At 73.9% G+C, this 92,534-nt stretch carries 82 protein-coding genes and 1 riboswitch; of the genes, 40 read left to right on the forward strand and 42 right to left on the reverse strand.

What is annotated here, in order from left to right; all coding sequences use genetic code 11:
• Window positions 1-124: 124 nt before the first annotated feature.
• Window positions 125-667: a carboxymuconolactone decarboxylase family protein gene (locus ACFV8H_RS09015; RefSeq protein WP_380397754.1), complete on the reverse strand. Its 543-nt coding sequence runs from the start codon at window positions 665-667 to the stop codon at window positions 125-127.
• Between the two features lie 171 nt (window positions 668-838).
• On the opposite strand from ACFV8H_RS09015, the gene ACFV8H_RS09020 reads away from it, so the two are divergent.
• Complete coding sequence (locus tag ACFV8H_RS09020; RefSeq protein WP_380397756.1) at window positions 839-1,486, forward strand: MarR family winged helix-turn-helix transcriptional regulator; 648 nt, start codon at window positions 839-841, stop codon at window positions 1,484-1,486.
• Here ACFV8H_RS09020 and ACFV8H_RS09025 read toward each other — a convergent pair.
• Window positions 1,459-1,617, reverse strand: coding sequence for a hypothetical protein (locus ACFV8H_RS09025; RefSeq protein WP_380397758.1), 159 nt, complete (start codon window positions 1,615-1,617; stop codon window positions 1,459-1,461). The two genes, ACFV8H_RS09020 and ACFV8H_RS09025, sit on opposite strands and share 28 nt — an antisense overlap.
• Window positions 1,618-1,821: 204 nt before the next feature.
• Here ACFV8H_RS09025 and ACFV8H_RS09030 point away from each other — a divergent pair, with 204 nt between their 5' ends.
• Entirely contained in the window at window positions 1,822-3,165 is a 1,344-nt protein-coding gene (locus tag ACFV8H_RS09030) for a Tim44-like domain-containing protein (RefSeq protein ID WP_380397760.1), read from the forward strand.
• A 98-nt stretch (window positions 3,166-3,263) separates the two neighbouring features.
• Here the strand turns inward: ACFV8H_RS09030 and ACFV8H_RS09035 are convergent, their stop codons facing one another.
• Window positions 3,264-3,911 carry a LysE family translocator gene (locus ACFV8H_RS09035; protein WP_380397762.1) on the reverse strand — a complete coding sequence of 216 codons (648 nt, stop codon included), beginning with the start codon at window positions 3,909-3,911 and terminating at the stop codon, window positions 3,264-3,266.
• 209 nt (window positions 3,912-4,120) lie between these two features.
• On the opposite strand from ACFV8H_RS09035, the gene ACFV8H_RS09040 reads away from it, so the two are divergent.
• Together ACFV8H_RS09040 and ACFV8H_RS09045 are read left to right on the forward strand one after the other, a co-directional pair.
• The gene (locus ACFV8H_RS09040) at window positions 4,121-4,744 is read left to right on the forward strand and encodes a hypothetical protein (RefSeq protein WP_380397764.1); all 624 of its coding nucleotides are present in this window, start codon (window positions 4,121-4,123) and stop codon (window positions 4,742-4,744) included.
• A gap of 73 nt (window positions 4,745-4,817) precedes the next feature.
• On the forward strand, window positions 4,818-5,735 hold the full coding sequence (locus ACFV8H_RS09045) for an alpha/beta fold hydrolase (protein WP_380397765.1): 918 nt from the start codon (window positions 4,818-4,820) through the stop codon (window positions 5,733-5,735).
• Between the two features lie 15 nt (window positions 5,736-5,750).
• Here the strand turns inward: ACFV8H_RS09045 and ACFV8H_RS09050 are convergent, their stop codons facing one another.
• From ACFV8H_RS09050 to ACFV8H_RS09075, 6 genes are all read right to left on the reverse strand, one after another.
• Window positions 5,751-6,524, reverse strand: coding sequence for a ferredoxin (locus ACFV8H_RS09050; RefSeq protein WP_380397767.1), 774 nt, complete (start codon window positions 6,522-6,524; stop codon window positions 5,751-5,753).
• A complete protein-coding gene (locus ACFV8H_RS09055; RefSeq protein ID WP_380397769.1) occupies window positions 6,521-7,339 on the reverse strand; it encodes an ABC transporter ATP-binding protein in 819 nt (272 codons plus the stop codon). The genes ACFV8H_RS09050 and ACFV8H_RS09055 overlap by 4 nt, the downstream gene beginning before the upstream one ends.
• Window positions 7,336-8,415, reverse strand: coding sequence for a FecCD family ABC transporter permease (locus ACFV8H_RS09060; protein ID WP_380397771.1), 1,080 nt, complete (start codon window positions 8,413-8,415; stop codon window positions 7,336-7,338). The genes ACFV8H_RS09055 and ACFV8H_RS09060 overlap by 4 nt, the downstream gene beginning before the upstream one ends.
• Entirely contained in the window at window positions 8,412-9,281 is an 870-nt protein-coding gene (locus tag ACFV8H_RS09065) for an ABC transporter substrate-binding protein (RefSeq protein WP_380397773.1), read from the reverse strand. The genes ACFV8H_RS09060 and ACFV8H_RS09065 overlap by 4 nt, the downstream gene beginning before the upstream one ends.
• A gap of 223 nt (window positions 9,282-9,504) precedes the next feature.
• Window positions 9,505-9,711: riboswitch (cobalamin riboswitch) on the reverse strand.
• Between the two features lie 105 nt (window positions 9,712-9,816).
• Entirely contained in the window at window positions 9,817-10,758 is a 942-nt protein-coding gene (locus ACFV8H_RS09070) for a hypothetical protein (RefSeq protein WP_380397775.1), read from the reverse strand.
• Between the two features lie 463 nt (window positions 10,759-11,221).
• Window positions 11,222-11,359, reverse strand: coding sequence for a hypothetical protein (locus ACFV8H_RS09075; RefSeq protein ID WP_380397777.1), 138 nt, complete (start codon window positions 11,357-11,359; stop codon window positions 11,222-11,224).
• A 400-nt stretch (window positions 11,360-11,759) separates the two neighbouring features.
• Here ACFV8H_RS09075 and ACFV8H_RS09080 point away from each other — a divergent pair, with 400 nt between their 5' ends.
• The 5 genes from ACFV8H_RS09080 (at window position 11,760) to ACFV8H_RS09100 (ending at window position 17,103) form a co-directional block, all read left to right on the forward strand.
• A complete protein-coding gene (locus ACFV8H_RS09080) occupies window positions 11,760-13,685 on the forward strand; it encodes an asparagine synthase-related protein (protein ID WP_380397779.1) in 1,926 nt (641 codons plus the stop codon).
• Window positions 13,682-14,116: a lasso peptide biosynthesis B2 protein gene (locus ACFV8H_RS09085; protein ID WP_380397781.1), complete on the forward strand. Its 435-nt coding sequence runs from the start codon at window positions 13,682-13,684 to the stop codon at window positions 14,114-14,116. The genes ACFV8H_RS09080 and ACFV8H_RS09085 overlap by 4 nt, the downstream gene beginning before the upstream one ends.
• Before the next feature lie 81 nt (window positions 14,117-14,197).
• Entirely contained in the window at window positions 14,198-14,458 is a 261-nt protein-coding gene (locus ACFV8H_RS09090) for a lasso peptide biosynthesis PqqD family chaperone (RefSeq protein WP_380397783.1), read from the forward strand.
• Window positions 14,459-14,497: 39 nt separating this feature from the next.
• Window positions 14,498-16,225 (forward strand): ABC transporter ATP-binding protein, encoded by a 1,728-nt coding sequence (locus ACFV8H_RS09095; RefSeq protein WP_380397917.1) that lies wholly within the window; start codon window positions 14,498-14,500, stop codon window positions 16,223-16,225.
• Window positions 16,226-16,398: 173 nt separating this feature from the next.
• Window positions 16,399-17,103 (forward strand): DUF4232 domain-containing protein, encoded by a 705-nt coding sequence (locus ACFV8H_RS09100; protein WP_380397785.1) that lies wholly within the window; start codon window positions 16,399-16,401, stop codon window positions 17,101-17,103.
• Between the two features lie 76 nt (window positions 17,104-17,179).
• Here ACFV8H_RS09100 and ACFV8H_RS09105 read toward each other — a convergent pair whose 3' ends face one another.
• Window positions 17,180-17,518, reverse strand: a complete 339-nt coding sequence (locus ACFV8H_RS09105) for a hypothetical protein (protein ID WP_380397787.1) — start codon at window positions 17,516-17,518, stop codon at window positions 17,180-17,182.
• A gap of 278 nt (window positions 17,519-17,796) precedes the next feature.
• Between ACFV8H_RS09105 and ACFV8H_RS09110 the strand changes: the two genes are divergently transcribed.
• The gene (locus ACFV8H_RS09110) at window positions 17,797-18,699 is read left to right on the forward strand and encodes a hypothetical protein (RefSeq protein WP_380397789.1); all 903 of its coding nucleotides are present in this window, start codon (window positions 17,797-17,799) and stop codon (window positions 18,697-18,699) included.
• 43 nt (window positions 18,700-18,742) lie between these two features.
• On the opposite strand, the gene lanL is transcribed toward ACFV8H_RS09110, so the two are convergent.
• The 3 genes from lanL to ACFV8H_RS09125 form a co-directional block, all read right to left on the reverse strand.
• On the reverse strand, window positions 18,743-21,298 hold the full coding sequence (gene lanL, locus ACFV8H_RS09115) for a class IV lanthionine synthetase LanL (protein ID WP_380397791.1): 2,556 nt from the start codon (window positions 21,296-21,298) through the stop codon (window positions 18,743-18,745).
• A 2-nt stretch (window positions 21,299-21,300) separates the two neighbouring features.
• Entirely contained in the window at window positions 21,301-21,468 is a 168-nt protein-coding gene (locus ACFV8H_RS09120; RefSeq protein ID WP_380397793.1) for an SflA family class IV lanthipeptide, read from the reverse strand.
• A gap of 188 nt (window positions 21,469-21,656) precedes the next feature.
• Window positions 21,657-22,292, reverse strand: a complete 636-nt coding sequence (locus ACFV8H_RS09125) for an NAD(P)-dependent oxidoreductase (RefSeq protein WP_380397795.1) — start codon at window positions 22,290-22,292, stop codon at window positions 21,657-21,659.
• 92 nt (window positions 22,293-22,384) lie between these two features.
• Between ACFV8H_RS09125 and ACFV8H_RS09130 the strand changes: the two genes are divergently transcribed.
• Both ACFV8H_RS09130 and ACFV8H_RS09135 read left to right on the forward strand, forming a co-directional pair.
• Complete coding sequence (locus tag ACFV8H_RS09130) at window positions 22,385-23,041, forward strand: TetR/AcrR family transcriptional regulator (RefSeq protein WP_380397797.1); 657 nt, start codon at window positions 22,385-22,387, stop codon at window positions 23,039-23,041.
• A 112-nt stretch (window positions 23,042-23,153) separates the two neighbouring features.
• Complete coding sequence (locus tag ACFV8H_RS09135) at window positions 23,154-24,290, forward strand: hypothetical protein (protein WP_380397799.1); 1,137 nt, start codon at window positions 23,154-23,156, stop codon at window positions 24,288-24,290.
• A gap of 64 nt (window positions 24,291-24,354) precedes the next feature.
• Here ACFV8H_RS09135 and ACFV8H_RS09140 read toward each other — a convergent pair whose 3' ends face one another.
• Entirely contained in the window at window positions 24,355-25,479 is a 1,125-nt protein-coding gene (locus ACFV8H_RS09140) for an FAD-dependent oxidoreductase (RefSeq protein WP_380397801.1), read from the reverse strand.
• 95 nt (window positions 25,480-25,574) lie between these two features.
• Here ACFV8H_RS09140 and ACFV8H_RS09145 point away from each other — a divergent pair, with 95 nt between their 5' ends.
• Both ACFV8H_RS09145 and ACFV8H_RS09150 read left to right on the forward strand, forming a co-directional pair.
• Window positions 25,575-26,300, forward strand: a complete 726-nt coding sequence (locus ACFV8H_RS09145) for a TetR/AcrR family transcriptional regulator (protein WP_380397803.1) — start codon at window positions 25,575-25,577, stop codon at window positions 26,298-26,300.
• A gap of 84 nt (window positions 26,301-26,384) precedes the next feature.
• A complete protein-coding gene (locus ACFV8H_RS09150) occupies window positions 26,385-27,671 on the forward strand; it encodes an MFS transporter (RefSeq protein WP_380397805.1) in 1,287 nt (428 codons plus the stop codon).
• 59 nt (window positions 27,672-27,730) lie between these two features.
• Here the strand turns inward: ACFV8H_RS09150 and ACFV8H_RS09155 are convergent, their stop codons facing one another.
• The gene (locus ACFV8H_RS09155; RefSeq protein ID WP_380397807.1) at window positions 27,731-28,222 is read right to left on the reverse strand and encodes an Lrp/AsnC family transcriptional regulator; all 492 of its coding nucleotides are present in this window, start codon (window positions 28,220-28,222) and stop codon (window positions 27,731-27,733) included.
• 184 nt (window positions 28,223-28,406) lie between these two features.
• Between ACFV8H_RS09155 and ACFV8H_RS09160 the strand changes: the two genes are divergently transcribed.
• Window positions 28,407-30,062, forward strand: a complete 1,656-nt coding sequence (locus ACFV8H_RS09160) for a histidine decarboxylase (RefSeq protein ID WP_380397809.1) — start codon at window positions 28,407-28,409, stop codon at window positions 30,060-30,062.
• Between the two features lie 27 nt (window positions 30,063-30,089).
• Here the strand turns inward: ACFV8H_RS09160 and ACFV8H_RS09165 are convergent, their stop codons facing one another.
• From ACFV8H_RS09165 to ACFV8H_RS09175, 3 genes are all read right to left on the reverse strand, one after another.
• Window positions 30,090-30,593 (reverse strand): LURP-one-related/scramblase family protein, encoded by a 504-nt coding sequence (locus tag ACFV8H_RS09165; RefSeq protein ID WP_380397811.1) that lies wholly within the window; start codon window positions 30,591-30,593, stop codon window positions 30,090-30,092.
• Window positions 30,594-30,831: 238 nt separating this feature from the next.
• Complete coding sequence (locus ACFV8H_RS09170) at window positions 30,832-31,065, reverse strand: hypothetical protein (protein ID WP_380397813.1); 234 nt, start codon at window positions 31,063-31,065, stop codon at window positions 30,832-30,834.
• A gap of 69 nt (window positions 31,066-31,134) precedes the next feature.
• Complete coding sequence (locus ACFV8H_RS09175) at window positions 31,135-31,818, reverse strand: LuxR C-terminal-related transcriptional regulator (protein WP_380397815.1); 684 nt, start codon at window positions 31,816-31,818, stop codon at window positions 31,135-31,137.
• 168 nt (window positions 31,819-31,986) lie between these two features.
• Here ACFV8H_RS09175 and ACFV8H_RS09180 point away from each other — a divergent pair, with 168 nt between their 5' ends.
• Window positions 31,987-35,247, forward strand: coding sequence for a bifunctional cytochrome P450/NADPH--P450 reductase (locus tag ACFV8H_RS09180; RefSeq protein ID WP_380397817.1), 3,261 nt, complete (start codon window positions 31,987-31,989; stop codon window positions 35,245-35,247).
• Window positions 35,248-35,356: 109 nt separating this feature from the next.
• Here the strand turns inward: ACFV8H_RS09180 and ACFV8H_RS09185 are convergent, their stop codons facing one another.
• From ACFV8H_RS09185 to ACFV8H_RS09205, 5 genes are all read right to left on the reverse strand, one after another.
• The gene (locus ACFV8H_RS09185) at window positions 35,357-36,256 is read right to left on the reverse strand and encodes a S1 family peptidase (protein WP_380397819.1); all 900 of its coding nucleotides are present in this window, start codon (window positions 36,254-36,256) and stop codon (window positions 35,357-35,359) included.
• A 194-nt stretch (window positions 36,257-36,450) separates the two neighbouring features.
• Window positions 36,451-37,833: an amidase family protein gene (locus ACFV8H_RS09190; RefSeq protein WP_380397821.1), complete on the reverse strand. Its 1,383-nt coding sequence runs from the start codon at window positions 37,831-37,833 to the stop codon at window positions 36,451-36,453.
• Window positions 37,834-38,005: 172 nt separating this feature from the next.
• Window positions 38,006-39,175, reverse strand: a complete 1,170-nt coding sequence (locus ACFV8H_RS09195; protein ID WP_380397823.1) for a damage-control phosphatase ARMT1 family protein — start codon at window positions 39,173-39,175, stop codon at window positions 38,006-38,008.
• Window positions 39,176-39,556: 381 nt separating this feature from the next.
• On the reverse strand, window positions 39,557-40,144 hold the full coding sequence (locus tag ACFV8H_RS09200; RefSeq protein WP_380397825.1) for a GNAT family N-acetyltransferase: 588 nt from the start codon (window positions 40,142-40,144) through the stop codon (window positions 39,557-39,559).
• Window positions 40,145-40,160: 16 nt separating this feature from the next.
• Window positions 40,161-40,877, reverse strand: a complete 717-nt coding sequence (locus ACFV8H_RS09205) for a hypothetical protein (RefSeq protein ID WP_380397827.1) — start codon at window positions 40,875-40,877, stop codon at window positions 40,161-40,163.
• A 186-nt stretch (window positions 40,878-41,063) separates the two neighbouring features.
• Here ACFV8H_RS09205 and ACFV8H_RS09210 point away from each other — a divergent pair, with 186 nt between their 5' ends.
• From ACFV8H_RS09210 to ACFV8H_RS09220, 3 genes are all read left to right on the forward strand, one after another.
• Window positions 41,064-42,086, forward strand: coding sequence for a 2-hydroxyacid dehydrogenase (locus ACFV8H_RS09210; protein ID WP_380397829.1), 1,023 nt, complete (start codon window positions 41,064-41,066; stop codon window positions 42,084-42,086).
• Window positions 42,087-42,217: 131 nt separating this feature from the next.
• A complete protein-coding gene (locus ACFV8H_RS09215; RefSeq protein ID WP_380397831.1) occupies window positions 42,218-43,432 on the forward strand; it encodes a hypothetical protein in 1,215 nt (404 codons plus the stop codon).
• Window positions 43,433-43,539: 107 nt separating this feature from the next.
• Window positions 43,540-44,733, forward strand: coding sequence for a barstar family protein (locus ACFV8H_RS09220; RefSeq protein WP_380397833.1), 1,194 nt, complete (start codon window positions 43,540-43,542; stop codon window positions 44,731-44,733).
• 22 nt (window positions 44,734-44,755) lie between these two features.
• Here the strand turns inward: ACFV8H_RS09220 and ACFV8H_RS09225 are convergent, their stop codons facing one another.
• The 6 genes from ACFV8H_RS09225 to gcvPA form a co-directional block, all read right to left on the reverse strand.
• Window positions 44,756-45,394 (reverse strand): DUF4937 domain-containing protein, encoded by a 639-nt coding sequence (locus ACFV8H_RS09225; RefSeq protein WP_380397835.1) that lies wholly within the window; start codon window positions 45,392-45,394, stop codon window positions 44,756-44,758.
• Between the two features lie 121 nt (window positions 45,395-45,515).
• Window positions 45,516-46,169 carry a GntR family transcriptional regulator gene (locus ACFV8H_RS09230; protein ID WP_380397837.1) on the reverse strand — a complete coding sequence of 218 codons (654 nt, stop codon included), beginning with the start codon at window positions 46,167-46,169 and terminating at the stop codon, window positions 45,516-45,518.
• 76 nt (window positions 46,170-46,245) lie between these two features.
• Window positions 46,246-46,992, reverse strand: a complete 747-nt coding sequence (locus ACFV8H_RS09235) for an SDR family NAD(P)-dependent oxidoreductase (protein WP_380397838.1) — start codon at window positions 46,990-46,992, stop codon at window positions 46,246-46,248.
• A 63-nt stretch (window positions 46,993-47,055) separates the two neighbouring features.
• Window positions 47,056-48,177: an ATP-NAD kinase family protein gene (locus ACFV8H_RS09240; RefSeq protein WP_380397840.1), complete on the reverse strand. Its 1,122-nt coding sequence runs from the start codon at window positions 48,175-48,177 to the stop codon at window positions 47,056-47,058.
• A complete protein-coding gene (gene gcvPB, locus ACFV8H_RS09245) occupies window positions 48,174-49,877 on the reverse strand; it encodes an aminomethyl-transferring glycine dehydrogenase subunit GcvPB (protein ID WP_380397842.1) in 1,704 nt (567 codons plus the stop codon). Before gcvPB ends, ACFV8H_RS09240 begins: the two co-directional genes overlap by 4 nt.
• Window positions 49,878-49,891: 14 nt before the next feature.
• Window positions 49,892-51,250: an aminomethyl-transferring glycine dehydrogenase subunit GcvPA gene (gene gcvPA / locus ACFV8H_RS09250; RefSeq protein WP_380397844.1), complete on the reverse strand. Its 1,359-nt coding sequence runs from the start codon at window positions 51,248-51,250 to the stop codon at window positions 49,892-49,894.
• 96 nt (window positions 51,251-51,346) lie between these two features.
• Between gcvPA and ACFV8H_RS09255 the strand changes: the two genes are divergently transcribed.
• From ACFV8H_RS09255 to ACFV8H_RS09295, 9 genes are all read left to right on the forward strand, one after another.
• The gene (locus ACFV8H_RS09255; protein WP_380397846.1) at window positions 51,347-52,741 is read left to right on the forward strand and encodes an ABC transporter substrate-binding protein; all 1,395 of its coding nucleotides are present in this window, start codon (window positions 51,347-51,349) and stop codon (window positions 52,739-52,741) included.
• A 9-nt stretch (window positions 52,742-52,750) separates the two neighbouring features.
• Entirely contained in the window at window positions 52,751-53,677 is a 927-nt protein-coding gene (locus tag ACFV8H_RS09260; RefSeq protein ID WP_380397848.1) for a carbohydrate ABC transporter permease, read from the forward strand.
• Window positions 53,674-54,573 (forward strand): carbohydrate ABC transporter permease, encoded by a 900-nt coding sequence (locus ACFV8H_RS09265; RefSeq protein ID WP_380397850.1) that lies wholly within the window; start codon window positions 53,674-53,676, stop codon window positions 54,571-54,573. The genes ACFV8H_RS09260 and ACFV8H_RS09265 overlap by 4 nt, the downstream gene beginning before the upstream one ends.
• A 7-nt stretch (window positions 54,574-54,580) precedes the next feature.
• Window positions 54,581-56,662 (forward strand): beta-galactosidase, encoded by a 2,082-nt coding sequence (locus ACFV8H_RS09270; RefSeq protein WP_380397852.1) that lies wholly within the window; start codon window positions 54,581-54,583, stop codon window positions 56,660-56,662.
• On the forward strand, window positions 56,659-58,803 hold the full coding sequence (locus ACFV8H_RS09275; RefSeq protein WP_380397854.1) for a trehalase family glycosidase: 2,145 nt from the start codon (window positions 56,659-56,661) through the stop codon (window positions 58,801-58,803). Before ACFV8H_RS09270 ends, ACFV8H_RS09275 begins: the two co-directional genes overlap by 4 nt.
• A gap of 42 nt (window positions 58,804-58,845) precedes the next feature.
• A complete protein-coding gene (locus tag ACFV8H_RS09280; RefSeq protein WP_380397856.1) occupies window positions 58,846-59,574 on the forward strand; it encodes a ribonuclease H in 729 nt (242 codons plus the stop codon).
• Window positions 59,575-59,644: 70 nt separating this feature from the next.
• Entirely contained in the window at window positions 59,645-60,358 is a 714-nt protein-coding gene (locus tag ACFV8H_RS09285; RefSeq protein WP_380397858.1) for a hypothetical protein, read from the forward strand.
• Window positions 60,359-60,426: 68 nt separating this feature from the next.
• Entirely contained in the window at window positions 60,427-60,726 is a 300-nt protein-coding gene (locus tag ACFV8H_RS09290; protein WP_380397859.1) for a hypothetical protein, read from the forward strand.
• 9 nt (window positions 60,727-60,735) lie between these two features.
• Window positions 60,736-62,559 carry a DUF1003 domain-containing protein gene (locus tag ACFV8H_RS09295; RefSeq protein ID WP_380397861.1) on the forward strand — a complete coding sequence of 608 codons (1,824 nt, stop codon included), beginning with the start codon at window positions 60,736-60,738 and terminating at the stop codon, window positions 62,557-62,559.
• 121 nt (window positions 62,560-62,680) lie between these two features.
• On the opposite strand, the gene ACFV8H_RS09300 is transcribed toward ACFV8H_RS09295, so the two are convergent.
• Entirely contained in the window at window positions 62,681-63,853 is a 1,173-nt protein-coding gene (locus tag ACFV8H_RS09300; RefSeq protein ID WP_380397862.1) for a hypothetical protein, read from the reverse strand.
• Here ACFV8H_RS09300 and ACFV8H_RS09305 point away from each other — a divergent pair.
• The gene (locus tag ACFV8H_RS09305; RefSeq protein WP_380397864.1) at window positions 63,834-63,992 is read left to right on the forward strand and encodes a hypothetical protein; all 159 of its coding nucleotides are present in this window, start codon (window positions 63,834-63,836) and stop codon (window positions 63,990-63,992) included. The genes ACFV8H_RS09300 and ACFV8H_RS09305 overlap by 20 nt on opposite strands.
• 156 nt (window positions 63,993-64,148) lie before the next feature.
• On the opposite strand, the gene ACFV8H_RS09310 is transcribed toward ACFV8H_RS09305, so the two are convergent.
• The 4 genes from ACFV8H_RS09310 to ACFV8H_RS09325 all read right to left on the reverse strand — a co-directional run bounded on the left by ACFV8H_RS09310 (window position 64,149) and on the right by ACFV8H_RS09325 (window position 68,536).
• On the reverse strand, window positions 64,149-65,045 hold the full coding sequence (locus ACFV8H_RS09310) for a carbohydrate ABC transporter permease (protein ID WP_380397866.1): 897 nt from the start codon (window positions 65,043-65,045) through the stop codon (window positions 64,149-64,151).
• On the reverse strand, window positions 65,032-66,129 hold the full coding sequence (locus ACFV8H_RS09315) for a carbohydrate ABC transporter permease (protein ID WP_380397868.1): 1,098 nt from the start codon (window positions 66,127-66,129) through the stop codon (window positions 65,032-65,034). Before ACFV8H_RS09315 ends, ACFV8H_RS09310 begins: the two co-directional genes overlap by 14 nt.
• Window positions 66,119-67,372, reverse strand: a complete 1,254-nt coding sequence (locus tag ACFV8H_RS09320) for an extracellular solute-binding protein (RefSeq protein WP_380397870.1) — start codon at window positions 67,370-67,372, stop codon at window positions 66,119-66,121. The genes ACFV8H_RS09315 and ACFV8H_RS09320 overlap by 11 nt, the downstream gene beginning before the upstream one ends.
• 129 nt (window positions 67,373-67,501) lie before the next feature.
• Window positions 67,502-68,536 (reverse strand): LacI family DNA-binding transcriptional regulator, encoded by a 1,035-nt coding sequence (locus ACFV8H_RS09325; protein ID WP_380397872.1) that lies wholly within the window; start codon window positions 68,534-68,536, stop codon window positions 67,502-67,504.
• 124 nt (window positions 68,537-68,660) lie between these two features.
• Between ACFV8H_RS09325 and ACFV8H_RS09330 the strand changes: the two genes are divergently transcribed.
• The 3 genes from ACFV8H_RS09330 (at window position 68,661) to ACFV8H_RS09340 (ending at window position 72,698) form a co-directional block, all read left to right on the forward strand.
• The gene (locus ACFV8H_RS09330) at window positions 68,661-70,754 is read left to right on the forward strand and encodes a glycogen debranching N-terminal domain-containing protein (protein WP_380397874.1); all 2,094 of its coding nucleotides are present in this window, start codon (window positions 68,661-68,663) and stop codon (window positions 70,752-70,754) included.
• 270 nt (window positions 70,755-71,024) lie between these two features.
• Complete coding sequence (locus ACFV8H_RS09335) at window positions 71,025-71,813, forward strand: hypothetical protein (RefSeq protein WP_380397876.1); 789 nt, start codon at window positions 71,025-71,027, stop codon at window positions 71,811-71,813.
• Window positions 71,814-71,987: 174 nt separating this feature from the next.
• Window positions 71,988-72,698: a hypothetical protein gene (locus ACFV8H_RS09340; RefSeq protein ID WP_380397877.1), complete on the forward strand. Its 711-nt coding sequence runs from the start codon at window positions 71,988-71,990 to the stop codon at window positions 72,696-72,698.
• On the opposite strand, the gene ACFV8H_RS09345 is transcribed toward ACFV8H_RS09340, so the two are convergent.
• Complete coding sequence (locus ACFV8H_RS09345) at window positions 72,674-73,132, reverse strand: winged helix-turn-helix transcriptional regulator (protein WP_380397879.1); 459 nt, start codon at window positions 73,130-73,132, stop codon at window positions 72,674-72,676. The genes ACFV8H_RS09340 and ACFV8H_RS09345 overlap by 25 nt on opposite strands.
• Before the next feature lie 113 nt (window positions 73,133-73,245).
• Between ACFV8H_RS09345 and ACFV8H_RS09350 the strand changes: the two genes are divergently transcribed.
• Window positions 73,246-74,085 carry an SDR family oxidoreductase gene (locus ACFV8H_RS09350; protein ID WP_380397880.1) on the forward strand — a complete coding sequence of 280 codons (840 nt, stop codon included), beginning with the start codon at window positions 73,246-73,248 and terminating at the stop codon, window positions 74,083-74,085.
• Between the two features lie 57 nt (window positions 74,086-74,142).
• Here ACFV8H_RS09350 and ACFV8H_RS09355 read toward each other — a convergent pair whose 3' ends face one another.
• Window positions 74,143-74,925 carry a GntR family transcriptional regulator gene (locus ACFV8H_RS09355; RefSeq protein WP_380397882.1) on the reverse strand — a complete coding sequence of 261 codons (783 nt, stop codon included), beginning with the start codon at window positions 74,923-74,925 and terminating at the stop codon, window positions 74,143-74,145.
• Window positions 74,926-75,121: 196 nt separating this feature from the next.
• Here ACFV8H_RS09355 and ACFV8H_RS09360 point away from each other — a divergent pair, with 196 nt between their 5' ends.
• The gene (locus ACFV8H_RS09360; RefSeq protein WP_380397884.1) at window positions 75,122-76,693 is read left to right on the forward strand and encodes an alkaline phosphatase family protein; all 1,572 of its coding nucleotides are present in this window, start codon (window positions 75,122-75,124) and stop codon (window positions 76,691-76,693) included.
• Window positions 76,694-76,750: 57 nt separating this feature from the next.
• Here the strand turns inward: ACFV8H_RS09360 and ACFV8H_RS09365 are convergent, their stop codons facing one another.
• Window positions 76,751-78,037: an MFS transporter gene (locus ACFV8H_RS09365; protein WP_380397886.1), complete on the reverse strand. Its 1,287-nt coding sequence runs from the start codon at window positions 78,035-78,037 to the stop codon at window positions 76,751-76,753.
• A 78-nt stretch (window positions 78,038-78,115) separates the two neighbouring features.
• On the opposite strand from ACFV8H_RS09365, the gene ACFV8H_RS09370 reads away from it, so the two are divergent.
• A complete protein-coding gene (locus tag ACFV8H_RS09370; protein WP_380397888.1) occupies window positions 78,116-78,997 on the forward strand; it encodes a winged helix-turn-helix transcriptional regulator in 882 nt (293 codons plus the stop codon).
• Window positions 78,998-79,076: 79 nt separating this feature from the next.
• On the opposite strand, the gene ACFV8H_RS09375 is transcribed toward ACFV8H_RS09370, so the two are convergent.
• The 3 genes from ACFV8H_RS09375 to ACFV8H_RS09385 form a co-directional block, all read right to left on the reverse strand.
• The gene (locus ACFV8H_RS09375) at window positions 79,077-79,661 is read right to left on the reverse strand and encodes a hypothetical protein (RefSeq protein ID WP_380397890.1); all 585 of its coding nucleotides are present in this window, start codon (window positions 79,659-79,661) and stop codon (window positions 79,077-79,079) included.
• Between the two features lie 111 nt (window positions 79,662-79,772).
• A complete protein-coding gene (locus ACFV8H_RS09380) occupies window positions 79,773-82,613 on the reverse strand; it encodes a hypothetical protein (protein ID WP_380397892.1) in 2,841 nt (946 codons plus the stop codon).
• Between the two features lie 272 nt (window positions 82,614-82,885).
• A complete protein-coding gene (locus ACFV8H_RS09385; protein ID WP_380397894.1) occupies window positions 82,886-83,587 on the reverse strand; it encodes a hypothetical protein in 702 nt (233 codons plus the stop codon).
• A gap of 144 nt (window positions 83,588-83,731) precedes the next feature.
• On the opposite strand from ACFV8H_RS09385, the gene ACFV8H_RS09390 reads away from it, so the two are divergent.
• The gene (locus tag ACFV8H_RS09390; protein ID WP_380397896.1) at window positions 83,732-84,160 is read left to right on the forward strand and encodes a DUF3592 domain-containing protein; all 429 of its coding nucleotides are present in this window, start codon (window positions 83,732-83,734) and stop codon (window positions 84,158-84,160) included.
• A 22-nt stretch (window positions 84,161-84,182) separates the two neighbouring features.
• Here ACFV8H_RS09390 and ACFV8H_RS09395 read toward each other — a convergent pair whose 3' ends face one another.
• On the reverse strand, window positions 84,183-85,730 hold the full coding sequence (locus ACFV8H_RS09395; protein WP_380397898.1) for a Na+/H+ antiporter: 1,548 nt from the start codon (window positions 85,728-85,730) through the stop codon (window positions 84,183-84,185).
• Between the two features lie 286 nt (window positions 85,731-86,016).
• Between ACFV8H_RS09395 and sph the strand changes: the two genes are divergently transcribed.
• Together sph and ACFV8H_RS09405 are read left to right on the forward strand one after the other, a co-directional pair.
• Window positions 86,017-86,994, forward strand: a complete 978-nt coding sequence (gene sph / locus ACFV8H_RS09400) for a sphingomyelin phosphodiesterase (protein ID WP_380397900.1) — start codon at window positions 86,017-86,019, stop codon at window positions 86,992-86,994.
• Window positions 86,995-87,265: 271 nt separating this feature from the next.
• Window positions 87,266-88,069 (forward strand): thioesterase family protein, encoded by an 804-nt coding sequence (locus tag ACFV8H_RS09405; protein WP_380397902.1) that lies wholly within the window; start codon window positions 87,266-87,268, stop codon window positions 88,067-88,069.
• Window positions 88,070-88,118: 49 nt separating this feature from the next.
• Here the strand turns inward: ACFV8H_RS09405 and ACFV8H_RS09410 are convergent, their stop codons facing one another.
• A complete protein-coding gene (locus tag ACFV8H_RS09410; protein WP_380397904.1) occupies window positions 88,119-89,444 on the reverse strand; it encodes a radical SAM protein in 1,326 nt (441 codons plus the stop codon).
• 593 nt (window positions 89,445-90,037) lie between these two features.
• On the opposite strand from ACFV8H_RS09410, the gene ACFV8H_RS09415 reads away from it, so the two are divergent.
• Together ACFV8H_RS09415 and ACFV8H_RS09420 are read left to right on the forward strand one after the other, a co-directional pair.
• Entirely contained in the window at window positions 90,038-91,456 is a 1,419-nt protein-coding gene (locus ACFV8H_RS09415) for a family 2 encapsulin nanocompartment cargo protein terpene cyclase (protein ID WP_380397906.1), read from the forward strand.
• 62 nt (window positions 91,457-91,518) lie between these two features.
• Entirely contained in the window at window positions 91,519-92,397 is an 879-nt protein-coding gene (locus ACFV8H_RS09420) for a geranyl diphosphate 2-C-methyltransferase (RefSeq protein ID WP_380397908.1), read from the forward strand.
• Window positions 92,398-92,534 lie beyond the last annotated feature (137 nt).

Consider the following 92,534-nt stretch of genomic DNA (forward strand, 5'->3'; position numbering starts at 1 on the left):
ACTTCGGGGGGGGGCGTGCTCGGCCTGCCCCCCCATCTTGGGGTGGCCCGGTTGGGGGGGGGGGGTGGTGGGGCGGCGGGGGCCCCCCCTCTGGGTCGGCCCCCCGGCAGGAGGGAGGGGCGGGTCAGACGGTCGGCAGGGTCTTCGCCGGGAAGTCGACCTCGGTGTGGCCGACCGAATTGAAGTAGTTGGTGAAGACGTTCAGCGCCACCGCGCCGATGATCTCGCCGACCTCACCGTCCGAGTAGCCGGCCTCGCGTACCTCGGCCAGCTCGGCGTCGGAGACGAAGCCCTTGGTGCGGATCACCGAGCGGGCGAAGCGCAGGGCGGCAGCGGTCTTCGGGTCGGCGGCCTCGGCGCGTCCGCCGGCGGCCAGGTCGGCCTCGCTGACGCCGGCCCGGGCGCCGAGCACGTGGTGGGCGGCGTAGCAGTACTCGCAGGAGTTCTCGGCGGCGGAGACCAGGGCGATCTGCTCGCGCAGGGCGCCGGTCAGGCCGCCCTTGGCGAGGGCGCCGCTGAACGAGAGGTAGGCGTCCAGCACGGCGGGCGAACTGGCCATCGCCCGCATCATGTTGGGCGTCACGCCGAGGGCGCGGTCGACCTTGTCGAGCAGCGCCTTGGCGGCGGGGGTGGCGGTGTCGGGGTTGACGACGGCGAGACGAGGCATGGCGAAGACTCCCGATACGGGTTGTTGTTGGTGTTGGCACTGCCAACTGATGTTGGCAGTGCCAAATATAGTTGGCGCTGCCTACAATGCAAGAGGCAAGGCCAACAAGGCCGAAGCGGGCGACCGGGCTGACCGGAGCGTGGAGGGAGAAGGGTGGAGGAGGTGGAGAGCGTGGCCGGACTCCCGGGACTGTCGCCGAGCGAACAGTTGCTGACCGGGCTCACCAGGCTGGGCCAGGCGCTGCGACTGAGCAGCTGGCACAACGCCGGGCCCGCGAAGCTGACACCGCTTCAGGCCGACATCCTGGTCTTCCTCGCGGGGGACCGCCGCCCGCGCCGCCAGGGCGAGATCGTCACCGCGCTCGCCTCCACCGCGCCCACCGTCAGCGACGCCGTCCGGGCCCTGGTCGCGAAGGAACTGGTCGAACGTCGCCGCGACCCGGCCGACTCCCGCGCGGCATCCCTCCTGCTCACCGAGGCCGGCGAGGCCGAGGCCGCCCGGCTCGCGGTCGTCCCCGAACCCCTCGCGCTCGCCCTGGCCGCCCTGGACGACGACGATGTCGCCGCCATGCTGCGCGGCACCACCGCGATGATCCGGGTCCTCCAGGAACAGCGTGCGATCCCGGTCTCCCGCACCTGTGTCACCTGCCGCTTCTACCGCCCACTCGCCCACCCCGAGACCCCCGAACACCCCCACCACTGCGCCTTCGTGGACGCGGCCTTCGGCGACGGTGAACTGCGCGTGGAGTGCCCGGACCACGAGCCGGCGGTGACTCCCGATCCATCGGCCGGTCAGCAGCACCGGCCGGGGCTGCCGTAGCGTCCTGCCCGGAGGCCGACGGCTCCGGCCACGATGTCGTGGAACGGGAGGAGCTCCGGGTAGATCGCGGCGGCCGCCTCGTGGTCGTGCAGCGCGACCGCGGCCATCGGAGCCGTAGCTGAACTGGCCACGTCCCGTGACGGTCGGGAGTCCGAGCCGTGGTCCGTCCACCCGGTCGCCGGAGGGGTGTGGTGGCCGGGGTCGGCAGACCCCCCTCGTCGCGTTGTGTGATCAGTCGGGGGCAGTGTGCGAAAGTGCCCGACCGGGCCGAATGTGCGGGCGATCCGGCTTGTAGGCTCGTAAGGAACAGCTCGGATTCTTGAAGGGGGAGCCCGGTGCGCGCCCGTCGCTGGACAACTGTGGTCGCTGGAGTCGTCACGCTGAGCAGCCCGGCGGTGGCGTACGCCCGCGGTGGGGGCGGTAGCCACGGGTTCGGCGGCGGTGGGGGAGGCGGTGGCAGTCACGGTGGGGGCGGTGGCAGCCACGGCAGCGGCTTCCACGGGTTCGGCGGCGGTTTCGGCTTCGGGTTCGGGGCCGGCAGCGGTGGGTTCGTCTCCCTCCTGGTGATCGTGGCCGTCCTCCTCCTGATCATGTGGGTCGTGTACCGGCGCCGGAAGGCGGCGCAGGCGGTCGGCCTGAACACGGTGTCGGACCGTACCGCGCACCGCGCGGACGAGCAGGCGCGTGAGCGCGCCGCCCGGGTCGCGGCCCGGGTCGACGCCATCGCCGACACGGACGCGAGCTTCGACCGCGCCGCGCTGGAGCGCCGGGCCGTCGAGCTGTACGTGACCGCCCAGAACGCCTGGACCCGGCACGACCACGCCACCCTGCGGCAGGTCCTGTCCCCGGTGCTCTACGGCAAGTGGGCCGAGCAGCTGCGCGACTACGCGTCACGCGGCGAGGTCAACGTCGTGGAGATCGTCTCCGGCCCGGTGGTCGAGCTGGTCGACGTCGCCAACCGCGCGGGCGAGGAGAACGACACCGTCACCTTCCGGGTCACCGCGACGCTCAGGGACTACGTGCGCCGCGGCGACGGCGCGGACGCCGTGCGCAAGGACGACTCGACGCGCCCGGTCGAGTACTGGACGCTGCGCAAGAGCCCGGCCGGCGAGTGGATCGTGTCCTCGGTGGAGCAGGCGGCCGAGGGCGCGCACCACCTGACCAACGTCATCGAGACGGACGGGTGGGACCAGAAGGAGGTCGCCCGCGAGGCGGTCCTCGAGGTGGCCGGGAAGACCGCGGTCAGGGGCGCGGGCGACATCCTGTCGCTGACCAACATCTCGTGGAGCACGGACGCCGACACCGCCGTCGGCGATCTGAGCGTGCTCGACGGCCGGTTCGACAAGGCGGTTCTCGAGGTGGCCGTCGAGCGGTTCCTCGAGGAGTGGGTCATGAACGACGGCAGCCTGGACTTCACGTCCGTCCGCACCGCCGATCGGACCGTCATGCGGGACGCCGTCGTCAGGTCGGTCACGGTCCGCTCGCTGGTCTCCCGCGACCCGATCGTCTTCCGCGTCGCGGTCGACGCGGAGGGCGTCTACTACGAGGTCGACCGCCGCACCGAGCAGGTGCTGCGCGGCGACGCGCGCCGACGCCGCCCGATCACCCTCGCGTTCGACCTCCGGCTGGACGACACGTCGACCAAGGCGTGGACCGTGGTCGCCGCCGACGTGCAGTAGACGGAGCCATGGACGCGCACGACCGCTGACGGGACGGACTCCTGTGTGCGAAATGAACACCGGCTGACCGTCGGCATGCTGTGGTTCGTACGGCTCTCTCAGGGCGTGGCGGCCACGGCCGAGCGGTCGGCGGCGATCCGTACCGCGAAGCCGGCCAGGGCGGTGCCCATCACGTAGCGCTGGATCCGGGTCCAGAGCGGGCGGCCGGAGAAGAACGTCGAGACCGATCCGGCGGTCAGCACGAAGATCCCGTTCACGAGCAGTCCGACGACGATCTGGGTCAGTCCCAGCAGCAAGCTCTGCGCCGCGATGTGACCCCGGCTCGGGTCCACGAACTGGGGCAGCAGCGACATGTAGAGGATCGCGATCTTCGGGTTGAGCAGGCAGGTCAGCAGGCCGATCGTGAAGAGCTTGCGCGGCGGATCCGGCACGAGCTCGCGCTGCTCGAAGACCGAGGAGCCGCCGGGGCGCACGGCCTTCCAGGCCAGCCAGAGCAGGTAGCCGGCGCCGGCGAGCTTGACCGCCAGGTAGATCTCCGGGACCAGCGAGAAGACCGCCGAGATGCCCGCGGTCGCCGCCAGCAGGTAGGCGAAGAAGCCGGTGCCGACGCCGGCCAGGGAGATCAGTCCGGCGCGGCGCCCCTGTGCCACCGAGCGGGAGACGAGGTAGATCATGTTCGGTCCGGGCGTGAGCACCATCCCGAACTCCACCGCCGCAATGCCTGCTATCGCGCTGATACCGACCATGTCGCCCCCGCCGTCAACCGTCCTGTTGTGCGGGCGAAACCTAACACGCGACGCTCATTCGGATCATGTCTCGGTCGTCCACCGAGGACTCCGGCGGGTCACCACCCGTTCACAGCAGACCTGATAGCGGGGCGCGGCACGGGAGGCGACGCTTGTGGGACGCGGGACCGGGCCTAGGGTGGCCCGGCCGGGACGAAGGCGGAAGATCCATGTCGCGTTTCCTCGATGGCCGGCCGCGGGCGGCCGAGCGGCTGAGCCGGAGCGCCGGCGTGGTCGGCGCCGCACTCGGCTGCACGATGCTCGTCGTCGCGGGCTGCAGTTCGTCGTCGACGTCGCCGTCCACCGCGTCGTCCCGCCCGTTCTCGCCGGACGTGAGCTCGTTCTCCGGGGTGCTGCCGTCCGCGGTGGCCTCGGCGAAGGCATCCGTCCTGGAATCGGTCTCGGCTGCCGCGGCCTCCCAGTCGGCGGCGGCCGCCTCGTTCGAAGCCTCCGTGTCGGCACAGGTGTCGGCGGGCCGCGCGGAGGCACAGGCGGTCCTGTCGAAGACGGAGGGCTCCGGCAACGCCCTGTCGGACGTCACGCTCACCGGGCTGCCCAAGGCCCAGGCGGCCGGCTTCAACGCCGCGCTGGTCACGGTGGTGAACAGCACCCGGGCGACGGCGTCGTACGCGGTCAAGGTCGAATTCCTCGACGAGAACGGCAAGGTGGTGGACACCAGCTTCCTGGGAGTCAAGGACCTGGCCCCGGGCGCGAAGGCCCAGCCCACCGCGTTCAGTCCGATCGACCGGGACAAGGCACTGCTCTCCAAGGTCACCCAGGCCCAGCGGTACTGAGAACGACGCACGGGCGGATGCCCGGGGGCCCCTGGGGTAGTCGTGTCCGGGTCAGGCGTGTGAGCATGATCGGATGACTGCGAGGACCGAAGAGGCATACGCGCTCCACCGGGTGACGACTCCGGTGCTGGAGATCGCCTACCACCGGACCGGCGCGCGCCGCCGTCCGTCCGATGCCCCGGTGATCCTCCTACACGGTTTCCCCTACGACGTGCGGGCCTACGACGAGGTCGCGCGGCTGCTCGCCGAGGCGGGCCGGGAGGTGCTGACGCCGTACCTTCGCGGTTACGGGCCGACCAGGTTCCTGGACGCGGGGACGATGCGCAGTGGCCAACAGGCCGCGCTGGCGCGGGACCTGGTGGAGTTCATGGACGCGCTGGGGATCGAGCGGGCGGTCGTCGCCGGTTACGACTGGGGCGGGCGGGCGGCCTGCGCGGCGGCGGCGCTGTGGCCGGAGCGGGTCCACGGCCTGGTCGCCGCGGGCGGCTACACCGTCCAGGACATCGCCCGGGCGATGGAGCCCGCCGCACCGGAGGCGGAGCGCAGCCTCTGGTACCAGTACTACTTCCATTCCGAGCGAGGCCGCCAGGGGCTGGAGCAGAACCGGGAGGAGTTGTGCGGGCTGCTCTGGCGGCTCTGGTCGCCGACCTGGGCGGGGGCGGCGGAGGCGTTCGCGGCGTCGGCGGCGAGTCTGCACAACCCGGACTTCGTGGACGTCGCGATCCACTCCTACCGCCACCGTTTCGGTCTGGTCGAAGGCGATCCGCGCTACCGGGAGGCGGAGGACGCGCTGGCCGGTCGGCCGACCGTCGTGGCCCCGACGGTGGTGCTGGTCGGCGAGGAGAACGGCGTGATCCCCGCCGCGGATCAGACCGGCACCGAGCGGTTCACCGGGCCGTGCGAGGTGCGGACCCTGCCCGGGGTGGGGCACAACGTGCCGCAGGAGGCCCCCGGAGCGTTCGCCGCGGCGATTCTGGGCCTGCCCGGGTAGCCGCGGCGGCTGCGGTCAGCTGTCGGGTCGGCCGGCCTGTGCACTCCGGTGGCGGGGGAGCCGGTGGGACTCGACCGGGCGTCCGCCGGCCAGGTGCTCGGTGACGATGCGGCCGGCGGCCGTCGGGTCGATCCCCCCGTACCAGACGTCGTCCGGCTGCACGCTGGCGACCGGGGCCTGGTTGCAGGGGAACTGGCACCCGGTCTGGGTGACGAGCACGTCGTCGTCGCCGAGGCCGTGCTCGGCCAACTGCCGTACCAGGGCGCGCAGTGCCTCCTCCGCCCCCAGGGCCGTGCACCGCGGGCCGCGGCACACCAGCACCTGGTGCCGGTGGCCGGTGACGTCCTCCCAGGCCGCAGAGGTGAGGCCGGGCTCGCCGCCGGTGACGGGCCTCGTCGCCGCGGCGACCGCGGCGACCGCGTCCGGTGAGTCGGCGAGGCGGGTCGCCACGAGGATCTCCGGCCGGTGGCCCGTGCGCTCGCGCCACCAGTGCGCCGCGATCCGCCGCAGCCAGGACTGCGCCGGGCCGGTGGCCGCGAGGCGGACGCCGATCAGGACCACCGTCCCGGCGCCGGCGTCGGCCAGCCTGGTCAGCTCGGCCGACAGGGAGGGGTCCGCCTGCTGCAGGAACGCGATCGAGGCCCGCTGCGCCGCCGCCGTCCGGAGCAGTTCGTCGCGACGGACGGCCTCCCCGATCGACATGCCGACCAGGACCGTGGCGGTGCAACGGGCGGGGGCGTCCGTGGCGGGGGCGTCCGTGGCGGGGGCATCCGGGGTGGGGGAGGTCATGGCGAAGTCCTTTCGTGGAGCAGTCCGTTCCACCGGATGTGCGGCCGGTCGTGCCGGGGGTGGCGTTCGACGGTGACGTCGACGCCGTAGACGTGCCCGATCGTGGCCGAGGTGAGCACCTCGGCGCCGGGCCCGTGGGCGACCAGCCGCCCGTCGAGCAGGACGGCGACCTCGTCGCAGTAGGCGGCGGCGAGTTCGAGGTCGTGCAGTGCGGCCACCGTGGTGATGCCCAGTCCGCGTACGGCGCCGAGGAAGCCGAGTTGGTGGCGCAGGTCGAGGTGGTTGGTGGGCTCGTCGAGCAGGAGCACACCGGGTTCCTGCGCCAGGGCCCGCGCGAGCTGGACCCGTTGCCGTTCGCCGCCCGACAGCGTCGGCCAGGCCCGGTCGAGCAGGTGGCCGACGTCGGCCGCGGCGACGGCCTCGGCGACCACGGACCGCTCGTGGGCGTCGGCGGCGGAGTTCCCCGGCACGGGCCAGCGGCCCCGGTACGGCGTGCGCCCGAGCTCGATGACTTGACGGACCGGCAGCGCCAGCCGGGTGTCCGCCTGCTGTTCCATGAAGGCCACCCGCTGGGCCCGGCGCCGGGCCGTGAGCGTGTGGAGATCCGCCCCGTCCAGGAGGACGCGCCCCGCGGACGGCCGGGTGAGTCCGGCGACCGCGCGCAGCAGGGTGGTCTTCCCGGCGCCGTTGGGTCCGAGCAGGCCGGTGACCCGGCCGGGGGCGAACGCGAGCGAGACCGCGTCGAGCAGGGTCGCGCCGCCGACCCGCACGCCGAGTCCCTCCGCGCGCAGCTCGGCGGCGGGTGGCGCGGTCACAGCGTGCCCCCGTCGGCCCGCCCCTGGCGCCACAGCAGCCAGGCGAAGAAGGGCGCTCCGAGCCCGGCCGTGACGACGCCGACCGGGATCTCCCGGTCGGGGAGGACCGAGCGGGCCAGGACGTCGCTGCCCACCAGGAGGGACGCGCCCACCAGTGCCGATACGGGCAGCAGGAGGGCGTGGCGCGGGCCGCAGGCGAGGCGGACCACGTGCGGGACGACCAGGCCGAGGAACCCGATGACCCCGGTGTTGGCGACCAGGCACGCCGTCACCAGCGCGGCGGTGGCGATGAGGACCCACCGGGTGCGTTCGACGTGGACGCCGAGGGAGCGGGCGGCGGTCTCGCCGAAGGCGAAGGCGTCCAGGTCGCGGGCCGAGGAGGCCAGCACCGTGACGCCGATCAGGGCGACCGCGGTCAGGAAGACGGCGGTGGGCCACCGCACGCCGGCGACCGAGCCCAGCGTCCACTCCATGACACCGCGCGCCGCGTCGCGGTCCCCGAGGACCAGCACGACGAACGAGGTGTACGCCCCGCACAGTTGGCCCACCGCGATGCCGGCGAGCACCGTCCGGGCGGTCGGCAGCGACCGGGTGCGCGCGCCGGCCAGCACCAGGACGACGACGGCGGCGAGCAGGGCGCCGGCGAAGGCCGCCGTCGCCACCGCGCCGGTGCCCACGGCGCCGGTCACGCCGACGCCGAGGACGATCACGGTCACCGCGCCGGCGGCGGCTCCGTCCGAGATCCCGAGCAGGAAGGGATCGGCCAGGTCGTTGCCGGTCAGGGTCTGCAACACCGCGCCGCAGACCGCGAGTCCGGCGCCGGTGGCGGCCGCTCCCAGGACCCGGGGCAGCCGCAGCTGCCAGACGATCCGGTCGTCCAGCAGGGTGACCTGCGGGTCGGCGAGTCCGAGCCGGCGCGTCACGACCTCGACCACCGTCCGGACCGGCTCGTGGTGCGAGCCGACGGCCAGGCCGAGGAGCACGGTGGTCAGCAGCAGGGCCGCACCGACGGCCAGGGCCGCCGTCGCGCGGCCCGGGCCGGCGGGCCGCGCGACGGGGTGGGGTGCCGCGGTCATGAAGCCGGGCGCAGCCCGCTCAGCCTCGCGGAGACCCGGGCGGCGCCGTCGGCGAGCCGCACGCCGGGAGTCGACTCCGAGAACGGCACCACCACGAAGGCCTTGCGCCGCACGGCGCCGAGCTTGCTCAGCACCGGGTCGTGCTCCAGGTAGTCGATCTTGGACTGGGCGGTGTCCCAGCCGGCGTCCGCGAGCACGATCGCGTCCGGGTCGGCCGCGACGACCTTCTCCCAGCTCACGTTCTGCCAGCCGCCGGGAAGGTCCGCGAAGACGTTGCGGGCGCCCACGGCGTCGAGCACCAGCTGGGGGCCGCCGTGGCCGGCGCCGACGGACGGCGACTTGGTGTCCGAGTCGTACCACAGGACCTTCAGGTCCTTGCCCGCGGCCGTCGCCGTGAACCCGGCGAGCTGCTGCTCCTGCTGGCGCTGGATCGCGGTGGCCCGCTCCGGTACACCGAAGACCTTCGCGACGTCGTTCACTTCGCCCCACGCGGCCTGCCACGTCGTCGGCGGCACCTGGTTCTTGTCCGAGCAGCCGAACGGGGACAGGTACGACGCTACGCCCTGGCCGCGCAGTTCCTCCCGGGTGCCCGCGACCTTGTCGGTGAACGCGCTGGCGTAGGAGGCGTACAGGAAGTCGGGGCGGGCGGTGAGGAGCTTCTCCTTCGTCGGGTACTTCGCGGAGAGCACCGGGACGGAGTCGTAGGCCGTCTTCCACTTCTCCGGGACGGTGTCGTCGAGGTAGGCGGTACCGGCCATGCGGGACTGCAGGCCGAGGGCCAGAGCCACCTCGGTGGCCCCCTCGTTGAGCGTCACCAGCCGCTCGGGCGGCGTGCCGACCGTCACGGTGGCCCCGCAGTTGTCCACGCTGACCGGCGCGGCACCTGCGGACGTCCCGCCGGACGGGGCGGGCGCGGGGGCGCCCGTGCAGGCGCCGAGCGTGCCGAGGAACAGGACGGCGGCGACCGCCCGGCCGACACGTATCGGACCTGTGGGACGTACGGGATGTACGGGATGTACGGGATGTGCGGAACAAATGGATCGGAACGGACGCGGCTGACCGCTGGGCACGTGTTCTCCAAAACCCTCGTGGAACATGTCGTGCCGTGGCCGGTCTCCTGGCTTCCGCATCGACGTGCCGCGGCCGACCTTCCCGGACGGCTCCTTCGAGCCCGCCCAGTGGCCCTGACCGCTGGGCGAGCCGGTCAGCGAGGGCCGCGGAACTCCGCGGCAACAGTGGCGAGGGCCGCACCGGACTCAGACCGGTTTCCCGAACACCACGGCGATCGCACGGTATCAGGCGTGGTCAGGGCGGCGGAGTCCGGCTCAGGGTGACGGCCCGACAGCGACGGCCCGCCGCGCGGGGGGCGCGGCGGGCCGGGTTCCTCGGAGCGGGCGGTCGTCAGCCGTGCGTCACGCACTTGTTGGCGCTGTTGGACCACAGGCCCTGGAGGTCGAAGGTGCCGGTGCTCAGGGTGACGTAGGCGTCGAGGTTCTCGCACTCGTCGCCGATCTCACCGCCGCCGCCGTTCCAGCCGATGCTGGGCCAGAAGTCGGTGACCGTCTCCGCGTACTCGTGGGTCTCGGTGGACTCGATGCCGGAGAGCAGCCGGCCGTCGGTGAAGGTGGTGCAGGCGCCCGCCCCGTTGTCCGGGATGTACGGCAGGTTGGTGTACGCCAGGGTGCCGTAGGAGCTGCTGGTCTTGTCGTGCCAGGCGCAGAAGCCGGAGTTGGGGAAGCCGTCCGGGTGGGCGCCGGTGGGGGAGACCACCACGTACTGGGCGTTGAGGTTGGGCGCCTGGGTGGTGTTGCCGAAGTGGGCGGCGGCCTTGCCCGCCTCGGCGGCGATCTGGGCGGCGGTGGCGTTGGCCGGGGTGGCGGCGGCGTTGTCGAACCAGACGCCGGCCAGCGGGGAGGACGCCGGGTGCTGGACATGGGTGCCCTTGGTGCCGCAGGTGGTGGTGCCCCTGGCGACGCCCTCGCAGTACTGGCTGAGGATGGTGCCCCAGGTGTCCTGGCTGCCGTAGAGGCCCTTGAACATGTTCTGCATGTCGGGGGCGACCCCGGCCGGGTCGGAGGACCACTGCGAGCCCCAGAACACCAGGTACACCTTGGGGGTGGGGGAGACCACGCCCTGGGTCGCGGCGGAGCGGACCGACAGGGTGTTGCCGGAGGTCGCGGTCGGGCTCTTGGCGGTGGTGCCGGGGTGGAGCGGCTTGGCCCCGAAGTGGGCGGCGGCCGGGGCGGGTTGGGCCTCGGCGCCGGCGGCCAGGGCGGTGGTGCCGAAGGCGGCCAGGGCCAGCGCCGTGAGGGTGTGGGCGGCGGCCTTGAGGGGGGTGCGCATGCGTCTGCTCCCGGGTGTGAGGGTGTGGGAGGTTCGTCCGTACGGGTCTGCGGGCCGGCCGGCCCGCGGGTCGAGCCCGGACACCACATCAACTCGGCCGTCGGTCCGTCCAGATGGTGGACGCGGGGCGGGGAACCCTTTGCCGTGCTCATACCAAGGCCTTGTCGCGGCAGTGGCGGCAGGGGCGGGGCGGGAGTGGGGCCGGCGGCGGAGGCGGGGGCGGTGCGACCGTAGGTCGGTACACGTCGAAGTTCCCGGACCGGATTACGGTCGGGAACTTCGGCCATTCCCCCGGGATTCACCGGGAGTTCCGCTATTCCAACGTACCGACGGCCTTCGGTGGTTCAATTCCCGGTGCGTTGGGATGCGAACGCCCGTGGACGCTGACGCCCGTGGACGCGGAACAGCCCGCCGGCGGGGCCGGCGGGCTGTGGCGATCGAGTCCGGGTCAGCTAGGCCGAGGTCAGCGCGGCTTCTTGAAACCCAGGGTCGTGGCGTCCTTCTTGGTGTAGATGGTGCCGTCCGTGTCCTTGCTGAAGTCGCCGACCTTGGCGGCCGTGGGCGGGGTGTAGCGCTTGGGCAGCTGGATGTTCTTGGCCATGGTTCTCTCCTCTGCATCGAGGCCGAAGCCTGTGGATGGCGTGACTCCATTGGGACCGGTGGCCGCCGGGAGTGTCCAGTCGCATCATCAGATCCGGCCATTGACGGGGAGATTCACGTTTCCGCAGGTGGATCGCGGACGGAACGTCTTTCGGCCGGATCGGCCGGAAGGGTAGTTGGGACACAGAAGTGAACTGTGGCAACAGGAGTGTCCATGTCAAGCGCTTTCTTGACGACATTCGAATGTGATGGAACGACAATCATCCTGCTTCTTTCGGTGCGTGAATGGCGTGATCCATGGGGGAAGTGGACCTTGCCCGGTTGTGTCGCCTTCCCCCGGTGGTGCACGGTTCCGGAGAACCGGCGGCACCCACGCCGCCGTGACACCTGGGGGTGGGCACGTGCAGTCGCTCAACGACCACCTGGTGGTCCTTCCGGACTCCCCGGACGGCGCCCGGGTTCATCGCCGACTCGGCGACACGGCACCACGGTCCGTCGCCCACGCGTCCGGACGGCCCTGGCTGGCCGGGTCGTGGTCGCCGGAGGACCTGGTGGTGTCCGAGGCCGGCCCCGTCCGGGTCGCGGTCCACGGGCTGAGCCCGGTCGGGCAGGACCGCCTCGACGCCCTCACCCGCACGGTGCGCGAACTGTCCGACCTGGACGCGCTCGCCCGCAGCCTCCCCGGCAACACCCATGTGATCGCCTCGGCCCACGGCTGGGTGCGCTTCCAGGGCACCGTGACCGGCACCAGGGCGGTGTACACCGCCCTCGTGGACGGCGTGCCGATCGCCGCGGACCGGGCCGACGTGCTGGCCGGGCTCACCGGCGCCGAACCGGACGAGGACCTGATCGCCGCGAGCGTGACGTACGGCATGCTCTTCGCCCCGCTGGGCGAACGCAGTTGGTGGCGCGGCGTCCGGCAGGTCGCCCCCGACTCCTGCCTGCTGCTGCCCACCGCCGGCCCCGCCCGGGACGTCCGCTGGTGGCAGCCCCCGGAGCCCGACCTCCCGCTGGACCCCGGGGCCGCCGGGGTGCGCGAGCGGCTGCGCGAGGCGGTCGCCCTGCGCCGGCCCGACGGGCGGCTGTCGGCCGACCTCTCCGGCGGCATGGACTCCACCTCGCTGTGCTTCCTCGCCGCCGAACACCACCCCGACCTGCTGACCTTCTGCTGGACCGGCGGCAGCGCCATCAACGACGACCCGGTGTACGCCGCCCACGCCGCCCGCCTGCTGCCGGGCGCCCAGCACCTGAGCGTGCCGGACACCGACGCCCCGCCGGTGTTCTCCCCGCCGTACTGGGCGGTCGACACCGAGGCCCCGCGCGCCGCGACCCGCGGCATGAACGCCATCCGGTACGGGATCCGCCACCTCGTCGACCACGGCGCCACCCGGCACCTGGCCGGCCACGGAGCCGACGAACTGTTCACCGGCGGGGCCGCCTACCTGCGCACGCTCTTCCGCCACCGGCCGGTGACCGCCTGGCGCCAGCTCAGCGCCCACCGCGCCCTGAACAGCTGGCCGTTGCTGCCCAGCCTCGCCGGACTGCTGCGCGGCGGAGACCTCGACACCTGGTGGCGGCAGTGCGCCGACGACCTGGCCCGTACCGCCCCGCCGTCCCGGGGGCCCGCCCTCGGCTGGGGGGAGCGGCTCCCGGCCACGCCCTGGGCCACCGGCGACGCGGTGCGCACCACCCAACGGGTCTTCCACGAGGTCGCCGACCGGATCGTCCCGCTGGCCCGGGACCGGGGACAGCACGAGGCCCTCACCGCCCTGCGCAGCGCCGGCCCGGTGCTGCGCCTGGTCTGCCGCGAGTACACCGCCTCCGGGCTCCCGCTGGAACTCCCGTACCTGGACGACCGGGTGGTCGAGGCCGTGCTGGCCGTCCGGCCCCACGAGCGGTACAGCCCCTGGCAGTTCAAGCCCGTGCTGGCGACCGCGATGCGCGGGCTGGTGCCCGGGACGATCCTCGACCGGACCACCAAGGGCGACTGCGAGGAGCCCGTCGACCGCGCCCTCCAGGAACACGTCCCCGACCTGCTGGACCTGTTCGAGGACTCCCGGCTGGCGCACCTGGGCCTGATCGACCCGGACCGGCTCCGGACCACCCTGATCACGCCCCCGCGCACCGAGGATGTCTGGTCCGCCCAACTGGAGGCCACCATCGGCGCCGAGCTGTGGCTGCGGGAGATCGCCGCCCGGCCCGGCGCGTTCGCTTCCCGGCCCGGCGCGTTCGCTACCCGCCCCGGCGCGCCCGCCGCCTCGACCGAGCGGACCCTCAGCGGCACCGGCCGCCCCGGCCGCGCACCCCACCCCGAGGAGAATCCGTGACCAGCCCGCCCTACGCCCTCCGGGCCCGCACCCGGCTGCCCCTGCACCGGCGCCTGCTGCCGCTGGCCGCCGTGGCCGTCGCCCGGCCGCTGTCCACGCTGCGGCCCGACCGCCTCCAGGCCGTCCTCGGCGTGCTCAGCACCGGCGCCCGCCCGGGCACGGCCGCCCAGGCCTCCGAGGCCCGGGCCGCCGTCGTCGCCGTCAGTCTGCGCTGCGCGGTGCACAACTGCCTCCAACGGTCGATCGCCACCGCCCTGCTCTGCCGGTTCAGGGGCGCCTGGCCCACCTGGCAGGCCGGCGTGCGCACCACGCCCTTCGCCGCCCACGCCTGGGTCGAGGCGGAGGGCCGGGTCATCGACGAGCCCTACCCCGACGGCTACTTCCGGCCGCTGGTCACCGTCGCCCCCAAGCAGCCGGCGCGCACGGCCTGACGGCCCGACCCGCCCGCCGCCCCGGCCCGCACCGGCCCCGACCCGCCCGCCACCCCGACGCATCCGGAGAAGGCCCCGACCATGACGCTCCGCCTGACCGACCACACCGTGTCCACCGACACCGACGACGGCGCCGTGCTGCTCAGCCGGCGCACCGGGCACTACTGGCAGCTCAACCAGACCGGCGCCTACGCGCTCCATCGGCTGCTGGACGGCAGCACCCTGGACCAGGTCGCCGAGGAGTTCGCCGACCACTTCGACATCGCGCCGACCCAGGCGCGCCAGGACCTGACCGCCATGACCGAACGGCTGCGCACCTCCGGCCTCGTCGAGACCGGCTGACCGAGGGCCCGAGGCCCCAGGAAGGGAGACGTGCGTACGATGCTCCGCCAGCTGTGGACCCTCACCAGGGGCCGGCGGCGCGCCCTGGGCGCCGCCCTGCTGCTCACCCTGACCGCCGCCGGCGTCGGCGTCGCGCAGCCGCTGGCCGCCAAGGGCGTGGTCGACGCCGTCACCTCGCACCGACCGCTGCTGCTCCCGTCCGCCGTCCTCGTCCTGCTGCTGCTCACCCAGGCACTGATCGGGGCCTGCGCCACCTTCCTGCTGGAACGCACCGGCGAGCGCTTCGTGCTGGGCCTGCGCACCGGTCTGACCGCGCACCTGCTGCGGGTCCGGATGGACGCCTTCGACCGGCAGCGGGTCGGCGACCTGATGGCGCGCGCCTCGACGGACGTGGTCGTGCTGCGCGAGGCGCTGACCCACGTCTCGGTCCAGATCGCCACCAACCTGTGCGTCGCGCTGGGCAGCGTCGTCGCCATGTTCGTGCTGGACCCGCTGCTGATGCTGCTCATCCTGGGGGTGCTGCTCGGCTGCGGCCTGGTGATCAACCGGCTGTCGGCCGAGATCGGCCGCACCTCCACGGCGCTGCAGACCGCGGTGGGCGCGATCTCCGCCGGACTGGAGCGCGCCCTGTCCGCGCTGCGCACCGTCCGGGCCAACCGCGCCGAGCAACGGGAGATCGACCACCTCGACGCTCTGGCGCACCGCGCCTACGACGCCGCGGTGCGCAGCGCCCGGCTCACCGCCGTGGTCGCCCCCACCGCCCAACTCGCCATCAACGCCGCCTTCATCCTGGTGCTGCTGTTCGGCACGGCCCGGGTCGACCAGGGCGCCCTGTCGCTCGGCGCCCTGGTGGCGATGCTGCTCTACGCCTCCCAACTCACCGGCCCCGTCACCGAACTGATGGAGGGCATCGCCTCGGTGAACCGTGCCAAGGGGTCCGTGGAACGCGTCCAGGAGGTGTACGCGCTCCCCGTCGAGGAGGACACCCCGGCCCTGCCCGGCCGTGCCGCCCCGCCGCGCCCCGCCGGCCGGGGACCGGCGCCCGCGCTGGAACTGCGCGACCTGCGGTTCGGCTACAGCCCGGACGCCCCCGTCCTCCAAGGGCTCTCCCTCACCGTGCCGCAGCACGCGCTGGTCGCCCTGGTGGGACCGTCGGGGGCCGGAAAGTCGACCACCTTCGCCCTGATCAACCGCTTCTACGAACCCTGGAGCGGCAGCCTGCGGATCGACGGGCAGCCCGCCGCCGACCTCGGCCTCGCCCAGTGGCGCTCCCACCTCGGCTGGGTCGAACAGGACTGCCCGATCCTGCACGGAACCCTGCGCGACAACCTCCGCTACGCCGCGCCGGACGCCACCGACGAGCGGCTCCGGCAGGTCCTCGACCTGGTCAATCTCACCGGGAAGGTGAACCGCCTGCCGGACGGGCTCGACAGCGAGGTCGGCGAACGCGGCGTACGCCTCTCCAGCGGCGAACGGCAACGCGTCGCCATCGCCCGCGCCCTCCTCGCCCGCCCCCGGCTGCTGCTGATGGACGAACCCACCGCGCACCTCGACCCGGCCAACGAGGCCGCCCTGACGCTCAACCTGCACGCCCTCCGGGAGGAGTGCGCCATCCTCGTCATCGCCCACCGGATGTCCACCATCGAGGCGGCCGACACCGTCGTCATGCTCTCCGACGGCACCGCCACCGCCACCGGCACCTACCCCGAACTCTTCCACGGCCACCCGGACTTCCGGCAGCTCGCGGGCCACCACCGGGCGGGCTGACCGATCATCACCGGGTGGGGGGTTGTCAACCGGCCCGCCCCCGAACGCGTGTCACAGTCCCGTCCCTGTCATGTCCTGGTGATTGTGACGCCGGAGGTGCCACCGAATCCGGTGGGCCGACGTCTTGTGGAGTGTTCCAAGCAGTCAGCACACACCGTCATCGGGGAGCCACCATGTCCGTCCGCCACCGTCGTCCGCTGCTCGTCGCCACCGTTCTCGCCGGCGCGGGGCTGGCGCTGACCGCCTGCGGGCCCGACAACACCGACACGGCCACCGGGCCGGCGCCCGCCGCGAGCAACACGGTGGCCGCGAAGCCGACGGCGGGCGGTCCGGGCACGGCGGGCGCGCCCACCACGGGCACGGGTGCGCGGCCCACCACGCACGCGCCGTCCGGCGGCAGCACCAAGTCCGGCTCCGGGGGCGCGGCCGGTGGCCCGTGCGACGTCCAGAACCTCTCGATCCACCTGTCGGCCCGCTCCGGCGCGCCCAGCCAGCGGGTGATCGAGGTGCAGAACAAGGGCGGCAACGCGTGCACCCTGAGCGCCACGCCGGGTGTGGACCTGGGCAACTCCGCGACGCGCGACCAGAGCAAGAACCTCAAGCCGATCCTCGCCGCCGGGACCATGCGGTACACCGTCGCGGCGGGCAAGACCGCCTACGTGGTGCTCGACCTCGACCCGAGCGGTGCCACCGCCGGGACCACTCCCGGCATCAACGAGGTCAACGTGCTGGCCGACGACGAGGACGGCAACATGCCGCTGGCGAGCATCCAGAACTTCCCGCTCGGGGCCGACGCCAAGGTCCTGAACCCCTCGATGGGCATGTACCGGGCCACCCTGGCCGAGGCCGTCGCCTCCGTGGCCTCCGCTCCCAACTAAGCCTTCCCCGTGGGTTCGTGGGCGAGTGCGGCCCGGCGGCAGCTGCCGCCGGGCCGCACGGCCGTCCGGTTCGCGCTCAGCGGGCGAGCAGCTCCAACGCACGGTGGGCCACCGTGCGCTCAGCCTCGCGCCGGCCGCGCGGGCTCAGCCGGGCGAGCAGGTCGTGGTCGACGGCGCCACGGTGGATCCAGATCCCGGCGAGCGACTCGGCGCACAGGTCCACCAGGGTCTCGTCCGGCTGGGCCGGATCAGCGGCGATCCCGGCCAGCGCCGCGACCACCGGGTCGGATGGGAAGTCCTCCAACTGCGAGGCCGCGTCGTACCGTTCGTTCGTCCTGACACCGGCGGCCGTGCCGAGCAGGATGCCGATGAGCAGGGCCTCCTGCTCGCCGGGCAGGTAGTCGCGCCGGGCCACCGGTCGCTCCGCGGGCTCTTGGCGGGGTTTCCGCCGGCCCGACGAAAAGGTCTTCAACGGATTTCTCCCCCGGTGCGTCTCGCCGCGCTTCTCGGCACCGACCCTACCGCCGTCAAGATCACCGGCGAGCTCACCCCCCGGCGCGCGCTGCCGTCCCGGGCGCGGCGCTCAGCCGCGGCCGGGCTCTGACCGCCGGGCCGGTGGCCGTCCGGCCCGGCGAACCGCTCGGATCACCGGGCCTGGGCGTGTCGGGTGGGCGGACGGGGTACCGGAAGTGCATGGCAGTCTTCCGAAAGCCGGGGCGCTTCAAGCGGCCGGACCGTTCCGGTCCGGTGCGTCCCGAGCCCGTTCCCCGGGGGGAATCCGGTCCGGAGGGGGGTCTGGCCGAGGGCCTCGCCGAGCTGGTGGAGGGGGCCGAGCAGCCCACCGGGGCCTGGCAGGTCGCCGAGTACCACGCGGAGCGCGGGCGCGGGCGGGCGCTGGTGGCGGGCGTGGCGGGGCGGCTGGGCAGCGGGGGGCGGGCGGCGGCCCGGGGCGCGGCGCTCGGCGGCAAGGCGCTGACCGAGCAGCTGGTGCGTACGGCGCCGCGGATCCCGGTCCGCGACCTCGCGACCCTGCGCTCCCAGCACCCGGACGCGGCCGACCCCGAGCGGCTGGCCGACCTGCTGGTGGCCGGTGCCACCCGGGCCTCCGCCGCCCTCGGCGCGGGCGTCGGGGCGGCGGCCATGCTGCCGGTGCCGCCCGCGATGCCGCTGGAGATCGCGGCCGAGACGCTGGCGGTGGCGGCCGTGGAGGTGAAGCTGATCGCCGAGCTGCACGAGGTCTACGGCGTCCCGGCGCAGGGCAGTGCCACCCAGCGGGCCGGGGCCTACCTGGGGGCCTGGGCGAACCGCCGGGGGATCGACGCGATGCTGCTGACCCGCCCGGCGGGCTTCGCGGCGCTGGCCCTGGGCGCGGAGGTGCGTCAGCAGGTGCGGCGCCGGCTCACCCGGAGCTGGATGCGACGGTTGCCGTCCGTGACCCCGCTGCTGCTCGGCGCGGGCATCGGCGCGACGGTGAACCGGCGGGACACCCGGCGGCTGGCCGGGCAGGTCCGTGACGACCTGCGGTCGCGTCCGCCGACGGACCGCGGGTACTGGGCGGCGGCCGGGCCGACGGTCGAGGGCGAGGTCGTGCCCTGACCCCCTGGGCCCTGACCGTCGTTCCGTAAGCCCCTGGACCCAGTCAGTCGAGGAGGCCGAGTCGCGGTCCGCCGCGCTCGTGCAGCCGGCGGAGGAAGCCGAGCACCCCGGCGGAGCCGCCGGCCCAGGTGGCGCTCGGCCGGGCGAGGCCGGTGTCCGGGAACACCGGACGGGACGGCGGGCCGCCGCTGCGGCTCAGGACGATCGCCGCGACGGTGTCGGCGGCATCCCAGAACTCCTCGGCTCCGGTACCGCCACCCGGGCCGGGGCCTGGGCCGGTGCCTGTGCCGGACGCGACGGCGACGTCCACCAGCAGCTCGCCGACCCCGGCCAGCCCGCAGCACTGGGTGACCAGCGGCATCCGGGGCGCGAGCGCGGCGCAGGTGCGGGCGGTCTGCCGGGCGAGGTCCAGGTACCCGGGCTCGGCCAGCCGGTCGGCGGCCCGGACCAGCACCGATCCGACCCCGGCCAGGCCGCGGCACCAGGAGCCGTAGCGGCGGGTCGCCCCCGGCGCGGTGGCCCTGGCGATCAGCGCCGGGATGTCGGCGGCGAGTCGGGCGCAGGCCTGCTCGGCCCGCTGCCGGTCGGCCGGATCGCCGCCGGTGCTCCCGTACTCCAGCAGGAAGTAGGCGACGCCCGCCGTGCCGTGCGCCAGGCCCTCGCGCAGTGCGGCACTGCCCGGGGTGTCCGCCCCGGCGGGTGAGAGGCGGGCCCGGCCGGTGGCCAGCAGCCGGGCGCACTCGGCGGCGACGGCGAGGTGCCGGTCCCGCCCGGCGGGGTGGCACCGGGCGAGCAGCAGCCGGCCGACGCCGATCCCGGCGACGCCCTCGATCAGGTCGGCCTCGGGCGGTCCGCCGTCCGGACCGCGGGTGGGCAGGTCCCCGTCTCCGTACGTGGGCGGGTCCTCGCCTCCGTCGGCGGGCAACCCGGCGCGGGTGAGGAACAGCTCGACCCCGGTGCGGCCCGAGTAGAACCCCGGGGACAGCCGCCGGGACTGCCCCGCCGTCCACTCGGCCAGCGCCGCCACGGCCTCCGGCACCCCGGGCCGGTGGAGGTGGTGGAGGAGCTCCAGGCCGAGTCCCGCGCTGCCGCCGTAGACGTCGATCGGCGTCGGGACGGCGGCCCGGGCGGCGAGTACCGGGTCGGCGATCCGGTGCGCCTCGGCGACGCAGTACGCGGTGGTGTGCTCGACGACCTCGTGGAGCCGGTCGGCGTCGAGCCGGTCCCGGCGCGGTCCTGGTGGGGGTGGTGTCCGGACGGCCTTGCCACCGCGGAGCCGGTCCGCGCCGGCGGTGCGGACGGCCGGGTCGGGGCTGGTCAACTCGGCGATCAGGGAGCGGAGTTGACGGTGCTGCCGGTCGGGAAGTGCCCAGGCCAGCCCGGCCAGGGTGCGCTCCCGGTTGACGGCGGCGTCGCCGTCGACGATCACCGGGTCCAGCCCGGTGGCGGCGAAGCCGAGGGTCGCGCCCAGGGCGTGGAAGTCGTCGGCGGGCCGCGCGGGTCGTCCGGACGGGCGCCGCACGGGCTCGCTGTAGCCGGGCGTCGAGCCGTCCGGGCCGGTGCCGTTCAGCGCGCTGATCCCGAAGTCGACCAGGTGGCAGCGGCCTTCGGCGTCCAGTGCGACGTTGTCGGGCTTGAGGTCGCGGACGACCACGCCCCGGCGGTGGATGCCGTCCAGCAGGTGCAGCAGTCGGCGGGCGAGTTCGGCGAGCCGGGCGGCCTCGTACGGGCCGTGCTCCTGGACGTCCCGGCGCAGGTCCCGGTCGCCGCAGCTGGTCATCACCAGGTACGCGTCCGAGCGGTGCCGGAAGGTGTCGAGGGCCCGGGGTACGCCGGGGAGGCCGTCGAGGGCGGTGAGTACGGCGTGCTCGTTGCGCAGCCGGTCGCGGGCGTCGGCGCCGGACTCGTCCTCGGCGACGAAGGCCCTGGCCTGCTTGACGACCACGGGCCGCCCGGTGGTCAGGTCCACCGCCCGGTAGACGTTGCCCTGGGGTTTGCGGGCGATGCCGCCGGTGATCCGGTAGCGGTCGCCGCCGAGTGCGGGGGAGTCCCGGGGCGGCACCGCCTCGTGCGGGAACGGGTCCTCGGCCCAGGGCGGGCACCGGTAGGAGCCGGCCGCGAGCCCGTCGAAGGCCCGGCCGTCGGGGCCGACCATGACGGACTCCAGGCGGCCGCCGCGCCCGGTGCGGTAGTCGCCGGTGAAGGGCCCGTACCGGTAGTAGACGGGTGCGTCGGGGTCGACCCGCCGGTCGCTCACGACCTGCGGCCCCTCCTGGCCGCGCAGCGCCGCGACCAGTTCCCCGGCCAGTGCGACGGCGGTGCCCGGCGCCGGGTAGACGGTGAGCGCCTTGCCGACCGAAGCGGCGCTCCGCGCACCGGAGTTGAGCTCCCGCAGCACCTCGGGGTCGCGCGCCCACTTGGCGTGGCAGACGTGCCGGGCCAGCACCGGCAGGGCGAGGGCGAGGACGGTGTCGAGCCCGCCGGGGCGGGCCGAGACGTGCAGCTTCCAACCGTGTTCCACCGCCGGCATCCGCGGGTCGTTCCGGTACGACCAGGTCTCGTCGGACCGGTCGCCGCGTCCGGCGGTGGAACCGGTCACCGTCAGGAGTTGAAGTCGCAGGCGAAGCGGGTGGTGGCGGTCACCCACGGGTCGGCGAGACACGCCGTGGCCTCGCGGTCGCCGCGGTCGTCGTCCTCGAACGCGATGGTCTCGTCATCGACCAGCAGCGGGCCCGCGTCGCGGATTTCCTCGATCATGGTTCCGGGCATGGGAAACCTCCAGATCTTGTCGTGCCTCCGGTGATGGTGCGGGCCGCGGCCCCTGCGGCTGACCGAGCGGGCCGGGATCCCGAAGCACGAAGGTAGGGAGGAACGTTCCGCCTGACAAGGGGTCAGGACTCATCAACTCCACTTCCCGGACACATTCGTGGAGGAACCGTAAACACCGCCCTCAGGGCTCAGGAGCTGACGCCGACCGCGTGCCGGAAGCTCGTCGGGTCGGTGACCAGGTCCAGCATGGCCCGGGCGACGTCGGCGCGCGGCACGGTGGCGCCGGCGGGTCCGGACTCGACGGCGTGCCGGTAGCGGCCCCGGCCCGGGCGGTCGGTCAGTCGCGGCGGCCGGACGGCGGTCCAGTCCAGGTCGCTCGCGCGCAGCACGCCTTCCATCGCCTCCAGGTCGGTGTACACGTCCCGGAGCACCGCCCAGAGCAGCGGGCCGAAGGCCTTCGCGGCGAGGAGCGGCTGCCCGGCCCCGGAGCGGTTGAGCGGGGCGGCGCTGACCACCAGGAGGCGGCGCACCCCGGTGGCCGCCATGGCGGCGGCGGCCGCGCGGGCGGAGGTCGAGGCGGGTTTGAGCGGATCGCGCCGGCCGGCCTGGCCGATGCCGGAGAGGACGGCGTCGGCGCCCGCGACCACCGGCTCCAGCGAGGCGGCGTCGAGGGCGTCGGCCTTGACCACGGTCAGCCGGTCGTGCCGGAGGGGAAGTCGGGCCGGGTCGCGGACGGCGGCCGTGACCAGGTGTCCGTCGGCGAGGGCGAGGGTGACCAGCTGGCGGCCGATGCCGCCGGTGGCGCCCAGGACGGTGAGTTTCATGGCCCCTCCCGTGGGGTGGGTGAGTGCTCACTTCTGCTGTCCTCTTCATGGTGGGTGAGTGCTCACCCACCTGTCAAGGTAGGCTGGCGCCCATGACGAACGAGGGGAACCGCGAGGACGACCGGCCGCTCACCGGCGGGGCGCTGACCAGGGCCCGGGTGCTGGACGCCGCCGCCCGGCTTATCGGCACGGTCGGACTGGTCCGCGCCACCACGAAGCAGATCGCGCGGGAGGCCGGCTGCTCGGAGGCGGCGCTGTACAAGCACTTCCGGGACAAGGAGGACATCTTCGTCCGCGTCCTGCGCGAACGCGCCCCGCGCCTGGCCGCCGCCGTCGCCGAACTCCCCGACCGGGCCGGTCAGGGCTCGGTGTGCGAGCACCTGGAGGCGGTCGTGCTGATCGCCGTGCCGTTCTACCGGCAGTCCTTCCCGATGGCCGGCGGCCTGCTCGCCAGCCCCGAGCTGCTCGCCGCCCACCGCCGCAAGCTCGACGACGCCGGCCCGCACCACGTCAGCTCCCACCTGGCCGAGTACCTGCGCGCCGAACAGCGGCTCGGCCGGATCGCCGCCGACGTCGACCCGCACGCCGCCGCGATGCTGCTGATCGGCGCCTGCTTCCACCGGGCCTTCCTGGAGGTCTTCTACGCCGGGGAGGCACCGGCCGAGGCGCTGGTGCCCGCGGATCCGGAGGAGTTCGCGACGGCGACGGTCCGGGCCCTGGTCGGCGGTATCGGGGCCCCGGAGGCCTGAGGCATTCAGCCGAGGCCGTCGCGCGGGGTAACCGTTGCGATGCCTAGCGTGACCTTCTGGGGGGATCCGAGACTTCCGCGGGCCCGGCCCGCGCCCCCAGGAGGCAGTACCCATGAGAGTTCGTTCGAGCGCGCTGCTGAGCACCGCCGTGAGCGTCGTCCTGACCGTCGGCCTGACCGCTGCCGCGGCGACCCCGGCCGGGGCCGCCGAGCCGGGGCCGTTCCTCGACCGGCTGAACACCGTGTCCCTCGTCGCGTCCACCGTCCCGGAAAACGGGGACGTGAACCCGTACGGCACGTTCGCGATCCGGGAGAGCGTCGGCGACCTGCACCGGGGCAACGTCCTGGTCAGCAACTTCAACAACTCGGCGAACCCGCCGGCCGGCTTGCAGGGCACCGGCACCACGCTGGTCCAGGTCGCGCCGGACGGCACCCTGAGCACCTTCGCCACGATCGACCCGAACAACCTGCCGGGCCCGTGCCCCGGCGGGGTCGGCCTCACCACGGCGCTGACCGTGCTGCCCGGCGGCTGGGTGGTGGTCGGCAGCCTCCCCACCACGGACGGCACGTCCGCCACCGCCCAGGCCGGCTGCCTGCTGGTGCTCGACAAGCACGGGACGGTCCGGGAGACCATCGCCGGGGACGGCATCAACGGCCCGTGGGACATGACCGCCGTCAGCACCGGCGGGCGGAGCGAGCTGTTCGTCACCAACGTGCTCAACGGGACGGTCGCCGGCGGCGGCGCGGAGGTCGACCAGGGCACCGTCCTGCGGATCACCCTGTGCGCCGAGGGCGACCGGCCGCCGGTGCGCACGGCCACCACGGTGGTCGGCTCCGGGTTCCCGGAGCGGACGGACCCGGCGGCCCTGGTGGTCGGCCCGACCGGGGTCGGCCTCCACGACGGCACGCTCTACGTCGCCGACACGGTGCTCAGCCGGATCACCGCCATCCCGAACGCGCTCACCCGCAAGGACAGCGCCGGCATCGGTCGGGTCCTCACCTCGGGCGGCAACCTCAACGCCCCGCTGGGAATGGCGATCACGCCGCGGGGTGACATCCTCACCGTCAACGGCGGGGACGGCAACATCGTCGAGACCGACCGGGCCGGGCGCCAGGTGGCAACCAAGCAGATCAACAACGAGGGCACCCCGCCCGGCGCGGGCGCGCTCTTCGGCCTGGCGCTGGACCTCGACCGCGACGCGGTCTACTTCGTCAACGACGCGGACAACGTCCTCGACGTCCTGCACTGACGGCGGGCGCCCTCGGGTCGGAGCCCGTCCGGCCCGAGGCGGAGCGGTCCGGTGGACGTCGGCCTCAGGAGAGCTTCGCTCCGGGGGCGAAGGCGGGCAGCTTCTCGAGACTGCTGCGCACGGCCTCGGCGCCGTACGCGAACATCTGCCGCTCGTAGTCGTCGACCGCGCCGAGCAGGTCGCGGCGGCCCTCGTCGGCCTCGACCAGGCAGCGGCGCAGCAGGTCGGCATCGCGCAGCGCGGTGTTCGCGCCGTTGCCGCCGGTCGGGGAGGTGGCGTGGATCGCGTCGCCGAGCAGCGTGACCGGGCCGCAGGCCCAGCGCTCACCGGGCTTGACGACCCGGATGGACAGCAGCGTGCTGTTGTCCGGGTCGGCCTGCTCGATCAGCGCGCGCAGCTGAGGGTGCCAGCCTTCCATCCTGGACAGCACGGCGTCCTGTGCGGTCAGGTCCTCCAGCGACCCGTTCGGCGGCAGGATCATGGCCCAGCGCACGTAGTCGCCGATGTCGGGCAGCGTGACCTCGGGGGCCAGGCGCTCGGCGGCCTGCTTCGGCGGGGTGCGAAAGCGCATCGCGCCGAGCAGCAGGCTGACGCCGTCGCCCGTGATCTTCGAGCCGTAGGCCTTGGACAGGTCGGCGAACTCGTCGGTCAGCGGGGTGCGGCCGATGACGAACCGGACGCCGGTGTCGGTCGGGGTGGTCTGCGGCGAGAGCACCCCGCGGACCGCGGAGGTGACGCCGTCCGCGCCGACGAGCAGGTCGGCGGTGGCCGGGTCGCGGCGGGCGAACCGGGCTCGGGCCTGGCCGTCGGCCAGCACCTCGTAGCCGGTCAGCGCGGCATCGGTGTGCACGGTGAGGCCGGTCAGCAACAGCTGTCGCAGCACCTGCCGGTCGACCACGATGCCGGTCCGGCCCGCGCCGAGCCTGCCGATCTCGTTCAACTGCTGGTCCAGGATCAGCTGTTCGGCGGAGGCGTCCATGACGATCTCGTCCAGCAGCGGGTGCCAGCGCGTCGGCAGGCAGTCGCGCACCGCCTGGAATCCGACCGGGGTGAGCACGAGCCGGTAGCCCTGGAACCGTGCGGCGATCCCCGGGTCGCGCTCGAACACCTCGGCCTCGATTCCGGCACCGCGCAGACCCTGCGCGAGGGCCAGACCTCCGAGGCCGGCTCCGATGACGGAAACGCGCATCACACACCTCCAGGAGAGTGGGACGAACTTTGTTCGTCCTGACGATCTAAGTTCTACGCAACGAACATTGATCGTGTCAAGGTACAGTGGCCGACATGCCCGCCGATCCCCGCCAGCGCCGCGCAGCCCGCCACGCCCAACCCGCGACGGAGGCCGCCGCGCCGGCGCCACGCAAGAAGCCGATCACCGTCGAACGGATCACCGACGCCGCCCTGGAGGTCGTCGCCGCCGAGGGGTACGAAGCGCTGACCATCCGCCGGGTCGCCGCCGTGCTCGGCACCGGTCCGTCGTCGCTGTACGCGCACATCGTCAACAAGGACGACATCGACGATCTGCTGATCGGCCGGCTCTACGCCGAAGTCGTGCTCCCGGAACCGGACCCGGCCGCCTGGCGCGATCAACTGCTCGGGGTGTACACGCAGATCCGCGACCTGTACCTGGAGTACCCCGGAGTCTCGCGCGCCGCGCTGGCCACGGTGTCCACCAACCTGGAGACGCTGCGGGTCGGTGAAGGAATCCTGGCGATCCTGCTCGCCGGCGGCATCGAGCCGAGGGCGGCCGGATGGGCCCGTGACGCGATGTCCCTCTACGTCAGCGCCTACGCGCTGGAGCAGTCGCTGGTCCGGCGCCGGCGCGGGCACCCGGATCAGGAATGGGTGCTCAGCCAGGAGGAGTTGTTGGACCGCTTCACCGCACTGCCCGCCGAGCGGTTCCCGCAGACCCGACGCCACGCCGCGGAACTGATCTCCGGCACCGGATCCGACCGCTTCGAGTTCGCCCTCGGCCAGCTCATGAACAACCTGCGGCCCGCGACCGGTTGACCTGCGGCGTGGGGTGGGCACGCCGCCTTCACCCGCACACCCGTGATCCCGGCGCGACACGATCGACAGACAACGGAGTACCGGGTGAGTCAAGCCACCACCACGTCAACCGACAGCGCTCCCGGGCGAGTCGGCGACGTACGCCCGTCCTGGCCGGTACGGCGCGGGCTGCTGCCGGAGTCCGGTCCCCGGCGGAAGCTGGCCCTGGCCGGCTTCGTCAACCAGCTCGGCACCGCGGCCTTCCTGGCGACCGTGCCGCTGTACGCCCATCAGGTGATCCAGCTGTCCGTCGGCCAGGTCGGACTCGCTCTCGGTCTCGCGGGGGTGGTCGGTCTGGTCGCCGGGATCCCGGTGGGGCATCTGGCCGACCGCCGCGGCCCGCGGGGCATCTTCGTGGTCACTCTGCTGATCCAGGCGCTGTCCATGCTGTCGCTGCTGTTCGCCCACTCGTTCCTGGCGTTCACGCTGGCCGTGGCCGTGACGGACCTCGCCGGTGCGTCCGGTGGTGCGGCCCGTGGCCCGTTGATCCGCCGCTTCGGCGGTGACGAGGTGCCGAGGTTCCGCTCCTACCTGCGATCGGTGGCCATGCTCGCCGGCACCTTCGGCGCGATGGCGGCCGGTGCGGTGGTGCAGATCGACAGCGACCTCGCCTACCGCGTCCTCATCCTCGGCAACGCGCTGACGTTCATCGGCAGTGCCGCCGTCCTGGTCGGGCTGCCCGAGCTCGACCCCCTGGCGTCCCCGCGCGAGGAAGGCCGGTGGATCGCGCTCAAGGACAAGCCGTACCTGGCGTTCGTCGTGCTCGACGGCATCCTGTGGATCCAGAGCGAGGTGCTGTCGTTCGCGCTGCCGCTGTGGGTGGTCCTGCACACGGATGCACCGCGGTGGTTCGTCGGTCCGGCGATCGGCGTCAACACCGTGATGGTGGTGTTGCTGCAGATCCGGACCGGTCGCGGGGTCAGGGGCGGCACGGTCGCCGGCCGGGCCGTCCGCCGCGCCGGGCTGGCGTTCATGGTCGGCATGGCGGTCATCGCAACGGCCTCCGGAGTACCCGGCTGGGCCGCCGTGGCCGTGATGACGGTGGGCGTCGCCGTTCACACGGTGGGCTCGCTCTGGCATGCGGCCGGGTCGCTGGAACTGCGGTTCCGGCTGGCTCCCGCACACGCCCAGGGCCAGTACTCCGGAGTGTTCGGCATGGGCATGGGCCTGTGCTACACCGTCGCACCGAGCCTGCTGGGCCTGCTCTGCGTGACCTGGGGGGCGCCCGGCTGGCTCGTGATGGGCGGCGTGTTCGTCGCGGCCGGCCTCGCCATGCCCCAGGTGGTCCGGTGGGCGGGCCGCAGCCGGGAGTTGGCGGACACCGCCGCCTGAGCCGCCCCCGGGGGCTGGGTCACCCTGACGGTTCGTCGGAGTGGCGGGCGGGCGGGCCGTCAGGGGCCGGGGGCGAGGTAGCGGCGGCCCGGTATCTGTTCGAAGATCAGGTTGGTGCGGGTCTGGGCCACCGCGGGGTGGGTGGTGAGGTGGTCGACGACGAAGTCGCGCAGCGACTCGGGGCCCGCGACGCCGACGTGCAGCAGGTAGTCGTCCGAGCCGGCCATGTGGAAGACGGCGAGGACGCCGGGCAGGTCGGGGGCGGTGCTGCGGAAGCTCTCGTTCTGCTCCCGGGTGTGGGCGCGCAGCCGCACCGAGATCATCGCCTGGAGCGGCAGGCCGATCGCGGCCGGGTCGAGTTCGGCGCGGAAGCCGCGGATGATGCCGCGCTCCTGGAGGGCGCGGACCCGGGCCAGGCAGGTGGAGGGGGCGATGCCGACGGCGGCCGCGAGGGCGTTGTTCGGGAGGCGGGCGTTGTCGGCCAGGGCGCGGACGATCGCCCGGTCGACGTCGTCGAGGGGTGACCGCCTGACCTGCGGATTGTTCGGCATGCCTGCCAGGATCCCAGCCCGTTCCGCAGATTCGCAAACCTGATCGACCCGGAACCGAATGTTCTTCGGAAGGGCTTCCCCTGGGCGCCCGAAAGTTCCATCCTTACCGACGGTCCTCCCCGGCACCCAGGGTGACGGTGGCGACCTCCCGCCGTCGTCCCCGCACCTCCGGAGCGCCCCGCCCATGAGCCCGACCGCCTTCCCCTCCGCCGCGACCGCCGTCGACCCCGGTCCGGAGCTGGACGGCGGCGACTTCGCCCTCCCCGAGGGCGGCCTGGACGAGGCCGGGCGGCTGCGCGCGCTCGACGCCGTGGACGAGTACCTGACCCGCAAGCGCAAGCACCTGGTCGGCTACCAGGCCACCCAGGACATGCAGGGCACCGCGCTGGACCTCGCCCGGTTCCTGCCGAACAACATCAACAACCTCGGGGACCCGTTCCAGAGCGGCGGCTACAAGCCCAACACCAAGGTCGTCGAGCGGGCCGTGCTCGACTACTACGCCAAGCTCTGGCACGCCGAGCGCCCGCACGACCCGGCCGACCCGGAGTCCTACTGGGGCTACATGCTGTCCATGGGCTCCACCGAGGGCAACATGTACGCCCTGTGGAACGCCCGGGACTACCTGAGCGGCAAGGCGCTGATCCAGCCGCCGACCGAGCCCCTGGACGCCGTGCGCTACGTCAAGGCCGACCCCGACCGGCGGAACCCGAACGCCCACCACCCGGTGGCGTTCTACTCCGAGGACACCCACTACTCCTTCGCCAAGGCCGTCGCCGTGCTGGGGGTGGAGACCTTCCACGCCGTCGGCCTGGAGAAGTACCCGGACGAGTGCCCGCTGGTCGACCCGGTGACCGGCCGCCGCGACTGGCCCACCGAGGTGCCGTCCCGCCCGGGCCCGTCCGGCCTGTCCTGGGACGGCACCGGGGAGATAGACGTCGACGCCCTCGCCGTCCTGGTCGAGTTCTTCGCCGCCAAGGGCCACCCGGTCTTCGTCAACCTCAACCTCGGCAGCACCTTCAAGGGCGCCCACGACGACGTCCGCGCGGTCTGCGAGCGCCTGCTGCCGATCTTCGAGCGGTACGGGCTGGTCCGCCGCGAGGTCGTCTACGGCAGCTGCGCGCAGACCGGCCGCCCGCTGGTCGACGTGCGCCGCGGCTTCTGGATCCACGTGGACGGCGCACTCGGCGCCGGCTACGCGCCGTTCCTGCGGCTGGCCGCCCAGGACCCGGAGGCGTACGGCTGGACGCCCGAGGCGGAGTTGCCCGAGTTCGACTTCGGGCTGCGGCTGCCCACCGCCGGGCACGGCGAGGTCGACATGGTGTCCTCGATCGCGATGAGCGGCCACAAGTGGGCCGGCGCGCCCTGGCCGTGCGGCATCTACATGACCAAGGTGAAGTACCAGATCTCGCCGCCGTCCCAGCCCGACTACATCGGCGCGCCGGACACCACCTTCGCCGGCTCCCGCAACGGGTTCTCCCCGCTGATCCTCTGGGACCACCTGTCCCGGTACTCCTACCGCGACCAGGTCGGCCGGATCCGCGAGGCCCAGGAGCTCGCCGCCTACCTGGAGCGGCGCCTGACCGCGATGGAGCGGGAGCTCGGCGTCGAGCTCTGGCCGGCCCGCACCCCGGGCGCGGTCACCGTGCGGTTCCGCAAGCCGAGTCCGGAGCTGGTGGCCAAGTGGTCGCTGTCCTCCCAGGACGTGGTGATGGTCCCGGGCGACGAGACCACCCGGCGCAGCTACGTGCACGTCTTCGTGATGCCCTCGGTGGACCGGGCCAAGCTGGACGCCCTGCTCGCCGAGCTCGCCGAGGACCCGGTGGTCCTGGGCGCCTCCTGACGGCGGGTGGTCGCTGAGGGCCCGTCGTCAGAGGTTGGTCAGCCGGTCGCCCTTGGCGTCCTGGAGCACGTGGTCGACGCAGACCGCGAGGACGACCAGCAGCAGGGCGTCCTGCTGCTCCAGGACGTCGACGGCGTAGGCGTCGCGGATGGTGAACCAGCGCCGGGAGACGTGCGCCAGGGTGGTCCCCTCGTGCTGGATGTCGAACTCGCGGTCCCACAGGTTGCCGTTGATCCGCAGCCGGCGGCCGTCGCCGAGGCGGACCTTGAAGCGGTCGCCGAAGAGCGTGAACATCTTCTTGCTGATCTTGGCGGTCAGCTCGCCGTTCTGCTTGATCAGCAGGGTGTGGTGGATGGTGAAGGCCTTGCGGACGATGCTCGCGACGTGCTCGCCGCGGGTGTCCTCCAGGGCGAAGGTGCGGCGCAGCCGGAAGAACTTCCGGTTCACCCGGTAGAGCTTCTCCCGGTGCTCGGTCTCTATCCAGGCCTCTTCGTGGAAGGCGAACATGCGGTCGCGGACCAGGTAGCGCACTGTGGGTCCCCCCGTGGTGGTGCCGCCGGCCCCCGTGGCGCGGCGCGGCCCAGAGCGTAGCGCCTGGTCAGCGCGGGGGAGGGGCGGGGGGTGGAGGCTTTACCGGTCCGCTACCGGGCTGCGACGATCCGCCGACACCGCGGTGACCCGGCGGTGACACCGGGCCGTGCGCCGGGCGGTGGCGGATGGGTGCGGCGGGCGTGTGGCGGGCATCGTGCGCCGGGCGGTGGCGACGGGGTCAGGCGATGCCCTGCCCGTCGATGTCCGCCCCCCACTGGTCCTCGCCGACGGCGCCCACGCAGTAGCCCCCGCCCTGTACGGTGCCGCCGGCGTCCTGGCACTGCTCGGCGGTGACGTCGGCGGGGAGCACGGCGGCGGTGGCGGGCGCCGCGCCCGCGAGGGCGAGCGCGGCGGCGAGGAGCGGGACGGCGACGAGCGGGGCGGCCAGGCGGGCCGGGGATGAAGTGAACATGTGCCTCACGAGAGCACGTGCCGGGGGTGACGGCCAGTCAGGTGCGCCCGTTCGCGGGCCCCGGCCCCGTCAGTGCGGCTGCGCCGGCTCCGGGGGCCAGCAGTCCGGGTTGAGGACGCCGAGGCCGTAGGCGCGGGCGACCAGGGCCGTGCGGTTGGGGAGCTGCCAGCGGCGGGCGAGGCGGGTGAGGTGGTAGTTGACGCCGTCCGCGGTGAGGCCGATCTCCTTGGCGATCCGGGCGGTGGTGGCGCCCCGGGCGGCGGCGGCCAGGATGCGGGCCTCGATCGGGCTGGCCTCCGGGTGCGGGGGCGGCGCCGGGAGCGCCGGGCGGGCGGCCGGTTCGGTCAGGGCGCGGAGCGAGAGCAGCATGTTCGGGGTCTGCTCCGGGGTGTCGCTGACCAGGTCGACCGTCATCTCGCCCTGCCGCTCGGTGCCGCCGGCGGGCGTCCAGGACACCCCGACGGAGTACTGCGAGCGGCGGTGCAGCCGGATCGCCTCGGCGAGGGTCTGCAGCGAGGTGTCGTCCCGCAGGGTGAAGTACTCCAGGATCCGGCGGTTGCGCAACTGCCCGGGCAGCCCGCCGAACTCGGCGGCCATCGCGCGGTTGACGATCATGATCCGGCCGCCCCACTCGCAGACCGCGATGGGCACCGGGTTGTGGTCCAGCAGGCGCAGCGCCCGGTTGCGCCAGACCACCGCGGCGTCCAGGCGGGTGCCCGGCGCGGGACCGCACCCGTCGGTCGGTCGGATCATCGTTTCTCCTCCCCGCGGCCGCCGCCCACGCCAGATCTGACAGGCCGTGGGCAAGTCTCGTGCAGCCGTCGGCACTACACAATCATGTAGTGATCGCGGTCCGGGGCTCCTGACGAGGGCGGAGAGTGGAGATACCGAGAACTTTCCTGCCGTGGGAGGGACCTACCGATGACCGACACCACGACCGAGGCCGTGCCGGCGACACCGACAGCCGAGGCCATGCCCGCCTTCCGGGCCGACGCCTACGCCCACACCGACGCCAACGCCGGTGCTGATGACGGTGCTGACGCCGGCGCCCCGGGCGTCCCGTTGGTGGACATCTCCGACCTGCCGCCGGTCAGCGTCCCCGTGCTGCGCACCATGGAACTCGCCAGAACCCACGGTTCCGCGTTCCTCCAGCGCCTGCACGGCCGGGAGATCCTGGTCGTCAGCAGCCTGGAGCTGGTGGAGGAACTGGCCGACGAGGAGCGCTTCACCAAGGCCGTCGGCCCGGCGCTGGAGAACGTCCGGGAGTTCACCGGGGACGGCCTGTTCACCGCCTACAACGACGAGCCGAACTGGGCCAGGGCGCACGACATCCTGATGCCCGCCTTCGCCCTGGGCTCGATGCGCACCTACCACCCGGTGATGCTGGAGGTGGCCCGCCGGGTGATCGGGGCCTGGGACCGCCGCGCGGCCGCCGGGCTGACCGTGGACGTGCCCGGCGACATGACCCGGATGACCCTGGACACCATCGGACTGGCCGGGTTCGGCTTCGACTTCGGCTCCTTCGAGCGGGACGAGCCCCACCCGTTCGTGGAGGCGATGGTGCGCTGCCTGGAGTGGGCGATGACCAAGCTCACCCGGGACCCGGATCTCGACCACCGCGAGCGCGACGCCGCGTTCCGGCGGGACGCCGACTACCTGGCCGGCGTGGTGGACGAGGTGATCGCCGCCCGGGCCGGGAGCGGCGTCGAGGCCGGTCCGGCGCAGGACCTGCTCGGTCTGATGCTCGGGGCCGTCCACCCCGCCGACGGCACCAAGCTGGACATGGAGAACATCCGCAACCAGGTGATCACCTTCCTGATCGCCGGGCACGAGACCACCTCGGGCGCGCTCTCCTTCGCGCTGCACTACCTGGCCAAGCACCCGTCCGAACTCCGGCTGGTCCAGGAGGAGGTGGACGCGCTCTGGGGCGACCTGGCCGACCCGGAGCCCTCGTACGAGGACGTCGGCCGACTGCGGTACACCCGGCAGGTGCTCAACGAGGCGCTCCGACTGTGGCCCACGGCACCCCAGTTCAGCCGGGAGGCGCGCGCGGAGACCCTGCTCGGCGGGCGGATCCCGGTCCGCCCGGGGACGCCGATCTTCGTGCTGACCCCGATGCTGCACCGCGACCCGGCCTGGGGCGACAACCCGGAGCTGTTCGACCCCTCCCGCTTCGACCCGGAGCACGAGGCGGCCCGCTCGCCGCACGCCTTCAAGCCCTTCGGTACCGGCGAACGCGCCTGCATCGGGCGGCAGTTCGCGCTGCACGAGGCGACCATGCTGTTGGGTATGCTGGTCCACCGCTACCGGCTGATCGACCACGCCGACTACCGGCTGACCCTCAAGCAGACGCTCACCATCAAGCCCGACGGCTTCACCCTCGCCCTCGCCCCGCGCACCCCCGTGCCGCTCGTCGGTGCCGCCGCTACTGCGCAGGCAGCCAGGCCGGTCGGCTCCGCGCCCACGGCGGAACGCGCCGCGCGGGTCCGCCAGGGCACCGGCCTGCTGTTCCTGCACGGCTCCAACTACGGTGCCAGTCGCGAGTTCAGCCGCCAACTCGCCGACACGGCGGCCGAACTCGGCTGCGACACCGCGGTCGCGCCGCTCGACGCCTACGCCGACGGGCTGCCCACCGACCGGCCGGTGGTGATCACCGCCGCCTCCTACAACGGCCAACCCACTGACGACGCCGCCGAGTTCGTCCGTCGACTGGGCGAGGCCCCGGACGGCGCGGCCGAGGGCGTCGAGTACGCGGTGCTCGGCATCGGCGACCGGACCTACGCCGCCACCTACCAGCGCGTCCCCACCCTGATCGACGAGCGCCTCGGTGCCCTCGGCGGCACCCGGCTGCTCACCCGCGCCGAGGCCGACGCCTCCGGTGACCTGGCCGGGACGGTGGGGGAGTTCACCGAGGCACTCGTCGAGCTGCTGCTGGCCCGCCACGGCGACGCCGGGGCGGTGGCCCCGCCCCGGGAGGAGGCCGGGTTCACCGTGACCGAGCTGGTCGGCGGCCCGCTGCACGCGCTCGCCACCCGGCACGGCATGAGCGAGCTGACCGTCACAGCCGTCGACAGCCTGACCGACCCCGGCTACCACCGGGTCAAGCGCCTGGTCCGGCTCGCCCTGCCGGACGGCACCGACTACCGGACCGCCGACCACCTGACCGTGCTCCCGGCCAACGACCCCGCCCTGGTCGAACGTGCTGCCGCGCTGTTCGGCGCCGAGCTCGACACCGTGCTCGGGATCGTCGCCCACCGGCGCACCGGCCCCGCCGTCGACCGCCCGCTGACCGTCCGGGAGCTGCTTACCCACCACGTCGAGCTCCAGGACCGCCCCACCGCCGAACAGCGCGCGGTGCTGGCCGGGCTCAACCCCTGCCCGCCCGAGCAGGCCGCGCTGCGGGCGCTGCCCGCGGACGACCCGCGCACGCTGCTCGACCTGGTCGAGGACCACCCGGCCCTGCGGGAGGCGCTGAGCTGGCCGGTGCTGCTGGACCTGCTGCCGCCGATCCGGCCGCGGCACTACTCGATCTCCTCCTCGCCGTCGCTCGACGGGGACGAGGTCGACCTGATGGTCTCGGTGCTCGACGCGCCCGCCCGCTCGGGCCGGGGCACCTTCCGGGGCACCGGATCCGGCCACCTCGCCCGGCTGGCCGTCGGCGACACCGTGCTGGCCCGGGTCCGGCCCTGCCGGGAGGCGTTCCGGATCGGCCACCGCACCCCCGTGGTCATGATCGCGGCCGGCACCGGCCTGGCGCCCTTCCGCGGCGCCGTCGCCGACCGTCGCGCGCTGCTCGGGACGGGGGCCGAACTGGCCCCGGCGCTGCTGTACTTCGGCTGCGACGCCCCGGACGCCGACTACCTGCACCGGGCCGAGCTGGAGGAGGCCGAGCGGGCCGGCGCCGTCTCGATGCGGCCCGCGTTCAGCGAGCGGCCGCAGGACGGGCGGCGCTTCGTCCAGGACCGCGTCGCGGCCGAGGCGTCGGAGGTCTGGGAGCTGCTCGCCGCCGGGGCCGAGGTGTACGTGTGCGGCGACGGCGCGCGGATGGCGCCCGGCGTGCGGGAGGCCTTCCGGGCGCTCTACCGGGAGCGCACGCCGGGGGCGGACGAGCGGCAGGCGCAGGACTGGCTGCAGGGCCTGGTCGAGGCGGGCCGCTACGTCGAGGACGTGTACGCGGGCTGAGGGCCCGTTCGGCGCGGGACGGCCGTCCGGCCGCTGCTCGGAACCGAGCGGCGGCCGGGCGGCCGGTGCGTCGGTGGAACGCGTCAGTGGGAGGTTCAGTGCACCGGCGTCAGTAGACGCTGACGTCGTACGCGGCGAGGGCCGCGTTCACCGGCTGGAAGAAGGTCGTCCCGCCGGTGGTGCAGTCCCCGCTGCCGCCGGAGGTCAGACCGAGCGCCTTGTCGCCCTCGTACAGCGGGCCGCCGGAGTCACCCGGCTCGGCGCAGACGTCGGTCTGGATCAGGCCGCGGACCGTCCCGCCGCCGGTGTAGCGGACGGTGGCGTCGAGCCCGGTGACCGTGCCGGTGTGGGTGCCGGAGGTCGACCCGGTGCGGGTGACCGCCTCGCCCACGTACGCGTCGGGGGCGGAGGTGAACACGCCGGGGTGTTCGAGTGCTTCGTTGTCGTAGCGGACCAGCGCGTAGTCGTGGCCGGGGAAGGTGGAGGCGACGGTCGGGCCGATCGCGGTGCGGTGGGCGCCGTCCGCGTACCAGGTGGCGGCGACGTTCCCGCAGTGCCCGGCGGTGAGGAAGTAGTGGGCGCCGCCGTCGGCCACGTTGGAACCGAGCGAGCAGCGGTAGCGGCCGCCGTAGACGGCGTCGCCGGCGGCCAGCAGCGGGGTGAACCGTCCGGGGACGCGCTGGACGGTCAGGGCGGGCGCGTCGGGGCCGACGGCGTGTACGAGCTCGGCGAGCGCGGCCGGGGAGACCGTGCTGTCGGCGGTCACCACGACCCGGCCGCCGGCCCGGTCGACGTACCAGGCCGTCCCGTCCACCTCGGCGTTCAGGACGGCGTCGCTGACCGTGGCGAGCCGCTCGGCCCCGGCGGCGGTGCGGGTGGGCGCTGTGGTGCGGGTGGTAGTGGCAGCGGTCGCGGCGGCGGCGCCGGGGGAGGGCGCGGTGAGGGCGGTGGCGGTCAGCAGGGCGAGCAGTGCGGTGGTCCCGGGGATGCGGGCGGCGGTCCTGCGCATGGTCTTCCTCCTGGGGGCGGGCCCTGGGGGTGGCGCCTTTGGGAGCAGCACGGGCGAGCTGCTCCTGACGGGCGCTGACCGGAAGTATGCGGAGAGCGGACGGTTCCGGTACAGCCTTTCCCGGACGGCGTCGGATGCACGGTCCGGGCGTGCGGAGTTGTGCGTGCGACGCGGTTCGGCTCAGCGCGCCGTGCTCACCGGCACCGGAGGACGGCGTCGACCCGGGCGGCCGTGGCGAGCAGTTCACGGTCGGCCAGCCGGGGCCCGATGAGCTGGACGCCGACCGGGGCGGAGCCGGTGACCGGGAGTGGGATGGTCACCGAGGGCAGGCCCGCGGTGGCCGCCGGGGAGGTGTTGCGGATCAGGGTGTGGAAGGTGGGCGCGTCCCGGCCGTTGAGCGGGAGGCTGTCCTCGTACCGGCGTAGCGGCCGGGCGCACACCGGGACGGTCGGGCTCAGCAGCGCGTCCAGGCCGTGCGCGGTGAACAGCTCGGTGTAGGCCTCCTGGAGGGTGCGGCGGGTGGCGAGCGCACCGCGCAGGCCGGCCTCTCCCGGGTACCCGGGAGAGGCGGGCAGGGCGGCGGCCCCGAGCAGCGCCGCCATGTCCGGGTCGCCGACCGCGGCGATCAGTTCGGCCGGGCCGAGCCCCGCGCCGTGCTCCGCCAGGTAGCGGCCCAGGGCGGTGGCGAACTCGCCGAAGACCAGCGGGAATCCGATCCGGTCGTCGTACTCGACCAGGTGCGCCGTGTCCACCGGCACCCACTCGGTCCGCGCGGCGGTGAGGCGGTCGACGGCCTGCTCCCACGCCGTACGGACCGAGTCCTCCAGGTCCTCGGCGAACACCTGCCTCGGCAGGCCGAGCCGCAGCGGGCGCACCGGGTCGGCGGGGGCGGGGGTGGCGGGGGGACTTGCGGGGGCTCCGGTGACCAGGGCGTCCAGCGTGGTGAGGCGCTCCAGCGTGCGGGCCATCAGGCCGGGGGTGTCCCGGGTGGTGGACAGCGGGGTGACCCCCGCCGAGGAGTAGCGCCCGGCGCTGGGCCGCAGGCCGTAGACGCCGTTGAGCGCGGCCGGGATGGTGACTGACCCGCCGGTGTCGGTGCCGAGCCCGGCCTCCGCCACGCCCGCCGCCACCGCGACGGCCGTACCGCCGCTGCTGCCGCCCGCGAACAGGGCCGGGTCGGTGGCGTTGCCGACCGCGCCGAAGGTGTGGTTGCACGAGGTGGCGCCCAGGGAGAGCTCGTGCATGTTCGTCTTGCCCAGCACGATCGCCCCGGCCGACCGCAGCGCCGCCACCACGGGCGCGTCGGCGGCGGGCACGAAGCCGGCGAGCGCCGGGGTGCCCGCGGTGTTGGGCAGGCCGGCGACGTGGGTGTTGTCCTTGACGACCAGGGACCACGGAGCCGGGCCGCCGGCCCGGGCGGCACGGCGTTCGTCGCTGCGGGCGGCCTGCGCGAGCGCCCCCTCGGCGTCGAGCGTGATGAAGGCGTTGAGGTGCCAGACGGCGGCGGCGCGCTCCAGCGCGGCCGACACCAGGTCGTGGGCGCGGCCCCGGCCGGAGGTGGTGTGGTGCTCGGCCATGGGGGGTCGGCTCCTTCGGTGCTGAGGTACTGGCGTACTGACGTACTGACGTACTGGCGTACTCATGTGCTGACGTACGGGCGTGCTGACGGGCTCGGGTGACGGTCGGTCACACCGTACCGGGGCGGGATCCGGGCCCGGAACCGGTGCCGCGGCGGCGCGGGAGCCCCTGCTACCGGTGCGTGCGGACCTGGATGACGGCGTGGCGGCCGGTGGTGCGCCACGGGGCGCCGGTGGCGTCGAGCTGGGCGACGGTGGTGGGGGCGAGGCCGACGACCACGTCCGACTTCAAGGTGCGCAGGGCGGCGACGGGCGAGGGGAAGTACTCGGCCGCCGTGCGGAACGGGGTGGTCGGCGGCCAGTCGCGGTCGCCCACCAGGCGGCGGTAGTTGAGGTCGCCCTTGAGGATCGTCAGCGCGGCGCCCGCGAGTTCGGACCGCAGGTCGTCCGGCAGGTCGTGGTACGGGAGCGGGGCGCAGAAGAACGGGTGGGTGCGGATCGTGAGCGCGCCGCTCTCCAACGCCCGCCACAGGCGGCGGCCGACGGCCCCGGCCGCCGGTGACGGCGCGGTGCGCAGGCGCTCGACCGCGGCGAGGGCGTCGGCCGTGGTCGCGTCCGACACGAAGTACGGCTGCGGCTTCACGTGGAGGACGACCTCGGCGACCGGGCCGGTGCTCAGCAGGTGGTCGATCAGGACGAGGTCCGGCAGCAGTTCCCGGCCCGCGTTGTCCGCGATGACGCAGACCCGCCCGCCGCCGGCTCGCTGCAACTCGGCCCGCAGCAGCGCGCTGTCGTCGGCGAGCAGGTCGGCGTCGGCCGGGCCGCTGCCCGGCTCGGCGGTGAGCTGAAAACTCAGGTCGGCGCGGTTGCCCCACAGCGCGGACCGCAGCAGCGCGTCCGTCCGGCGCGGCTCCGGCAGGGCGTCGAGCCCGTCGAGCGCGGCCAGTTCCTCGTCGACGGCCGGTCCGGCCAGTTCGGCGTCCTTGAACGGGGCGAACGGGTCGACGCCCTGCCAGGCGCCGGGCCCGAAGTACCCGGTGGCGTCGAGCAGCCGGTGGTAGAACCAGCTCTCCGCCCACAGGAACGGCGCCTCGCCCCACGGCCTGCCCCACAGTCCCTCGCCCCACGCCAGCCAGCGGGCGGCGTCCGGGCCGTCCGCGGCCGGCGGCTCCAGGACGCCGCTGGTGCTCTCGGTGAGCAGCCGCTCCACGGCCGCCCGCTGGTCCGGGCCGTACGGCAGGGCGCCGAGGACCCGGCGGACCAGCTCGGGGTGGCGCTCGTGGAAGACGCCCCAGGCGAAGGAGCCGGGGGCGTCGCTGCGGATCACGGGGGCGTTCGGCACGGTGGGGCTCGGCTTTCTCGTCGTCGCCGCCGAGGGGCGGGGGTACGGGTGCGGGGGGTGCGGGGTCCGGCGGTCGGCGGTCCGAGCCGAGGGTAGACGATCAAGGGCGCCGGAAGGGCCGGGGAGAAAAGTGTTATCCGTCGCGCCGACGCCGGCTCTCCTGGGCGTGGGAACGAACGCGCAAGGTCGCAGCAGAGGGTATGCGGCCGGTCTGCGGGGTTCGAAATGGGGCGCTCCGCACGGAGGCGTGAGTCTCCGGTCGCGTTCGTTCCCACGGCGCCCGGCCGGATCGTCCCGTCCGACCGGCGCCGCCCGGCGGTCCGCACGCAATCCCCCACGGCTGCGGGCCGCCGGGCCCTCGCCGGCCGCAGGGCCGGTCGGTCAGCTGCGGTGGAGCCGCCAGATCTGCTCCTCGCCGGTCTCGGCCGGGGCGATCGCCTTCGCCGGGCGGCGGGCGTGCTCGGTGAAGCCGAGGCGGGCCGGGACGGCGCCGCTGGCGAGGTTGGCCGGGTCGTGCACGATCTCGACGAAGTCCACGCCGGGGAGCCGGAAGGCCTGGTCGACCAGCGCCCGGGCGGTACGGGTGGCGATGCCGCGGCCGGTGGCGGCCGGGTGCAGCCAGTAGCCGATCTCCCGGCCGTTGTCGGCGGTGTCCGCGCGCCGGAAGAGCCCGCAGGCGCCGACGATCGCGCCGTCCAGCAGGATCGCGTAGGTGAAGTCCTGGCCGCTCTCCCACTTCCCCGGCCGCTCGGCCAGGAACTCGGTGGTCTTGGCCTCGCTGTGCTCCGCGACCCACGGCATCCAGGGCCGCAGGTGCTCCAGCGATTCCTCGATGACCCGGAAGAGCTCGGGGAAGTCCGCCTCGCCGCGGAAACGGCGCAGCAGCACCTCGCCCAGGTCGATCTCCGGCTCGGCCGTCTCCGTCAGCTCCGTCTGCTCCGTCTGCTCCGTCTGCTCCGTCAGCTCCATTCACGGATCATGGTCGTCACCCCGCCGCCGGCGCAACGGGATTTCGGCGCCCCCGCAGCAGGTGGACCAGCGCACCCACGCCGGCCGCGACACCGGCGATGAGCAGCAGGGACAGGTCGGCGACGCCCACCATGGCGAAGTCGAACCGGGGGTTCTCGGCGGCCGCGGTGAACTCCGGGTCCACCAGGCCGTCCGGATCCTCGGTGACGCTCACCCGCTCGCCCGCCGCGTCGAAGGACCCGCAGGACACGGACCGGCTGCGCGCCGGGGTGTCGTCGTAGCGCACGGTGCAGGAGTAGCTGGTGCCCTTGCCGTGGTGCACCGTGACGCCCGTGACGGTGCCCGGGTGCACGGTGCCCCGCAGGGAGAGCACGGCGGCCTGAGTGGTGTTCAGGCTCATCAGCGGGACGGCGATCAGCGGGGCGAGCAGCAGCGCCAGCGCCAGGCCCCGCACCACCGCGGACTGCCCCAGGGACAGCACCGCGTAGATCAGGCCCGCCCCACCGGTCAGGGCCAGGGCCAGCGAGGGCAGGATGAACCACGGCCCGAACGCGCCGAGCGCCCCGCCGACGGGGAGCAGCACGGCGGCGGCCGGGATCCACAGCGCCGTCAGCACCGGCCGCCGGGGCCACGGCACGTCGTTCTTCCCGCGCGGAGTCCGGCGACCGCCGGCCCGGCCACCCCGCCGGTGCGGGTGGCCGGCGGCCGGCGCGGGCGTCTCGTGGTGCGTCATGGCGGCAGATCCTGCCAGGTCGGACTGTGGACGGGCGGTGCCGGGGGAGAGCCCTTTACCGGGGCGGGCCGCTTGTGGAGGTCGGTGGTGGGGGAGCTGTGGAACTCGGGGAGGTGCGGGGGTGTCAGTGGCACCGGGCACGATCGGGGGCGGCCGCACACTGCTGGCAGACATGAGCGTGAGGGGGTGGTGGCCGTGGGGCCGAAGCGGATGCTGGTGCTGGACGCGGCGCCGGGGGAGTTGCTCGACCGGGAGCTGGAGCGCCTGGTCGGGCACGGTCTGGCCGTCACGTTGAACCTGCGGCGGGTGGCGGATCCTGCGGGGGTGACGGCCCGGTGGGCGGGGCAGGTGGAGTTCACCGACGTCGACCTGTTCGACGAGGCGGCGCTGCTCGCCGAGCTGACGCGCGGTGGGCTGGGCTTCCACGCGCTCAAGTCCCGGGCCGGTGTGCCGCTGGGCTCCGCGCTCCTCGCGGCGGTGACGCAGACCGGGTTGGCGCACCGGCTGCGGGTGATCGGGCGGGCGGGGGCGGGCACGGACCACGTCGACCTGGCCGCCGCCGCCCGGTTCGGGGTCACGGTCACCCATACGCCCGGCTCGAACGCGAACGCCGTCGCCGAGTTCGCGCTGGCCCAGCTGCTCGCCTTGACCAGGAATCTGGTGCCGTACAACGAGGCCGCGCAGCAAGGCCGTTGGAGCTCGCCCGGCGCGCCCGCGGTCGGACTGTCGGAGCTGACCCTGGGCATCGTCGGGCTGGGCCGGATCGGACGGGCCCTCACCCGGCACCCGGCCCCTGCCACCGTACGGTCGGTCGTGGGCCTGGAGGCCCTGCTCGCCACCAGCGACGTGGTCTCCCTGCACGTGCCGCTCACCCCGGACACCCGGGGGCTGATCGGCCGCGCCGAACTGGCCCGCATGCGGCCCGGTTCGATCCTGCTGAACACCGCCCGCGGCGGCATCGTCGACGAGCAGGCCCTCGCCGACGCCCTCCGCGACCCGGCCCACCCACTGGCGGCGGCCGCCGTGGACACCTTCGCCCACGAGCACGCCGCCTTCGCCTCGCCGCTCTCCGGGCTGCCCAACGCCCTGCTCACCCCGCACGTCGCCGGGATGACCAGGAGCGCCATGGCGGAGGCGGCACTGCGCTGCGCCGACCACGTCGCCGCGCTGCTCGCGGGCCGGCCGGAGGGTGTGCCGGTGGTGAGCTGAGCCATGGGGTCGGCGGGCCGGTTACGGCAGGACCGGTGGGGAGGGTTGTTCCGGGTGCGCGATATTCGGAGGCCTGTGGCGGCGGTGACTCGTATCGTGTGCGAGCGAATGCGAGTGAAGATCGTCGGCTGATGGGGAGTGGTGTGCGGTCCGAGGAGCACGTGGGGTGGGGGCGGGACTTCCCGGTCCGGTACTTGCTGGTGCGGGAGTACTACGACGACGATGACGAGGAGGCGGAGGAGCTCTGGGGGCGCTGCGCGGAGGTCGAGGGGCTGTTCATGGACCCGCCGCCGCTGCCGCGTGAGGTCCTGACGCTGCGGGGGTGCCCGCGGGGGAGCGCGCTGGCCCGGGCGGTCCTGCGGTCGACCGATCCGGTGCGGCTGCTGGGCGACATGGGCCTCGGCATCCACCCCGAGGATCCCGCGGCGGGCGGCTCCCGGTTCTGGGGCCTGGAGAACGTAGCCGTCCTGGCCCACCGTCCCACGCCCGGTGATCCCGATCGTGTGGACATCACCGTCGGTGCCGGGGTCGAGGACGACTGGGGCCCGCAGCTCGAAGCCGCCCCGCGGTTCGAGCTGTCGGCCACCGGCCTGGAGGGCAGCTGCCTGTCGATCGACGGCCTGTCCGGTCCGCGTCCCCGGTGGCAGGTCCAGCCACTGCACCTGATCGGGTGTGAACCCGCCGAACCCCTGCTCGCCGAGCTCCGCTCGCCACGGCAGGAGGACGGCCAGGTCCTCGCGTTGTGGGCGCTGGACCGCAACGGCCGCCGCATGATCCGGTACGGCCTCCACTTCCGCCCCGGCGACGCCCGCCCGTCCGTCCTCGGCGGGGCCCTGATCGACATCACCGTCCCCGACCCCAGCGGCGGCGGCCGGCACGAACCCGGGCTGGCCGAGCGCCCCACCCTGGCGGCCCGCCAGGTCTGGGACGTCTGGTACGCCGGGGTTCCCACTCAGCCCAACCAGTGGGCCCGGTTCGACGCCCGGGGCAGGTCCGCGTGGCTCGACCTCACCAGCGTCGGCCCGTACGGGGTGGGTATCGGTCGCTCGGGCGGGACTTACCACCTCGACGGGCGGCACGTCACAGACCAACACGGGCTGCTCCTGGCACTCGGCGAAGCCCTCCTCGGCCCCGGTGCCAACTACGGAGGGGGCCTTGAATCCGTGAAGGACTACCTGTTCGGCGGACCTTCCGTCGTCCCCCCGTTCACCCTCGTCTGGCACCAGGCCGAGGTCGCCCGCACCGCTCTTGCCGAGCACATCCTCGACCCTCGCGGCGACCGGTCGTACTTCGACGAGACCGTGAGCCTCCTGAGGGCGTACGGCGTCACCGTCGAACTCCGATGACGTCGGCCTCCCGGTCCGCCCGGCCCTCCCCGCGATATTCGGCGGGCGTCGGGGCGGGCGAGCCGTAGGGTTGGCGCGCCGAGACGGCCTGGTAGCGGGGGAGAAGCGTGCGGTCCGAGGAACACGCGGGGTGGGAGCGGGACTTCCCGGTCCGCTACCTCCTGGTGCGGGAGGACATCGACGGTGAGGAGGCGGGCGTGCTGTGGGGGCGCTGCGCGGAGGTCGAGGGCCTGTTCATGGACCCGCCGCCGTTGCCGCGTGAGGTCCTGACGCTGCGCGGCTGCCCGCGCGAGAGCCTGCTGGTCCAGGCCGTGGCGGCCGGCGCCGAACCGGTGCGGCTGTTGGGGGACGGGATGCTCTCGATCGAGCCTGAGGACCCCTCGAACGACGGGCCGGCCCGCTTCTGGGACCTGGAGGACACGGCCGTCCTGGCCCAGTGGCCCACGCCGGGCGATCCCGGGCGCGTGGACATCCTCGTGGGCACCGGCGTCAGGGAGGACGACTTCTGGGGCGGCAGGCGGCTGCCTTCGAGTCCGCGGTTCGACCTGTGGTTCCCCTCGATCCGGGGGGACAGCCCGTCGGGCGGTTGCCGTTCCATCGACGGCCTGCTCACCCCGCGCCCGCGGCGACCCACCCGGCCCGTGCACCTGATCGGCTGCGAACCCGCCGCACCGCTCCTGGCCCTGCTGCGCCGTCCCCTTCCGCAGCAGGGCGACCCGATCACGCTCCGGTGCCTCGACCGCCACGGCCGGACGATGACCAGGCACCGCCTCGACCTGGACACCGTCGAGGCACGCCCGTCCGTCCTCGGCGGAGCCCTGATCGATGTCACCGTCATCGACCCCGGCGACGACCGCCCCACCCCGGCCGCCCGCGCGGTCCGGGAGATCTGGTCCGAGGGTGTTCCCACGCGGCCCGGCCAGTGGGCGCGGTTCGACGCCGAGGGCCGGTCCGCGTGGCTGGACCTCACCCACGTCGGCGCGTACGGGCCGGAGGGCCTCTCCGGCGGGACGTACCACCTGGACGGACAGCACGTCACCGACCGGGCCGGCTTGCTCCTGGCACTCGGCGAAGCCCTGCTCGGCCCCGGCGCCAACTACGGCAGAGACCTGGACGCGATGACGGACTGCCTGGCCGGCGGGTTCTCCGTCGTGCCCCCGTTCACCCTCGTCTGGCACCACGCCGACATCGCCCGCGACGCCCTCGCCGGACACGTCCTGCACCACTGCGGCGGCCTGTCCTACTTCGAGGTGACCGTGAACCTCCTGCGCGAGTACGGCGTCACCGTCGAACTCCGGTGAGGGAGTCGACGGACGATCCCGCCTACCCGACGTGCCAGGTGGGTTCCAGCGGTACGACGTGGCCGGTCAGGGTGGCGACGTCGACGGGGACGTCCGCGCGGGCGCGCAGGGCAGGGAAGGCGTGGGTGGTGTAGGCCGTGTGGTCCTCGGGGGAGGTCCAGAGGGTGGTGACCAGGTAGCGGTCGGCGGCGAGGCGGGTGACGGTGCCCGCGAGGAGGCCGCCGGCCGCGGCCATACCGGGGGCCCAGACGTCGCGTTGGACGGCGAGGAAGTGCTCGGCGCGGCCCGGGTGGAGGTGGCAGTCGGCGGCGCGCAGCAGGGTGGCGTGCCGGAGGGCGTCCGGGAGGGTGGGGGCCGTGCCGGGGAAGGCCTGGACGACGGGGCCGGCGGCGACCTGGATCGATTCCCAACTGCCCTGCTGGGCGGCCTCGGTGGCGATCCCGTCGTGGCGCTCGCGCATGAAGCGGTCGTACCCGGCCCGGTCCGTCCAGAGGCCGTACAGCAGGGCCCGGCGGCCGGTGCCGTCCCAGCCGCCCAGTTGCCCGAGCAGCCCCGGCTGGTCCGCGATCGCCGACCAGCGGCGCTGTCCGGCGGCGAAGCCCGCGCGGGCGCCGGGCCGGACCCGGCAGTCGATCCACTTGCCCCACATGGGCGCCATCATGCTGCGCCGGGTGGGACGAGTGGCAATCGGCCGGAGGTCGCGGGCGGGCTCGGGCCACGGGCGTAGGGCGTGGGGCCGGGCTGGTCGAGCGGGATCTCTGCGGCGGGGGCGGGGGGATGCCTCAGCGGGTGGCGACAGGGGGGAGGCGTTCGAGGATGCGGGCCATGCCGCTGGTCCAGTTGGCCTCCAGGGCGACGACGGCCTGGTCGAGGTCGCCGTCGAGCAGGCACTGGGCGATGCGCTCGTGCTCCTCGGCGGCGCGGCGGAGGATCTCGTCGTCGCCGACCACGACCCGCTCGTAGCGGTGCAGGGTCAGTTTCAGCGAGTCGATCATGTCGCGCAGCCGGGTGTTGGCGCAGCCGGAGAGCAGCAGGGCGTGCCAGGCGTCGTCGTGGCGCTCTATGGTGCCGTGCGGGGCCTGAGGGGCGGAGAAGGCGCGGGCCTCGGCGAGGAGTCTGGGGGCGATCGCGGACAGGTGGGCCGGGTCGGAGGTGCGCAGGGCGAGCGACTCCAGGGCGATCACGATGGCCGTGAGGTCGAGGAACTCCTGCTTGCCGGTGGGTGCGAAGCGGAAGCCCTTGCCGCGCTCGCTGGTGATGATGCCCTCGCGCTCCAGGCTGATGAGCGCCTCGCGCAGGGGGGTCCGGCTGACGCCCAGCTCCTCGGCGAGCTGGACCTCGTTGATCGACTCGCCGGGGGTGAACCGGCCGCGGCCGAGCTGTTCCAGCAGTTCGTCCTTCACCTGCTCGCGCAGCGGACGCCGCTCGATCGCCATCGGGCTTCCCTTCCTCGTTCGTCCCGTAGAGTACCGGCCGCCGTCCGGCCCCCGCCGGGCCGGACGGCGCGGCCGGTCAGGCGGTTCCGGCGCCGTCCACGGCGATGACGGCGCCGCTGACGAAGGCGGCGGCGTCGCTGGCCAGGAAGGCGACGGTGCGGGCGATGTCCCCGGGCTGGCCGATCCGGCCGAGCGGGCGGTCGGCGGCGTCGGCGTAGAACGCGGCGGCGCTCTCGCCGAGCTGACGGGCCTCCTCGGCGAGCATGCCGGTGTTGGTGTCGCCGGGGCAGACGCAGTTGACCCGGATGTTGTCCGGGCCGTGGTCGATGGCCATCGCCCGGGTCATGTTGACCACGGCGCCCTTGGAGGCGCAGTAGGAGACGGCCCGGCCGCCGCCCTTGATGCCCCAGCCGGAGCCGGTGTTGATGATGCTGCCGCCGCCGTTCGCGGCCATCAGCGGGACGACGAGTCCGCTGAGCAGCATGATCGAGCGGACGTTGACGGCCATCACCAGGTCCCAGTCCTCGTCCGAGATCTCGGTGACGGTGGACCGGCGGATGATGCCCGCGTTGTTGAACAGCACGTCCACGCCGCCGTGTTGGTCGACGGCGGTGCGGACGGCCCGCTCGCAGTCGGCGCGCCGGGAGACGTCGCAGCGGACGAAGGTGCCGCCGGTCTCCTTGGCCGCCCGCTCGCCACGGTCGGCGTCGAGGTCGGCGAGGACGACGGCCGCGCCGAGTTCGGCGAGCAGGGCGGCGGTGGCCAGGCCGATGCCGGAGGCGGCGCCGGTGACGAGGGCGCGCTTGCCGTGCAGGTCGATCATGGGGAACTCCTTCGCGGGCGGGTGGAAAGGTGGACGGGTGGACGGGCGCCGGGCGGACGGGGTTCAGGCGGACAGGCGGTAGACGGCGCCGGAGCGGTGGCCGGTGATCACCCGGACGTGCCCGGCGAGGGCATGGTCCAGCTCCGGTTCACCGGTGTCCAGCAGCAGCGGGCGGCCGGCCAGGGCCGCCAGTTTGGCCTCGGTGGCGAGGACCAGCAGCCGGTCCCGGCCGGCCGCGCGCAGCAGGTCGGGGGTGAGCTGCCGGTTGCCGCGGCCGAGCAGGAAGCCCTGGCCGCCGATGGGGGAGAGGGCGATCCAGGGGGCGCCGGGCAGGTCGCGCAGCTGGTCGGCGCGGGCGTCCCGGCACAGGACGGCGGGCGGTGCGTCGGCGTGCAGGCGGAGCAGGTCGACGCCGGTGAGGCTGGTGTCGGGGGCGCCGAGGGCGGTGGCGACGGCGTGGGTGGTGGTGCCGGGGCCGAGCACCAGCAGGCCGCCGGGCCCGACCCGTCCGGCGACCTCGGCGGCGATCCCGCCGATCGTGGACGGGGCGGGGAGGCCGCTGCCGGTCTTGCGCTGCTGGACGCGGGCGGGCAGCACCGGGACGGTCAGTCGGCCGTACAGCCGGGTGCGGACCAGGCCCGCCCGCAGCGCGGCCTCGTCCCGGTCCACCACCTCGGCGGCTTCCAGCCGGACGGCGCCGCGGGCCCAGGCGGTGACCACCTCGGCGGCGGCGTGCGGGTGGACGGCGAAGACGGCGGAGTGCATCTTCACCCCGGCGGGGATGCCGAGCACGGGCACCCCGCTGCCGTCCGGCCCGAGCGCGTCCAGGACGTCCCGGGCGGTGCCGTCGCCGCCGCAGAACAGCAGCAGCCCGGCACCGGCCGCGACCAGGGCGCGGACGGCCGCCCGGGTGTCCGCGGCGGTGGTCGGCGCGGGACCGGGCCGGTGCACCACGCGGGCCGGCAGGCCGGTGACGGCGTCCGCGCCCATCGCTCCCGCGACGGTGAGCAGGCGGACGCCATCGATCTGACCGACCGTCAGCTCCGCTCGCCGCAGCGCCTCCGGGCGGGCCCCGAGCGCCAGCGCGCGCCGCTGGACCTCGGGGCCGTCGCTGCCCTTGAGGCCGACCCGGCCGCCGAGTCCGGCGACCGGGTTGACCACCAGCCCGACCGGGGGTGGCGTCACGGCTGTTCGTCCCGCGGCTGTCCGTCCTGCACCCGAACGTCCTGCACCCGAACGTCCTGTGCCCGAATGTCCTGCGGCTGTTCGCCCTGCACCCGCCCGCCCCGCGGCTGTTCGCCGAGGACCTTGCGGCGGTAGGCGCGCCAGCTGACCGACCAGACCGCCGGGTCGTCCAGCGGCTCGTGCCGGATCCGGTGCACGGTGGAGTTGTGCGGCGCGGTCCGGACCGTCTCCGGGTCCTCGTAGGCCTCCCGGGCGACCTCGGCCAGGATCGCCGCGTACTCGTCCAGGTCGGCGCGGGAGTAGGACTCGGTGGGCTCCAGGGTCATCGGCTCGGGGACGACGTACGGGTGGTGGCTGGTCCAGTAGTGGGTGCCGAAGTCGGCGGCGCGGTGGCCGAGGTCCTCGCTGTGCAGGCCGGTGTCCTCGTTGAGCCGCTGCCAGCTGTACCGGACCTGCTCGACCCGCGGCCGGCCCTCGGCGTACGGGACGGAGACGCCGCGGATCCGCTTCACCCGGTGCAGCAGGTAGTTGTTGTTGAGCACGGCGGTCTCGGCGACCGTGCGCAGGCCCTCGGCGCCGAGCGACATGATCCAGGCGTAGGCGCGCACCAGGTTGGGGACGACGCCGAGGTAGGGGCGGATCTTGCCGATCGACTCCGGCCGGTCGGTGTCCAGCCGGTAGAGCTCGCCGTCGAACTCCACCGTCGGGGAGGGCAGGTAGGGCGCCAGTTCGGCGGTGACCGCGCAGGCGCCGGCCGCCGGTCCGCCGCAGGCGTGCGGGGTGGAGAAGGTCTTGTGCAGATTGAAGTGGCACAGGTCGAACCCGGCCTCGCGGGCGCGGGTGATGCCCAGGATGCCGTTGGCGTTGGCCTGGTCGTAGGCGCACAGGCCGCCGGCCGCGTGCACGATCCGGACGAACTCGGCGATCCGCGGGTTGTAGATGCCGGTGTCCTCGGGGTTGGTGATCAGCAGCGCGGCGGTGCGCGGGCCGACGGCGGCGCGCAGCGCCTCGATGTCGGGGTAGCCGTCGGCGTCCGGGTGCAGGGTGATCACCCGGTAGCCGGCGGTCTTGGCGCAGGCGGCGTTGGAGGGGTGGGAGAAGGCGGTGGTGATGATCTCGTCGCGCTGCTGCGCCTCGCCGCGGGCGGCGTGGTGGGCGCGGATCACCGAGACGTTGGTCCAGATCGCGGCGCTGCCGGCGCCCGGTTGCAGGCTGACCCGGTCCATGCCGGAGATCTCCTTGAGCAACTGCTCCAGGCGGTGGGCGAGTTCGAGGACGCCCTGGACGGTGGAGGCGTCCTGGGCGGGGTGCAGGGCGGCGATCCGGGGGTCGCGGACGAAGCCGTCGTTGACCTTGGGGCTGTACTTCATGGTGCAGGTGCCCTGGCCGACGTCCACGTTGAGGTCGGCGCCCAGGTTCTCCTGGGAGAGCCGCAGGTAGTGCCGGAGCACCTGCTGCTGGCCGAGCTCGGGCAGGGCGGCCGGGGTGGTGCGGCGCAGCGCGGCGGGCAGCCGGGCGGCCGGGTCGCCGACGGCGGCGGTGACGCCGGGTTCGGGCAGCGGGGGGAGCACGCCGCGTTCGCCCGGGGTGCCGAGCTCGAAGATCAGCTTCTCGTCCCAGCGGGCCTGGTGGAAGCGGCGCAGCGCGGGTTTGGCGGCGATCCGTGCGTCGGCGGCCGTGGCAGTCCGATGGTCGGTCACTTCACGATCTCCCGTCACTTCATGATCTCCGCGAGCGCGTCGGCGAGGCGGTCGATGTCGGCCTGGGTGTGCAGCTCGGTGACGCAGTACCGGCCCTCGCGCGGGCCGGCCGGGGTGCCGCCGTGCAGGCCGCGGGCGAGCAGCGCGTCGGCGACGGCGGCGGCGCCGGGGCCGCCGGTGTAGCGCACGGTGAAGTCGGCGAAGTGCACCGCCTCCGGCTCGGCGAGCTCCACCCCGGGCACCCGGGCGAGGCGCTGCCGGGCGTAGGCGGTGTTGGCGAGGACGGTCTCCCCGAGCTCGCGCATGCCGTGCGGGCCCATCAGGGCGAGGTAGGCCCCGGCGGCGATGCCGTGCAGGGCGGCGGCGGTGCCGACCCACTCCTTGCCCTCCTCGCGCAGCGCGAAGGAGGTGCGCTCGTACGCGACGTCTCCGAAGCCGTACTCGCCGGGCACCTCGGTCGGGGCGAGGCCGAACAGCCGGCTCGGGTACTCGGCCACCAGGCGCTGGTCGTCGGCCGAGCCGATGAAGCCCGCGTTGCCGCCGCCGAAGCTCGGGTGGATGCCGAGCGGCTGGAGGTCCCCGCAGGTGAGGTCGGCGCCGAGGTCGGCGGGCGGGGCGAGTACGCCGAGGCTGATCGGATTGGCCTGCACCACGGCCAACGCGCCTGCCGCGTGCGCGAGTTCGACGTACTCGGGGAGCCGGGGGTCGACCCGGCCGGAGAAGTCGGTCAGCTGCGCGAACACGGCGGCGCAGTCGCCGGTCGCGAGCGCGGCCCGGACGGCCTTCGGTTCGGCGGGCACCGGCTCGACCGGGTGCACGCCCCGGACGTAGTCGCGGATCCGGGAGAGCAGGTCCGGGTCGATGTCGCCGACCAGCAGCAGCCGTCGCCGCCCGGTGGCCCGGCCGGCCATTCGCAGGGCCGTGGCGGCGGCCTGGAAGCCGTCGTACGTCGGTACGTTGACCACCTCGACGGCCAGCAGCTCGGCCATCAGGGACTGGTACTCCCAGAGCGCCTGGAAGCGCCCGTGGTCCTCGTAGGGCTCCCCGGCGTAGGCGGTGAGGAACTCGCTGCGGTTGACGATCTCGTCGACCACGGCGGGTACGTGGTGCCGGTAGCAGCCGGCCCCGAGGAAGGAACGGCCGGGCGGCACGGGGGTGTTGCGGCCGAGCAGCTCCTCCAGGTGGGCGACCAGCCGGGCCTCGGAGTCGAACGGTGCGGGCAGCCGCAGCGGGCGGCGGAGCCGGAGTTCGGCGGGGATGTCGGCGTAGAACTCCTCGACGTCCCGGGCGCCGATCTCCGCGAGCATCGCGGCGCGCACCTCGGGGGCGGAGTTGGGGACGTACGGGTGGGTCCGGGGAACGCGTGCGGTCATCCTGGCACCTTCCGCGATTTCAGTCACAGGCCTTGACGGCGCTGTGCATGCTGAGTTCTGTATACAGCATTCGGCATTCACCAGTCGGGAGGCAAGATGTCCGCAGAAACCCGGCACAGAAAACCCCTCCAACTCACCTGTGAACAGCGGGAGTCAGGCCCCGCCCTGGGCCGCCGCCGGTTCCTCGGCGCCGGACTCGCGGGCGGCGCCCTGCTGGTGGCCGGAGCCACCGGCTGCGCCACCGGCGGGGCGGGCGGCCCGGATGCCCGGAAGCTCACCGGCAGCCCGGGGGCCACCGTCGGCGGGAAGGTCACCATCTGGTCCTGGGACGTCGCCGCCAAGGCCATGCAACGGCTCGGCAAGGTCTTCGAACAGGCCCACCCCGGCAGCACCGTCGAGGTGGTCGACATCGGCTACGACAACGCCTACGACAAGATCACGGTCGGGCTCGGCGCCGGCAGCGGACTACCCGACGTCCTCACCGTCGAGGGCAGCCGGATCCCCAGCTACATCGGCAACTTCCCGAACGCCCTGGTCGACCTCAGCAGCCGGGCCGAAGGCCTCAAATCCCAGTACGCCGAGGCGACATGGCGCACCGTGACGGACGCCAAGGGCCGGGTCCTCGCGCTGCCCTGGGACAGCGGACCGTGCGCCCTCTTCTACCGCCGGGACCACTTCCAGCAGGCCGGGATCGACCCCGCCACCCTCAGCACCTGGGACGACTACCTCGCCGCCGGGACGACCCTCAAGAACGCCACGGGCAGGAAACTGCTCATCCTGGACTCCAAACAGGACAGCCTGTTCGCCCAACTCCTCCAGCAGCAGGGCCAGTCCTGGTTCGTCGACGGCAAGGTCGCCGTCGCCACCCCCGCCGCCGAACGGGCGCTCACCCTGATGAAGCAGCTGGTCGACCGCGACCTGGTCGACTTCGAGAACGGCTGGGACGGCCTGGTCTCCGGCACCCACGACGGCAAGGCCGCCACCACCCCCACCGCCGCCTGGTGGGACGGCACCCTCACCGCCGACATGGCCGACCTGTCCGGCAAGTTCGGTGTCGTCCCGCTGCCCGCCTTCACCGCCGGCGGCCCCCGCACCTCCAACAGCGGCGGCTCCACCCTGTGCATCCCCGCGCAGAGCGGGAACCCCGAGACGGCCTGGGCGTTCCTCTCCTTCCTGCTCGCCGACAAGGCCAACCAGGCCTCGATGATGCAGCACGAGGGCCTCTTCCCGGCCTTCCTCCCCGCCTTGGACGACCCGTACTTCCAGCAGCCCTCCCCCTACTACGGCGGCCAGCCCGCCATGAAGCTGTTCGCCGACCTGGCCCGCACCATCCCCACCGTCGAGCGCACCGCCGACGACTCCAAGGCCGGCGACATCGTCACCACCGCCGTCAACCAGGTGCTGCACAACGGTGCCGACCCGGGCACCGTGCTGCGCTCCGCCGCCCGCCAGATCGCCACCGCGACCGGCCGCGCCACGGTCGTCCCGTAGGCGGGCGCGATGACCAGCAGCCTCCCGGCCGTCCTGCGCAAGCCCGCCGCCCGCACCGCCCCGGCCCGCCGACGACGCTCCCCGCGCACCGCCGCCTGGCTGTTCGCCGGCCCCACCGCCGCCCTGTTCGCCCTCTTCTTCGCCTACCCGCTGGGCGCCAGCCTCTACCAGAGCCTCACCGCCCGCCGCGACGGCGTGGACGTCTTCGTCGGGCTCGACCAGTACCGCCGGCTGCTGGACGACCCGGCCTTCCTGCACTCCCTGGTCAACACCGGGCTCATCCTCGCCGTCCAGGTGCCGGTGATGATCGGCCTCGCGCTGGTGCTCGCCGTCCTGCTCAACCAGTCCTGGCTGCGCTTCCGTTCCGGCTGGCGGGCGGTCTTCTTCCTGCCCGCGATCACCACCCTGGTCGCCTACGCCGTGGTCTTCCAGGTGCTGCTGCGCACCGACGGCGGCCTCGCCAACCAGGCCCTCCAGGCGCTCGGTGCCGGACCGGTCGACTGGCTCAACTCGCCCACCTGGGCGCGGATCTCGCTGATCGGCTCGGTCACCTGGCGGTGGACCGGCTACAACGCCGTCATCCTGCTGGCCGGACTCCAGGCGATCGGCCGCGACCAGTACGAGGCCGCCGCCCTCGACGGCGCCGGCACCGTGCGCACCTACACCGGGGTGGTGCTGCCGCAACTGCGGCCGGTGGTGCTGTTCTGCGTCATCACCTCCACCATCGGCACCCTCCAACTCTTCGACGAGAACTACGTGCTGACCCGCGGCGGCCCCGGCGACGCGACCCTCACCCCGGTGGTCTACCTCTACAAGGTCGGCTTCCAGCAGCTCGACTTCGGCTACGCGGCGGCCATCGCCTGGGTGGTCGTGCTGATCATCGCGGCGGTCTCGCTGCTCCAGTTCCGGCTCTACGGAAGGGAACGCCGCCGATGAGGGCCAGCTCGCCGGTGAAGGCCGGAACGCCGTCGATGATCGCCAGCTCGCCGAGGAAGGCCGGAACACCGACGAGGGCCGGACTCCTGGGCCGCGCCGCCGTCCTCGCCCTGCTCGCCCTCGGCGCCGTCGCCAGCCTGCTGCCCTTCGCCTGGATGCTGATCGCCGCCACCCACAGCAGCTCCGAACTCTTCCACTCCCCGCCGCCGTTCCTGCCCGGCGGCGAGCTGCTGAACAACCTGGTGCACCTCCAGCAGAGCATCGGCTTCGGCCGGGTGCTGCTCAACAGCCTCGGCATCGCCGTCGTGCACACCCTGCTCAGCTCGCTGCTGTCCGCGATGTGCGGCTACGGCCTGGCCAAGTACCGCTTCCGCGGCCGCGGTCTGCTGCTCGGCCTGGTGCTGGCCACCATGATGATCCCGCTCCAGGTGCTGCTGGTCCCGCTGTTCCAGATGATGGCCAGCCTCGGCTGGATCGACAGCTACCAGGCCGTCGTCCTACCCTTCCTCGCCAACTCCTTCGGCATCCTGCTGATGCGCCAGAGCTTCCTGGGCTTCCCCGACGAACTGCTGGAGTCGGCCCGGATCGACGGCTCCGGCGAGCTGCGCACCTTCTACCGGGTCGTCCTGCCGTGCGTGCGGCCGCAGTTGGGGGCACTCGTCATCTTCACCTTCATGGGCCAGTGGAACAGCTTCATCTGGCCGCTGCTGATGCTCAACACCCAGGACAGGTACACCGTGCCGGTCGCGCTCAACACCCTGACCGGGCTGACCCACGTCGACTACTCCGGCCTGATGCTGGGCTCCTTCCTGGCCACCCTCCCGCTGATGGTGCTCTTCCTGCTCTTCCAGCGGCAGTTCGTGGCCGGCCTGCTCGGCGGAGCCCTGAAAGGATGACGCGCCGATGGACCGACTCACCCGCGTGCCCGGCCTGCTGTACGGCGGGGACTGGAACCCCGAGCAGTGGCCCGAGGAGGTGTGGGCCCAGGACGTCGAACTGATGGCCGAGGCCGGGGTCAACCTGGTCACCGTCGGCGTGTTCTCCTGGGCCCGGCTCCAACCCGACGCCCACAGCTGGGACTTCGGCTGGCTGGACCGGCTGCTCGACCTCGTCCACCGGCACGGCATCGCCGTCGACCTGGCCACCGCCACCGCCTCCCCGCCCGCCTGGCTGGTGCGCGCCCACCCCGACCTGCTGCCCGTCACCGCCGACGGCGTCCGGCTGGAGTTCGGCTCGCGCCAGCACTACTGCCCGTCCTCCCCGGCCTACCGCGCGGCCGCCGTCCGGCTCACCCGGATGCTCGCCGAGCGCTACCACGGCCACCCCGCGCTCGCCCTGTGGCACGTCCACAACGAGTACGGCGACCACGTCCAGGAGTGCTTCTGCGCCGGGTCCGCCGCCGACTTCCGCCGCTGGCTGCGTGAACGGCACGGCACCGTCGAGGAGTTGAACCGCTCCTGGGGTACCGCCTTCTGGTCCCAGCGGTACAACTCGTTCGACCAGGTCGAGCCGCCGCGCACCGCGCCCGGCCCGGTCAACCCGACCCAGCTGCTGGACTGGCGCCGGTTCTGCTCGGACGCCCTGCTCGCCCTGCACCGCGCCGAGAAGGCCGTGCTCGACGAAGTCTCGCCCGGGGTGCCGGTCACCACCAACTTCATGTCGATGCTCAAGGCCCTCGACTACTGGGAGTGGAGCCGGCACGAGGACTTCGTCTCCGACGACGCCTACCCCGACCCGGCCGACCCGCGCGCCCACGTCAACGCCGCCATGAACTACGACCTGATGCGCTCCCTCAAGGCCGGCCGGCCCTGGCTGCTGATGGAACAGGCCCCCTCCGCCGTCAGCTGGCGCCCGGTGAACGTCCCCAAACGCCCCGACCTCTACCGCCTCTGGTCGCTCCAGGCGCTGGCCCGCGGTGCCGACGGGGTGCTGCACTTCCAGTGGCGCGCCTCGGTGGCCGGGGCCGAGAAGTTCCACAGCGCGATGCTCCCGCACCGGGGCACGGCCGGCCGCGGCTGGCAACGGACCGTCGCCCTCGGCGCCGAACTGCGCCGGCTCGGCGAGGTCGCGGGCAGCCGGATCCGCGGGCAGGTCGGCGTGCTGCTCGACTGGGACAGCTGGTGGGCCCTGGAACTGGACGACCACCCCTCCGCCCGGATGCGCTGGCCCGACCTGCTCCGCCCCTGGTACGCGGCGCTGTACGAGCGCGGTGTCACCGTCGACTTCCTCCCGCCCACCGCCGGGTACGAGGGCTACCGGCTGCTGCTCGCCCCCAACCTGTACCTGCTCGACACCGCCACCGCCGAACGCCTCACCGGCTACGTCCACGGCGGCGGCCACCTGGTCTGCGGCCCGTTCAGCGGCATCACCGACCGGCACGACCACATCCACCCCGGCGGCCACCCCGGCCCGCTGCGCGCACTGCTCGGGGTGGTCGTGGACGAGCACTGGCCGATCCCGGACGGCGAGGCCACCACCGTACGGCTGGACGGGACGGACCGGGACGCCGAACAGCACCCCGAGCTGCGCGCCGAGCACTGGAGCGAGTGGATCGAACCCGAGGGCGCCGAGACCGTCGCCCGCTACACCTCCGGCGAACTCGCCGGCCGGCCCGCCGTCACCCGCCACCGCCACGGCACCGGCAGCGCCTGGTACCTGAGCTGCCACCTCGGCCCGGACACCGGCCCCGTGCTCGACCTGGCGCTGACGGAGTCCGGCGCGGGCCCCGAACTGCCCGGCCTGCCCGAGGGCGTGGAGGCCACCCGCCGCCGCGCCGCCGACGGCACCGCCTACCTCTTCCTGCTCAACCACGGCCCCGCCGAGGCCCGGGTGCCGCTCGCCCACCCCGGCACCGACCTGCTCACCGGCGCCGACCTGCGCACCGGCTCCGACCTGCTCACCGGCACTGCCACCGGCACCACCCTCACCCTCGCGCCGCTGGGCGCCGCTGTCCTCCGCCTGCCCGCCCCCGAGGAGCGCCCGTGAACCCGCTGACCCGCCGCCACTTCCTGGCCGCCTCCGCGCTCGCCACGGCCGGCACCCTGGCCGCCCCGGCGGCCCACGCGGACGAGGGGCTCGACGCCGAGCGCTACGCCGACGTCCTCGACCTGCACGGCACCCCCGCCCAGGCCTACCCCGGCGACAACAACCCGATCACCGTCTTCGCCGACCTCGGCGCCTGGCACGCCTACGCCCTGCCCCGCCCGACCGACCCGCTCGGCGGCTTCACCGGCCCGCTGCACCTCGCCCAGGAGTACCCCTGGTGGCTCAGCGACGGCCTCACCCGCCTCCAACTCGCCGAGCAGGGAAGGCCGCTGGACCTCGCCGCGGGCGGCGCCCCGACCTTCACCGCCCTGCCCGGACTGCTCCGCCAGCGCTACGCCCTCGGCGACGGCCTCGCCCTCACCCTCGAACTGCGCTTCGCCGGCAACCGCACCGCCCTGCTCCGCGCCCGCCTGGCCAACACCGGACGCACCGCACGCACCCTGGCCGTCGCCTGGACCGGCACCCTGCTGCGCCCCGCCGACGGCCCCCAGCACGACGCCCCGCGGCTGCTCGCCGCCGAGCGCGGCGTCGAGGTGGCCTTCGCCAGGGTCCGCCGGACCTGGGAGTACCTGACCGACGGCACCGAGAGCTTCGCCGTCCGCCACGCCCAGCCCGTCCGGGTCACCGTGGACGGCGACCGCCACCGCACCGAACTCGCCGACCCGGTACGGCTGCCGCCCGGCGCGAGCCGCACCCTGGACTGGACCGAGAGCTACACCTTCACCGCCGAGGACCGCGCCCGCGCCGCCCGGGAGGCCGAGGCCGCGCTGCGCGCCCCCGACCGGACCGCCGCCGCCGGACGGGCCCGCTGGGCCGGCTACCTCGCCCGCGCCACCGACGGCGTCCCGGCCGCCCGCCGCCGCACCGCCGTCAAGTGCGTGCAGACGCTGGTCACCAACTGGCGCAGCCCCGCCGGGCGGATCCGGCACGACGCCGTCACCCCCTCGCTGTCCAACAAGTGGTTCAGCGGGGTCTGGGCCTGGGACACCTGGAAGCAGGCCGTCGGCACCGCGCTGTTCGCCCCCGGCCTCGCCGCCGACCAGATCCGCGCCGTCTTCGACCACCAGACCGGGCCCGGCTCGCCGGACCGCCCGCAGGACGCCGGGATGGTCCCGGACTGCGTCTTCTACAACGACCCGTCCACCGGCGGCGGCAACTGGAACGAACGCAACTCCAAGCCCCCGCTGGCCGCCTGGGCCGTCTGGGAGGTCTACCGCCGCTCCGGTGACCGGGCCTTCCTGCGCGAGCTGCTGCCCAAACTCACCGCCTACCAGGACTGGTGGTACCGCACCCGGGACCACCTCGGCGAGGGCCTGTGCGAGTACGGTGCCACCCTCGACCCGGCCAACGCCGCGCCCGAGGACTGCCGGCAGGCGGCGGCCTGGGAGTCCGGCATGGACAACGCCCCGCGCTTCGACGCCGCCACCGTCGTGGCCAACCACGGTCCGAAGGGCGAGCCGGTCGGCTGGTCGCTCACCCAGCGCTCCGTCGACCTCAACGCCTACCTGGCCGCCGACCATCGCCACCTGGCCCTGATCGCCGCCGAACTCGGCGACCGCCCCACGGCGGAGCGGCTGCGCGGCCGGGCCGAGCGGATCGACGCCGCGATCCGCGCCACCATGTACGACCCGGCCACCGGCTGGTTCCACGACACCGACCTCGCCACCGGCGCCCGGCTCACCGCCCGCGGCCGCGGCATCGAGGGCGCGATCCCGCTCTGGTCCGGCACCGCCGACCCGGCCCAGGCCCGCACCGTGCGGGCCCGGCTGCTCGACCCGGCGGAGTTCGGCACCCCGATGCCCTTCCCGACCGTCGCCCGCAGCTCGCCGTCCTTCGACCCGGCCGGCTACTGGCGCGGCCTGGCCTGGCTCGACCAGAGCTACTTCGCGATCGAGGGGCTGCGCCGGTACGGCTGGGACCAGGACGCCCGCCGGGCCGTCGAGCGGCTGCTCACCGCCGCCGAGGGGCTGAGCGGCGACGGTCCGGTCCGGGAGAACTACGACCCGCTGACCGGCCGCGGCCGCAACTCCACCAATTTCAGCTGGTCCGCCGCGCTGCTGTTGCCCCTGCTGCGCAGCTGACCCGCTTTGGCTCCGGGGCGCCTGACCAGGCATGATCGGGGCATGGTCGAACGAGTCATTGCAGCGTGTGACGGAGCAGCCAAGGGCAACCCCGGCCCGGCGGCCTGGGCCTACGTGGTCGCGGACGCCGCCGGGGCGCCCCAGCGTTGGGAGGCGGGGCCGCTCGGGCACAGCACCAACAACATCGGCGAGCTGACGGCGCTTCAACAGCTGCTGTCCGCCACCGACCCGGCCGTGCCGCTGGAGGTCCGGCTCGACAGCACCTACACCCGCGACTCGGTCACCAAGTGGCTCAAGGGCTGGAAGCGCAACGGCTGGAAGACGGCGGCGGGCAAGCCGGTGGCCAACCGCGAGCTGATCCAGCGGATCGACGAGCTGCTGGAGGGCCGGGACGTCACCTTCGTCTACGTCCCCGCCCACCAGGTGGACGGCGACCCGCTGAACGCCATCGCCGACAAGGCGGCCAGCGACGCCGCCCGCACCCAGCAGGCCGCCGCCGGGACGGCCGCCGACCTGCCGGTGCCCGACCCGGCCGCGGCGGTCAAGGCGCCCCGGGCCGCGAAGCCGCGCACCGCCTCCGCCTCCGCCTCCGGTGGAGCCGGAACCGGCTCCGGTACCGGAGCCGCCAAGCGCACCGGCGGCGGCTCGCGCACCCTGAACGCCCGCTTCCCCGGCACCTGCCCGTGCAGCCGCCCGTACGCCAAGGGGGACAAGATCACCAAGGTCGGCAGCAGCTGGGGCCACCCGGAGTGCGCCGCCGCCCACGCCTGAGCACCTCCGGCCCGCCGTCTGAGTACGGGTACTCAGGCGGCGGCCCGGCCCGGCGGGCACGATGGTGATCATGACGAAGCGCGCGGGGACGGACGGCCGGGGCGGCCGCAGGGCGGTGCGGGTGGCACTGGTGACGACGGTCGCGGGAGCGGCGGTGCTCGGCACGGTCGGCTACCGCGGCGCCGTGACGGTCGCGGAGGAGGCCCCGCGGGTGTGGTCGGGGGAGCCGTACCCGGTGGCCGACCCGGCCGCCGTCGCCGCGCACCTGGACGCCCGGACCCAGGCCGTCTACGACGCCCTCGCCCTGCCGCCCGCCGTGGCACTGGCCCCGGTTCCGGTCGGCGACGACGGGATCTCCGCCAAGGTCCAGGGCGTCTGCCACGCCCGCGGCCTGGAACACCTCCTGGAGAGCATGAACGACGGCGGCGCCGACCAGCCCCGCACGGCCGTGCTCGCCGCCCGCTTTACCCTCGCCGGGGTCGGCGCCCCCCAGTGGACGGAGGCCCTGGGGCGCGCCCGGCGGACCCTGACCGCCAAGGGCTGGACGGTCGTCTCGGCGGACGAGTCCGCGCCCGTCCCCAGCCTGAGCCTGGCACCGCCCGCGGACGGCCCGGGCGCCCTCGCCGAGGGCGCCTCGCTCCGCTACGACCCGGTGGCCCGCACCCTCACCGTCGGCGCGGGCGCCGAGTGCTCCCGCTTCACCGACGGCACCGCGGTGGACGGGGCCGGGCAGCCGACCGCGCTGCCGTCCCCCACCGCCCCGAAGCAGCTGCGCGCCCGCTGAGTACCCGACCCACCGCGCTCCGTACAGCCTGGTGGGCACGTCGGCGAAGGCAAGGGCAGGTGAGTGCGGTGATCGTCTCCGAGACCTCGGAGTTCCACATCGGCGACCGGGTGTGGGTGTACCGCGAATCCTCCTACGGCGCGGTGGAGAGCGCCGTCGTGGTGGACGCCCCCGCGGACCGCAGCCTGCGGCTGGAGTTCGCCGACGGCCACCGCAACCACCTGCGCCACGGCCGGGTCGAGCTGCACGGCCTGCGCCGGAAGGGTGTTGACGGAGCGTTAAGATCCTGCCCCGGAAAGCCTCCGGCCGCCCCGGCCGCTGCCATCATGGGCACGACACCGGCGGCGGGCGCCGGAGTTCGACCGTGAGGAGCGGGCGTGACGGAAGCCGGTACGGCGATCGACCAGCCGCGGCAGCAGCCGGTGACGGTGGCGGACGAACAGGTCGGGCTGAACGGCGCGATCGCGGCCGCGCTGACCCGGGCCGTGGGCTCGATGCCCGCCCTGTACGTGACCCTGGTGCTGGTCGCCGGCTGGATGGCGCTGGCGACCTGGGGGCCGCTGCACTCGATCGACCCCTACCCCTTCGGCTTCCTGCTCTTCCTGGACAACGTCGTCCAACTGGTGCTCTGCCTGGCGATCCTGGTCGGCCAGCGGGTGCTGGGCCAGGCCGCGGACCGCCGGGCGGTGCAGACCTACGAGAACGCCGAGGCGATCTTCGCCAAGGTCGCCGACCTCCAGGCGCACCTGGACCGGCACGACCGGGCGCTCGGGCGCGGGGTGAGCCTGCTGGAGACCAGCGGGCACCCGTGGATCCAGCGGCACCGGGTGCAGCCGCCGCCGCAGGCCCTGGACCAGGTCGCCGGGGCCAACGGGCGGATCGCCGCCTGGCTGACCGGGCGGCTGGGCAGCATGTGGGCGTTCTACCTCGCCGCCGTGACCCAGGTGCTGTGGATCGGCCTGTCCCAGCTCGGGGTGCAGACCTTCGACCCGTACCCGTTCGCCTTCATGAGCTTCCTGTCCACCCTGGCCCAGCTGATCTTCATGATCGTGATCATGGTCGGGCAGGACGTGCTGGGCAAGGTCGGCGACCGCCGCGCCGAGCAGACCCTGCTGGACGCCGAGGCCGTGCTGCACGAGTGCGGCCGGATGAAGGCCCGGCTGGAGGCGCAGGGGAGGGTGATCGAGAGCCTGGCCGACTACACCGACGCCCAGGTCACCCGGCAGCTGGCCCGGGCCATCCACCGCAGCCGGGTGGCGGCGGCGGTCGAGGACGGCAAGGAGGCGGGCAGCCGCCCGGCCCTGCTGCCCTGGGAGGACCTGCCCGAGGAACTGCGGACGGCCAACCGGCGCCAGGCCCGCCAGCTCGGCGAGCGCCTCGCCGCGGTCGGCTGCCTGATGGTGCCCACCTCCGAGCGGGTCGCCCCGGACGCCGTCGGCGGCTTCGAGGACTTCACCGAGGAGGAGGCCGAGGTGCTGGCCCGGCTGGAGCACGAGCACGAGCACCGCTACGGCACGGGCGCCGAACTGGAGGCGCTGCTCCCCGGCCAGCGGGACGGCCGGGTGGCGTTCCTGCCCTGGGAGGAGCTGTCGGACCGGGCCCGGGGCCGGACGGTGGAGTCGGTGCGGCTGATCCCCGCCGTGCTCGCCGAGGTCGGCTTCCAGGTGATCCGGATCGGCCGGGTCGTCGACGGCGCGGGCGAGTTGGACTTCACCCCCGAGGAGTGGGCCACCCTCGGCCGGGCCCTGATGGCCTCCGGCGTCCTGGTCGCGCTCGCCGAGGGCGTCGCGGACCCGGAGGAGGTGATAGCGATCGTCAAGCTGCTGCGCGAGGCGAGCAGCACCCATCCGCGGCGCTTCGTCCGGGAGTTGGCGGCGGCGTCGACCTTCGACACCGGGCTGCGCCCCGACACCCGCTACGCCGAGTACCGCGGGCCCGCGCTGGAGGCGATCCGGGAGGCCACCCGGATCGTGGCCGAGCGGGCGCCGGACGAGCTCGCCGGGTACCGGGAGCTCCTGTTGGAGATCGCGACCGTGGTCGCGGACGCCAACGAGGAGGGCGGCATCCTCGGCCTGGGCGCCCGTACCCGGGTGCCGAACGAGGTGGCCGCCATGGAGGCCGTCCGGGCCGCGAGCCTGGGCGAGCCCGAGGCCGCGACGGCTCGGCCTCGGGCCAGGACGGGCCCGCGCAAGCGCGGCTGAACGGACCGCGACCGGCCGACCGCGGGAGCGGCCGGCCGGTCGGTACGTCGGAGGCGCTGGTCAGGAGTGCGCGTCAGGGGCGTCCGTGGGGACGGCCAGGACGGTGCCCCTCAGGAGCGGGTCACTTCTCCTCGGCCATGGCCTTGATGTCCTCGAAGCCGAGGCCCATCTTGTTGAACGCCTTGGCCTGGGCCTCCGGAACGCCGAGCGCGGCCAGCGACTTGAGCTGGGCGTCGGTCAGCGGCGCGGCCTCGGTGTTGAACGGCGGGACGCCGGTGGCGTCGCCCTCGGCGCTCGGGTCCTCGCCGCCGGAGGCCAGCACGAGGAAGGTCTTCACCAGGTCCTCGCTGGTCATCCTGGTGGCATCGGCCGGGGCCTCGACCTTCGGCGCGTCCTGGTTGAAGGCGAGCTTCACCGGGAAGTTGACGCCCGGGTCGACCTTCTTCTCCAGCTGCGCGAGGTCGAAGGTGGCCGAGTTGAGCGCGCCGTCCTTGAGGTACAGGTCGACGCCGACCTTGCGGTCCGGGACGTCGGTCGGGGCCTCGGTCGGGAACTTCTTGAACTGCTGCGGGAACTTGGCGGAGAGCGGCTTGACGGCCTTGTACAGCTCGTCCACGGCCTGGCGGGCCGGGGCGCTCATCCAGATGTGCTCGGTGCCGTCCTTCTTGCCCTTGTCCTCGAAGGTGACGGTCCGGTTGAACACGTCCTTGAGCGAGTTGAGGAGCTCCTTGCCGGCGGCCGGGTCGACCGAGGGCACGGCCTCGGGCTTGCCGCCCTTGGCGCCGTCCTCCTTCTTGGCCTCGTCCGCGAGCTGCTGGAGGTCGAGCGAGACCCACTTGCCGGTCAGCAGGCTCTTGGCGGGGGCCATGTCGGGGGAGAGGTCCTTGGCGACGGTGTCGACCTCGGCCGGGTCCTGGCCGGTGAGCTTGAGCACGCTCTTCATGTCGAGGTGCAGGAAGCCCTTGGCGTCGACCTGGCGGTACTCGAGGAGCGGGGTGCCTTTCTTGTCCGCGATCAGGTAGGAGATCCGCACCGACTTGTCGAGCGTGATGTCCTGCTGGTTCTTCTGGTCGCCCGCCCCGGTGTTCTTGAAGGCGTCGACCTCCTTGAGCGGCTTGTCGGCCGCGACCGCGACGGAGACCGAGAGGCCGGACAGGCCCTTCGCGCTCTGCTCGTCGATCGCCTCGTCGCCGGTGGCCTTGGTGAAGGCGACGATCTGCTCCGGGGTGGCGTCCACGGAGAGCGTGAAACCGGCGGACTTGCCGTCACCGACCTTGCCGAAGGCCTTCGACACCTTCTGGCCGGCCGAGAGCTGCTCGGCGGTGCCGCAGGCGGTGAGGCCGGTGGCGAGGACGGAGGCGGTGACGGCGACGGGCAGCGCACCGCGGGCGGCCGTGCGGATGGCGGTGTTGATGGTGGAACTCCTGGTCTGACGGGGCCTGAGTGAAACGGGTCAGGCCATTCCCTCCCCTGCGGTGAAGAACGCCGCAGCGCATACACAGGTGATCACATTATCAGCAAGGAGGCACGCGATTATTTGACCCCGGCTTTAACTGATCGGGCCGATATCGATACCTTTTGGCCGGATTTCATCCCTTCGACGAGCCGGAGTTGGCGCCCCGGACGAAATGGCGCTGGAAGCAGAAGAACAGCACCGCCACCGGCACGGTGGAGACCAGCGCCGCCGCCAGCTTGAGCGGGTACTGCGTCCCGGAACCGAGGCCGCCGGAGACGAAGTGCGCCAGACCCGTCGTCAGGGTGTCGTGCTCACTGGACTGGGTGGAGACCAGGAAGTGGGTGAACTCGTTCCAGGAGCCCTGGAAGGAGAGCACGGTGAGGGTGATCAGCGAGGGCCGGGACATCGGCAGCACCACCGACCAGAAGATCCGGAACGTCCCGGCGCCGTCGATCCGCGCCGCCTCCTCGATCTCGCGCGGCACCGAGACGAAGAACTGCCGCATGATGAAGATCCCGGCAGCGTCGACCAGCAGCGGCAGCACCATCCCGCCGTAGGTGTCGAACATCCCGAAGCTCTTGAGCACCAGGAACTTCGGGATCAGCAGCACCACACCGGGCACCGCCATCACCGCCAGCACGAAGCCGTACAGCAGCCGGCGGCCGGGGAAGGCGATCCTGGCCAGGGCGTAGCCCGCCATCGAGTCGAACAGCACCCGCCCGGCCGTGACCAGGACGGTCACCAGCACGCTGTTGCCCAGCCAGCCGAGGAACGGCACGTTCTCCACGCCGTGCGCGAGCCCGAACAGCCGGCGGTAGGAGTCGAGGGTGCCGCCGTCCGGGAGCAGCGTCATCGGGTGGGCGGCCGCGTCCGGGTCGGTCTTGAAGCTGTTCGCGAACTGCAGGAGGAACGGCAGCAGGTAGAGCAGCGCGAAGGCGAGCAGCGCGGCGTACCCGAGCAGGCGCAGCGGGCGGGGGAAGCGGGCGAGCACGGGCCGTTCCGGGCCCGTCCCGTGGTCAGCGCGCCGCACGGCGGACTCCCTTCGGGCGGGGCCCCCGGGCGCCGTCCCGCTCCCGCAGGGCCCACCGCTGCACGGCGGTGAGCAGCAGGACCAGGCCGAGCAGGACGAACGCGATGGCGGCGCCCTGCCCGTAGTCGGCGTTGTCGAAGCCGGAGGAGTAGGAGAGGTAGGCGGGGGTGAGGGTGGTGTTGCCGGGCGCGCCCTTGCCCATCACGTACACCTGGTCGAAGACCTGCCAGGTGGAGATCAGCCCCAGCGTCAGCACCAGGAACAGCACCGGCCGCAGCGCGGGCAGGGTGACGTGGCGCAGCAGTTGGCGCCGGCCGGCGCCGTCCAGGGCGGCGGCCTCCTCCAGTTCGCGCGGGACGTCTTGGAGGGCGGCCAGGAAGATCAGCATGAAGGTGCCGGAGGTGGTCCAGACGGCCATCAGGATCAGGGTGCACATCGCGACCGAGGGCCCGGCGAACCACTCCGACCAGGCCAGTCCGAGCGGGCCGCCGGCCGTCGGCGCGGGCTGGTCCACGCCGAACCACCCCAGCACCAGCCAGACCAGCCCGCGCGGGTCGGCGAACCAGTTGGGGCCCTCGACGCCGACCCAGCCCAGCATCCGGTTGACGGCGCCGCTGCCCTGGAACAGGAAGAGGAAGACCGTCGAGACGGCGATCGAGCTGGTGACGGACGGGAAGTAGAACACCGTGCGCAGGGCGCCCCGGCCGCGCAGCAGCCGCTGGTTGACGGCGAGGGCCAGGGCCAGCGCCAGCACGGTCTGCAGCGGCACCGTCAGCACCACGTAGTAGAGGGTGTTGCGCAGCGAGGTGGCGAACAGGGCGCGGTCCAGGCCGTCCACGGTGAACAGCCGGCGGTAGTTGTCCAGGCCGACGAAGTCCGCGGTGCCGTCGAAGGGGTTGGACTGGCCGTCCCAGTGCAGCAGGCTCACCCACAGCGCCATCGCGATCGGCAGCACCATGAAGAGGCCGAGGACCAGGACCATGGGGGCGGTGAACAGCCAGCCCCAGGCCCCCTCGCGCAGGCCGCGCAGGCCGCGCAGGCCGTTGAGGCCGCGCCGGACGCGGGGGCGGGGGTCAGCGGGCATTCTTGACGGCCTGCTCGCCGTTGCGCTGGAGGGCGGCCAGGACGGTCGCCGGGTCGGCCGTCCGCAGCGACTGGAGGTCGGTGTTGAACTGGGTGAGCACCTGGTTGAACCCGGGGACGGTGACCGGCGGCTGGGCGTGGGCGACGCCGTCCACCCAGGCCTTGGACTCCGGGTACTTCTCGGCGTAGGCGGCGAGCGCGCTGGTGCGCGAGGGCATCACGCCGAAGGCCTTGGCGAACTCCAACTGCTGGTCGCCGGAGGTGAGCTGCCTGACCAGGTCGACGCCGGCCGCCTGGTGGCGGCTCTTGGCGGCGATGCCCCAGCAGTTGCTGAACGCCAGGGTGCCGGGGCCGGCCGGCCCGGCGGGCAGCGGGAGCACCTTGTACGGGACGTTCGGGTAGTCCTTGGCCATCGCGCCCTTGAGCCAGTTGCCCTCGATCGTCATCGCGGCCTTGCCCTTGCCGAGCGCCTCACCGCCCCAGCCGGCGTCCACCTCGGCGACGTACTTGGCGGAGCCGGCCTTCAACAGGCCCTGGACGTACTCCAGCGCCTGCCGGTTGCCGGGGGCGTCGGCGGTCATCGCGGTCTGCTCGGGGTTGGTGATCCAGCTGCCGGCCTGCTTGAACAGGGCGCCCAGCCGCTGGTAGTCGGGGGCGGTGACCAGGCCGGTCACGCCGTCCTTGGTGAGCTTGGCGGCGTCGTCGGCGAGTTGCTGCCAGGTGGCGGGGTAGTCGGCCTCGGTGAGTCCGGCCTGCTGCCACAGCGTGGTGTTGACGGCCAGGGCCAGGGTGGAGCTGTCCTTGGGCAGGCAGGTCAGCTTGCCGTCGTGGCTGAACGCCTTGCGCAGCTGCTCGGAGAAGTCCGCGGCGTCGGCTGTCTGGTCGCCGTAGGCGTACAGCGAGCCGCCCTTGGCGTAGTTGGCGAACTGGTCGGAGTTCACGTAGAAGAGGTCCGGCGGGTTGCCGCCGGCGAAGGCCTGGCCGAGCTGCTGGTTGATGTTGCTCGCGATCTGCACGGTGACGGTGTTGCCGGTCCGCTGCGCCCAGGCGGCGGTGGCGGCCTTGACCGCCGCGGTCTCGGCCTCGCCGGAGCTGGCGATCAGGACGGTCAGGCTCTGGCCGGTGCCGGAGGACTGCTTGGCCGACGTGTCGCCGAATCCGCCCGAGGAGGAGCAGCCGGTGACGGCGCCGAGGGCGACGGCCGTGCAGACGGCGGCCGCGGCGAGGGTGCGGGAGGTGGCCATGCGGATCTCCTTGCGGGGGTGGTGGGTGGTGGACGGCCTTCGGGGGACGGGTGCTTCGGGCGGGCCTCGGCGGCGGGTTCCGGCGGAGGGGTTCCGGGGGAGGGGTGCGGGGAGGGCGCGGCGCGGGCGCTACGCGCTGTCGCGCAGCACCAGCTCCGGTTCCAGCAGCACGTGTTCGACGGGCCGCCCGCGGTCGCCGAGGCGCTCCAGCAGCAACTGCATGCAGACCCGGCCGACCGCGTCGAGCGGCTGGGCGAGGCTGGAGAGCGAGGGGAAGAGCAGCGGGGCGATCGGGGAGTCGTCGAAGCCGATCACGGCGGCCTCCGGGCCGGGGGTGCGGCCGGCCCGGCGCAAGGCCTGGTACCAGCCCAGCGCGAGGGTGTCGCTGGCGGCGACGACGGCGGTCGCGCCGCCGGCCAGCAGCTTCCCGGCGGCCTCGGTGGCGCGCTCCGGGTCGTCCGGGCTCTCCACCCGGCGGCCCCGGGTGGACAGGCCCAGTTCGCGCATCGTGCCCTGCCAGCCGCGGGCGCGGTCGTCGCCGACCCCGGAGCCCTTGGGCCAGCCGAGGAAGCCGATCCGGCGGTGGCCGAGCCCGGCCAGGTGGCGGACGGCCGCCGAGGTGCCGGCGGCGCCGTCCACGTCGACCCAGTCCCCGACGTCCTTGCCGGACCAGGTGCGGCCGAAGGCGACGAAGGGGACGCCGCGTTCGTGCAGCCAGCCCTGGCGGCGGTCGCCGCGGTCGGTGCCGCTGAGCACGAAGCCGTCGGCGCCGTGTTCGTCCAGCAGCTGCTGGTAGCTGGTGAGTTCGTCGTCCCCGGGGGCGACGGCGAACAGCACCACCCGGTAGCCGGCCCGGTCGGCGGCCTCGGAGAGCGAGTGCAGGAACTGGTCCAGGACCGGGGTCGGGACGCCGGTGCTGCTGGAGCGGATGCCGTAGCCGATCAGCCGGCTGGCCCTGGTCTTGAGCGCCTGGGCGGCCCGGTGCGGGCGGTAGCCGAGTTCGTCGATGGCGCGCCGGACCCGCTCCAGCGTCTGCGGGCGCAGCAGCTCGGGCGAGTTGATCGCGTTGGACACCGTCTGACGGCCCACGCCGGCCCGGGCGGCGACCATTTCGAGGGTCACCGCGGACCCGGGCCCGCTCCTGGGCGATGAGTGTGCATGCATGACGGTGATCCTAGGTTCTGTCGCCACAGGGCTTGGCTTGGAGCGTTCCAAGCAGGGGTTCCATCAACCCCACCAGGGGAGTTAATGTCTTGGAACGCTCCAATGACAGAAAGGTTGCGCCCGGGTGGAAGCAACTGTCAAGCCCCGCACCGAGAACGAGGAGACCATGCCCGCGACCGACCTCCAGCCGTTCCTGCACGACGCCCGGCTCTCCGTGGCCGCCCCCAGCTTCTGCGCCGCCCGCCCCGACGGCCGCATCGGCGAGGGCGCCGACGGCTTCTACCACGGCGACCGCCGCATCCTCTCCCGCCTGGAGATCGGTGCCCCCGGCGTCCCCGAGGCCCCGATCGCCACCGCCGAACTCCCGGACGGGCGGACCGCCTTCGTCACCGTGCTGCGCGGCCTCGGCGAGCGGACCGCCGACCCCGCCACCACCCTGGAACGCCGCCGCGAACTCCACCCCGGCCGCCTGGTCGAGCACTGCACCCTCCACAACGCCGGCACCCGCCCCGCCCGCCTGCGCCTGGAGATCCGCGCCGAGAGCGACTTCGCCGCCATGGACACCGTCAAGGCCGGCCGCACCGGCACCCCGATCGAGCCCCGCGCCCACGGCGCCGACGGCCTGCGCTGGCAGGACGGCCCGCTCACCGCCGCCCTCACCCTCACCCCCGCACCCCACCACCTCGACCCCGCCACCGGCACCCTCGGCTACGACCTCGAACTCGCCCCCGGCCGGAGCTGGCACGCCGTCCTGGAGTGCACCGCCGAACACCGCGACGGCGACCTCTTCCCCGCCGCCCGCACCACCCCCTGGTCCACCCCCGAGATCACCGGCCGCGACCACCACCTCGCCCACTGGCTCACCCGCTCCCACCACGACCTGCGCGGCCTGCTGCTCACCGACCCGCTGCGCCCCGCCGACACCTTCCTCGGCGCCGGAGCGCCCTGGTTCCTCACCCTGTTCGGCCGCGACTCGCTCTGGGCGGCCCGGATGATGCTCCCGCTCGGCACCGACCTCGCCGCCGGCACCCTGCGCACCCTGGCCCGCCGTCAGGGCCGGGCCGTCGACCCGGCCACCGAGGAGCAGCCCGGCAAGATCCTGCACGAGGTCCGCCGCGCCGAGCAGCACCTCGACACCGGCTCCCACCTGCCGCCCAGCTACTACGGCACCGCCGACGCCACCCCGCTCTGGCTCCTGCTGCTGCACGACGCCTGGCGCTGGGGCCTGCCCGCCGAGGAGGTCGAGGACCTGCTCCCGCACGCCGAGGCCGCCCTCGACTGGCTGGAGCGGTACGCCGACGCGGACGGCGACGGCTTCCTGGAGTACGTCGACAGCACCGGCCGCGGCCTCTCCAACCAGGGCTGGAAGGACTCCTCGGACGGCATCCGGTTCCGCGACGGCCGGATCGCCGCCGCCCCGATCGCCCTCAGCGAGGTCCAGGCCTACGCCCACGAGGCCGCCGTCAAGTCCGCCGACCTGCTGGAGGCCTTCGGCCGCCCCGGCGCCGAGCGCTGGCGGCAGTGGGCCGAGCGGCTGCGCGAGCGCTTCCGCGACCGGTTCTGGGCCGAGGACGAGCACGGCCGCCACCCGGTGGTCGCCCTCGACCGCGACAAGCGGCCGGTCGACTCGGTCGCCTCCAACCTCGGCCACCTGCTCGGCACCGGCCTGCTCTCGGCCGAGGAGAGCGCGCTGGTCGCGCGGCGCCTCACCGCCCCCGGCCTGGACAGCGGCTTCGGCCTGCGCACCCTGGACGCCGCCACCGCCGGCTTCAACCCGCTGGGCTACCACACCGGTTCGGTCTGGCCGCACGACACCGCCGTCGCCGTTCACGGACTGGCCCGGGCCGGCCGGCCCGAGGACGCCGCGCCGCTGGCCGCCGGACTGCTGCGCGCCGCCGCGGCCTTCGACCACCGGCTGCCCGAGCTGTACGGCGGCCACCCGCGCGAGCGCTACCACCGCCCCGTGCCGTACCCCGCCTCCTGCCGCCCGCAGGCCTGGGCCGCGGCCTCCGCCGTCCTGGTGCTGCAGGCGCTGCTCGGGCTCGCCGCGGACGCTCCGGGGCGCCGGCTGTGGGTACGGGGCAGCGTCCCGGCCGGGTACGAGTCGCTGCGGATCCGCGGGCTGACGGTGGCCGGGCTGCCGATCGAGGTGGAGACCGACCACACCGGCGCCGTCCGGCTGCGCGCCCCGGAGGGGTTCACCGTCATCACGGTCTGAGGACTTCGTGAGTTCCTGTGAAGGTCCTGCGTCGCCCGGCGGACGGACGGTCAGCCCGCCGACGGCCGTCCGACCTTGTCGAACGCCCGCCGCCCGGGCCGGCGTCGGGTGCTCCGTGTGCCGACTTGACCCCGCCGGGAAGCGGCCCGGCGGGGCCCCGGCCGCCCCGGGGGCACTGGTGTCCGAGGTGTCATCACCACCTGCTAACCTCAGCCGATTTCCCGCCGCACCGAGTCGGCGGACAAGACGGGGTAAGAGGTACAGAAGACCATGGCATTCCTCCGGGCCAAGCAGAAGGCCCAGGTCATCGAGAAGCTGTCGCAGGTGGCGCCGCCCGGCGAGACCTTCATCGCCTGTGTGCACGCGGAGAGCGGGCCCAGCCCGTGGCTCGCGGCCGCACTCGGTGAGATTCCGCTCGTCGGCCTGATCATCGTGCTGACCCGCAGGTACTACTTCCTGACGCTCACCAACAGCCACGTGGTGATCAACTCGGCCAACCGCTGGAACAACCGGCCCGGCGACGTGGTCGCGGCCTTCCCGCGGCAGGCCTTCCCGGTCAGCCGGGTCAAGCGGGCGAGCATCTGGAGCTCGATGTACGTCCAGATGCCGGGCAGCGCCAACCCGGTGCGCCTGAACATCCACCGCATCTGGCGGGCCGAGATGGACCAGCTGAGCGCGGCCTTCCCGCCCGGGGCGATCGACCCGAGCTCGCAGCCCTTCGACACGCCGCAGAACCAGGGCTTCCCGCCGCCGGCGTACCCGATGGGCGTCCAGGCCGCACCCGGCCAGCAGATGATCCCGCAGCAGCCGCCGCACCAGCAGCCGCAGCAGGGCTTCGGCGCGCCGCAGGCGCAGCCGTACCCGCCGCAGCAGCAGCCGCAGCACCAGCCGTACCCGGCGGCGCAGCCCGGCCAGCCGTACCCGCCGCAGGCCTACCCGCCGGCCCAGCCGTACCCGGCGCAGCCGGGCGCCCAGGTGCCGCCGCAGGGCCAGCCGTACCCGCCGCAGGTCCCGAACGTGCCGTACCCGGGCCAGCAGGGCTACCCGGGCCAGCACTGACCGCGCGCCCGTGCCGACCGCGGCCCCGGTTCCCCCTGTGGGGAGCCGGGGCCGCGGCCTTCGCGGCGGGCTCCGAGGCCGAGCTCCGTGCCCGGGGCCGGCTCGGCGCGCCCGCCCGGGCGGACTCTGCGAGGCTGAGAGGGACAGCAGCCTCGATCGAGGAGGCCCGCACCGATGTCAGCGCAGAGCCCGGAGCCGTCCGGGCGCAAGGGCCGGGTGGCCGCGCTCCGGGCCGCGGAGGTCCGGCACGCGCGGACCAGGCGGTGGCTGGTGAGCGGTCTGGTCGTCCTGGTGGTGCTCGCGGTGGTCGGCGTGATCGCCGTCGTGATCGCCGACAACCAGGGCAGCTCCGCGCCGTCGGGCGTCCCGGCGCAGCCCCGGACCACCGCCGAGGGCCGGACCACCCCGCCGCCCTGGGACGCGCCCGCCGACGCCGCGGCGGCCGTCAAGGCGGCCGGCCTGCCGGTGCTCGGCGCGGAGGGCACCGCCCTGCACATCCACACCCACCTGGACGTCTACGCCGACGGGCAGCCCGTGACCGTCCCCGCGCTGGTCGGCATCGACGAGAGCGCCCAGCGGATCAGCCCGCTGCACACCCACGACACCAGCGGGGTCGTCCACATCGAGTCGCCGGTGACCGCCGACTTCACCCTGGGCCAGTTCCTGACCGAGTGGCAGGTCTCCGCCTCCGCGGACCACCTGGGCGGGCTGCGCACCGACGCCACCCACGCGCTCACCGCGTACGTGGACGGCAAGGCGGTGGGCGGCGACCCGGCGGCGATCGTGCTGCACGCCCACGACGAGATCGCCCTGGTGTACGGCACGGCCGCAGAGAACGCCGCCGTCAAGGTGCCGAGCGGCTACGACTGGCCGAGCGGGCTCTGAGCCGTCCACGAGCCGCTGTCGGGCGCCGAGCCGCTGTCGGACGCCGAACCGCCGTCGGGGGCTGAAACGCCGCCGGGCGGGGGGAGTCGCCGGGTGATCCGGTCGAACAGTTCCTTGAGCGGCTCGCCCAGTTCGCGGCCGAACCCGGTGAGCCCGTAGCTGACCTGGGGCGGTGTGGTCGGTGCGACCTCCCGCCGGACCAGGCCGTCCTGGACCAGGGCGCGCAGGGTCTGGGTGAGCATCTTCTCGCTGATGCCCTGGATGCTCTCGCGCAGTTCGTAGAAGCGCAGGTCGGTGTTCCGCAGGGAGATCAGCACCCAGATCCCCCATCGGCTGGTCACGTGGTCGACGACGTCGCGCGCGGGGCAGTCGGTGTGAAACACGTCATACCGGCCCCCCGGTGCGGCCGCTGTGTACTGCGGGCCTTCCTTCACGTGTGGAGCTTACTTCAAGGTATGTCCTTACCAAAAGTAAGTTGCTGCTCCTAGGTTGAGGGCATCGGAGGGACCTCCGAGCAGGACGGACAGACGAGTAGTGGGAGCTGAACATGATCGTGGTGACCGGAGCCACCGGGAACATCGGCCGGCCGTTGACCCAGGCGCTGGCCGAGGCGGGCCGGGAGGTGACGGCGGTGTCGCGGCGGGCGGCGGCGGTGCCGGACGGCGTCCGCCACGTGACGGCCGACCTCGCCGAGCCGGGTGCCCTCAAGCCGGTGCTGGCCGGGGCGGAGGCGCTGTTCCTGCTGCTCTCCGGCGACCTGCACGGCGCCGGGGCCGGCCCGGCCGACCTGGTCGCCGACGCGGTGGGCGCCGGGGTCCGGCGGATCGTCCTGCTCTCCAGCCAAGGCGTGGTGACCAGGCCCTTCGGCCGGACCCGGATCGCGCTGCGCGCGCTGGAGGACAAGCTGCGCGCCTCCGGCGTGGAGTGGAGCATCCTGCGGCCGGGCGGCTTCGCCTCCAACGCCTTCTGGTGGGCCGACTCGGTGCGCACCGACCGGCTGGTCGCCGCGCCCTTCGGGGACGTCGGCGTGCCGGTCGTCGATCCGGCCGACATCGCCGAGGTGGCGGCGGCCTGTCTGCTGGACGAGCGGCACGGCGGCGGCCGCTACGAGCTGACCGGGCCGGAGGTGATCACCCCGCGCGGGCAGGCGGCGGCCCTGGCCGCCGCGCTGGGCGAGCCGGTGCGCTTCCACGAGCTCAGCCGGGAGGAGGCCAGGGCCGGCATGGCCCGGGCCATGCCGGTGGAGCTGGCCGACGACACCCTGGACATCCTCGGCTCGCCCAGCCCGGCCGAGACCCGGATCGGCCCGGACGTCGAGCGGGTCCTCGGTCGGCCGCCGCGGTCCTTCGCGGACTGGGCCGCGCGCAACGTCGCCGCGTTCCGCTGAGGTCGGGTCCGCCGGTCAGGCCCGGCCGGTCAGGGCTGCTCGGTCAGGGCTGCTCGGTCAGGCCCGCTCGGCGTCCCCGGGCGGCGGGGCGCCGAGGGCGAGGGTGAAGCTGAACCGGTCGCCCCGGTAGAGGGCGCGGACCAGCTCCAGCGGGCGGCCGTCGGCGTCGAGGCTGCGGCGGTGCAGCAGCAGCATCGGCAGCGCGGGCGGGGTGCCGATCAGCAGGGCCTCGCGCGGGGTGGCCAGGACGGTCTCGATCCGCTCGTCGGCGGTGCCGAGGTGGACGCCGTGCGCGCGCAGGTAGCCGTAGAAGGAGCCCTCGGGGTCGAAGTCCGTCGCCAGGTCGGGCACTCGGGCCACCGGCACGTAGGTGGACTCCAGTCCGACGCGCTCCTCGTCGGCGCGCAGCACGCGTTCCAGGTGCCAGAGCGGTTCGCCCTCGGCGACGGCCAGGCGCTCGGCCAGCGCGGGGTCGGCGGCCAGGCGGTCGAGGGCGATCAGGGTGCGACCGGGGCGCAGGCCCTGGCGGGTGACGCCCTCGGTGTAACTGGTGAGGGACAGCGGCTGCTCGATCTTCGGTCCGGCGACGACCGTCCCGCGCCCCTGGCGGCGCAGCCGGCCCTCCAGCAGGAGCTCGCGCAGGGCCTGGCGGACCGTCGCGCGGGCGACGCCGTGACGCTGCGCCAGGTCGGCCTCGGTGGGCAGCCGGCCGCCCGGGCCGAGCTCGCCGAGGAGCTCCTCCAGCCGCTCCTTGACCAGGTAGTACTTGGGCACCCGGCCGTGCTCGGGGACGCCGGCGCGGGCGGGTTCCGGGCCGGGCCGGGGGGTGGGCTGGTTCACCGCGCAAGCCTATCGAGCGGCCCGGGCGGGGGACTCGGCGGCCGGGCAAAGGTCACGGAACGATAACCGGTCTGGACTGAATTTCGACCGTTGTTCATGCCGCCGTGGATTCGCCAAGGGTTCGTGCTCGCCCGGCCGCCCCACGCTCGGTGCTGGTGCAACTGCACCGAACCGATGCCCAGTTGGGAGCCCCCCCTTGCGCACCTCCCGCTCCATCCGCAGCACGGCCCTCGCCACCGCCACGGTCGCCGCGACCGTCGCCGCGCTGATCCCGCTCTCCGCGTCCGCCGCCACCGCCGTGACCGCGTCCGCCGCCACCGGTGCGTCCGCCGCAGTCGCGGCCGACGGCTCGTACCAGGGCCTGCCGAACGGCACCAAGCAGGCCAAGACCCTGGTCATCGGCGTCGACGGCACCCGCTACGACAAGCTGCTCACCGCCGACGCGCCCAACCTCAAGGCCCTGATGGCGGGCGGCCTGACCGCCACCAGCAACCTGTACGCCAACCCGCTGGCGCCCACCCTGTCCGGCCCGGGCTGGTCCACCATCGCCACCGGCGTGTGGCCCGACAAGCACAAGGTCAAGGACAACGCCTTCACCGGCGCCCGCTTCGACCTGTACCCCGACTACGCCACCCGTCTGGAGGCCGCCGACCCCGGCAACTCCACGCTGGTGATCGGCTCCTGGAACCCCATCACCGCCAACGTCTTCAACGGCCGCGCCGACCTGCGCATCCCGGAGAGCGAGAACGACGGCAAGACCGCCACCGACGCCGCGGACTACCTCGCCCACGGCAACCCCGACGCCACCTTCCTGCACTTCGACGGCGTCGACGAGGCCGGCCACGCCCACGGCGGCGCCAGCGCCGACTACCTGTCCGCCATCCACACCGTCGACGGCCTGGTCGGCCAGGTCGTGCAGGCCGTCAAGTCCCGCCCCACGTACGGCTCCGAGGACTGGCTGATCGTCGTCACCACCGACCACGGCCACACCGACGCGGGCGGCCACGGCGGCAACAGCGCCAACGAGCGCCAGACCTTCCTGATCGCCGACGGCGCCGGCTACGCCCCCGGCTCGCGCCGCTACGACGTCAAGCCGGTCGACATCGCCCCCACCGTCCTCAAGCACGAGGGCGTCGCCGTCGACCCGGCCTGGAAGCTCGACGGCCGGCCGATCGACGAGATCACCCCGGACGCCTTCGACGCGCTGCGCCCGAACCTGCAGACCCGGGTCGACGAGACCGGCATCCCGGCCGGGGTGAAGGGCTGGACCCACACCCCGCCGGCCGGCTGGAGCATCGACAACTCCCGGATGCCCAGCGGCGGTGTGACCGAGTGGCGCGGCTGGACCTTCGCCACCGACGAGTTCTGGACCGCCGCCGAGCTGAACCAGTCCCGCGAGACCAATGTGCGCGCCCGCAACGTGTTCGCCGTCGCGGACTCCGACGAGTGGGACGACAAGGCGCACGGCGCCGGGCAGTTCGACTCCACCCTGATCAGCCCGGTCTTCCCGGTGTCCGGCCTGAGCCGCGGCACGCTCTCCTTCGCGACCGACTACAAGGTGGACGGTCCGCAGACCGGTGACCTGTACGTGGTCTTCGACAACGGCACCCCGCAGCTGGTGAAGTCCTACCGCAGCGACCTCAACACCGTCGAGCAGCTGCCGGTCACCGTCCCGGCCGGCGCCACCGGAGCGCGCTTCCAGTTCCGCTACACCGGCACCAACAGCGCCTTCTGGACGGTCGACCAGGTGACCTTCACGGCCTCCTGAACCGCCGTCGCTCCCGTGGGCGGGGGCCGTTCGACCGGCCCCCCCCCACGCCGGGCCTCAGGCCAGCTCGCGCATCCGCCGGATCGGGCCGGCCAGCAGGATCACCGGGCTGACCACGCTGACCACGGCGACCAGGAGCAGCGCCGTCCGCGGTCCCCAGGCCGCGGCGGCGGCCCCGGCGGCCAGGGCGCCGACCGGGATCGCGCCCCAGGAGACGAAGCGGACCGTGGCCATCACCCGGGACAGCAGCTCCGGCGGGGTCCGGGTCTGCCGGTGGGTGCGGGTCACGATGCTGGTGACCACGACCCCCGCCGAGAACCCGGCGTTGCCGAGCGCGAAGACCAGCGTCGCCCACCCGGGCCCGGCGAGCGGCAGCAGCAGGGCGAAGGCGGTGGCGACCACGGCCGCCCAGCGCAGCGCGGTGCCGCTGCCGAACCGCGCGACCAGCCGGGGAGTGGCGGCCGCGCCGAGCAGGCTGCCGAGCCCGCCGGTGGCCATCAGGGCGCCGACGGCGGCGGCCGGGGCGTCGAGGGTGCGGACCAGGAAGACCGGGGTGAGCGTCATCAGCCCGCCGCAGACGAAGTTCACCGCGGTGGCGTCGGCCACGCAGGGCCGGATCACCGGGTGCCGGGTGACGAACCGCCAGCCCTCACGGATCTGCTCGCGCATCCCGGCGCCGCCGGTCGGCCGGGCGGCGGGCTGTCCGAGCGACGGCAGGGTGCCCAGCAGGGCCGCCGAGGCGAGGTAGCTGACGGCGTCCAGCAGCATCGAGGCCGCGCCGCCGACCAGTTGCACCAGCACGCCGCCGAGCGAGGGCCCGGCCAGGTCGGTGGCGGCGATGCTGCCGGAGAGCAGGCTGTTGCGGGAGGTCAGTTGCTCCTTGGGGACGACGGCGGGCAGGAAGGTCGAGTTGCCGACGTCGAAGAGCACGCTGGCGAAGCCGACCAGCAGGGCCACCACGACCAGTTGGGGCAGCCCCAGCACCCCGAACGCGGCGGCCAGCGGCACCGAGGCGACGGCGGCGGCCCGCAGCAGGTCCATCGCCACCTGGGTGCCGCGCAGCGGCAGCCGCTGGACCAGCACGCCGGCCGGCAGCCCGATCACCAGCCAGGCGACGTAGGCGGCGCCCGTGATCAGTCCGACCTCGAAGGCCGAGGCGTGCAGGGTGACCACCGCGATCAGCGGCAGGGCCACCGTCGTCACCTGGTCGCCGAGCCGGCTGACGGTCGAGGCGGTCCAGTAGCGCCAGAACGCCCCCGCTCCGGGGCCGCTGCCGCCGCCCCCGCTCCCGTCCCCGCCCGCCGGATCCACCGTTCTCGCCGCGTCCACCGTCTCGGTCGTCAACGTCCGCCCCTTCGCCGCCACCGGTCCACCAGCGGGACCGAGTGAGTTCCCTTTAGGAACTCACTATACTGGGTGATCATGCGGCACACGGAAGCGGCGGACCCCGACTGCGCGATCTCCCAGGCCCTGACGGTGGTCGGGGACACCTGGACCCTGCTCCTGGTCAGGGACGTCGCCGGAGGCACCCACCAGTTCGACGCCCTGCAGAACGGACTCGGCATCAGCCGCAAGGTGCTCACCGAGCGCCTCAAGGCCCTGGTCGCCGACGGCGTCCTGGAGAAACGGCTCTACCACCCGCACCCGCCGCGCTACGAGTACCACCTGACGGACCGCGGCCGCGGACTCCTGCCCGTCCTGGTCGCCCTCCAGGACTGGGGCGGACGCTACGTCCTGGGCGACGGCACCCTCTCCGCCACCAGCACCCCCGACTCCGCCGAGACCCGCCGGGTCACGGCCCTCACCGGCCACCGGCTGCCCGCAATGGAACTCGACGCCGCCGCCGGCGGACGGGTCGACCCGGTCGCCGCGGACCACGCCTGGACGGTGCTCTACTGCTACCCCGGCGCCTACGCCCCGGGCGGGGCCGACCAGCCGCCCGGCTGGGGCGACATCCCCGGCGCGCCCGGCTGCACCCTGGAGTCCTGCACCTACCGCGACCGGATGGGCGAGTTCGCCGCCCGCGACACCGTCGTCCACGGCGTCAGCACCCAACGCCCGGACCAGCTGGCGGCCTTCGCCGAGCACGCCCGGATCCCGTTCCCGCTGCTCTCCGACGCCGGCCTGGAACTCGCCGCCGGGCTTCGGCTGCCCACCTTCCGCGCCGCGGGCGTCGAACGCCTCAAGCGGCTCACCCTGGTCCTCGACGCCGGCCGCACCGTGCGCGGCGTGCTCTACCCCGTCACCGACCCCGCGGGCTCGGTCGAGGACGTCCTCACCCTGCTGGACGGGCTGCGCCGCTGACCTCCGGACGCACGACAGCGGGTGCGCCCCCGGCCCGGCCGGGAGCGCACCCGCTCAACTGTGCTGCGACGGACGGAGGTCAGTACCGCGAGGCGATCACGAACCACCCGACCACCATGATCAGGACGACGGCGGCGATCGCGACCGTGGTCGGCGTCAGCCGGTCCCGGAACTGCTTCACGGGCTCGACCCGCTGCGCCTCCTCGGTGCTGGACTCCCACCAGGTGCGCAGCCGCCGGACGTTCACGTCGAAGTCCTCGGCCGGGTACAGCGGGCTCCAGGACAGGCCCGGCAGCGAGCGCCGCCGCCCGCCCGTGGTGAAGATCCGCGCCGCGCGGGTCGGTCCGGAGCCGGCGTACGGGCCGCTGGACGCGGTGGTGCGGACGTCGACCCAGCGGATCTCCGCCCAGGAGTAGGTGCGCCCGGCCCCGAACCCCCAGCAGATCGTCACACCCTCGGGCCCGACCCGGCTCCAGCCCCGCCACGAGCTGGAGAAGACCGGCACGAACAGCACCACGACGGAGCCGAGCGACCAGGCCACGAACACCGGCCCGGAGCGCATCATCCCGACGGACACCATGAGGACGAGGAAGGCGAGCGCGCCGACCAGATGGGACGTGGAGGGGCGGAACAAGTCCTTGCCCCGGAGCACCAGTTCGTTCACGGGTCGCAGGCTACTCCGGTACGTCGTCTGCGAACAGGAGGTTCGACGCGATCTTCACGGGAGGCGGGAGGTCGGGGTTGCCCGGTGCCTCCTCGACCACCCGACCGGTGGTCATGCCTGTTCCCCGGCTCGGAGTTCGGTGGCGATCTGGCGTCGGCCGGCGACGAGGGTCTCCAGGACGATGCCGAGGCCGACGAGCAGGGTGAGGCCGGTGGTGGGCAGCAGGACGGGGAGCAGGACGGGGGTGATGGCGTCGCCGACCTTGGCGCCGACGAGGGTGGAGATGTCGAAGGCGCCGCCGAGCAGGGCGACGGCCGTGAGGGCGGCCAGGCCGCCGCCGACGGCGGCCGCGAGGGTCTGCGGCAGTGCCTCGGTGATGATCAGTGCGAGTCCTTGGCGGGGTCGCAGGCCCATGGTGCGCAGGCGGGCGAGGACGGCGGTGCGCTCGGGTGCGGCGCGGAACAGCGTCAGCAGGACGGCGAGCAGGGCGTAGCCGGCTCCGGCGGCGGCCGCGTACCAGAACAGCCGCTCGGCGGCGTGCTGCAACGGATCGTCGGCCAGGGCGGCCGCGGTGTCCCGGCTGCTGTGCACGACGTATCCGGCGGGCAGGCCGTGCGCGTCCTTGCCGACGGCCGTGGCCTCGTCCGCGACCAGCTTGGCCATGCCGACCGGCTGGGCACCGCCGTTGCCGCGCAGCGCCGTCCGGATGGCTTCGGGATCCACGCCGCCGACGGCGAACCACCTGTTCACCCGCCGGGTGTCCGGCAGGCGCTCCCAGGCGGGGCCCGCGGCCACCACGGCGAAGGGCGCGCCGGGGTCCGGCAGCGCGGCGGTGGCGCCGACGGTCGCGGCGACGCCGAGGCGCAGGTCGTTGCCGTTGGCCGTGCGCACCTGGGACGCCCCGGTGGCGGTCAGGCGCTTGGCCAGGTCGCGGCTGACCAGGGCGGGCACCGGGGTGTCCCGGCCGCCGGGGGCGGCGGCCAGCCTCGCCGGGTCGAACTCGCCGGCCCCGAGGGTCCGGGAGATCTCGGCGTAGGCCGCCGGGTCGACCACCAGTACCAGGTAGGCGTCGGTGTAGGTCTGGTCGGCGGCGAGGACACGGACCTTGTCGACCCAGACCGCGGTGGAGGCGTGGACGCCGGGCAGGGCGTCGGCGGCCTTGGTGAAGGACTCGGTGAGGGTGGCGTAGTCGGGCAGGGAGACGCCGATGTCCCCGCCGGTGGCGATCCGCGCGGCCCGGGTGCGGACGTGGTCGACGGTGTCGAGCACGGTGGCACCGAAACCGGTGGTGGTCACGGCGATCAGCAGGGCGAGCAGCGGCAGCACGGAGGGCCGGCGCCGCCCCGTACTGTCCCGGGCCGCCCGGGCCAGGCCCAGGAACGCCACCAGGCCACGGCCCCGCCCGGCCAGCGCCGCCAGCCGGCCGACCGCCACCGGCTCGACCCGCGCCAGCACCAGCCCACCCGTCACCGCCAGCAGCAGCGGCGCGGCCACCAGCAGCGGATCCAACCCGCCACCCGTCCCCACACCCCGACGCCGGACCTCGGCCACCGCCGCCACGGTGACCGCCAGTACGAGGAGTTCGCCGACCAGCCGACGCCGACCGGCGGCAGCGCGTGGACGGGACCGGAGCACGGCCGCCCGGGCCGGGAAGGCCAGCAGCGCGATCAGTGCCGAGGCCAGGGCCGCCACCGTCGACTCGCCCCAGCGGGGGCTCGGCAGCAGGAAAGCGGCGAGCGCCGTGCCGAGCACGGCGGCGGGCAGGACGGTGACCAGGCCTTCCCCGATCAGCCGCCGCAGCACCCCGGCGAGCGAGCCGCCACGGGCCCGGAGCAGCCGGATCTCCGCGGCTCGGCGGTCGGTGGTCAGCGCCGCGGCCAGGAACAGCACCACGGTGGCGACGCCCGCCACGCCCGCCGGGCCGATCGTGCTGAGCGGCAGCGCGGCCCGGTAACGGTCCTCCGCCCGGGTCAGGACCTCGGGCAGCCCCGAGGAGGTGTGCAGGTCACGGCGTCCGGTCGTGCCGGCCAGATCGGTGGCGTCGTGTCCGGTCAGGAAGGAGCGGAGGATGCGGCGGGTGTCCTCCAGCCGGTCGGCGCGCAGCGCGCCGGGGTCGACGGGCAGCCGCCAGAAGTTCTCGGCGCCCGAACCCCAGCGCGCCAGCGCGGCCAGGCCGGCGCCGTCGACGAACCCGCTGGTCGCCCAGTGCTCGTGCTCGGGGGTCGGCCGCAGACAGGCGCGGGCCGGGCAGCCGAGGTTGTCCCAGAACGGGTCCTGGGGATCGTTGATCCGGTAGAAGCCGACCACCACGCTGGTCCGCTGGGCGCCTGCGCCGTCGAAGCCGTTGTCGACGACGTCGCCGAGCTTGACGTGGATGGTGTCGGCGGCCTGTCGGCTGATCACGATCGGCAGCGGGCCGCCGATTCTGCCGGGCGTCGGCCAGCTGCCGTCGGTGAGGGTGGCCCGGCTGGACAGGTCGGGTACGTAGAGCAGTCCGAGGGTGGGGTCGGTGCGCTTCTCCGCGATCCGGACGTACTCCGGGTTGCCCATGCCGCGGTCGGCGACGGCCCGGGTGCCGCTGGCCCGGCCGGGCTGGGCGAGCGGCAGCTGTCGGCCGATCAGCTCGGTGACCTCGCGCTGCACCCGGTCGAGCACCGCGGGGGTGTCGTCGTCCTGCGTCTTGGACGTGGTCTGCAGGCTGGTCTGGTTGAGGCCCGCCCGGTCGACGAAGTCCCGGAGTGCCGTGTCCGCGCCCCGGTCGGCGATCCGCGGGAAGGCGGCCGCCAGGAAGACGGTGACGAGGGCGAGCAGCGCCATCAGCAGCGCGGCCGGCGGGTTCGCCCGCAGCCGGGTGGGGACCCAGCGCGCCGGACGGTGGCCGGGCCGGTGGACGGTGCCGCCGACGGCCGACGGCCGTTGCCCGCGCGCTCTGCGCAGGACGGAGCCGAGCATGGAGTTCCTCCCCCGGTCGTCTTCCAGCTCGGTCGCCGGATAGCGGACGATGCTGGCAGATTCGGACCGGGAAAGGAAGGGACTTGCGCGAATCAACGGAGCAATGGGCGAGTTTCTCGCAATTGCCGGGACGGGAGCCGACGAGAGACCAGGAGAATGCCATGTGCGCTTCACCTGTGCGGTGCCGCCGCGGGCCGTTGACCAGGGAACTCGTCCGCTGGGAATTCTCCGCCGAAATGCTGAACCGGCGAATCCGCCGATCCGTTTCCGGCTCAGGCCGCGCCCTTGCGCCGGCCCCGCCCGCGCAGGGCCCGGCGGGCCGTGCCGAAGGTGAGCGCGGCCCACAGGACGGCGGCCGCGCCGGTGACCCAGACCCCGGCGCCGCGGAAGGAGAGGTCGTCGTCCAGGTTGGCCGGCGGCGCCCAGCCGTCCGGGTCGGCCAGCACCGTGGTGGTGCTGCCGACCGAGGAGCCGGAGCAGCCGAAGCCCCCGATGGTGCCGTGCGGCAGCGGGTGGCCGTCCTCGCGGCGGATGCCGCAGGTCCAGCTGACCTTGCCCGTCTTGTCCTTGCCGCTGTGCGCCGACGTGATGACGACCCGGGTGTCCACCCCGCGATGGGAGATCAGCTGGGCGCGCAGGGCGGTGGTGGGGATCACCAGGAGCACCAGGCCCAGCACGACGGCGGGCCAGACCACCCAGCCGCTGCTGTGGATCATCATCAGTCCGACGACGGCCGCCATTAGCACCAGGACGGCCAGGATGGTGCAGGGGGCCTGGTAGTCGGGGTTGGTGGCGAGCGCCAGCAGCCCGATGATCAGCAGCGGGGCGAGCAGCCCGACCACCGGCGCGGTGCGCCGCACCGTGCGCGGCGCGAGCTGGAGGTCCTTGCCGGGCCGTCGGCGGACGGGCTTGGCCGGCCGGACGACCCCGGCCGCCAGCGGCCGTTTCTGCTTCTTGTTCGGACGCTTGGCCATGCTGCCCCCGCTCGGTGGTTCTGCTTCGTGCTCGCGACAGTGTGACGGCAGCCCCCGACACCCGGAAGACCGGGGTACCGCCCGGCCGGTGCGGCCCGTCGGCCGTCTTCCCAACTCCTTTGCATGGTGGGTACATTGACTTCTGTGGGGGCGGTTCTTGATCTGTTCCTCCTGGTCGGGGCAGCGGTCCTGGCCGGGCTGGCCGCGCTGCTCGCCTCGGCGGGCCGGACGGTCCGGGAGCTGCGCCGCGGCGGCCTCTGCGCCGTCGGCCGGGTCCGCCGGGTGCGCTGGCACACCACCTCCGAGGGGTACGAGCGCCGCCGGGTGACCATCGAGTACGGCCTGCCGGACGGCCGGGTGGTCGAACTGCTGCGGCACGACGCGCGCCCCGAGGGCGGCCGCTACCAGGAGGGGGACGAGGTGACCGTGCTGTACCACCCCGCCCGCCCCGGCCGGGGGCTGGCCGTCCACCCGGTGCGGCGGCTGCCGCCGCCCCCGAACGAGTTCGGGCTGGCGGCGCTCGCGCTGCTCTGCGCGCTGGGCGCGGCCGGCCTGCTGGTGCTGATGTTCTGACCGCGGGCCGGCCGGCCCGCGGTCACGTCCTGCCCAGGGCCGCCTGTTCCAGGTCGAGGTCGCGCTGGAGCAGCCGCAGGGTGGTGTCGCTGATCCGGTGCTCCTCGTACAGCCGGTGCAGCCGGTCGTTCTGCACCGCGATGACCTCGTGCCGCAGTTGGCGGTAGGCGTCGTCGGCGGTGGTGCCGTCGGGGGTCTCGGGGGTGCGGTCGAGCCGGGCGGTGAGGGCGCGGCGGACCCGGTCGACGGCGGTCTCCGGGACGGCCTCCAGCTCGGCCAGGCCGTCCACGTGGTCCAGGGCGGCGCGGTTGAGCTCGTCGCGGGCGTCGGCCTCCTCGCGCGCGGTGTGCTCGGGTTCCAGGGCGAGTCCGGAGCGGTTGACCACGGCGGCGAGGGTCAGTCCCTGGACGACCAGGGTGAGCACGACGTTGGAGACGGTGAGCACCAGGACCAGCGGCCGGCCGTCGAGCGCGGCGCCGCCCTCGGTCAGCAGCGGGATGGAGAGCGCGGCGGCCAGCGGCATGACGCCCCGGGTGCCGGCCCAGGTCACCACCCCGGCGACCCGCCAGGACAGCCGCCCCCGGCTGGGCCTGACAGCGCGGGTGAGCGGCAGGGTCCACAGTACCCGGACGGCGATCAGCACGGCGGCGATGGCCACCGACTGGAGCGGCCACCAGCCGGCGCCGGCCGGCAGCTCCCGGACCAGCGTGGGCAGTTCCAGACCGACGATCGAGAAGACGACGCTCTCCAGCAGGAACACCACCACCGCGTACACGGCATGCAGTTGCAGCCGGATCCGGGCGTCGGTGAGCCGGTGGCCGGAGCGGCCGAGCAGCACCCCGGCGACCACCACCGAGGTGACGCCGGAGGTGTGCGCGGACTCCGCCAGGACGTACGCCGCGTACGGGGTGACCAGGGCTATCACCGTCTCCAGCACCGGGTCGGTGGTGCGGCGGCGCAGCAGCCAGACCAGCCCGGCGACGGCCGCGCCGACCAGGCTGCCGCCCCCGCCGAGCAGCACCAGTTCGCCGCCCGCGGCGGGCAGGTCGACCGTCCCGCCGACCGCCACGGCGACGCCGACGGCGACCTTGAACAGCACCAGCGAGGTGGCGTCGTTGAACAGGCTCTCCGCCTGGACGAGCACCTGGACCCGCCCGGGCAGGGCGAGCCGGCGGCCGAGCGCGGTGACGGCCACCGGGTCGGTGCTGGAGAGCACGGCGCCGAGTACGAAGGCCATCGCGGGCGGCAGCCCCGCGACGGCGACGGCGAGGAAGCCGACGGCCGCGGCGGAGGCGAAGACCAGGCCGAAGGAGAGCACGGTGACGGGCCGCCAGACCGTGCGCAGGTCGCGCAGCGACAGTTCCTCGGCGGAGGAGTAGAGCAGCGGCGGCAGCACCACCGCGCCGATGACCTGCGGGGGGACGTGCAGGGCGGGGACGCCGGGGAGGAGGGCGACGCCGAGTCCGACGAGGACCAGCAGCGAGGGGGCGGGCACCCGCCATCGGCGGGCGAAGGTGGCCACGCTGGTGGCCAGGACGACCAGGACGAGAACGATCCCCACGGCGTGCATCTGCAGAAACGACCCATCGCACCATCGGGGTCGCCGTGGCCCGATCGCCGCAGTCGTCCCCCGAGCCGACCAGACTTCCCGGCACACCAATCGTCATCTTATCGGTCCTTTGGCGGGGTTCGGCAGGGAATTCCGGCGCCACGGCCCGCACCACCGGCCGGTAGCGCTGTTCCGAACGTGTTCACCGCATGCTCGCCGGAAGTCTTGCGGGCCGTGCACGTACGGAAGTTGGATACACAACATCCCGCGATCCGCCGGGCCGACGACGTCCCCCCACGGAGCCCCGATGACCCTGCCGTCCCTGCGCCGCACCCTCGCCGCCGGTGCCGCCGCCACCGTGCTCGCCGCGCTCGGCGCCGCCCCGGCCGGTGCCGAGAGCGCCCCCGCCACCGCGCCGCCGCTGGACGTCCTGACCTACAACACCTTCCTGATGAGCACCTCGCTCTACCCCAACTGGGGCCAGCAGTACCGCGCCCAGGCGATCGCCTCGGCGGACTTCTTCCAGGGCCACGACGTGGTCGTGCTGGAGGAGGCCTTCGACAACGCCGCCTCCGACGCCCTGATCGCCAAGGCCTCCGCCGCCTACCCCTTCCACACCCCCGTGGTCGGCCGCTCCACCGGCGGCTGGGACGCCACCTCCGGCAGCTACAGCTCCACCACCCCCGAGGACGGCGGGGTCACCGTGCTCAGCAAGTGGCCGATCCTGCACAAGGAGCAGTACGTCTACAAGGACGCCTGCGGCTCCGACCGGTGGTCCAACAAGGGCTTCGCCTATGCCGTCCTCGACGTCAACGGCCGGCGCACCCACGTGGTCGGTACCCACCTCCAGTCCACCGACTCCGGGTGCGCCAGCGGCCAGGCGGCCGCGATCCGGGCCAAGCAGCTCGGCGCGATGCGGGCCTTCCTGGACGCGAAGCGGATCCCGGCGGACGAGCCGGTGCTGGTCGCGGGGGACCTCAACATCGACTTCCACGGCACCGAGTACCGGTCCCTGCTGGACAACGGCCACCTCGCCCCGGCCTCCGCCCGCACCGGCTGGCCGTACTCCTTCGACACCGCCGACAACTCCGTCGCCGCCTACCGCTACCCGGGCGAGCCCAAGGAGGACCTCGACCACGTCCTCTACCGCGCCGACCACGCCCGCCCGCAGCAGTACACCAACGAGGTCCGCCGGGTGCACAGCGCGCCCTGGACGGTGAGCAGCTGGGGCAAGAGCTACACCTACACCGACCTCTCCGACCACTACCCGCTGATCGCGCACTGAGGCCGGGCGGCGCCGTCCGGCCGGGGACGGCGCCGCAGGCCGGGCAGGGCGGGTGCGGAGCCGCAGGTCGGGCGGGGCGGGTGCGGAGCCGCAGGTCGGGCGGGGCGGGTGCGGAGCCGCAGGTCGGGCGGGGCGGGTGCGGGGCCGCTGTGGCGGGCATCACAGCGTCCGGCCCGGTTCGGGCTCCTACGATCGGGAGCGCGGACGCCGGCCACGCCGGGACCGGTGCCCGCCCGGCAGCCCCGCGATCCGGCCCGAGGAGAAGCGCACCTTGACCAGCCCCACCGCCGCACCCGACAGCTACTACCAGCGCACCGGCGAGCAGCAGTACAAGCCCACCGTCCACGCCCAGGGCGCCTGGCACCCGGACGAGCAGCATTTCAGCCCGGTGGGCGGCCTGATCGTCCACGCGATCGACCGGCACCGGGCCGGGCGCCCCGCCGACGGCCTCGCCCTGGCCCGGGTGAGCTTCGACATCCTCGGCCTGATCGCCCTGGACGAACTGGAGATCACGGTCGAGACCCTCCGCCCCGGCCGCACCATCGAGCTGGTGGAGGCGGTCGCCTCGATCGCCGGCCGCGCCGTGGTCCGGGCCCGGGCCTGGTTCCTGGCCGAGCAGGACACCGCCGCCGTGGCCGGCACCCACGACGAACCGCTGCCCGCGCCCGAGGAGTTCGAGCCCTGGCCGATGAGCGAGCAGTGGGCCGGCGGCTACATCGCCTCGGTGGAGGTCCGGCGCCGCTCCACCGCGCCCGGCCGGGCCGCCGCCTGGCTCACCACCCCGCTGGAGCTCGTCGCGGGGGAGGCCGCGAGCCCGCACGCCGCGTTCGTCGCCCTGGTCGACACCGCCAACGGCATCGCCGTCCGGGAGCAGCCCACCGAGTGGATGTTCCCGAACACCGACCTGACCGTCCACTTCCACCGCCGCCCCGGCGGCCGCTGGACCGGCCTGGACACCGGTGTCAGCTTCGGCCCGGCCGGCCACGGCGTCACCAGTACCGTGCTGCACGACGTCCACGGCCCGGTCGGCCGGGCCGAGCAGATCCTCACCGTCCGTCGGCAGCAGGGCAGTTGACGGCCGCGGTGGCTGCCCCCGCCCGAGGCGGCAGCCACCGCTGAGCGGCTCAGCCCGGCAGGGAGTCCATGAAGGAGCTCACCGAGAAGACCGCCTTGCCGGGCCCGGCCGGGCCGTAGCCGGGCGGGGAGGAGAGGCCGAACTCCTCCAGCGTGGCCCGGTAGGCTTGCAGCAGCCGGATGTGGTACTCCAGCGGCGCGCCCTGGGGGTTGGCCTTGCCCAGCGGGGTGGTGGGCTCGGGGCACCAGGTGGTGAAGCGCGGCACCACCCCGTGGGACATGAAGAAGCGCAGCCCCTCCCGGGTGGAGGCGATCGCCTCGTCGACGGTGGTGAAGCCGAAGGGCTCGGCCATCTCCACGCCCGCCACGAAGTTGGGGATCACGTTCTCCGCGCCGAACACCTCGGTGGAGTCCAGGATCCGGCGGTGCCACTCGTCCCGGCCGACGTAGCGTTCCTTGCCGGGGCAGTAGAGCTCGAACAGGCGCTTGTCCCACACCTCGAAGTTGGGGTGGTAGATCTTCACGCCGTAGTCGTGGAAACGCTGCACGTCGTCGCGCGGCAGCGCCTGGGCGACCACCTTGCCGATCCAGTGGTCGGGGAAGCGCTCCTCGATGGCCTTGGCGTACTGCCCGTAGAAGTCCGCCTCGTCCCGGCCGCCGACCTGCGAGGTGATCGCGCCGCCGGTGAGGGTGTACGCCCGGGAGGCGCGGGCGGTGTCGTGGCGGTCGATGATCTCCAGCGCCTCCAGCACCTCCTCGACCGGCTTGACCCCGGTGTACGGGCGGCCGGCGGCCTTGTGCTGGCGCCAGTTGTGGTTGATGTCGCAGTACTGGCACTCCTCCTTGGCGCCGAAGTACTGGCACACCCGGAACACCGTGAGGTAGATCAGGTAGCCCCACTGGATGGTCGGGGCGACCTCCATCACCGACTTCCCGTTGGCCAGGGTGTGCCGGTAGTAGTCGGGCATCGGCGGCAGGCCGACGTCGGCGATCCGCGCGCCGTCCAGGTAGAGGCCGAGCGTGCCGTCCTCGCCCGCGCGCACCCGGTACGGCGAGTCCGGGTTGACCCGCACCGACACCACCGTGCGGCGCAGCCCGTACGGCCCGCCGGTCAGCACGACCTCCTCCGGCGGCCGGTTCAGCGCGGCGGCGCCCAGCTCGGGCAGGGTTCGGTGGTCGAAGGAGAAGATGAAGTACGACTTCGGTTTGATCTCGCCGCCCCCGTCGGCCCCGGTGCTGCCGCTGAGGGCGGACTCGTCGAAGGCCATGCCGCCGCGCAGCAGGTCCTCCTTGATCACCGCCTCCCGGGGCACGTCGGGGAAGCGCTCCATGAGGTCCTCGACGACTTCGGTGCGGCTGCGGGCCTGGCTCTCCATGTGCTGGTCTTCCTTCCTGGCCGCGTTCCTCTCACGGCGCCCCGCCCATTCTTCTCCCCCTTACGCCACCGGCGGGCGGCGGGACACCGGCCCACCCGCCGGTCGTCGCCCGGTCGCCCGCTGCCCGCCCGTCGGGTGCACGCGGGGGTGCGGGTGGGGGCGCGTGCGGTCCGGATCGGGTGATCCGCGGTCGAACGGTCCGCACCGCGGGGGGTGCGACGCCGTCGGGCGGCGCGGACACGGATGGTGATCGGCAGGTTGACGCGCTGCCCGGACGGGCGGGGGCCGTCCGGCGCGGAACCGCAGCCCGGGGCCCCGGGTGGACCGATGCACGACACCGGCGCGGCCAAACGCCGTCAGCCGGAACGTTCACCCTATCGGGTGTAGAAGATCGTCCGTTGCGATCCGGAACGGGCTTTCGCGCCTACGGTGGGGAACCGAGCGAGACGGGGCCCGCGGCGTGGAGTTCCCCTTCGCGGCGGGCGAGATGACGACCCGTCACACCAGGCGATCCCTCTCAGAGGAGGCTCCATGCCCCTGTGCACCAGAACGGGTACCCCACCCGGGCCCGTCGACGCCCCGGTGGTGGGCTCATGAGCTCCCCGGCGATCGACCGGATCCTGCGCGGTCCGACCGGACTCGGCACCGCCGGGCTGCAGTTGAGGCCGCCGACGCCGGTGGCCGAGGCTGCGGTGCCCGAGGCTGCGATGTCCGAGGCTGCGGTGCCCGAGGCTGCGATGTCAGAGGTTGCGGATCCCGAGCTGCCGGTGGCGGAGACAGCGGCGGTCGACGTCGCGGTGGTGGACGCGTCGGTGGTCGAGGTGGCCGTCGGCGCCGTCCCGGCCGCGGGGGCCGCGCTGGTCGGGGCCGTCGCCTCGGAGGCCCTGGCGGCCGCGGCCGCCGCGCTGGAGGCCGTCCTCCCCGAGGTCCTGCCGTCCGCGCCCGCGCCGTCGTCCGTCCCCGTGCTGCCCTCCGGTCCCGCGCTGACCTTCGGGGCCCCGGCCGCGGCGCGGAGCGGTGGCAAGCCGAAGACCGGCGACCCCATCCCCGGGCTCTACCACCACCCGATCGCCGAACCCGACCCGGTGCGGGTGGCGGAACTCAGCCTCAAGATCAAGGCCTGGGCGATCGACGAGATCGAGCTCTACCCGCCGGAGTGGGAGAAGGACTTCGACGGGTTCTCCACCGGGCGCTACATGGTGGCCTGCCACCCCGACGCGCCGAGCGTCGACCACCTGATGCTCGCGGCCCGTCTGATGGTCGCCGAGAACGCGGTGGACGACTGCTACTGCGAGGACCTCGGCGGCTCGCCCGTCGGCCTGGGCAGCCGCCTGCTGCTCGCGCACACCGCGCTGGACCCGCTGCACACCACCGCGGAGTACCACCCGGCCTGGGAGGCCTCGCTCTCCGAGGACGCGCCCCGGCGCTCCTACCGGTCCGCGATGGACTACTTCGTCGCGGCCTCCACACCCTCCCAGGCGGACCGCTTCCGGCACGACATGGCGCGGCTGCACCTGGGGTACCTGGCCGAGGCCTCCTGGGCCGAGGCCGAGCACGTGCCGGAGGTCTGGGAGTACCTGGCGATGCGCCAGTTCAACAACTTCCGCCCCTGCCCGACGATCACCGACACCGTCGGCGGCTACGAGCTGCCCGTCGAGCTGCACGCGCTGCCCGCCATGCAGCGGATCATCGCGCTGGCGGGCAACGCGACCACCATCGTCAACGACCTGTACTCGTACACCAAGGAGCTCGCCAGCCCGGGGCTCCACCTGAACCTGCCGACGGTGATCTCCGAGCGGGAGGGCGTCTCGCGCCAGGAGGGCTACCTCAAGGCCGTCGAGGTGCACAACGAGCTGATGCACGCCTTCGAGGCCGAGTCGGCCGCGCTGGCCGTCGCCTGCCCGGTGCCGACCCTGGTGCGCTTCCTGCGCGGGGTGGCCGCCTGGCTCGACGGAAACCACTACTGGCACCAGACCAACACCCACCGGTACAGCCTGCCCGACTTCTGGTAACGCGCCGGTCGGCAGTCGCACCTTTTCGATAACCAATCCTGATCACCCTGGAGTTGACCCACATGTCCGTGACCGACGACATCACCACCGCCGGCACCGCCATTCCCGGCCCGGCCACCCCGTACCAGAGCGACATCGCGCGCTACTGGAACAACGAGGCCCGCCCGGTGAACCTGCGCCTGGGCGACGTCGACGGCCTGTACCACCACCACTACGGCATCGGCGAGATCGACCAGGAGGCGATCGGCGACCCGGCCGACAGCGAGCGCGAGAAGAAGGTCATCGCCGAGCTGCACCGCCTGGAGTCCGCCCAGGCCGACGTGCTGCTCGACCACCTCGGGGACATCAAGGCCGAGTCCACCCTGCTCGACGCCGGCTGCGGCCGCGGCGGCTCGATGGTCATGGCCCACCAGCGCTTCGGCTGCCGGGTCGAGGGCCTGACCCTCTCCACCCAGCAGGCCGAGTTCGGCAACAAGCGCGCCGCCGAGCTGGGCATCGGCGACTTCGTCCGTTCCCGTGTCGCCAACATGCTCGACATGCCGCTGGAGAACGGCTCGGTGGCCGGCTCCTGGAACAACGAGTCCAGCATGTACGTGGACCTGCACGACCTGTTCGCCGAGCACTCCCGGGTGCTGGCCGTCGGCGGCCGCTACGTGACCATCACCGGCTGCTGGAACCCGAAGTACGGCCAGCCGTCGAAGTGGGTCTCGCAGATCAACGCGCACTTCGAGTGCAACATCCACTCCCGCCGGGAGTACCTGCGGGCGATGGCCGACAACCGCCTGGTGCCCCAGGCCGTCATCGACCTGACCCCGGACACCCTGCCCTACTGGGAGCTGCGGAACACCACCTCGCTGGTCACCGGCATCGAGGAGGCGTTCATCGAGTCCTACAAGGACGGCTCCTTCCAGTACGTGCTGATCGCGGCCGACCGGGTCTGACCCGGTAGCCTCCGCGCGACCGGCACCCCGGCGCCGGACCGACGGGCGGCCGGGCCCCGCCCGCGGGCCGGGGGGGCGGCCCCGGGGGCGGGGGGCCCCGCCCCCCCCGCGCGGGGGGGGGGGCGGGCGGGGGGGGG

It is taken from the genome of Kitasatospora sp. NPDC059827 (genome assembly GCF_042731675.1).
Taxonomy (GTDB): Bacteria; Actinomycetota; Actinomycetes; order Streptomycetales; family Streptomycetaceae; genus Kitasatospora.

What these genes read in the sequence shown, in the direction of transcription:
- ACFV8H_RS09135 (WP_380397799.1), top strand. Translation starts at nt 23,154, where the DNA reads ATGAGAGTTCGTTCGAGCGCGCTGCTGAGCACCGCCGTGAGCGTCGTC.
- ACFV8H_RS09335 (WP_380397876.1), top strand. Translation starts at nt 71,025, where the DNA reads ATGGCATTCCTCCGGGCCAAGCAGAAGGCCCAGGTCATCGAGAAGCTG.
- ACFV8H_RS09060 (WP_380397771.1), bottom strand. Translation starts at nt 8,415, where the DNA reads ATGACCGCGGCACCCCACCCCGTCGCGCGGCCCGCCGGCCCGGGCCGC.
- gcvPA (WP_380397844.1), bottom strand. Translation starts at nt 51,250, where the DNA reads ATGACCGCACGCGTTCCCCGGACCCACCCGTACGTCCCCAACTCCGCC.
- ACFV8H_RS09380 (WP_380397892.1), bottom strand. Translation starts at nt 82,613, where the DNA reads ATGCTCGGCTCCGTCCTGCGCAGAGCGCGCGGGCAACGGCCGTCGGCC.
- ACFV8H_RS09130 (WP_380397797.1), top strand. Translation starts at nt 22,385, where the DNA reads ATGACGAACGAGGGGAACCGCGAGGACGACCGGCCGCTCACCGGCGGG.
- ACFV8H_RS09160 (WP_380397809.1), top strand. Translation starts at nt 28,407, where the DNA reads ATGAGCCCGACCGCCTTCCCCTCCGCCGCGACCGCCGTCGACCCCGGT.
- ACFV8H_RS09395 (WP_380397898.1), bottom strand. Translation starts at nt 85,730, where the DNA reads ATGCACGCCGTGGGGATCGTTCTCGTCCTGGTCGTCCTGGCCACCAGC.
- ACFV8H_RS09205 (WP_380397827.1), bottom strand. Translation starts at nt 40,877, where the DNA reads ATGACGCACCACGAGACGCCCGCGCCGGCCGCCGGCCACCCGCACCGG.
- ACFV8H_RS09215 (WP_380397831.1), top strand. Translation starts at nt 42,218, where the DNA reads ATGGGGAGTGGTGTGCGGTCCGAGGAGCACGTGGGGTGGGGGCGGGAC.
- ACFV8H_RS09170 (WP_380397813.1), bottom strand. Translation starts at nt 31,065, where the DNA reads ATGTTCACTTCATCCCCGGCCCGCCTGGCCGCCCCGCTCGTCGCCGTC.
- ACFV8H_RS09180 (WP_380397817.1), top strand. Translation starts at nt 31,987, where the DNA reads ATGACCGACACCACGACCGAGGCCGTGCCGGCGACACCGACAGCCGAG.
- ACFV8H_RS09270 (WP_380397852.1), top strand. Translation starts at nt 54,581, where the DNA reads ATGGACCGACTCACCCGCGTGCCCGGCCTGCTGTACGGCGGGGACTGG.
- ACFV8H_RS09190 (WP_380397821.1), bottom strand. Translation starts at nt 37,833, where the DNA reads ATGGCCGAGCACCACACCACCTCCGGCCGGGGCCGCGCCCACGACCTG.
- ACFV8H_RS09285 (WP_380397858.1), top strand. Translation starts at nt 59,645, where the DNA reads ATGACGAAGCGCGCGGGGACGGACGGCCGGGGCGGCCGCAGGGCGGTG.
- ACFV8H_RS09070 (WP_380397775.1), bottom strand. Translation starts at nt 10,758, where the DNA reads ATGCGCACCCCCCTCAAGGCCGCCGCCCACACCCTCACGGCGCTGGCC.
- ACFV8H_RS09420 (WP_380397908.1), top strand. Translation starts at nt 91,519, where the DNA reads ATGTCCGTGACCGACGACATCACCACCGCCGGCACCGCCATTCCCGGC.
- ACFV8H_RS09340 (WP_380397877.1), top strand. Translation starts at nt 71,988, where the DNA reads ATGTCAGCGCAGAGCCCGGAGCCGTCCGGGCGCAAGGGCCGGGTGGCC.
- ACFV8H_RS09090 (WP_380397783.1), top strand. Translation starts at nt 14,198, where the DNA reads ATGACGCTCCGCCTGACCGACCACACCGTGTCCACCGACACCGACGAC.
- ACFV8H_RS09145 (WP_380397803.1), top strand. Translation starts at nt 25,575, where the DNA reads ATGCCCGCCGATCCCCGCCAGCGCCGCGCAGCCCGCCACGCCCAACCC.
- ACFV8H_RS09230 (WP_380397837.1), bottom strand. Translation starts at nt 46,169, where the DNA reads ATGGCGATCGAGCGGCGTCCGCTGCGCGAGCAGGTGAAGGACGAACTG.
- ACFV8H_RS09265 (WP_380397850.1), top strand. Translation starts at nt 53,674, where the DNA reads ATGAGGGCCAGCTCGCCGGTGAAGGCCGGAACGCCGTCGATGATCGCC.
- ACFV8H_RS09045 (WP_380397765.1), top strand. Translation starts at nt 4,818, where the DNA reads ATGACTGCGAGGACCGAAGAGGCATACGCGCTCCACCGGGTGACGACT.
- ACFV8H_RS09370 (WP_380397888.1), top strand. Translation starts at nt 78,116, where the DNA reads ATGCGGCACACGGAAGCGGCGGACCCCGACTGCGCGATCTCCCAGGCC.
- ACFV8H_RS09040 (WP_380397764.1), top strand. Translation starts at nt 4,121, where the DNA reads ATGTCGCGTTTCCTCGATGGCCGGCCGCGGGCGGCCGAGCGGCTGAGC.
- sph (WP_380397900.1), top strand. Translation starts at nt 86,017, where the DNA reads ATGACCCTGCCGTCCCTGCGCCGCACCCTCGCCGCCGGTGCCGCCGCC.
- ACFV8H_RS09280 (WP_380397856.1), top strand. Translation starts at nt 58,846, where the DNA reads ATGGTCGAACGAGTCATTGCAGCGTGTGACGGAGCAGCCAAGGGCAAC.
- ACFV8H_RS09410 (WP_380397904.1), bottom strand. Translation starts at nt 89,444, where the DNA reads ATGGAGAGCCAGGCCCGCAGCCGCACCGAAGTCGTCGAGGACCTCATG.
- ACFV8H_RS09125 (WP_380397795.1), bottom strand. Translation starts at nt 22,292, where the DNA reads ATGAAACTCACCGTCCTGGGCGCCACCGGCGGCATCGGCCGCCAGCTG.
- ACFV8H_RS09185 (WP_380397819.1), bottom strand. Translation starts at nt 36,256, where the DNA reads ATGCGCAGGACCGCCGCCCGCATCCCCGGGACCACCGCACTGCTCGCC.
- ACFV8H_RS09175 (WP_380397815.1), bottom strand. Translation starts at nt 31,818, where the DNA reads ATGATCCGACCGACCGACGGGTGCGGTCCCGCGCCGGGCACCCGCCTG.
- ACFV8H_RS09320 (WP_380397870.1), bottom strand. Translation starts at nt 67,372, where the DNA reads ATGGCCACCTCCCGCACCCTCGCCGCGGCCGCCGTCTGCACGGCCGTC.
- ACFV8H_RS09100 (WP_380397785.1), top strand. Translation starts at nt 16,399, where the DNA reads ATGTCCGTCCGCCACCGTCGTCCGCTGCTCGTCGCCACCGTTCTCGCC.
- ACFV8H_RS09110 (WP_380397789.1), top strand. Translation starts at nt 17,797, where the DNA reads ATGGCAGTCTTCCGAAAGCCGGGGCGCTTCAAGCGGCCGGACCGTTCC.
- ACFV8H_RS09225 (WP_380397835.1), bottom strand. Translation starts at nt 45,394, where the DNA reads ATGATGGCGCCCATGTGGGGCAAGTGGATCGACTGCCGGGTCCGGCCC.
- ACFV8H_RS09035 (WP_380397762.1), bottom strand. Translation starts at nt 3,911, where the DNA reads ATGGTCGGTATCAGCGCGATAGCAGGCATTGCGGCGGTGGAGTTCGGG.
- ACFV8H_RS09120 (WP_380397793.1), bottom strand. Translation starts at nt 21,468, where the DNA reads ATGCCCGGAACCATGATCGAGGAAATCCGCGACGCGGGCCCGCTGCTG.
- ACFV8H_RS09315 (WP_380397868.1), bottom strand. Translation starts at nt 66,129, where the DNA reads ATGCCCGCTGACCCCCGCCCCCGCGTCCGGCGCGGCCTCAACGGCCTG.
- ACFV8H_RS09095 (WP_380397917.1), top strand. Translation starts at nt 14,498, where the DNA reads ATGCTCCGCCAGCTGTGGACCCTCACCAGGGGCCGGCGGCGCGCCCTG.
- ACFV8H_RS09350 (WP_380397880.1), top strand. Translation starts at nt 73,246, where the DNA reads ATGATCGTGGTGACCGGAGCCACCGGGAACATCGGCCGGCCGTTGACC.
- ACFV8H_RS09260 (WP_380397848.1), top strand. Translation starts at nt 52,751, where the DNA reads ATGACCAGCAGCCTCCCGGCCGTCCTGCGCAAGCCCGCCGCCCGCACC.
- ACFV8H_RS09200 (WP_380397825.1), bottom strand. Translation starts at nt 40,144, where the DNA reads ATGGAGCTGACGGAGCAGACGGAGCAGACGGAGCAGACGGAGCTGACG.
- ACFV8H_RS09415 (WP_380397906.1), top strand. Translation starts at nt 90,038, where the DNA reads ATGAGCTCCCCGGCGATCGACCGGATCCTGCGCGGTCCGACCGGACTC.
- ACFV8H_RS09140 (WP_380397801.1), bottom strand. Translation starts at nt 25,479, where the DNA reads ATGCGCGTTTCCGTCATCGGAGCCGGCCTCGGAGGTCTGGCCCTCGCG.
- ACFV8H_RS09385 (WP_380397894.1), bottom strand. Translation starts at nt 83,587, where the DNA reads ATGGCCAAGCGTCCGAACAAGAAGCAGAAACGGCCGCTGGCGGCCGGG.
- ACFV8H_RS09050 (WP_380397767.1), bottom strand. Translation starts at nt 6,524, where the DNA reads ATGACCTCCCCCACCCCGGATGCCCCCGCCACGGACGCCCCCGCCACG.
- ACFV8H_RS09255 (WP_380397846.1), top strand. Translation starts at nt 51,347, where the DNA reads ATGTCCGCAGAAACCCGGCACAGAAAACCCCTCCAACTCACCTGTGAA.
- ACFV8H_RS09235 (WP_380397838.1), bottom strand. Translation starts at nt 46,992, where the DNA reads ATGATCGACCTGCACGGCAAGCGCGCCCTCGTCACCGGCGCCGCCTCC.
- ACFV8H_RS09325 (WP_380397872.1), bottom strand. Translation starts at nt 68,536, where the DNA reads ATGCATGCACACTCATCGCCCAGGAGCGGGCCCGGGTCCGCGGTGACC.
- ACFV8H_RS09015 (WP_380397754.1), bottom strand. Translation starts at nt 667, where the DNA reads ATGCCTCGTCTCGCCGTCGTCAACCCCGACACCGCCACCCCCGCCGCC.
- ACFV8H_RS09155 (WP_380397807.1), bottom strand. Translation starts at nt 28,222, where the DNA reads ATGCCGAACAATCCGCAGGTCAGGCGGTCACCCCTCGACGACGTCGAC.
- ACFV8H_RS09075 (WP_380397777.1), bottom strand. Translation starts at nt 11,359, where the DNA reads ATGGCCAAGAACATCCAGCTGCCCAAGCGCTACACCCCGCCCACGGCC.